The sequence below is a fragment of the Bacillus sp. B1(2022) genome (assembly GCF_040259625.1).
GTDB classification, from domain to species: Bacteria; Bacillota; Bacilli; order Bacillales; family Bacillaceae; genus Bacillus; species Bacillus velezensis.
The window spans coordinates 1-115,343 of sequence record NZ_JANIFO010000005.1 but is presented as its reverse complement, the minus strand read 5'-3'; the positions used below and the strand labels follow the sequence as shown (position 1 = coordinate 115,343).

86 protein-coding genes and 4 pseudogenes are annotated in these 115,343 nt (G+C 45.6%); 45 read left to right on the top strand and 45 right to left on the bottom strand.

What is annotated here, in order from left to right:
• Positions 1-262: 262 nt before the first annotated feature.
• The 3 genes and pseudogenes from NQS30_RS10990 to NQS30_RS10980 all read left to right on the top strand — a co-directional run bounded on the left by NQS30_RS10990 (position 263) and on the right by NQS30_RS10980 (position 3,010).
• Positions 263-883 (top strand): annotated as a pseudogene (locus tag NQS30_RS10990) (DUF3885 domain-containing protein).
• A 225-nt stretch (positions 884-1,108) separates the two neighbouring features.
• A complete protein-coding gene (locus NQS30_RS10985; protein ID WP_012117638.1) occupies positions 1,109-2,182 on the top strand; it encodes an LLM class flavin-dependent oxidoreductase in 1,074 nt (357 codons plus the stop codon).
• Between the two features lie 207 nt (positions 2,183-2,389).
• Positions 2,390-3,010, top strand: coding sequence for a lytic polysaccharide monooxygenase auxiliary activity family 9 protein (locus tag NQS30_RS10980; RefSeq protein ID WP_015239922.1), 621 nt, complete (start codon positions 2,390-2,392; stop codon positions 3,008-3,010).
• 164 nt (positions 3,011-3,174) lie between these two features.
• Here NQS30_RS10980 and NQS30_RS10975 read toward each other — a convergent pair whose 3' ends face one another.
• The 5 genes and pseudogenes from NQS30_RS10975 to NQS30_RS10955 all read right to left on the bottom strand — a co-directional run bounded on the left by NQS30_RS10975 (position 3,175) and on the right by NQS30_RS10955 (position 7,624).
• Positions 3,175-3,273 (bottom strand): YjcZ family sporulation protein, encoded by a 99-nt coding sequence (locus NQS30_RS10975; protein ID WP_003154022.1) that lies wholly within the window; start codon positions 3,271-3,273, stop codon positions 3,175-3,177.
• A 779-nt stretch (positions 3,274-4,052) separates the two neighbouring features.
• Positions 4,053-4,403 (bottom strand): annotated as a pseudogene (locus NQS30_RS10970) (stress protein); the annotation flags it as partial.
• Between the two features lie 33 nt (positions 4,404-4,436).
• On the bottom strand, positions 4,437-4,589 hold the full coding sequence (locus NQS30_RS10965) for a hypothetical protein (RefSeq protein ID WP_227749522.1): 153 nt from the start codon (positions 4,587-4,589) through the stop codon (positions 4,437-4,439).
• A 281-nt stretch (positions 4,590-4,870) separates the two neighbouring features.
• Entirely contained in the window at positions 4,871-5,038 is a 168-nt protein-coding gene (locus tag NQS30_RS10960) for a hypothetical protein (protein ID WP_154018669.1), read from the bottom strand.
• Positions 5,039-5,206: 168 nt separating this feature from the next.
• Positions 5,207-7,624 (bottom strand): peptidase G2 autoproteolytic cleavage domain-containing protein, encoded by a 2,418-nt coding sequence (locus tag NQS30_RS10955; RefSeq protein WP_218791744.1) that lies wholly within the window; start codon positions 7,622-7,624, stop codon positions 5,207-5,209.
• Positions 7,625-8,002: 378 nt separating this feature from the next.
• On the opposite strand from NQS30_RS10955, the gene NQS30_RS10950 reads away from it, so the two are divergent.
• On the top strand, positions 8,003-8,437 hold the full coding sequence (locus NQS30_RS10950; protein ID WP_003154017.1) for a dUTP diphosphatase: 435 nt from the start codon (positions 8,003-8,005) through the stop codon (positions 8,435-8,437).
• Positions 8,438-8,524: 87 nt separating this feature from the next.
• Here NQS30_RS10950 and NQS30_RS10945 read toward each other — a convergent pair.
• Positions 8,525-8,625, bottom strand: a pseudogene (locus NQS30_RS10945) (DUF4177 domain-containing protein); the annotation flags it as partial.
• Positions 8,626-8,842: 217 nt separating this feature from the next.
• Between NQS30_RS10945 and NQS30_RS10940 the strand changes: the two are divergent.
• The 3 genes from NQS30_RS10940 (at position 8,843) to NQS30_RS10930 (ending at position 10,739) form a co-directional block, all read left to right on the top strand.
• On the top strand, positions 8,843-9,667 hold the full coding sequence (locus tag NQS30_RS10940) for a poly-gamma-glutamate hydrolase family protein (protein WP_072589127.1): 825 nt from the start codon (positions 8,843-8,845) through the stop codon (positions 9,665-9,667).
• 105 nt (positions 9,668-9,772) lie between these two features.
• Positions 9,773-9,922: a hypothetical protein gene (locus tag NQS30_RS10935; protein WP_007410334.1), complete on the top strand. Its 150-nt coding sequence runs from the start codon at positions 9,773-9,775 to the stop codon at positions 9,920-9,922.
• Complete coding sequence (locus tag NQS30_RS10930; protein WP_007410333.1) at positions 9,909-10,739, top strand: prohibitin family protein; 831 nt, start codon at positions 9,909-9,911, stop codon at positions 10,737-10,739. Before NQS30_RS10935 ends, NQS30_RS10930 begins: the two co-directional genes overlap by 14 nt.
• Positions 10,740-10,768: 29 nt before the next feature.
• On the opposite strand, the gene NQS30_RS10925 is transcribed toward NQS30_RS10930, so the two are convergent.
• Entirely contained in the window at positions 10,769-11,218 is a 450-nt protein-coding gene (locus tag NQS30_RS10925) for a YndM family protein (RefSeq protein WP_052827479.1), read from the bottom strand.
• A 153-nt stretch (positions 11,219-11,371) separates the two neighbouring features.
• Here NQS30_RS10925 and NQS30_RS10920 point away from each other — a divergent pair, with 153 nt between their 5' ends.
• Complete coding sequence (locus NQS30_RS10920; protein ID WP_003154006.1) at positions 11,372-11,800, top strand: hypothetical protein; 429 nt, start codon at positions 11,372-11,374, stop codon at positions 11,798-11,800.
• Positions 11,801-12,138: 338 nt separating this feature from the next.
• Here the strand turns inward: NQS30_RS10920 and lexA are convergent, their stop codons facing one another.
• Positions 12,139-12,759 (bottom strand): transcriptional repressor LexA, encoded by a 621-nt coding sequence (lexA, locus tag NQS30_RS10915; RefSeq protein ID WP_007611720.1) that lies wholly within the window; start codon positions 12,757-12,759, stop codon positions 12,139-12,141.
• Positions 12,760-12,915: 156 nt separating this feature from the next.
• Here lexA and yneA point away from each other — a divergent pair, with 156 nt between their 5' ends.
• From yneA to NQS30_RS10885, 6 genes are all read left to right on the top strand, one after another.
• Positions 12,916-13,227, top strand: a complete 312-nt coding sequence (yneA, locus tag NQS30_RS10910; protein ID WP_003154001.1) for a cell division suppressor protein YneA — start codon at positions 12,916-12,918, stop codon at positions 13,225-13,227.
• Between the two features lie 15 nt (positions 13,228-13,242).
• Positions 13,243-13,893: a YneB family resolvase-like protein gene (locus NQS30_RS10905; RefSeq protein WP_003153998.1), complete on the top strand. Its 651-nt coding sequence runs from the start codon at positions 13,243-13,245 to the stop codon at positions 13,891-13,893.
• A 68-nt stretch (positions 13,894-13,961) separates the two neighbouring features.
• Positions 13,962-14,195, top strand: a complete 234-nt coding sequence (locus NQS30_RS10900) for a DUF896 domain-containing protein (RefSeq protein WP_003153997.1) — start codon at positions 13,962-13,964, stop codon at positions 14,193-14,195.
• Positions 14,196-14,361: 166 nt separating this feature from the next.
• On the top strand, positions 14,362-16,365 hold the full coding sequence (gene tkt / locus NQS30_RS10895) for a transketolase (RefSeq protein WP_015239927.1): 2,004 nt from the start codon (positions 14,362-14,364) through the stop codon (positions 16,363-16,365).
• 151 nt (positions 16,366-16,516) lie between these two features.
• Positions 16,517-16,963, top strand: a complete 447-nt coding sequence (gene sirA / locus NQS30_RS10890) for a sporulation inhibitor of replication protein SirA (RefSeq protein WP_003153995.1) — start codon at positions 16,517-16,519, stop codon at positions 16,961-16,963.
• A gap of 85 nt (positions 16,964-17,048) precedes the next feature.
• Positions 17,049-17,267 (top strand): YneF family protein, encoded by a 219-nt coding sequence (locus NQS30_RS10885; RefSeq protein ID WP_003153994.1) that lies wholly within the window; start codon positions 17,049-17,051, stop codon positions 17,265-17,267.
• Between the two features lie 73 nt (positions 17,268-17,340).
• On the opposite strand, the gene NQS30_RS10880 is transcribed toward NQS30_RS10885, so the two are convergent.
• On the bottom strand, positions 17,341-17,514 hold the full coding sequence (locus NQS30_RS10880; RefSeq protein ID WP_012117647.1) for an aspartyl-phosphate phosphatase Spo0E family protein: 174 nt from the start codon (positions 17,512-17,514) through the stop codon (positions 17,341-17,343).
• Positions 17,515-17,715: 201 nt separating this feature from the next.
• Here NQS30_RS10880 and NQS30_RS10875 point away from each other — a divergent pair, with 201 nt between their 5' ends.
• The 3 genes from NQS30_RS10875 (at position 17,716) to NQS30_RS10865 (ending at position 19,441) form a co-directional block, all read left to right on the top strand.
• On the top strand, positions 17,716-18,423 hold the full coding sequence (locus NQS30_RS10875; protein WP_088056486.1) for a cytochrome c biogenesis protein CcdA: 708 nt from the start codon (positions 17,716-17,718) through the stop codon (positions 18,421-18,423).
• A gap of 84 nt (positions 18,424-18,507) precedes the next feature.
• On the top strand, positions 18,508-18,870 hold the full coding sequence (locus tag NQS30_RS10870; RefSeq protein ID WP_015239928.1) for a response regulator: 363 nt from the start codon (positions 18,508-18,510) through the stop codon (positions 18,868-18,870).
• Between the two features lie 79 nt (positions 18,871-18,949).
• A complete protein-coding gene (locus NQS30_RS10865; RefSeq protein ID WP_218791745.1) occupies positions 18,950-19,441 on the top strand; it encodes a CcdC family protein in 492 nt (163 codons plus the stop codon).
• A gap of 27 nt (positions 19,442-19,468) precedes the next feature.
• On the opposite strand, the gene NQS30_RS10860 is transcribed toward NQS30_RS10865, so the two are convergent.
• From NQS30_RS10860 to sspO, 4 genes are all read right to left on the bottom strand, one after another.
• Entirely contained in the window at positions 19,469-19,897 is a 429-nt protein-coding gene (locus NQS30_RS10860) for a DUF2621 domain-containing protein (RefSeq protein ID WP_007410325.1), read from the bottom strand.
• Between the two features lie 233 nt (positions 19,898-20,130).
• Positions 20,131-20,502, bottom strand: coding sequence for an Hsp20/alpha crystallin family protein (locus NQS30_RS10855; protein ID WP_015239929.1), 372 nt, complete (start codon positions 20,500-20,502; stop codon positions 20,131-20,133).
• A gap of 93 nt (positions 20,503-20,595) precedes the next feature.
• Complete coding sequence (locus NQS30_RS10850; protein WP_003153984.1) at positions 20,596-20,742, bottom strand: small acid-soluble spore protein P; 147 nt, start codon at positions 20,740-20,742, stop codon at positions 20,596-20,598.
• Between the two features lie 29 nt (positions 20,743-20,771).
• Entirely contained in the window at positions 20,772-20,918 is a 147-nt protein-coding gene (gene sspO / locus NQS30_RS10845) for an acid-soluble spore protein SspO (protein ID WP_003153982.1), read from the bottom strand.
• A 231-nt stretch (positions 20,919-21,149) separates the two neighbouring features.
• On the opposite strand from sspO, the gene acnA reads away from it, so the two are divergent.
• The 7 genes from acnA to NQS30_RS10810 all read left to right on the top strand — a co-directional run bounded on the left by acnA (position 21,150) and on the right by NQS30_RS10810 (position 25,946).
• Positions 21,150-23,876 carry an aconitate hydratase AcnA gene (gene acnA / locus NQS30_RS10840; protein WP_025284789.1) on the top strand — a complete coding sequence of 909 codons (2,727 nt, stop codon included), beginning with the start codon at positions 21,150-21,152 and terminating at the stop codon, positions 23,874-23,876.
• Positions 23,877-23,937: 61 nt separating this feature from the next.
• Positions 23,938-24,447, top strand: coding sequence for a TlpA family protein disulfide reductase (locus NQS30_RS10835; RefSeq protein ID WP_003153980.1), 510 nt, complete (start codon positions 23,938-23,940; stop codon positions 24,445-24,447).
• 78 nt (positions 24,448-24,525) lie between these two features.
• Positions 24,526-24,651: an FbpB family small basic protein gene (locus NQS30_RS10830; RefSeq protein ID WP_012117651.1), complete on the top strand. Its 126-nt coding sequence runs from the start codon at positions 24,526-24,528 to the stop codon at positions 24,649-24,651.
• A gap of 63 nt (positions 24,652-24,714) precedes the next feature.
• Complete coding sequence (locus NQS30_RS10825; protein WP_003153977.1) at positions 24,715-24,861, top strand: acid-soluble spore protein N; 147 nt, start codon at positions 24,715-24,717, stop codon at positions 24,859-24,861.
• Positions 24,862-24,885: 24 nt separating this feature from the next.
• The gene (gene tlp / locus NQS30_RS10820; protein ID WP_007410320.1) at positions 24,886-25,128 is read left to right on the top strand and encodes a small acid-soluble spore protein Tlp; all 243 of its coding nucleotides are present in this window, start codon (positions 24,886-24,888) and stop codon (positions 25,126-25,128) included.
• A gap of 86 nt (positions 25,129-25,214) precedes the next feature.
• A complete protein-coding gene (locus NQS30_RS10815) occupies positions 25,215-25,631 on the top strand; it encodes a YbgC/FadM family acyl-CoA thioesterase (protein WP_003153973.1) in 417 nt (138 codons plus the stop codon).
• 15 nt (positions 25,632-25,646) lie between these two features.
• The gene (locus tag NQS30_RS10810) at positions 25,647-25,946 is read left to right on the top strand and encodes a hypothetical protein (protein WP_069007443.1); all 300 of its coding nucleotides are present in this window, start codon (positions 25,647-25,649) and stop codon (positions 25,944-25,946) included.
• A gap of 33 nt (positions 25,947-25,979) precedes the next feature.
• Here the strand turns inward: NQS30_RS10810 and NQS30_RS10805 are convergent, their stop codons facing one another.
• The gene (locus tag NQS30_RS10805; RefSeq protein WP_007410318.1) at positions 25,980-26,267 is read right to left on the bottom strand and encodes a HesB/YadR/YfhF family protein; all 288 of its coding nucleotides are present in this window, start codon (positions 26,265-26,267) and stop codon (positions 25,980-25,982) included.
• Positions 26,268-26,355: 88 nt separating this feature from the next.
• Complete coding sequence (gene plsY / locus NQS30_RS10800; RefSeq protein ID WP_007410317.1) at positions 26,356-26,937, bottom strand: glycerol-3-phosphate 1-O-acyltransferase PlsY; 582 nt, start codon at positions 26,935-26,937, stop codon at positions 26,356-26,358.
• Between the two features lie 151 nt (positions 26,938-27,088).
• On the opposite strand from plsY, the gene NQS30_RS10795 reads away from it, so the two are divergent.
• From NQS30_RS10795 to parC, 3 genes are all read left to right on the top strand, one after another.
• Positions 27,089-27,496 carry a CoA-binding protein gene (locus NQS30_RS10795; protein ID WP_007410316.1) on the top strand — a complete coding sequence of 136 codons (408 nt, stop codon included), beginning with the start codon at positions 27,089-27,091 and terminating at the stop codon, positions 27,494-27,496.
• A gap of 423 nt (positions 27,497-27,919) precedes the next feature.
• Entirely contained in the window at positions 27,920-29,887 is a 1,968-nt protein-coding gene (parE, locus tag NQS30_RS10790; protein ID WP_007611767.1) for a DNA topoisomerase IV subunit B, read from the top strand.
• A 2-nt stretch (positions 29,888-29,889) separates the two neighbouring features.
• A complete protein-coding gene (gene parC, locus NQS30_RS10785; RefSeq protein ID WP_007410314.1) occupies positions 29,890-32,313 on the top strand; it encodes a DNA topoisomerase IV subunit A in 2,424 nt (807 codons plus the stop codon).
• Between the two features lie 51 nt (positions 32,314-32,364).
• Here parC and NQS30_RS10780 read toward each other — a convergent pair whose 3' ends face one another.
• Both NQS30_RS10780 and NQS30_RS10775 read right to left on the bottom strand, forming a co-directional pair.
• On the bottom strand, positions 32,365-32,490 hold the full coding sequence (locus NQS30_RS10780; protein ID WP_013352436.1) for a hypothetical protein: 126 nt from the start codon (positions 32,488-32,490) through the stop codon (positions 32,365-32,367).
• 24 nt (positions 32,491-32,514) lie between these two features.
• Positions 32,515-32,868: a hypothetical protein gene (locus NQS30_RS10775; RefSeq protein WP_003153956.1), complete on the bottom strand. Its 354-nt coding sequence runs from the start codon at positions 32,866-32,868 to the stop codon at positions 32,515-32,517.
• 376 nt (positions 32,869-33,244) lie between these two features.
• Between NQS30_RS10775 and NQS30_RS10770 the strand changes: the two genes are divergently transcribed.
• The 14 genes from NQS30_RS10770 (at position 33,245) to NQS30_RS10705 (ending at position 46,243) form a co-directional block, all read left to right on the top strand.
• Entirely contained in the window at positions 33,245-34,663 is a 1,419-nt protein-coding gene (locus NQS30_RS10770; RefSeq protein WP_007410311.1) for an alanine/glycine:cation symporter family protein, read from the top strand.
• Between the two features lie 203 nt (positions 34,664-34,866).
• The gene (locus NQS30_RS10765) at positions 34,867-35,823 is read left to right on the top strand and encodes a sugar kinase (protein WP_218791746.1); all 957 of its coding nucleotides are present in this window, start codon (positions 34,867-34,869) and stop codon (positions 35,821-35,823) included.
• Positions 35,824-35,852: 29 nt separating this feature from the next.
• A complete protein-coding gene (locus tag NQS30_RS10760; RefSeq protein WP_218791747.1) occupies positions 35,853-36,872 on the top strand; it encodes a zinc-binding alcohol dehydrogenase family protein in 1,020 nt (339 codons plus the stop codon).
• Between the two features lie 13 nt (positions 36,873-36,885).
• Positions 36,886-37,521, top strand: a complete 636-nt coding sequence (locus NQS30_RS10755; RefSeq protein ID WP_012117658.1) for a bifunctional 2-keto-4-hydroxyglutarate aldolase/2-keto-3-deoxy-6-phosphogluconate aldolase — start codon at positions 36,886-36,888, stop codon at positions 37,519-37,521.
• Position 37,522: 1 nt separating this feature from the next.
• A complete protein-coding gene (uxuA, locus tag NQS30_RS10750) occupies positions 37,523-38,599 on the top strand; it encodes a mannonate dehydratase (protein WP_015239936.1) in 1,077 nt (358 codons plus the stop codon).
• Positions 38,596-39,432, top strand: a complete 837-nt coding sequence (locus NQS30_RS10745; protein WP_015239937.1) for an SDR family oxidoreductase — start codon at positions 38,596-38,598, stop codon at positions 39,430-39,432. Before uxuA ends, NQS30_RS10745 begins: the two co-directional genes overlap by 4 nt.
• Positions 39,433-39,515: 83 nt before the next feature.
• Positions 39,516-40,517, top strand: a complete 1,002-nt coding sequence (locus tag NQS30_RS10740) for a substrate-binding domain-containing protein (protein WP_025284794.1) — start codon at positions 39,516-39,518, stop codon at positions 40,515-40,517.
• A 74-nt stretch (positions 40,518-40,591) separates the two neighbouring features.
• Positions 40,592-41,863, top strand: coding sequence for an MFS transporter (locus NQS30_RS10735; protein WP_015239939.1), 1,272 nt, complete (start codon positions 40,592-40,594; stop codon positions 41,861-41,863).
• A gap of 118 nt (positions 41,864-41,981) precedes the next feature.
• Positions 41,982-42,797, top strand: a complete 816-nt coding sequence (locus NQS30_RS10730; RefSeq protein WP_218791748.1) for a hypothetical protein — start codon at positions 41,982-41,984, stop codon at positions 42,795-42,797.
• Complete coding sequence (locus NQS30_RS10725) at positions 42,794-43,402, top strand: DUF4166 domain-containing protein (protein WP_076424230.1); 609 nt, start codon at positions 42,794-42,796, stop codon at positions 43,400-43,402. Before NQS30_RS10730 ends, NQS30_RS10725 begins: the two co-directional genes overlap by 4 nt.
• Positions 43,396-45,024: a YndJ family protein gene (locus NQS30_RS10720; RefSeq protein WP_218791749.1), complete on the top strand. Its 1,629-nt coding sequence runs from the start codon at positions 43,396-43,398 to the stop codon at positions 45,022-45,024. Before NQS30_RS10725 ends, NQS30_RS10720 begins: the two co-directional genes overlap by 7 nt.
• 89 nt (positions 45,025-45,113) lie before the next feature.
• On the top strand, positions 45,114-45,332 hold the full coding sequence (locus NQS30_RS10715; RefSeq protein ID WP_012117666.1) for a hypothetical protein: 219 nt from the start codon (positions 45,114-45,116) through the stop codon (positions 45,330-45,332).
• A 193-nt stretch (positions 45,333-45,525) separates the two neighbouring features.
• On the top strand, positions 45,526-45,960 hold the full coding sequence (locus NQS30_RS10710) for an MFS transporter (RefSeq protein ID WP_076982853.1): 435 nt from the start codon (positions 45,526-45,528) through the stop codon (positions 45,958-45,960).
• 13 nt (positions 45,961-45,973) lie between these two features.
• Positions 45,974-46,243 carry a hypothetical protein gene (locus tag NQS30_RS10705; protein ID WP_014418037.1) on the top strand — a complete coding sequence of 90 codons (270 nt, stop codon included), beginning with the start codon at positions 45,974-45,976 and terminating at the stop codon, positions 46,241-46,243.
• A gap of 269 nt (positions 46,244-46,512) precedes the next feature.
• Here NQS30_RS10705 and NQS30_RS10700 read toward each other — a convergent pair whose 3' ends face one another.
• Both NQS30_RS10700 and NQS30_RS10695 read right to left on the bottom strand, forming a co-directional pair.
• Positions 46,513-47,649 (bottom strand): alpha/beta hydrolase, encoded by a 1,137-nt coding sequence (locus tag NQS30_RS10700; protein ID WP_124693015.1) that lies wholly within the window; start codon positions 47,647-47,649, stop codon positions 46,513-46,515.
• A 245-nt stretch (positions 47,650-47,894) separates the two neighbouring features.
• Entirely contained in the window at positions 47,895-49,394 is a 1,500-nt protein-coding gene (locus tag NQS30_RS10695; protein WP_218791750.1) for a cellulase family glycosylhydrolase, read from the bottom strand.
• Positions 49,395-49,843: 449 nt separating this feature from the next.
• Here NQS30_RS10695 and NQS30_RS10690 point away from each other — a divergent pair, with 449 nt between their 5' ends.
• Complete coding sequence (locus NQS30_RS10690; protein WP_017417895.1) at positions 49,844-50,155, top strand: magnetosome magnetite crystal formation protein family; 312 nt, start codon at positions 49,844-49,846, stop codon at positions 50,153-50,155.
• Between the two features lie 54 nt (positions 50,156-50,209).
• Here the strand turns inward: NQS30_RS10690 and NQS30_RS10685 are convergent, their stop codons facing one another.
• The 18 genes from NQS30_RS10685 to NQS30_RS10600 form a co-directional block, all read right to left on the bottom strand.
• Positions 50,210-51,607, bottom strand: coding sequence for a sensor histidine kinase (locus NQS30_RS10685; protein ID WP_218791751.1), 1,398 nt, complete (start codon positions 51,605-51,607; stop codon positions 50,210-50,212).
• A gap of 2 nt (positions 51,608-51,609) precedes the next feature.
• A complete protein-coding gene (locus tag NQS30_RS10680) occupies positions 51,610-52,317 on the bottom strand; it encodes a response regulator transcription factor (RefSeq protein WP_025284801.1) in 708 nt (235 codons plus the stop codon).
• Positions 52,318-52,460: 143 nt separating this feature from the next.
• Positions 52,461-53,732: a glucuronoarabinoxylan endo-1,4-beta-xylanase XynC gene (xynC, locus tag NQS30_RS10675; RefSeq protein WP_012117675.1), complete on the bottom strand. Its 1,272-nt coding sequence runs from the start codon at positions 53,730-53,732 to the stop codon at positions 52,461-52,463.
• 61 nt (positions 53,733-53,793) lie between these two features.
• The gene (locus tag NQS30_RS10670) at positions 53,794-55,332 is read right to left on the bottom strand and encodes a glycoside hydrolase family 43 protein (protein WP_015239950.1); all 1,539 of its coding nucleotides are present in this window, start codon (positions 55,330-55,332) and stop codon (positions 53,794-53,796) included.
• 324 nt (positions 55,333-55,656) lie between these two features.
• Complete coding sequence (locus tag NQS30_RS10665) at positions 55,657-63,513, bottom strand: non-ribosomal peptide synthetase (RefSeq protein ID WP_218791752.1); 7,857 nt, start codon at positions 63,511-63,513, stop codon at positions 55,657-55,659.
• Between the two features lie 88 nt (positions 63,514-63,601).
• Positions 63,602-79,690: a non-ribosomal peptide synthase/polyketide synthase gene (locus tag NQS30_RS10660; protein WP_218791753.1), complete on the bottom strand. Its 16,089-nt coding sequence runs from the start codon at positions 79,688-79,690 to the stop codon at positions 63,602-63,604.
• A 43-nt stretch (positions 79,691-79,733) separates the two neighbouring features.
• On the bottom strand, positions 79,734-91,682 hold the full coding sequence (gene bamA / locus NQS30_RS10655) for a bacillomycin D hybrid PKS/NRPS BamA (RefSeq protein ID WP_218791216.1): 11,949 nt from the start codon (positions 91,680-91,682) through the stop codon (positions 79,734-79,736).
• A gap of 19 nt (positions 91,683-91,701) precedes the next feature.
• Entirely contained in the window at positions 91,702-92,904 is a 1,203-nt protein-coding gene (gene bamD, locus NQS30_RS10650) for a bacillomycin D biosynthesis malonyl-CoA transacylase BamD (RefSeq protein WP_015239954.1), read from the bottom strand.
• Positions 92,905-93,463: 559 nt separating this feature from the next.
• Positions 93,464-94,249, bottom strand: a complete 786-nt coding sequence (locus NQS30_RS10645) for a 3-hydroxybutyrate dehydrogenase (protein ID WP_014418050.1) — start codon at positions 94,247-94,249, stop codon at positions 93,464-93,466.
• A 12-nt stretch (positions 94,250-94,261) separates the two neighbouring features.
• On the bottom strand, positions 94,262-94,924 hold the full coding sequence (locus tag NQS30_RS10640) for a CoA transferase subunit B (RefSeq protein WP_069007447.1): 663 nt from the start codon (positions 94,922-94,924) through the stop codon (positions 94,262-94,264).
• Positions 94,925-94,941: 17 nt separating this feature from the next.
• On the bottom strand, positions 94,942-95,643 hold the full coding sequence (locus tag NQS30_RS10635) for a CoA transferase subunit A (protein WP_069007448.1): 702 nt from the start codon (positions 95,641-95,643) through the stop codon (positions 94,942-94,944).
• A gap of 24 nt (positions 95,644-95,667) precedes the next feature.
• Positions 95,668-97,104 carry a GntP family permease gene (locus NQS30_RS10630; protein WP_015239957.1) on the bottom strand — a complete coding sequence of 479 codons (1,437 nt, stop codon included), beginning with the start codon at positions 97,102-97,104 and terminating at the stop codon, positions 95,668-95,670.
• A gap of 304 nt (positions 97,105-97,408) precedes the next feature.
• Positions 97,409-98,605, bottom strand: a complete 1,197-nt coding sequence (locus NQS30_RS10625; RefSeq protein ID WP_069007449.1) for a cytochrome P450 — start codon at positions 98,603-98,605, stop codon at positions 97,409-97,411.
• 1 nt (position 98,606) lies between these two features.
• The gene (gene bioB, locus NQS30_RS10620; RefSeq protein ID WP_007410132.1) at positions 98,607-99,626 is read right to left on the bottom strand and encodes a biotin synthase BioB; all 1,020 of its coding nucleotides are present in this window, start codon (positions 99,624-99,626) and stop codon (positions 98,607-98,609) included.
• A gap of 2 nt (positions 99,627-99,628) precedes the next feature.
• Positions 99,629-100,330, bottom strand: coding sequence for a dethiobiotin synthase (gene bioD / locus NQS30_RS10615; RefSeq protein ID WP_069007450.1), 702 nt, complete (start codon positions 100,328-100,330; stop codon positions 99,629-99,631).
• Positions 100,327-101,487, bottom strand: a complete 1,161-nt coding sequence (gene bioF, locus NQS30_RS10610; RefSeq protein ID WP_069007451.1) for an 8-amino-7-oxononanoate synthase — start codon at positions 101,485-101,487, stop codon at positions 100,327-100,329. Before bioF ends, bioD begins: the two co-directional genes overlap by 4 nt.
• Positions 101,477-102,823 (bottom strand): adenosylmethionine--8-amino-7-oxononanoate transaminase, encoded by a 1,347-nt coding sequence (gene bioA, locus NQS30_RS10605; RefSeq protein ID WP_059367357.1) that lies wholly within the window; start codon positions 102,821-102,823, stop codon positions 101,477-101,479. Before bioA ends, bioF begins: the two co-directional genes overlap by 11 nt.
• Positions 102,823-103,590 (bottom strand): 6-carboxyhexanoate--CoA ligase, encoded by a 768-nt coding sequence (locus NQS30_RS10600; RefSeq protein ID WP_043021169.1) that lies wholly within the window; start codon positions 103,588-103,590, stop codon positions 102,823-102,825. The genes bioA and NQS30_RS10600 overlap by 1 nt, the downstream gene beginning before the upstream one ends.
• A 222-nt stretch (positions 103,591-103,812) precedes the next feature.
• Between NQS30_RS10600 and NQS30_RS10595 the strand changes: the two are divergent.
• From NQS30_RS10595 to uptA, 3 genes and pseudogenes are all read left to right on the top strand, one after another.
• Positions 103,813-104,264 (top strand): annotated as a pseudogene (locus tag NQS30_RS10595) (GtrA family protein).
• A gap of 6 nt (positions 104,265-104,270) precedes the next feature.
• Positions 104,271-105,161: a UTP--glucose-1-phosphate uridylyltransferase GalU gene (gene galU / locus NQS30_RS10590; RefSeq protein ID WP_059367354.1), complete on the top strand. Its 891-nt coding sequence runs from the start codon at positions 104,271-104,273 to the stop codon at positions 105,159-105,161.
• 74 nt (positions 105,162-105,235) lie between these two features.
• Positions 105,236-105,826, top strand: coding sequence for an undecaprenyl phosphate transporter UptA (gene uptA / locus NQS30_RS10585; RefSeq protein ID WP_061046736.1), 591 nt, complete (start codon positions 105,236-105,238; stop codon positions 105,824-105,826).
• 54 nt (positions 105,827-105,880) lie between these two features.
• Here uptA and NQS30_RS10580 read toward each other — a convergent pair whose 3' ends face one another.
• The 8 genes from NQS30_RS10580 to NQS30_RS10545 all read right to left on the bottom strand — a co-directional run bounded on the left by NQS30_RS10580 (position 105,881) and on the right by NQS30_RS10545 (position 115,223).
• The gene (locus tag NQS30_RS10580; protein WP_059367353.1) at positions 105,881-107,410 is read right to left on the bottom strand and encodes an acyl-CoA carboxylase subunit beta; all 1,530 of its coding nucleotides are present in this window, start codon (positions 107,408-107,410) and stop codon (positions 105,881-105,883) included.
• A 17-nt stretch (positions 107,411-107,427) separates the two neighbouring features.
• Positions 107,428-108,207: an enoyl-CoA hydratase gene (locus tag NQS30_RS10575; protein ID WP_138092425.1), complete on the bottom strand. Its 780-nt coding sequence runs from the start codon at positions 108,205-108,207 to the stop codon at positions 107,428-107,430.
• Positions 108,208-108,220: 13 nt separating this feature from the next.
• Positions 108,221-109,120 (bottom strand): hydroxymethylglutaryl-CoA lyase, encoded by a 900-nt coding sequence (locus NQS30_RS10570; protein WP_167340681.1) that lies wholly within the window; start codon positions 109,118-109,120, stop codon positions 108,221-108,223.
• A gap of 15 nt (positions 109,121-109,135) precedes the next feature.
• Positions 109,136-109,348, bottom strand: coding sequence for an acetyl-CoA carboxylase biotin carboxyl carrier protein subunit (locus NQS30_RS10565; RefSeq protein ID WP_007410121.1), 213 nt, complete (start codon positions 109,346-109,348; stop codon positions 109,136-109,138).
• A complete protein-coding gene (locus NQS30_RS10560; RefSeq protein ID WP_167340682.1) occupies positions 109,345-110,694 on the bottom strand; it encodes an acetyl-CoA carboxylase biotin carboxylase subunit in 1,350 nt (449 codons plus the stop codon). Before NQS30_RS10560 ends, NQS30_RS10565 begins: the two co-directional genes overlap by 4 nt.
• A gap of 21 nt (positions 110,695-110,715) precedes the next feature.
• On the bottom strand, positions 110,716-112,356 hold the full coding sequence (locus tag NQS30_RS10555; protein WP_167340683.1) for an AMP-binding protein: 1,641 nt from the start codon (positions 112,354-112,356) through the stop codon (positions 110,716-110,718).
• A gap of 45 nt (positions 112,357-112,401) precedes the next feature.
• A complete protein-coding gene (locus tag NQS30_RS10550; protein WP_003153894.1) occupies positions 112,402-113,544 on the bottom strand; it encodes an acyl-CoA dehydrogenase family protein in 1,143 nt (380 codons plus the stop codon).
• 140 nt (positions 113,545-113,684) lie between these two features.
• On the bottom strand, positions 113,685-115,223 hold the full coding sequence (locus NQS30_RS10545; protein WP_167340684.1) for a glycoside hydrolase family 10-like protein: 1,539 nt from the start codon (positions 115,221-115,223) through the stop codon (positions 113,685-113,687).
• Positions 115,224-115,343: the final 120 nt, after the last annotated feature.

Here is a 115,343-nt window from a genome sequence, read left to right as displayed (position 1 = left end):
TGTATAAGAAAATAATACCATTGAAATATATGTAATATCAATGAATAGGGTTGGAAACGGAGGGGTTCAAAGTTGGGGCGATCTTGTGTAAAAGAAAGGATCAGGATGAATGTGACCAGCATCCACCCTGATCAATGGGGTTCACAGTGTTCTATTTCATTGTATTCCAATCGGAATAATTTACAAGGGTGAAAAAGAAATAAGCGGAATGTTTTCGGCTTCTTCTGCTTCTAGAGCGGGAAAAGGAAAGTGAGATGTTTGAATGAAAATAAATGATTATCTGAAGGAAAGGTTTCCGACTTTAAAATTAGTGCCCGGCATTTATCATCAATGAGACGTGGGAATTCATTTTTCTCTCGGCGGCAATATGTATCAATTTAATGAAAGCGGTGCTTTGAATCTTGAGTATTTTCAGCTTGTCCATCATCAAACCGCAGCACTTTTCAATGAGCTGTTTGAACATAGCGATGACTTGTTTCTTGTTGCCAATGTGTATAAGCACAAAACTCAAGGTAATCACGCGAGAAAATTAAAGGTTTATCAGCCGTTTCTGAAGTGTAAGGATGATTTATATCGGATTCAAGTGAAGACCTGTCCATGCCCGGTCGAAGAAGAATATGAAATGCAGCAGTTTTCTCTATTATGTAAACGGAAAGATCTGCGTATTCCCCAATTACTTAAGGCAGCCGTCCACGAAGATTTTCCGCTGAAGCCAAGGTTCGGGGGCTGTTCCGTTGGGTATCCTGATGTTTTCTTTGTGAATATGACAAAAGATATTATTTTCTTTCTGTATGATGACAGAGGGTGTGAAGTCATTGCTCTTGATGCCGGAAGAATACGAAAGCTTTATGATCAATATCACGATTGGATTGAATTGGACTGAAAAATGAACACATGAATTCGAATCCGCTTGTGCCGGCTTTGTTCTTGCCTAGTCCGGCTGCATGAGTATAATGGCAGAATTGAAGGGTGCCTGAAACTTTTTTTTCTCTCATACCGACCTTCTGCATGTTAAGCTTCTGTATTTATTTTGAACGAATTCCTATTTGTAAAACGGCTGAATAGAATAACATAAAAGCTTTTTTACACAGTGCAGGAGGAGAGAAATGTGAGGGCTGAACACCGTGATTGTATGGAAATTGGAATTTATTCATTTGCAGAATTATATCCCGATCCTCTGACAGGGAAAACAGTCAGCGCAAAGCAGCGGATAGATGAATTGATGAAGCTGGCGAAACTGGCTGACGATGCAGGGCTTGATGTATTCGGTGTAGGCGAGCATCATCGTCTTGATTATGCGGTATCTTCGCCGCCGGCCATCTTATCAGCGATTTCACAGATCACTGAAAATATTAAGCTGACCAGTGCCACGACTGTATTATCCACCGCAGATCCCGTCCGTTTATTTGAGGATTTTGCAACGCTTGATCTGATTTCAGACGGCCGGGCGGAAATCATTGCGGGACGGGGCGCATTTTTAGACTCGTTTCCTCTTTTCGGTTATGACGTAGGCCATTATAAAGAACTGTTTGAAGAACACATTGACCTTTTTTTAAAATTAAATTCCGGGGAAGAATCGGTTACCTGGAAAGGACGTTACCGGCCGCCGCTGCGCGAGGCAGAAATTTCTCCTCGGCCTTTTCGCGGAAGCATTCCGCTATGGTTAGGTGTTTCGGGGACTCCGGAAAGCGCAGAACGGGCCGGGCGTGCAGGTGCGGGGTTGGCATTAGCTGTACTGAGCGGTGATCCGATGTCATCTAAGCCGCTTGTTGACAAATACCGGGAAGCGGCTTCTAAAGCCGGTCATCCTCCGGAAAATGTGAAGGTTGCCGTAACCGGACATATGTTCATTTCAAAAACGAATGAACAGGCAATACAAGAATTTTATCCGTATCATTCAAATTACTGGTCTCACGTTCATTCATATCACGGGATCGATGAGCCTTTAACGAAGGAAGATTTTGAGCGGGCGTCCGGAAAAGAAACAGCTTTATTTGTGGGAAGCTCACAGCAGATCATTGAAAAAATCATGCATCAATACGAGTTATTCGGACATCAGCGATTTCTCGCGCAAATCGATATAGGAGGTATGCCGTTTAAAAAAGCCGCGGAAAACATCGAACGATTAGCAGCGGAAGTAGCACCGGTTATCCGAAAAGAAACCGGCAAATCCAGCGAATGAAGTTCTGAGCAAAAGGGGCGGGCCGGTCAATCGCGGATTCGACAACAGAATCGGCCCGGCTTTTTCTTTATGATTATAAAAAACAAAGGGAAAAGCGCCAACCTCATTGCTTTTTCCTATCAAGAAAAGGAAGGTCATTTCATCCTCTATCGTGAAGTGTATACACTGAAAGGTTTTTATTAACAAAAGAGGGAGGATGATGCAGTAATGAAGGGTTTAGTCAAAGCTGCAGTTTTAACTGTTACTCTTGGTATTGGAGGCGCTTTCTATTCAAGTGGTGCATCTGCGCACGGGTATATAAAAGAGCCCGTCAGCAGAGCGTACATGGGAGCATTAGAGAAACAAACATTGGGCTGGACGGCCGCTGCGCAAAAATATGGCTCTGTCATTGATAATCCTCAGTCTGTAGAAGGGCCGAAAGGATTTCCGGCTGCTGGTCCGCCGGATGGAAGAATTGCGTCTGCAAATGGGGGATCGGGACAAATTGACTTCGGTTTAGACAAGCAGACTGCAGATTATTGGGTAAAACAAAACATCCGCGGCGGTTTTAACACCTTTACTTGGTACTACACGGCCCCTCATGCGACATCAAAGTGGCACTATTATATCACCAAGAAAAACTGGAATCCGAATAAACCTTTGTCAAGAGATGAATTCGAATTAATCGGAACGGTAAACCACGACGGTTCCAAGGCAGATACGAATCTGACTCATAAGATTTTTGTGCCGACTGATCGAAGCGGGTATCATGTCATTTTAGGGGTATGGGACGTTGCGGATACTTCCAATGCCTTCTATAACGTCATCGATGTAAACCTTACACAATAATCTATGAATTACTGATCGGCTGCATGTTGATACATCGGCCGATCTTTTTAGTTTTAATGTGTGAATGAAAAGGGGAAAAACAGCAGAGCGCCATAAACATTTCATTTATGGCGCCGTACGATCATGGAGGTGCTGCTGACATGGATGCGGAGGTAAGAGGATTCTTAATAACCGCCGAGGAAAGAAGCCCCAACGATGATTAATAAAATGAATAGCACCACGATTAACGCAAAGGAGCTACCATAACCACCTGAGAATCCCATATAATCTCACCTCCTAAAGAGGATTAATACATATTATGCCGAAATGAAAAGTTTGATAGGGATGCTAGTTTACTTTTTGAAAAAAGTTTTTTTAGTCTATATTTCCTTTACATGACCATCCGTTAAAATGAGTAAAAGGAGGCATCGTACTGCTTCCTGTAATAGAAACGGGTAGGCTCATACATTGAGAAGTTGCGAAGAGGATGCGCAGCTGGCTTGTTTTTTAAAAAATGAAAATGTAACACGCTATTAGGATTGGAACCTTTTGATTCAACGGAACAGGCTGAAGAAATGATTGGTTGGTTTCAAGAGCAGTATCATGAAAAAAGGGAATGTGATGGGGAATCGAGAAAAAAGATGCGAAGGGCATAATCGGAACCATGTATCAAAACGGATTGCCTGATGATACACGCGTATACTCCATTCCGAATGGGAACGTTAACGATCTAAATAGAAGAACTTCAAGTGTTCTGCGGTAAATAAAAAAAGCCGATGAAGGCTTAACATGGATTAGACGCTGTAAAGCATTTTTTTGCTGTGCTTTCTGCAGACGGAGTTTGATTGTAAGAAACGATTCCGATAATCACTAACAAGATGATGAACATCAATATGCTCCACAACACTATTTTTAAAGACTTTGACATGGTATACCCTCACTTTGAAAGACTTTACCGGGGCTGCGATCGGAGCCCGCACTTCAAGTATAGTCGTTATAACGGTGAAAAATGTGCAGTCCAGTTAAAAAAAACTTGCGGGCGCTGCCGCAAGTTTTCTCCGTATTAAGGTCTGTGGAATTCAATATGCTGATTATCACGATCGAACCACCCTCTGAATGCCCAATTGATCCAGCCCCCGTCTCCTTTGTTATCGAAGGACCCGTCTTCGAAGACCCAGATTCCGTAAGTAATACCGTCATAAACGGCTGATCCGTAAAACTGAACGCCGTTAAAGCGGTCTTCATATTCTTGATTTAAATTGAACCCCTTGACGTTGTACTTCTGTCCTGATGCGTAAAATGTTGTTTCCATGACATTTTTTACCCAGCCGGTTCGGTTTTGATCTGACTTAACCGCTTCAGCAATGCGATCTGAAATTCCGAGAACATCTACGTTTACGTTCAGCCCGGCATCAACACCTGCTGCTTTTACGTTTTGGTCTGCTGTTTAGGATAATTTACTTTCTAATGGATTTGCAAGGGGTGAAACGTGAGGCGCGTTTGCGTGTTCAGACTGACTGGCTGCTGAGGCACTGGCTGTGAAAGGAATTGTTAGAGATAAAGCTAAGCATGATCCGACTATCGTTCTGGCGATTTTCATGGCTATGACCTCCTGAGGAAATTTTTAAAAATTGTTGCAAATGTTATCGCAGAAAAATTGCCCAAGCAAAGAGTAGATTTCCTCAAAAGTCATGTCATTCTATTTGTGTTGTTTTCTGTAAATGAAATACTTTTCATTAGGCGAAAAGGGAAGAAAATAATAGAGTCTTTTTATGTATTGTGATAGGATGACCGGATTTTGGGTGAAAATAGCCCGGAGAAACGCCATAATAAGAAAAACACCCGGAGTTTACCGGGTGTAAAAAGTGTTGATATGTCAAGTTAGCAGCATTTTTTACATTTTTTGCATTTTCTTTTATAAACAACGATGTAATCATAATCAAGATGCTTTTTATCTTGTTTCTTCTTTTTTTGTTTAGGCTGCTTTGGGTGGTGATCATAATGTCCGTTCATATCCATATCCATGTCCATATCCATACCCATATCCATACTCATATTCCTCCTTTTTTCATCTGACGGTAGTATTCTATGACAGAAAGCATGGATGGCTTGGACAAATGAAACGGTATGCTGAAAAAGAGGCATCTCATTCGGTATAAAAAACAGGATCATACCCGCCCGATAGAAAAGAGAGGAGATGATCCTGATATTGAGACCCTATTTGATAACCGCAATTGCAATGCCGTACCCTTTTTCAGAACTGTATAAGGCTGTCAGTTTCAATACCTTCCAGCCTTCCGCGGCTTTAGTCCCGATTCCGTTATGAGCCGTGATATAATCTCCCGGGCTGACCGTACTGTCGACCCGTACGTAATGCCGGCCGTTGAGTCCGACAATGTGCCATTCGTCTCTGGCCGCGCGTGCTTCATAGTCAGCTTCAAGAGCCGGACTGCAGTCTGGGTTTTGTTTCGGCACGCGTACCGTTTCTCCTGTTTCCTCGTCAGTCACATTTTCGTATATGAAACCGCCGAACTCGTTTGTCAAAAAGCGGCTTTGCCATCCGAAGCTTGCGGCTCCTGAGATAAAAGCGGCTGTTTCTGAAATGACGCCGAGCATGTAATCTCCGACGTGAGCCGATTCAATTTTTTCGCCTTTCACTGTGACGATCGTCCCGGCGGGAATTGTCTGGCCGGTTACACTTTCAAAATATTCTCCGTACCCTGACAGGGAAGAGGTGACAGCTCCGGCGAACGTACCGTGGCCGCCCGCTGAATCCAATTTCCATTTGATGGACTGATGCCCTCCGGCAACCGTGTATGGTTCTTCCAATGTAATGCTTTCTGATGACAGAATCGTTCTGGAGACTTTGCTGCCCGTAATATGGGCATTGTTTGAAGCGGCGATAAATGCCCTTGAACCTTCAGAACTTGAACCTCCGGAAGAGCTGATGATCGCATTTCTGTCACCTCTGGCTGTAATATCGCCTGTTCCGGCAATAACGGCGCTTGTCGGGTTGAATGCAAAACCGGAGCTGGTCGCGAGCTGTGCGCCTCCCTTTAAATTGACGGGGATCTGATCATAAGTCTGTCCTTTTATAGATGCGGCCGCGCTGTAACCTTCCGCTTGCACCCCGAGAATGACGGCCTGACTGTTAGGGGACGTAATTCCGACGGAACCGCCGTCTCCGATCATCGTACCGTTCATAATATTTACGTTATATTGGCCTCCGCCGATTGAGATGCCTTTAGGAGAAGACTTGTATATATCAAAATTTGAAATTTTAACATAATCGGTTTTATTTGATCCGCCGGATATATTGATGTCAACACCGGCTTGTGTAAAGCCGCGTATTTTAATGCCGTTGATCGTGATATTTTGACTGCGGTATTGAAGAGCCACGACTGGATTCCCTCCATAGTCGTATGAGGGATCACCAATAGCTGTGAATCCGTTTACATTAACGTTTTTATAGGCAGAGATGACCAGCGCCCTCGGGGTCACACCGTCATAGAGAGCATTAAACACCGGTTCAATCGCGGTGCAATCGGTTAAAGTAACATCATAAGCCGTCGTGCTTTCGGGGTCTGAGGCCTGATGATGGCCGATATGACGAATATCAAATGAACGTACATCACGATACGAAACATGACCGATAATATGAACATTTTGAGAAGCCGGCCACAGGCTGTGCGCCTTTACCTCAATCCCGCGGATATTTCCGCTCGTATAGTTATTTAAAAGCCATACATGTTTAGAGCCGTCGTCAATTTCAATGCCGTTCGAGTTTGCGCTGCCCTCAGCATGCTCTGTGCCGCGGGGGTTTCCGGAATGGCAGTTGGAAATGAAAATATACTCGCTGTAATGGGTGGTAATGCCGTCGTCTCCGGCGCCGTATGCCACACAGTTATCAATCCATATATATCGGCAGCCGTCTTTCGTCCATTCTGTTTCAGGCAAATGATCGTAAGTCGGAGATGTAATATCAATACCATGGAGACCCGCGTTAACCGTTTCAACATTCTTAATCCAGCCGTATTGCACATTAGCAAACGTTAAACAGCTGGAAAACTGTCCTCCGGGGTTCCTGACCCCGCATTGACGATCAGGATTCCAGTCTAAAGTCATGTTTTCCACAAAAATATTACGGTTTCCATTTTCGTAATCATCGTTAGTAATGACCCATTCGAATGCGGGAGTGTCCTCATGAAGCTTAAGCACGGTAATCCCTTGTCCCTCACCGGAAATGGTAGTCCATGAGGGGAGTTTTATCCCTTGAACCAAAAATTCTCCTGCGGGAACATTTACTTTGACCCGGCCGTTCCCGATCGCTCTCCGAAAAGATTCTGTATTGTCCCGGCCGTCAGGGACCGCTCCGTAGTCCTCCACATTCACTTCCCGGGTGATTTTATTCATAAGCATTTCGTATTCTGTATCAAGCCGTTCTTTTAAAAGTGAGGTGACCATTCCTTCCGCCGTCACCCGGGCATCTGCGATCTCAAGATTATCATCCGTTGCGGAATGCTTAATAAAATTCTGCATCCTTGCTTTGAGATGTTCCAATTCAGAGGGCTGTGCAGGGCGAGACTGCAATGGGGCGTTTAAAGACGGATCAGGAAAGTTTTTAAATTGAACCATTCTAAAGACACCTCTTTCTTTTGATATAAGCGCCTGAGGCAGGGGACAGAAAAGAGTCGCGCGCCCTTTAAGCGCTTATTCTTCAAATTCTTTATTCAGAACGAAATTCCTTTTGAAACCAAGGTGAAATTTTAAAAAAGCTCTGTTGAAAGAACGGATATAAAGCTTTGTATTATTGTAATTGAAGCTGTCATGTGAAAATGGAGGAAAAACTGATAGGAGGGGCCCTCATTTTAGGTTTATTCTCATTGGCTTCGCAGTGCTTCCTCTCCGGCTGTATATACACCAAAATCAACATTTTTATCAGTTAAATGGTATGATGGGGCACGGATTGGTCATCAATACGACTGAAATAGGGAAGCAAAAGGAGCAGCGAACATGACTTTACAAATCAAAATTAAATATTCAGATGATACGCAAACGAGAATCAGTAAAATTGAACAGGGCGATTGGATTGATTTGCGGGCAGCTGAAGATATAACAATCAAAAAAGGTGAATTCAAACTTATCCCGCTTGGAGTTGCGATGGAACTGCCGGAAGGATATGAGGCCCATGTCGTTCCGCGTTCAAGTACATATAAGCATTTCGGTATCATTCAGACAAATTCAATGGGAGTCATTGATGAATCTTATAAAGGCGACAATGACTTCTGGTTTTTTCCTGCATTCGCGCTTCGGGATACCGACATTTCCAAGGGGGAGCGGATCTGCCAATTCAGAATCATGAAGAAAATGCCTGAAGTGGAGCTGATCGAAGTAGACAAGCTCGGGAACAATGACCGCGGCGGACTGGGATCAACAGGCACGAAATAAAACGAAAAAAGACTGCTTAACAGCAGTCTTTTTTTTATGGAAACAGCAGTTACATCCATTTGTTTCGGGGATTCTTGAATTGGGAAATCATACGTCACGTTCGAATTTGACTTCGAAATAAGCGGCCGCTCCGTAACCGTCTATGCCGGAGCAAATATTTGAGCCGGACGCCAGCCCAGCTCAGCATATTGAAAAAATGATTTCCCTGCAGTCCTCACTCTCCTCCAAAACTGGAGAAGGGTTTCATTTTTATCATTTAAGCCTTCCGTCTCTTTGAACAGAAAGACTTTTTTAGGTTAAAGGATAGAAGTTGTTTTGATGTTTTTATTCTTCAAGATGAACGGAGGTTTTGTCCAACGTATATAATATTGTGACAAAAGTGTAAACAAAAGAAAGGATGATGTTATGGCAAAAAGGGTTAGAAGAGTAGACCGTAAAGCAGCTGGCAAAGAGGCAGAGCAGAAGAAACCGTCCAAAGTCACCCTGTTCTGCCGTTCGCTTCAAAGGCTGAAGCATTTGTATTGTAACATAAACATACAAATGCCATCAATAACCAAAAAAGGAATTTTAGTTTTAATTTTACCGTTTTTGCTTCTGCCGTTCTTTCGGGCTGATGCCGCTTCAGATATTTACGGCAGTTTCGAGGAATTAAAGCTGAATGAAGATCCTTCCGATTTTTCCATTTCAACGCGAGAGCATGACCCTTCTATCCTCATATTAGCTATACACGGAGGAGGCATAGAGCCGGGGACCAGTGAGTTAGCCAGAGAAATTGCCGAAAACCGGAGTTTATATTTATTTGAAGGGTTAAAACCAGCCGGTAATGCGGCTCTGCATTTGACAAGTTCGCATTTCGATGAACCTAATGCCGTGCAAATGGTGAAAGAGCACTCTCATGTCATTTCATTGCACGGTTACGGCAGTGATGGTAAAAAGATAAAAATCGGCGGTACAGACAGAGAACGGGCCGAACTTTTGACCGATGTGCTGAAACGGCACGGGTATCCTGCCGTTCTTCTTGGCATAAATGATAAATATGCAGGCGTCAGTCCGAACAACCTTGCCAATCAATCTTCATCCGGATTGAGTATTCAAATCGAAATGAGCACCGGCTTCAGAAAATCACTATTTGACACTTTTACGCTGAAAAGCAGAGCATCCACACAAAATGGGACCTTTTATCAATTCACAAAAACGATTTCTGATTTTATCACTGAAAATTACCAATAAGCACGCCTATTTTGCCGGCGGGGCTTTTTCTTTTGAAATTTATGAAACTTTAAGTTCTTAAGATCGTATACATAATTGACAGGATGAAAGAAAAGAGGTGGGCAAATGAAAGTGATGATCGGGTCTATCATTCTTCTTGTCATCATCGGATTCGGTTTATGGCTGATGCTTAGTCCAATCTTTAAACAAGTGGGAAGCGGAGCCAAAAAATTCAAAAAGTCATGGGAGGAAGAAGATCAGCATGAGCGAAAATAAGCGCGGAAACACAAAAAAAATTATCGGCGGTGTGATTATAGGTGCAGCCCTTTTAATTGCGGGCGTTACAGCGTCACTATTCATTGAAAAAATACCGAACGGTTATGTCGGGGTTGTATACTCACCGAATGGCGGGGTAAAATCCGACACATTGGACCAAGGCTGGCACTTAGTCGGATTATTTAATAAAGTAACGGAATATCCGGTGCGTATGCAGACAGTGAATAATGAAAATATAAAAGTGGCAACCTCAGACGGTAAAAATATAGAAATGGATATCGCTTACAACTATGTCGTGCAGCCTGATAAAGTAGTCGATCTGTTTAACAAATTCGGAGCGGTAGACGTTGAAACGATTGAAAATACATATTTAAAAACAAGGCTGTGGGATGCGGCGCGAAAATCAATCAGCAAATACTCGGTTATTGACACGTACGGGCAAAAATCTGCAGAAGCCGCTGCCGATGTTCAAAAGAGATTTGCTGATGATATGAAGAGTCTTGGATTTTTAATTGATGATCTGACGCTTGGCGTACCGAAGCCGGATAAAGCCACACAGGAAGCTATCGATGCAAGGGTGAAGTCTTCACAGGAACTTGAACGGACACAAACTGAAATTAAAATAGCCGAAGCCGAAGCGAAAAAGAAAAAAATTGAAGCGGAAGGGATCGCTGATTATAACGAAATCATAAAGAAATCAATGTCCGATGAAATGATCAAATATAAATGGATTGAAAAATGGGACGGAAAAACGCCGAAAGCGACAGGCACAGACTCACTGCTGCAGCTGCCGCTGGACGATCAGAAGCAAAAATAAAAAGAGAAGGAGGCGATTGCGCCTCCTTTTTATGTTTTTTCCTGAGGGTCTTTTTCCGGTACTAATTCTTCAGACGCCTCGATTTGATAGCTCCATAGCGTGCTATCCGTCTCTGTTGTGTCCTGATAATCTTCGGGAAGTACATATTGCTGCAAATACCGGTGAAAAAATGCCTCAAAAACAGAAATGCAAAGTGCAGAGATAACCGATGCCGCGGCAGGAGAGACATTAAATCCGCCAATGTTCATAAGGAATATCCATAATATAATGAATGAAATTCCGAAATCAGCTGCAACGGCTGTGAAATTGCTTGTTCTCGGCAGAATCATGCAATCACCCGCAAAATAAGTGATTAAACTTAAGATCACTGTAATAAACAGAACGTTTAAAAAGGTTACTTGGTACATAAGATCCAAAACAATGTACAGTAAAGCAAGTGTGAGCGCCGTTTTAGAAGCGAAAGCAATTACGTGTTTCATTTGAACCACCTTCGTTATTTCGTTTAGTATTCATTGTAAGCAATCCGCAAATTTTTAAACTGGTATATAGTGGTTATAAAGTATACGTTTTAATAAAATGTGAATAGACATCACAGGATTCGCAAGTTAAAATATGTAAAAAGGGGGATGCAAATGAAAAAATACTGGATATGTATTGCTGTTTTTTTATTATGTTTTAGCGGAATACACTCAGCTAAAGCGGCTACCACTGAATTCGGATCAAAAACAAGCTTCACTTTGGAGGGAAATGCAAAAGAGTTTCATATTGAAAATCCGGGGGCTGTAGCTGCCGACGATTACTTTTTAGGATATAAGTTCACCATAATGAACAACTCTTCGTGCGGTTTAAGCATGAAACTCCAGCGGATGGCGCTGAACGGGAATTTTTATACATTAAGTTCTAAAAACTACAGCGGCAGCTGGTTAAACCTCAGTGCCCAGGATAAAAAATCAATTGATCCGTATCACAAATACAGAATTCTGGTTGAAAGTTCTTCAAACGTCTGTGGCCCCGTCTATATTAAAGGGTTTTACGGTGTAGAATATTATCATTTTGATTGAAAATAGATACTCGCTAAAGGCAGCGGGTTTTTTTATATTTAAAAATAACTTATTGTACTATGTACTAAATATTCATATATAAATTTTAATGCACCCGTCCAAAGAAAACATAAACAAAAGTAAATTCATCACGCACAAATATACAAAGTTGAAAAAAGAATGAAAAGTTTCTCGAAGGAAACATTATTAGTTGACTTCAAAAGTGTGATGTCGGATAATAAGAATGTAAGTTTTTCCTCCTTAGCAGATTCGTTTCTTAAGCCAGGGCGAATCTGCTTTTTTTATGCAAAAAAACCCCTCTGTAAGGGGTTTTTTACGATAAATGAAGTTTAATAGAATTAATGTACGGCTCTGAATACGCCGATAACTTTCCCCAAAATGCTTACGTTTTGCAGGATAATCGGCTCCATCGTCGGATTTTCCGGCTGCAGCCGCACATAATTGTCTTCTTTATAGAAGCGCTTGACCGTCGCTTCATCATCTTCGGTCATAGCTACGACGATTTCTCCGTTATTGGCCGTGTTCTGCTGTTTGACAATGACGTAATCTTTGTCAAAAATGCCGGCGTCGATCATACTTTCTCCCATGATTTCTAACATAAAGACATGTTCGCCCGGAGGAACCATCCGGTCAGGAAGCGGAAAATACTCGTCGATATTTTCAACAGCCGTAATCGGAATACCCGCCGTCACTTTCCCGATGACCGGAACGTTTACGACCTGGCTTTTCGGAATTTGGACTTCTTCTTCATCCAATACCTCAATCGCCCTCGGTTTAGTTGGGTCCCGTCTGATCAGGCCTTTTGTCTCCAGCCGCGCCAAATGGCCGTGCACGGTTGAACTGGAAGCCAGTCCTACTGCTTCTCCTATCTCTCTTACAGAAGGCGGATATCCTTTCGTTTTTACCTCTTCTTTAATAAAACGCAGGATATCAAGCTGCCTTTTTGATAGCTTCGTCATATTTCGCACCTCAAAACGTCGATTTTAAGTAGATTATAGCATGATTTTCCTGACAGTACAAACATAGGTTCGAAAAAAACGATTGACAGAAACGTTTGTTCGTATATACTGAAAGGTATAAAAAGCGAACAAACATTCTTATCGGAGGTTGTTTACATGGCGAAAGAATCTATTATATTTGTCGGGCTGTTTACTGCGATTTTAAGTGCCGCTATTTTACTTGTCTCATGTGCGGGAAATGATCAGTCCCTCAGCCAATATGTTAAAATAAAGGTTCAGGACGGCGATACACTCTGGTCACTTGCGGATCATGTAGCAGAAAAGAAACACATTAATAAAGAAGATTTCATTGAGTGGGTGACGGAGAATAATCATCTCCAAACTGCTGATATAAAGCCCGGAGACGAACTTATTCTTCCGGTTAAGAAAAAGCATCCGGCCGTATATCAGCTGGCCATTGTCAATTAGAGAGGAAAGAGAGAAATGAAGGCGCTCATTTATGCCCGAGTAAGCACAAACAAAGAACAGCAGCAAACGTCATTAAAAAGACAGGAAGAGGAGCTCAGTGAGATCGCTGCTGCAAACGGCATGGAAGTCGTGAAAGTCATTTCTGAGAAAGCCAGCGGTTACGAAATGGACCGCGACGGAGTATTTGAAATGCTTGATGAAATTAAAAAATCACATATTGACGCGATATTGGTGCAGGACGAAACGAGATTGGGAAGAGGAAACGCCAAGATTGCGCTTTTGCATTGCATTTACAGGGAGAACGTAAAAATATATACGACGGCTCATAAAGGTGAACTGGAGCTTTCCGAAGCTGATTCGATGGTACTCGAAATCGTCAGTATTGTTGAGGAATATCAAAGGAAAATTCACAATATGAAAATCCGGCGGGGAATGAAAAGAGCCGTGAAAAACGGCTACAAACCTGAACGGAATCTGAAAAACAGACATGAAAACAGCGGAAAAGAAAAAAAAGAGGTTCCGGTTTCGGAAATTATCAGGCTGAGAGCCAACAAGCTTACCTTTGCAGAAATCGCAGCGACCTTAAGGGGATTCGGCTACGATGTGTCCAAAGCCACGGTTCACCGGCGGTTTCAGGAATATACCGCAGACACAGAAGGCAGCTGACGCGCATCAGTTGTAAAAAAGACTGCGTTTTAGTAGTATATAATCAACACGCACCAAAGGAGCTTATTATGATTTCTAAAGAAAAAATCGCAAGAATTAACGAATTGGCTCAAAAAGCTAAATCAAACACGATAACGGATGAGGAAAAAGCTGAACAGCAAAAGCTTCGCCAGGAGTATTTGAAAGGATTCCGCTCCTCAATGAAAAATACGTTAAAGAGCGTAAAAGTGATTGATCCGGAAGGCAACGATGTCACCCCTGAAAAACTAAAAAGAGAACAACAGAAAAATAATCTTCATTAAACAGAAAGAATACGGCAATACGTATTCTTTTTTCGTATATACTAATATCAGGATGTGCTTTACGACAATTTTCAACAAGTTTATCTCAAATTTAAGCTGAAAGAGTTGAGAAAAAGTCAGCATCGCTTTATGATGAAAAGGTACAACAATATGGAAGGGGATTATAATGGATACAATTGAAAAGAAATCAGTTGCCACCATTCGTACACTATCTATAGACGCAATTGAAAAAGCGAATTCCGGACATCCGGGCATGCCGATGGGAGCCGCTCCGATGGCATATACGTTGTGGACGAAATTTATGAATGTAAACCCGCAGAATCCGGGCTGGTTTAACCGCGACCGCTTTGTTTTATCAGCAGGCCACGGTTCAATGCTTTTATACAGCATGCTGCATTTAAGCGGATATGACCTCAGCATTGAAGACTTGAAACAGTTCCGTCAATGGGGAAGCAAAACACCGGGACATCCGGAGTTCGGGCATACAGCCGGAGTAGACGCAACTACCGGGCCGCTTGGACAGGGTATTGCAATGGCAGTGGGAATGGCAATTGCAGAACGCCATCTGGCTGAGACATATAACCGTGATTCATTCAACGTAGTTGATCATTATACATACAGTATTTGCGGAGACGGCGATTTAATGGAAGGCATTTCTTCCGAAGCCGCTTCTCTTGCAGGCCATCTTGAATTAGGCCGCCTGATCGTATTATACGATTCTAATGACATTTCCTTAGACGGCGATTTAGACCGTTCTTTCTCTGAAAATGTAAAGCAGCGTTTTGAAGCAATGAACTGGGAAGTTCTTTATGTTGAGGACGGAAACAACATTGCTGAATTGACGGCTGCAATTGAAAAAGCGCGCCAGAATGATAAAAAACCGACATTGATCGAAGTGAAAACGACAATCGGTTTCGGTTCTCCAAACCGCGCGGGCACATCCGGCGTTCACGGCGCTCCGTTAGGACAAGAAGAGAGCAAGCTGACAAAAGAAGCGTATGCTTGGACGTTTGAAGAAGATTTTTATGTTCCGGAAGAAGTATACGGGCATTTCAATAAAGCGGTAAAAGAAGCCGGCTCGAAAAAAGAACAGGAATGGAATGACCTGTTCGCGGCTTATAAAGAAAAATATCCTGAGCTTGCTGAACAGCTGTCACTCGGTATGAAAGGCGAGCTTCCTAAAGACTGGGATCAGGAAGTTCCCGTTTATGAAAAAGGCAGCAGCCTTGCTTCCCGCGCATCTTCAGGTGAGGTGCTGAACGGAATCGCTAAGAAAATTCCTTTCTTTGTCGGGGGATCTGCTGACCTTGCGGGTTCAAATAAAACGACAATCAAAAATGGAGGAGACTTCACGGCCAAAGACTACGCCGGGAAAAACTTCTGGTTCGGTGTCCGTGAATTTGCGATGGGCGCTGCATTAAACGGAATGGCGCTTCACGGCGGCCTCCGCGTATTCGGCGGCACATTCTTTGTGTTCTCTGATTATTTAAGACCTGCCATTCGCCTGGCGTCATTGATGGGTCTTCCCGTCACTTATGTATTCACGCATGACAGTATTGCCGTAGGAGAGGACGGGCCGACTCACGAACCGATTGAGCAGCTTGCTTCTTTACGCGCACTTCCTAACCTTTCTGTGATCAGACCTGCTGACGGAAATGAAACCGCAGCTGCATGGAAGGTTGCCGTTCAAAGCCAAGATCATCCGACAGCTCTTGTATTGACACGCCAAAACCTGCCGACGATTGATCAGCAGGCTGAAGAAGCGTATGCGGGCGTGGAAAAAGGGGCTTATATCGTTTCCAAAGCCCAAACGGAATCACCGGCCGCTCTTCTTTTAGCGACAGGTTCTGAAGTCGGACTTGCGATCGAAGCTCAAGCGAAACTGGCTGAAGAAAACATTCACGTATCTGTAGTCAGCATGCCGAGCTGGGACCGCTTTGAAAAACAATCGGCTGAGTACAAAAACAGCGTGCTTCCTCCGAATGTGACGAAACGTCTTGCGATCGAAATGGGTTCAAGCTTCGGATGGGGTAAATTTACCGGTCTTGAAGGAGACGTTCTCGCAATTGACCGTTTCGGTGCTTCAGCTCCGGGAGAAACAATTATGAAAGAATACGGATTTACTGCAGGAAACGTGGTTGACCGCGTGAAAAAACTTTTAAACAAATAACGAGACAAAAGAGGATGAGTCAAATCATCCTCTTTTTCCTGTTTATGCGACAAAAATAGAAGGAGCGGCGTAACAGTAATAGACAATTCTTTCTTTTCTCCTTTTGTATAATAGAAAGCAATAACGAAGCGCTGTAAAAGGGGATGAGGAAATGGAACGTCATTACTATACGCACCTGATAAAGGATGAGTTTGCCAACCACTACTTCGGGCGGGAAACGGCTATGTTTGAGTTGTTTCGAGACTATCATTGGACAGATCTGACGCCCCAGGAATATCAAATGACAGAAAAGCAAGTTCAATATATAACGGAACCGATTCCGGTGATACATATGCATCAGCGTCTCCAGCTGCATTTAAACCGAATGAGTTACAGCCGTTTGGATTCCATTTACCGGCTTACACTGCCTGGAGAAAAGGGCCGCGCCACCTTCATGATGAAAGACAGTTTAATTGAGATTGCGGCTTCGGGAGATTATGAGGCGGAAACGATTTTCTTTGAGATTCTGCGTAAAATCAGCCCCTGTTTTCTTGCAATGGATTTCAAGACACGGCGCTACGGGTGGTTAAATCCGGTCAGAGAAAGAAATTTTGTCTAAAAACGAGGAAAAAGAGATGTAAATGTTGTATAATAGCCTTTGGTTTAGTACACTTTAAACTAGACAACATGAAGGAGGAAATAAAATGACTTTATGGGTTGGCATCCTAGTGGGCGTTGTCGCATTGCTCATAGGTGTTGCACTCGGGTTTTTTATTGCTCGTAAATATATGATGAGCTATTTGAAAAAGAATCCGCCTATTAATGAACAAATGTTACGCATGATGATGATGCAAATGGGAATGAAACCTTCTCAAAAGAAAATTAATCAAATGATGAAAGCCATGAATAATCAAGCGAAATAATACGTACAGATTATGATATAGAGATACATGGTTATAAAAATAAAAAACCCGGAGAGGGTTTTTTATTTTGGCGTCATGTTTCACCCCAACTGCCGGTGTGCAGTTCTTTTTGGTATTGTATGAGAAGGTGGTCAAGCTCCTGGCTGAGTTCTATCGTAATGTTTGATGTCATTCCGTTTGTCATGACGATTTTAAGCAGCTCTGCCCGTTTTTTTTCAATTTCATTTAATAGATGCTCTCTAATCACAGGGATATATCCTTTCATACATAAATCTTTCACCTGAGTCGCTATTATTATATCCACATTTATACTGTTTTTCAAATAAGAAGGAGTATAATATCTCGATGTCAAATTAAATTATATAAGCTTTTTCTATAAAAAGTAATCCTTCTCGGAAAAGTGTTAAAAAAATGAAATGATTTTGTCATAACTCGAAGGGAGTGTGTCATCGTGAGTTTTAATTACTTTCTGACGTTTGGGGCCGGATTTCTGTCTTTCATTTCTCCATGCTGTCTGCCGTTGTACCCCGCCTTTTTATCTTACATAACTGGTGTCAGTATGGACGAGGTGAAAACAGAAAAGGTGATGCTGCAAAAGCGTGGCCTCGTGCATACACTTTGTTTTTTGCTTGGTTTCTCCGTGATTTTTATCGCATTGGGATATGGAACTTCGTTTATCGGCAGTTTTTTTACCCAATATCATGAAGCGATCCGCCAGTTTGGCGCTATCATGCTGATCCTTTTCGGGCTGATTACTGCCGGTGTGTTTCAGCCGAAATTCATGATGAAAGAGCGGCGCATTCACTTTAAGCGCCGTCCGGAGGGGTTTATCGGTTCGGTTCTGATCGGTCTTGCGTTTGCAGCCGGCTGGTCGCCGTGCAGCGGGCCTATTTTAGGAGCCGTGTTTTCGCTGGCCAATACAAATCCTTCTTCAGCAGTGCCGTATATGTTTTTATATGTTCTCGGATTTGCGATTCCTTTTCTTGTTCTTTCATTTTTTATTACCAGAATGAATTGGATTCGCAAGCATCAGCTGCTTATCATGAAAATCGGCGGCATTCTTATGATTCTGATCGGAGTTATGCTGTTTTTTAACTGGATGAGCTACATTCTGATCGTTCTGTCAAATCTTTTCGGAGGATTTACGGGTCTGTAACGGATTAATAACTTTTGAACTATTATATACCCTTTTGTTTTTGGTACAATAAGACTAGTTAATGTTAAATATGTGGAGGGGAATATGACACGAGTTTTAGTTGTAGATGACGCCAAGTTCATGAGGGTGAAAATCAGAGAGATTCTGGAATCGGCGAATTATACAGTTGCCGGGGAAGCGGCTGACGGTAAGGAAGCCCTGGCAGTATATCAAAAAATCCGTCCCGACCTGGTGACAATGGATATTACCATGCCGGTCAAAAACGGTATACAGGCCCTGCAGGATATTTTAGCTTTTGACCCGAAAGCCCGGATCATCATGTGCACCGCCATGCGGCAGCAGCGGATCGTTCTGGAAGCGATTGAATTAGGCGCTAAAGACTTTATCGTTAAACCGTTTGAAGCATCTAAAGTGCTGGAGGCCGTAGGCCGGGTAACGGGAACGTAAATGTGTTCTCTTTTCAAATTGGTTTTTTTTATGTTTTTGGAGTATAGTATATAGTATCAAACTCCGTGCAAGCAAAGGAATGATAAAGATGATGATTATAATTTCATCCGTTATTGTAGCGGCCATGGCAATTTCCGTGATGATCGTCAGGATTAAATCCTCCGACAAGCCCGCTTCACCTAAAAAAATAATTCTCCCGCCGATTTTCATGAGTACGGGAGCGCTTATGTTCCTTTTTCCGATTTTCAGAGTGACGGGCGAAGAATTTTTGGAGGCCATTACGCTGGGCGTGATCTTCTCTATTTTTCTGATTAAAACATCTAAATTTGAGATTAAAAATAATGAAATCTATTTAAAACGGTCAAAAGCGTTTGTGTTTATCCTGATTGGTCTCTTGGTTATCAGAATCGCTATGAAATCCATTTTGAGCACGACGATTGATTACGGAGCTTTAAGCGGAATGTTTTGGATTCTGGCTTTCGGAATGATTGTCCCGTGGCGCATCGCGATGTTTTTGTCTTACCGCAAACTTTCGAATGAACTGAAGACCGCTGATATTCAGATGAATTAAAACCTTTCCGTACGCCGGAAAGGTTTTTTATTTGAGCAGGGCTTGATAAGGAGTAAGATCAATCTGTTTTTCACGGAGATGCTTTTTTAAAAATTGATGATCACGCTTAGGAGTGGCCAGTATGTAACCCCTGATGATTAAATCACGATTTATTTGTTCAGCTTCCTCCGCTAAGGAAAGTTCACCGATTTTTCCGGCGATTTTCGCTTTGGCTACATCCCGAAAGAGCTCCGGCACGGGGGCGACCAATTCATCCAAAAACGCCTTGTCACCCTCATTCCATAAGTGCCTGCTTTTTTCAATATAATAGTCCTGCCAATCCAGTTCTGACCGGCCGTCTTCTTTCGGTAAGCGTTTTAAAAATTTTCGAAACATAAAAAACCCGCCGATAGACAGCAATCCGATCATCACGATGACCCAAAATAAAATAAACCACATAAACCAGCCTTCCAGCATTGTTCTATCTCCTCCTTACTTTAACCATATTGTAAACGAAGACAGAATAGAAGAACACATGAAAAAAAGAATAGAAAAAATGATAGATGTCCAGTCATTCCGGTTGCTAGAACATATTCTATCGTATAGTGATTCTGCTATTTGGCCATGGGAGATTCACTTTGAGGGTATATGACTGATATGACCGGACAAAAAAGCCGCTTCCATTGAGGGATGAAAGCGGCTTTTTTATGTTATAGAGGAAATTGAAAGGAAAATGAGGCAGGAGTCTCATTTGGCTCCTTGTTCATGGAGACGGTCAGAATATGGTTGGTGAAATCAGTGAAAATATGTTTGTCATTCAGATAAAAAGGAAGCACCATTTGTTTGTTTAACGTCCGTTCAAGCGTTTTAACAGAGAGCATAAATTCATTCCCCGAAAGAGTGACGGTTATCGCTTGCACCTGCTTCAGCATCGTCAGGTCGGCTTCAATGATATATTGACGGCTTGTTTCATATAGATCGATCGGCAGCGTCTCGTCATACCAAGCATACGGGTCCTCGTAAAACTGCCGCAGCCATTCTTCCGTATCATCAAATTCTTCAGCGTTTTTTGAGTGATTCATGGAAGCATCCCTCCATATTAAAAAGCCTTGCTATAACGTATGCAGAAGCTTTGAATGGGTGAATGACACAAAAAAACAGACACGGGGTCTGTTTTACATATCGTGGCTTGTATTATGTTTTTGTCTTGTATGGTTGCGGTTTTTCACTTTTTTGCTTCCGCTCAGCGGTTCCGGCTGGCCGGGGTTATGGCCCTTCGGAGCATTTTTATGCATATCTTTACTCGTATTTTTATTTGTCATGTTAAAGCCTCCTTTTTAAGGTGTTCCGGCTATTGGTTTGTTTTTCTTTTTTTATTGTTCTGCCGTTCTTCTTCCGTCAGGACGAGCTGGTCATTTTCTATATAACCCGCGCCTTTGCCTTGGCTTTTCGCATCATTCATGCCGTTAATGACATGATTGGCTTTCCGTTTTACCATGATCATCACCTCAACATTAATATGGCTCTTTACAGCCCGTTGTATGAGGCGGAAAATCGGACAAAATTTACCGAAAATCATGCTGATAAGACGATCTTATTGTATTTAATAAAAACATTGATATTTACTTATGTATGATTTTATACTAAGATGAAATTGTGAGAAAATTGTGATGGAATGTGAACATTCATCTAAAGAACGATCTTGATCATTGAAGGGGGATTTTGGGAAATGACAAATCAGCAAAAAGTCGCAACACAAGACGTTTTCCAAGCAAGAAAAACATTTTCTTCAAATGGGAAAACATACAACTACTATTCATTAAAAGCATTGGAAGACGCAGGGGTCGGCAATGTTTCAAAACTTCCTTATTCTATTAAGGTTCTTTTGGAATCCGTTTTGCGTCAGGTAGACGGACGCGTCATTACAAAAGAACATGTTGAAAATTTAGCAAGATGGGGTACTGCTGAATTAAAAGATATCGATGTGCCGTTTAAACCGTCACGGGTTATTCTACAGGACTTTACCGGCGTTCCGGCCGTAGTTGACCTGGCATCTTTAAGAAAAGCCATGGCTTCTGTCGGCGGAGACCCTGATAAAATCAATCCTGAAATTCCGGTTGACCTGGTCATTGACCATTCCGTACAAGTCGACAAAGCCGGTACGGAAGACGCGTTAGCCATTAATATGGACTTAGAATTCGAAAGAAATGCAGAACGTTATAAATTTTTAAGCTGGGCAAAGAAAGCGTTTAACAATTATCAGGCCGTTCCGCCTGCAACAGGTATCGTTCACCAGGTGAACCTTGAGTTTTTGGCAAGTGTCGTTCATACGAAAGAGGAAGACGGAGAACTTGTGACATATCCTGATACATTGGTGGGAACAGATTCCCATACAACAATGATTAACGGAATCGGCGTCCTCGGCTGGGGTGTCGGCGGTATTGAGGCGGAAGCGGGAATGCTCGGCCAGCCTTCATATTTCCCTGTTCCTGAGGTCATCGGCGCGAAACTTGTCGGAAAATTGCCTAACGGAACAACGGCGACTGACTTGGCGCTGAAAGTCACTCAAGTGCTGCGCGAAAAAGGCGTAGTCAATAAATTTGTTGAATTCTTCGGTCCTGGTGTTGCTGAGCTTCCGCTTGCGGATCGGGCGACTATTGCCAATATGGCGCCGGAATACGGAGCGACTTGCGGATTCTTCCCGGTTGACGAGGAAGCACTTTCTTACCTGCGTCTGACCGGCCGTGAAGAAGAGCAGATCGATATTGTGGAAGCATACTGCCGCAACAACGGTTTATTCTATACGCCTGACGCGGAAGAGCCGATTTTTACAGACGTTGTGGAAATTGATCTGTCAAAAATTGAAGCGAACCTATCAGGACCGAAACGTCCGCAGGATTTAATCCCGCTTTCCGTTATGCAGGAAACGTTTAAAAAACATCTAGTCAGCCCGGCCGGCAACCAAGGATTCGGAGCGGATGCTGATGAAGAGAACAAAGAAATTTCATTTAAACTTAACAGCGGCGAAGATGCGGTTATGAAAACAGGGGCGATTGCAATCGCCGCTATTACAAGCTGTACGAATACATCAAACCCTTATGTATTAATCGGTGCCGGATTGGTAGCCAAAAAAGCGGTAGAATTAGGCTTGAAAGTGCCGAATTATGTTAAAACATCACTTGCACCGGGGTCTAAGGTTGTTACTGGATACTTAGTCAACTCAGGCCTGCTTCCTTACATGAAGGAGCTCGGCTTTAACCTCGTAGGGTATGGCTGTACGACATGTATCGGGAACTCCGGCCCGCTTTCTCCAGAGATTGAAGAAGCGGTTGCTAAAAATGATCTCTTGATCACTTCTGTCTTGTCAGGTAACAGAAACTTTGAAGGCCGGATCCATCCGCTTGTCAAAGGAAACTACCTTGCGTCACCTCCGCTTGTTGTCGCATACGCATTAGCAGGCACTGTGAATATCAACCTGAAAACGGATCCGATCGGTGTCGGAAATGACGGACAAAATGTTTATTTCGATGACATCTGGCCGTCCATGGATGAAATCAATTCTCTCGTCAAACAGACTGTTACGCCGGAATTATTCCGCAAAGAGTATGAAACGGTATTTGACGACAACCAGCGCTGGAACGAAATCGAAACGACGGATGAAGCGCTGTACAAGTGGGATCAGGATTCCACTTACATTCAAAACCCGCCGTTCTTTGAGGAAATGTCTGTAGAGCCGGGAAAAGTTGAGCCTTTAAGAGGACTTCGTGTTGTCGGCAAATTCGGCGATTCTGTGACGACTGACCACATTTCTCCGGCCGGAGCGATCGGAAAAGACACACCGGCGGGCAAATACCTGCAAGAAAAAGGCGTTTCTCCTCGCGACTTTAACTCTTACGGCTCACGCCGCGGAAACCATGAAGTCATGATGAGAGGAACATTCGCCAATATCCGCATTAAAAACCAAATCGCACCGGGCACAGAAGGCGGATACACAACACATTGGCCTACCGGGAAAGTGACATCTATTTATGATGCCTGCATGCGGTATAAAGAAGATAAAACGGGTCTTGTCGTCCTGGCCGGAAAAGATTACGGAATGGGCTCTTCACGTGACTGGGCTGCAAAAGGAACAAACCTGCTCGGCATCAGAACAGTCATTGCCGAAAGCTTTGAAAGAATTCACAGAAGCAACCTCGTCTTCATGGGTGTGCTGCCGCTTCAGTTTAAACAGGGTGAAAACGCGGATACACTCGGCTTAACCGGTAAGGAAGTCATCGAGGTGGATGTTGATGAATCTGTACGTCCGCGCGACTTGCTGACTGTCAGAGCAATCAGTGAAGACGGTAAGGTAAAAACATTTGAAGTTGTTGTCCGTTTTGACAGTGAAGTGGAAATTGATTACTATCGCCACGGCGGCATTTTACAAATGGTGCTTCGCGATAAAATGAAACAGTAGCAGAATGAACAAAGGAGAGAAAGCAGTCTGCTTTCTCTCTTTTTATGCGGGAGGCCTTAAGATGCTTGCGAAATGGCTGGGCGGAATGTTACTTATCGGGTTGTTAGTGTATGCGGGCTGGAACATTTATTCTGTACAAAAAAGTCCGAAAGAAGGGACAGAAGAAGGGATGAAAGCCCCTGACTTTACACTTGATACATTGTCAGGAAAAAGTATCTCCCTTTCTGATTATAAAGGAAAAAAAGTGCTCCTCAATTTCTGGGCGACGTGGTGCAAGCCGTGCCGAATGGAAATGCCCGATATGCAGGAGCTGCAGAAAGAATATCCTGATATTGCGGTAGCAGCCGTTAATTTTACATCCTCTGAAAAAAATATACAGGCTGTGAAATCATTTGCTGATCATTATCAGCTGACCTTTCCTATTCTGATTGACAAAAGCGGAATTAACGGAGATTTCAACGTGCTTTCTTATCCGACAACATACATATTAGACGAAAAAGGAACCATTCAGCATATTCGCGTAGGCACGATGACAAAAAAAGAAATGAAAGAAAAACTGGATCTCAAATAGAGGTTCAGTTTTTTTATTGTGAAGGGCTTAGGTTTTGAAAAATTGGAAAAAATGAATGAAAACACGGAGGTGAGAAGATTGAAAAAAATGCGAAAACGTTCTTTTCATGAATTGGTTATGGAAAATAAACGTGAGCTGATGACCAATACGGAATATTTGAATCAGCTTGAAGAAAAGCTGGAGCAGCGGTTCAAACAAAAATAACCTTTAATTTGCAGTCATGTTTGCACCTCCTTTTGCAAAATATACTCTTAAGGAGGGATGAACATGGGCATAAACAAGAAAGACGGCCAGCCGCAATACGCTCCGAGCCACTTAGGGACAAAACCCGTTAAATATAAACGCAACAAAGGGGAAAAGTTTCATGACAAGTCAAACGGACATCCGATTGTCATGCAGACGAAAGGCGAATAACATCATCAAAGGAGAGCAGACATTATGACAAACAATTATCAAAAACCGAATCCGGATGACCGTTCCGATAACGTTGAAAAGCTGCAGGATATGGTGCAGAATACCATTGAAAATATAGAAGAAGCCAAAGAATCAATGGAATTTGCGACAGATGAGGAAAAACAGCGCATTCAAGAGAAGAATGCCAGACGCAATGAAAGCATTGAATCGTTCCGCAGTGAAATCCAGGATGAATCGGCTGCAAGAGAAAACGGCTATCAATCATAATAAAAACCAGGGAAACCTGGTTTTTTTCTCTTTCCGGCTCGTTGTGATAAAATGGGGCTAATCTGATAATAAGGGAGCAGAGAACGTTGCATGTGTCAAAAAAAGAAATAGAAGTGCGTTATGCGGAAACAGATCAAATGGGTATCGTCTATCATGCCAATTACTTAGTCTGGATGGAGGTCGGCAGAACGGCGCTGATTAAGGAACTCGGATTCCTTTACAAGGATATGGAAGATAGAGGAGTGCTGTCCCCTGTATTGGATATCAGCATTTCTTATAAAAAGCCGCTCCGCTACGGAGAAACGGCTGTCGTACATACTTGGATTGAAGAATATAACGGATTTAAAACCGTTTACGGCTACCACATCTATAATCCGGATCAAGAACTTGCCATCAAAGCGACATCCTCTCATATATGCGTTGATAAAGAGAGCTTCAAACCGATTCAGTTTCGCAAGGCTTTTCCTGATTGGCATGCCGCTTACGAAAAGGCAAAAAAATAAGGAGCGGCTGCAGTTATGGCATTTGGAATTACGCGCAGGGAACTGGAAAGATGGAAGCGGGATGTATCGGAAGGCAAAATCGCTTTTTTAACGCATTACTGGCTGGATGACCGTTTTCCGGAGGCTAAGACCGTGACGAAGGTCGGTTCAAGCGATCTCAATAAACTGATCAGATGGGGAGCGGAGTACGGGCTGAAGCCGGAGTGGATTCACCATAAAAATGAATTTCCCCACTTTGACCTGCTCGGTGAAACGCAAAGAAGCATATTAGAAAAAGAACGTCTGACTGATCATCTCAAAAGGTTCAGGCTGTAAAAAAAAGAACGCATCCGCTGCGTTCTTTTTTTCTTACACGTAATCAAATACCGGCTCTTCTGCCTGATCTGAATATGTGACTGACAAATCGTGATTATCAAAGTACCATAAGTCGCTTTCTTCAATAAAAAAGGTAATGCCTTCAACTTCCGTGCTGGTGCCGATGTTCATCGGCCGGTCTTTTAAAATGCCGAGAGAAAAGCCTTTCTGAACGTTGCTGCATCCCCCGTAACGGACAAAGAAACGGACATGGTCGCCTGTTTCCAGATCGAGCTCTTCTTTGTACCAATCCAGCGCGCCTTTCGTTACTTTCATGTTCATCCGGAACACTCCCTTTTTGTTTCTCATATAAAGAAATTATCTCTATTATAAACGCATATGGCATTTTGATGTCAAAATTGAAGTTTCATCAAAACCATTTGATCTTCGGTTCTGTTTTGTTTATAATCCGTTTGATGTTTGCCCTGTGTCTGTAGATAACAAACGCGGTCAAGAGCGTCACTACGACTAATAAATAAGGGTCTTTTACAAACAGACAGTAAATAATCGTATAAATCCCTGTTAACATTGAAGACAGAGAAACAAATTTCGTAAGGAATAAAAATACGAAAAATACTGCAACCATCGTAACGAATAACAGCGGAGCATAAAACAGCAGGACGCCCCCTGATGTGGCTACGGCTTTGCCTCCCTTAAACTTTGCGAACACGGGGAATACATGGCCGATTACTGCTGCCACCCCTGCGAGAAGAGGATGAATGGGGACGTGCAGTAAATATGGGAGCGCCGCGGCCAAGGTGCCTTTTAAAATATCGGCTGCGATGACAACAGATCCCGCTTTAACGCCAAGCGTGCGAAAAGCATTTGTAGCGCCCAAATTGCCGCTTCCGTGTTCTCTAATATCGATCCCTTTCGCAAGTTTGCCTACGATTAAACCTGACGGGATGCTGCCTATTACATAGGCCAAAATAATCAATAAAGCAATCAACATCTACATTTCTCCTTTTCAATGTCCCTTCACTCTATTTTAACACGAGTTGTTACCGTCTGATGACAAGTTTTTTGAGAATTAAGCTGACAAAGCGCTTTTTTTGATTCCGGCGAAGCGGTCATGTACAATATATCAAAAGGAGATGGTAAAGATGCAAAATCCTTCAAAATCAGAGATTAAAGAAATTCTGGATCGGAGCAAACGGATCGCAGTCGTCGGGCTGTCAGACCGTCCCGACCGGACTTCTTACATGGTTTCCAAAGCGATGCAGGATGAAGGGTATGAAATTATTCCCGTCAATCCAACGATTGATGAGGCGCTTGGCGTTAAAGCCGTCGCTTCATTAAAAGACGTGGAGGGACCGATTGATATCGTGAATGTGTTCAGACGCTCTGAGCAGCTTCCCGGCGTCGCTGAAGAATTTTTACAGACGGACGCTCCCGTTTTTTGGGCGCAGCAGGGCCTTGCAAATGAAGAAGCGTATCGCATGATTACAGACAAAGGACGGACGGCTGTTATGGATTTATGTATAAAAGTCGCCCGCGCTGTTATAAAATAGGAACAAAAAAGGCAAAAATCCTTGGCAAATCAGGGGTTTTTGCTTTTTTATTGAAAGAATACTCTTTGCGTATGATGATGAAACAGATACAATAAAGCATGAACAGCTTTTTTAGAAACCCCTTTATACAGGGGTTTACAGTCTGTTTGCGATGGCCGGCATAAAGCTATATAATAGAAAGCGAACTCATGTTCTTATTCGCTGAAAAGGGCACCAGAAAGATGAAAAGCCGTTCGAATGTATGTCTTGCGGCCTAAAAAACGAGCCATTCGCTTAAATATGTTGCGAAATCAAGCATATTGGTTATAATTGTGAGTCCGAGGAGAATTGGACCGAAGCTTGCGCATACTGAAAAACAAAGACATGAAAACATTTAAAAAAGAAAATGATTAAGAGCAGGTTTTTTGAAAGGGGTTTGTACGTTTGGCTAGAAAACAGCAATTTGATTACAACGAAGATGCCATACAGGTGCTTGAAGGCCTGGAAGCCGTCAGAAAACGACCGGGAATGTACATCGGTTCGACGGACGCACGCGGCCTGCACCATCTGGTATATGAGATCGTCGACAATTCCGTCGATGAAGTTCTTGCCGGCTACGGAGATCATATTATCGTAACGATACATAAGGACAACAGCATCTCCGTACAGGACAGAGGACGCGGAATGCCGACCGGGATGCATAAGCTCGGAAAGCCGACGCCGGAAGTTATTTTCACCGTGCTGCATGCCGGGGGGAAATTCGGACAGGGCGGCTATAAAACAAGCGGCGGTCTGCATGGTGTCGGTGCATCTGTCGTAAACGCATTATCGGAGTGGCTGACGGTTACTATTGAGCGTGACGGATATGTGTATAAACAGCGGTTTGAAAACGGCGGCAAGCCCGTGACTTCACTTGAAAAAATCGGAACGACCAAAAAAACAGGAACGCTTACCCATTTTAAACCTGATCCGTCAATGTTCAGCGCAACGGTTTATAATTTTGACACGCTGTCAGAACGTCTGCGCGAATCGGCTTTCTTGTTAAAAGGTTTGAAAATAGAATTAATTGATGAACGGAACGGCGTAAAAGAAGTATTTTATTATGAGAACGGAATTGAAGCGTTTGTCGCTTATCTAAACGAGGAAAAAGACGCTTTATGCGAAGTGGTTTCCTTTGAAGGCGAGCATCATGACATTGAAGTCGATTTCGCGTTTCAGTTTAATGACGGGTATTCAGAAAATATGCTGTCATTCGTTAATAACGTCAGAACAAAGGACGGCGGCACCCACGAATCAGGAGCCAAAACGGCAATGACAAGAGCGTTTAACGAGTATGCGCGAAAGGTCGCCCTTTTAAAAGAGAAAGACAAGAACCTTGAAGGCGCCGATATCAGGGAAGGTTTGTCCGCAATCATTTCCGTGCGTATCCCGGAGGAACTGCTGCAATTTGAAGGCCAGACGAAAGGGAAGCTTGGCACAAGTGAGGCGAGATCCGCCGCGGATGCCGTCATTTCCGAGAATCTTGCTTATTTCCTGGAAGAAAACCGCGATACAGCAACCCTGCTTGTCAAAAAAGCGATTAAAGCAAGCCAGGCCCGTGAAGCGGCCCGTAAAGCGAGAGAAGAAGCGAGAAGCGGCAAAAAGCGCAAAAAATCAGAAGCGACGCTGAGCGGAAAACTCACACCGGCCGGTTCCAGAAATCCGGCGAAGAATGAATTGTATCTGGTGGAGGGAGACTCTGCGGGAGGTTCTGCAAAACAGGGAAGAGACCGGAAATTCCAAGCCGTGCTGCCCCTTCGCGGAAAGGTCATCAACACAGAGAAAGCAAAGCTTGCAGACATCTTCAAAAATGAAGAAATCAATACGATTATTCATGCGATCGGAGGCGGTGTCGGCGCAGATTTTGAGATAGACGACATCAATTATGACAAGATCATCATCATGACGGACGCGGATACCGACGGCGCGCACATTCAAGTCTTGCTGTTAACGTTTTTCTACCGCTATATGAAACCTTTAATCGAGCACGGAAAAGTCTTCATCGCCCTTCCGCCTCTTTACAAAGTGAGTAAAGGAAGCGGTAAGAAAGAGATTATTGAATATGCTTGGTCCGACGAAGAAATGGACGGCGTTTTAAAGAAAGTCGGCAAAGGGTATACCATCCAGCGCTATAAAGGGTTGGGAGAAATGAACGCAGACCAGCTCTGGGAAACGACGATGAATCCCGAATCGCGAACGCTCGTCAGAGTCAAGATCGACGATGCGGCACGGGTAGAACGCCGTGTAACGACATTAATGGGAGACAAAGTAGAACCGAGAAGAAAATGGATTGAAAAAAATGTTGCCTTCGGATTAGATGAGGAAAGCAATATTTTAGAAAATGAAAACTTGTCGGTCGCTGAGGAGGTTTAATAGTGGCACAGCCAGAATTATTTCATGATTTACCGTTAGAAGAAGTAATCGGCGACCGTTTCGGACGCTACAGTAAATACATTATTCAAGACAGGGCGCTGCCCGACGCTCGTGACGGTTTAAAGCCGGTGCAGCGGAGAATTTTATACGCCATGCACGCGGACGGAAATACATTCGATAAAAATTTCCGTAAAGCGGCGAAAACGGTCGGGAACGTTATCGGTAATTATCATCCGCACGGTGACAGCTCTGTTTATGAAGCGATGGTGCGGATGAGCCAGGATTGGAAAGTGCGGAATGTGCTGATTGAGATGCACGGCAACAATGGAAGCATTGACGGTGATCCGCCGGCTGCCATGCGTTATACGGAAGCGAGATTATCTTCTATCGCGTCAGAGCTTTTGCGTGATATTGATAAAAATACGGTTGAATTCGTTCCGAACTTTGATGACACTAGTAAAGAACCGGTTGTTTTGCCCGCCATGTTCCCTAACTTGCTTGTCAACGGATCAACCGGGATTTCAGCGGGCTATGCGACTGATATTCCCCCTCATCATCTGGGTGAGGTCATTGATGCCGTCATTAAACGGATTGAATCTCCGGATTGCACCGTCGATGACTTGATGCAGGTGATTAAAGGGCCTGACTTTCCGACAGGAGGCATTATTCAAGGAGTCGACGGCATTCGGAAGGCTTATGAAACCGGAAAAGGCAAAATTATTATCCGCGGCAAGGCTGAAGTGGAATCCGTAAGAGGCGGACGGGAGCAGATCGTCATTACAGAAATTCCGTTTGAAGTAAACAAAGCCAATCTCGTAAAGAAAATGGACGAATACCGCATCGACAAAAAAGTCGAAGGCATTTCTGAAGTCCGGGATGAAACTGACCGCACGGGGCTTCGGGTGGTCGTTGAGTTAAAGAAAGAAGCCGATGCAAAAGGCATCCTGAATTTCTTATATAAAAACACTGATCTGCAGACAACTTATAACTTTAATATGGTCGCCATACATAACCGCCGGCCGATGCTGATGAGTCTTACGGCCATCCTGGATGCGTATATTTCCCATCAGAAGGAAGTGGTGACAAACCGCTCCGTCTTTGAATTGCAAAAAGCAAAAGAGCGGCACCACATCGTTGAAGGACTGATGAAGGCACTGTCTGTGTTAGATGAGGTCATAGCCGTCATCCGGGCAAGCAGCGACAAGAAAGATGCGAAACAAAACGTAATGTCTAAATTCGCATTTACGGAGCCGCAGGCCGAAGCGATCGTATCCTTGCAGCTGTATCGTCTGACAAACACGGATATTACGGCGCTAAAAGAGGAAGCGGAAGAGCTCAGCAAGAAAATTCAGGAGCTCGAAGCCATTTTAAGTCATGATAAAAAGCTGTTAAAAGTCATTACAAGCAGCCTGAAAAAATTGAAAAAGACCTATGCTGACAGCAGACGGTCTGTCATTGAAGAAAAGATTGAGGAAATTAAAATCAATCTTGAAGTCATGGTTGCCTCTGAGGACGTATATGTGACAGTCACAAAAGACGGCTATGTAAAACGAACAAGCCAGCGGTCATTTGCCGCTTCTAACGGCCAGGATTTCGGTATGAAGGATACTGACAGGCTGATTCACCAATTTGAAATGAATACAACGGATGTTCTCCTGCTCTTTACCAATAAGGGAAGCTATGTTTATTGTCCGGTTCACCAGCTTCCCGATATCAGGTGGAAAGACATGGGGCAGCACGTAACGAACATCATCACGATTGACCGAGATGAAACCATCGTGAAAGCTATACCGGTAAAAGAATTTGATCCATCTTCATATTTATTGTTTATGACGAAAAACGGCATGGTGAAAAGAACTGAAATGACGCATTACAAAGCGCAGCGTTACTCGAAAGCGCTTGTTGCCCTTAACCTTAAAGGGGACGACGAGCTGATTGATGTTCATGTCACAGACGGCGGCAGCCAGCTGTTTATCGCCACCCGCCTCGGCTACGGTTTATGGTTCGGTGAAGATGAAGTAAATGTAGTCGGTGCCCGTGCGGCCGGCGTAAAGGGCATAAATGTAAAAGACGGTGATACCGTCGTATCAGGACAAATTCTGCATGAGACAGATTCGCTTGTCCTTGTCACACAGCGGGGAGCAATCAAGCGGATGAACCTATCTGAATTCGAAAAAACATCCAGGGCGAAGCGCGGTGTCATCATGCTGCGTGAGCTTAAAAAGAACCCGCATCGCGCAGTCGGCGTATTCGCGTGCGCTTTAGCCGACATGATCGCTGCGGAAACAGAAAAAGGCGAGAGAATCGAAATCGCCGTGAAGTCCTTGCGGGCGAATGACCGATACAGCAACGGCTCCTTCTTTACCGATGAAGATGAGACAGGGCCGGTAACAGACGTATGGCGTATCCCCGCGTCTGATGTTTAAGAGTAAAATTAAAATAAAAAACCTCCGCTCATTGAGCGGAGGTTTTACTATTTAGCTTTCATGGCTGCCGAATAAGTCAGTGATAGCGTGAACGACTTCGATTCCCTGCCATACAAATAAATTCAATGCAGTGAATGAAAATAACCCTAAAATCACCATTCGTAAGATAAACAACATGTTTAACAACCTCCTCATTTTATGTTACATAGATAGGCGATGTTGAACATGAAGCTCATCGAAATAAGAGGACTGATAAAATTTAGCGATTAAAAAGCTTTTCTTTCGCTGTCTTCTCCGGGAAGCGGGGCGTCTCCTGTCTGATATCACGATCAGTGAGACAGAAGCGGCAAAAAGCGCCGTCAAGATATATGAGCCCGTCAGCGATTTTTTCTCATCATCAGCATTTTGGCCGGCCTTCATTTCGTGCATTTCCTGCTGGTCGGCTACCGCTTTAAAATGATGAGCAGTATCAAACGCATGGGGAATGGAGAGCAAATGAAAGCTTGCAATCGCTAAAAATAAAATAGAAGCTTTTAAAAACAAGATTTTTTTCAAATGTTCTCCCCCCTTCATAAGTCTGAATATTTTTATTATAATACCCTAATTTAAATGTAAAGTAAACATATTTATTAAATTTAAAAAATTATTATCCTGGTTAAGTATATACCATTCCATCCATCTTTTCATCTCTTTTTTCTTAAAGACCTATTTGTTATGATATGCACGCATTCCTTATGACGTGACAACATTTTTCGGGCTGTAAGATAAAAAACGGGGCATGACAGCAAAAGACGTGATGTAGAAACCGAAACATTTTCTTAAAAAAACTTCTCAACCACTGTTGTTGTGATATAATAATACTCGTTGTGTTAAAAGATCTAACATATGCAGCAAAAATGACAGTAAAAGATATGTAAAAGGGAGGTTAAACATGGAGGCTTTCATCAGTGAAATCATAAATGTTCCAAATGATTTTATTTGGAAGTATCTTGTTTATATTTTAGTCGGGATCGGATTGTACTTTACGTTCCGTTTTCGCTTTATTCAATTCCAATACTTTATTGAAATGTTTAGAATCGTCGGGGAGAAGCCGCAAGGAAATAAAGGAGTGTCTTCAATGCAGGCATTCTTTATCTCAGCCGCTTCTCGTGTCGGAACCGGAAACTTGACCGGCGTCGCGCTGGCGATTGCAACAGGCGGTCCCGGCGCAGTATTTTGGATGTGGATCGTAGCGATTGTCGGTATGGCTTCCAGCTTTGTGGAAAGCACCTTGGCGCAGCTGTATAAAGTGCGTTCCGGTGACGAATTCCGCGGCGGTCCGGCATATTACATGGCAAAGGGACTGGGCGCCCGCTGGCTCGGTATTTTATTCGCCGTATTGATTACCGTTTCTTTCGGACTTATCTTTAACGCTGTGCAGTCAAATACGATTTCTGTCGCGTTTGACGAAGCATTCCATGTGAATAAAACAGTTATCGCAATCATTTTAGCTGTATTAACGGCTTTCATTATATTCGGCGGTCTGAAACGTGTTGTTTCCGTTTCGCAATTAATCGTTCCGGTCATGGCGGGTATGTATATTCTGATCGCGCTGTATGTCGTGATTGTAAATATTACAGCGGTACCTGAGCTGTTTGTTACGATTGTGAAAAATGCGTTCGGTCTTGAACAGATCGTCGGCGGAAGCTTAGGAAGCATCATTATTATCGGTGCGCAGCGCGGCCTGTTTTCAAACGAAGCGGGTATGGGAAGCGCGCCGAATGCCGCAGCGGCTGCACATGTGTCGCATCCGGCTAAGCAGGGATTAATTCAGACGCTCGGCGTGTTTTTTGATACATTTATCGTTTGTACATCGACTGCCTTTATCATTTTATTGTACAGCTTTACGCCTAAAGGCGACGGCATCCAAGTGACACAAGCCGCATTGCAGCACCACCTCGGCGGATGGGCGCCGACATTTATTGCGATTGCGATGTTTTTATTTGCATTCAGCTCTGTCGTCGGCAACTATTACTATGGTGAAACGAATATTGAATTTATTAAAACAAGCAAAACATGGCTTAATATTTACCGCGTATTCGTTGTAGTGATGGTGGTGTACGGATGTTTGGCTGACTTCCAGATCGTCTGGGACATGGCAAACTTGTTTATGGGACTCTTGGCTCTCATTAACTTAGTGGCAATCTTACTGCTGAGTAATGTAGCCTACAAGATCTATAAGGATTATGCCGCTCAGCGCAAAAAAGGTCTTGATCCTGTATTCAAAGCCGAGAATACCCCGGAGCTCAAGCATATTGAAACATGGGCGGAAGAAGAAGGTACAAGCCCCGAACGTAAGACTGCTAACTGAGGAAACATGCATACAATTTTCAAAAAACCTCTTACATTTTGTTGTGAGGGGTTTTTTCATGTGAAAAATCGGGTTATTTTTACTGAAAACAGATTTTTTTGAATTTATTGTATTTTTCTCTTGCGTGTGTAAGGGTTTTCATATAAAGTTTTACTAAACCGGTTTACCAAACCGATTTAGTCTTCAAAGAAAGGAGTATTGATGTGGCTTCTGATTATGGCATTTTTACGATCGGTGATGCGATGATCACCTTAAATCCCGCAAGCACAGGACCTTTGCGTTTTGTTACCCAGTTTGAACGAAAAGCAGGAGGAGCTGAACTGAATTTTGCGATTGCATGCGCCAGATTGAATCTGCACTCAAAGTGGGTCAGCAGACTGGGGAAGGATGAGTTCGGCAGAGTGATTTATCAGTTTGCCAAAGGAGAAGGAATTGATGTGACTGACGTCTCCTATGTTGAAGGCTTTCCTACATCTTTAAATGTCAAAGAGATCAGAAATGACGGTTCAGGCAAGACGTTTTATTATCGTTTCAATTCACCAATTCTGACTCTTGCACCGGAAGATATAACAGAGAATATGTTTGACGGCATTCACATCGTTCATCTTACCGGTGTGTTCCTCGCGCTTGATAAGAAAAATCTTGAAATTGCTGAAAGGGTGCTTTCCATCGCCAAAGCAAGAGGGATTCCCGTATCTTTTGATCCGAATATCAGGCTGAAGCTGTGGACGATTGAGGAGGCGCGTGCGGCATTTCATCAAATCTTTCCGCATACTGATATTCTTCTGGCGGGCCGGGACGAAATGAAACAGCTGACAGGTATAGGGGAAAATGAAGCATTAGCCCGGTTTGCAGAGACCTATTCAATCAGCCAGCTCGTCATAAAAGACGGTGAAGCAGGTTCTGCGCTGTATCATGATCATAAGTGGGTTCACAAAGAGGCTTTCCCGGTTGCGCCTGTTGACACGGTAGGAGCGGGTGACGGCTTTAATGCCGGCTACCTGTACAGTTATCTGCATGGTTTTGAACCGGAAAAACGTCTGGAGTTTGCCAATGCGGTCGGTGCGCTTGTCACCACAGTTTCCGGTGACAATGAAGGGCTTCCCTATCTAGAAGAGGTTCTGTCATTTGTAAACAAAGAGACTGTGATTGAACGGTAGCAAGCACAACTTAAAAAGCGGGTGAGAAAATGAAAGCGGTTCAAGTACGGAAAGCATTTGATCTGACGGTGACGGAATGTGAGAAACCGTCTGTTGTCCACGCGGATGATGTTCTTGTCAAGGTGAAGCGGGTCGGAATTTGCGGATCAGATTTGCATATTTATCATGGGACAAATCCGTTAGCGTCCCTGCCGAGAGTAATCGGACATGAAGTTACAGGGGAAGTCGCAAATACCGGTTCTCATGTCCGGCGTTTCAAGCCGGGTGACCGCGTAGTGGTTGAACCGATATCTTATTGCGGAACATGCTATGCCTGCCGGAAAGGACGTCCGAACGTTTGCAAAGCGCTTTCGGTGTTCGGCGTTCATGAAGATGGCGGGATGCGGGAATATATCGTGGTTCCGGAAAAGCAGCTGCATGCCGTTTCCCCCGATCTGCCCTGGGAGGAAGCGGTCATGGCAGAACCATATACGATCGGCGCCCAGGCCGTTTGGAGAGGCCGTGTCGAGAAGGAAGATACCGTTTTGATTCAGGGAGCGGGACCGATCGGAATCTGCATATTAAAAATGGCAAAGTTCAAAGGCGCTTCCGTCATGATAACCGACTTGAATAATGAACGCTTGGCATTCGCTGAAAAAAACGGTGCGGACGTTACCGTCAACGCGCAAAAAGAAGATCCCGTTTTGCGGGTGAACGAATGGACAAAAAAAGAAGGCGCCAATGTCGTCATTGATGCCGTCTGTCTCCCCTCAACGTTTGAAACGTCCATTGACGCGGTGTCTCCGGCCGGTCATGTGGTTGTGCTTGGTTTTGATGAGAGGACTGCCGGCATTTCTCAGCTTCCGATCACAAAAAAGGAAGTCACGATAACCGGTTCAAGATTGCAGACGAACCAGTTTCCGTACATTACAGACTTACTGAATAAAGGCCTGTTAACGCACGGCGGTCTTATTACACATACATTTTCAGCAGATGACGTCCATCAAGCATTTCAGTTGATCGAACAGCACCCGGGCAAGGTGGGAAAAGCAATCATTACGTTTGATTAAAGGAGGAGCGAGAATGCTGCCTAAGTACGCCATTTACGAAAAACTTCTGCATGCACAAGTGGTGGCTGTCATAAGGGGACAAAACAGCCAAGAGGCGCTTGAAGTTTCAAAAGCGGCCATTTCAGGAGGTATCAGCGCCATTGAGCTTACATACACAACTCCTGAAGTGGAAGATGTCTTTAAGGAACTCCGGCATCAAGATATTCTTCTTGGAGCCGGTTCTGTAATGGATACAGAAACGGCGAGACACGCCATTTTATCAGGCGCCTCATTTATCGTCAGCTCTCATTTTGTAAAAGAGATAGCATCTCTATGCAACCAGTACAGCGTACCGTATCTTCCGGGATGCATGAGTGTGTCTGATATGGCTTTGGCGCTTGAAGCCGGATGTGATGTGGTAAAGCTGTTCCCCGCTAATTCGTTTGACCCTTCATTTATCAAGTCGGTCAACGGTCCTCTGCCGAATGTCCGCATTATGCCGACCGGGGGTATCTCATTAAACAGCATGAATGACTGGCTCTCTGCCGGAGCGGTCGCGGTCGGTGTGGGAAGCGACTTGACAAAAGCATATCAAAAGGGCGGCTATGAAGCTGCCGTATCCCTCAGCAAAGAATACGTCTGCCGAAAAAACGAATATACGGGGGTATAACATGAATATCACGTTTCGCTGGTACGGCCAAGGTAATGATACGGTGACTCTTGAACATGTCAGACAAATTCCCGGGGTCAAAGGCATCGTCTGGGCTCTTCACCAGAAGCCCGCGGGCGAAGTATGGGAAAAGGAGGACATTGAAGCGGAAGTCAGATACATTCAATCCTATGGGTTTCATGCAGAGGTCGTGGAAAGCGTGAATGTTCATGAAGCCATTAAACTCGGTCATGAAGAACGCGGACAATATATTGAGCACTATAAACAGACCATTCGCAATCTGTCCGAATTCGGCGTGAAAGTCATCTGTTACAATTTCATGCCGATATTTGACTGGACGCGTACCGATATGTTCCGCGCGCTGGAGGATGGGTCAACCGCTTTGTTTTTTGAAAAAGCGAAAGTGGAAAGTCTCCCTCCGGAGGAACTCATCCGCACGGTTGAAGAATCTTCTGATTTGACGCTTCCCGGGTGGGAGCCGGAGAAAATGGCCCGGATCAAGGAACTGTTTGAGGCCTATCAAACGGTTGATGAAAAACAGCTTTGGGCCAATCTAGAATTCTTTTTACATGAAATCCTTCCTGTAGCGGAGGAACACGGCATTCAAATGGCCATTCATCCGGATGATCCGCCCTGGTCAATTTTTGGCCTGCCCCGTATTATCACCGGTGAGAAAAGTTATGAAAAGCTGCAAGAGATTTCAGATTCACCCGCCAACTGTATTACGTTGTGCACGGGTTCGATGGGAGCGGATCCCGCCAATGATATGGTGAAGATCACCAAACACTATGCGGGAGCTGCGCCGTTTGCCCATATACGAAATGTGAAAATCTGCGATAACGGTGATTTTACGGAAACTTCGCATCTTACCAGTGATGGGTCCATTGATATTACCGGTGTGGTAAAAGAATTGCACGGCCAAGACTATAAAGGATATGTACGGCCTGATCACGGCCGTCATATCTGGGGCGAACAATGCCGGCCGGGTTATGGTTTATATGATCGTGCTTTAGGAATTATGTACTTGAACGGGCTGTGGGATGCGTTCTCGTCTCATGAGAAAGGGGTGAAGAGATGAGACCGATTCATGAACGTTTATCAGGAAGAACCGCTGTCATAACAGGCGGGAGCGGTGTTCTCTGTTCAGCAATGGCAAAGGAGCTTTCACGGCAGGGGATGAAAATTGCGATCGTCAGCCGGAATGCTGATAAAGCAGAGCGTGCGGCGGGCGAGATTGCTGACGCTGGAGGAACCGCGGTTTCTGTACCGGCTGATGTTTCAGCCCGTGATTCGCTCGAAAAGGCAAAAGACGAGATTATCAGCCGGTTTGGTTCTGTCAATCTTTTAATTAACGGAGCCGGGGGAAACCACCCTGATGCGATCACTGCCAGTGAGACGTATGAAGAGGATGAGCAGGGCACATCATTTTTTGATATGGACGAAACGGGGTTTTCCAGCGTATTTTCAACCAACTTTACCGGTGCATTTCTGGCATCGCAAGTGTTTGGAAAAGACCTACTGAAGGCGGAATGTCCCGCGATTATTAATATTTCTTCTATGAGTGCGTATACACCGATGACAAAGGTGCCCGCCTACAGCGCGGCCAAGGCGGCGATTCAGAATTTTACGATGTGGATGGCTGTTCATTTCGCAAAAAAAGGGCTGCGGGTGAATGCCATCGCTCCGGGTTTCTTTTTGACAGCGCAAAACCGTGGGTTGTTATTACAGGAAGATGGAAGTCTGACAGACCGATCCAATAAGATTATGGCACATACACCGATGAAACGTTTCGGGAAACCGGAAGACCTTCTGGGAACGCTCCTGTGGCTTTCGGATGATTCATGCTCAGGCTTCGTCACCGGGGTCACCGTTCCCGTCGACGGAGGTTTTATGGCTTATTCCGGAGTGTGACAGAATCCATGTCCCTGTCAGATTGTAAACCATTTACTTCTGACTTATACTAGTGAAAAATGAAGACAGACGGGGATGAGTCTATGAAAACCATTACAATTTCTGATGTGGCGAAATATGCAAACGTATCTAAAAGCACCGTATCTCAATTTTTAAATCAGCGCTATGACTATATGAGCGAGAAAACGAAACAAAAAATAGAAGCGGCCATTCAAGAGCTGAACTATCAGCCGAATTTCGTCGCCCGCAGCTTAAAACAGAAATCAACATTTACGGTAGGTGTGGTGGTGGCTAATATTCTTCACACTTTTTCCACTCAGGTCATCAGGGCGGTGGAAGACTATTTTCATGAACAAGGATTTCATATTATTGTCTGCAATGCGGATGATGAACCGGAAAAAGAAAAGAAATATATTGAAATGCTGCGGGCTAAGCAGGTGGACGGAATTATTATTTTTCCGACGGGCGAAAATCTCTCTTTATATGAAAAGATGAAACGCGATACGTTTCCGGTCGTGTTTATGGACAGAACCATTAAAGAACTCGGGATTCCGACAGTGATGCTTGATAACCATCATGCAGCCGGTCTTGCAGTTGACCGGTTTATCGAAAGCGGCATTAAGAGAATTGCGATTATTACGACGTCCATTATTCGGGAAATCAGTCCGAGGGTAGAAAGGATTGAAGGGTATAAAAAGGCGCTTGACCGCCACGGAATGATGGTGCGGGACGAATATATCAAAACAGCCGATGCGGCTGATATTTCTATTGTTTTGTCAGAGCTGTTCTCACTTGAGGAGCCTCCGAAAGCGATATTGGCGGCAAACGATATCGTTCTTGTTGAGGTGCTGAAGTATATGAAGGAGCATGATATGACAATTCCGGATAAGGCAGCCGTCATCGGAATTGATGAAGTTCCTTTTGCGGGTTTTTTTACTCCTCCGATTACGACGATCGTCCAGCCTGCGGCAGAAATGGCGCGAAAAGCGGGAAGCCTTCTTCTTCGCCAGATACAAGAAAAAGATGGCGGTGAAAAACGGATTCACCGCTATAAACCGGCGCTGCTCGCAAGGCAATCCGGATAACCGGTTTCATTGCATAAACCGGTTTACTCCGGCAATTTAAATGTCTGAATATTATGAAATTAGAGGGGGATTTTATGTTCTCAAAAGATAGATTCCCTATTATTCTTCTTTTATTTTCAGCCGGGGTGATTAACTATTTAGACCGCTCAGCGCTGTCTATTGCAGCGCCGTTCATACAGCAGGATCTCACATTGTCTGCAACCCAAATGGGGCTGATTTTCAGCAGTTTTTCTGTCGGATACGCTGTGTTTAACTTTCTCGGCGGTGTTGCATCTGACCGGTACGGGGCTAAATTGACATTGTGTACGGCGATGATCGTTTGGTCTCTTTTCAGCGGAGCGGTTGCGCTTGCTTTCGGATTTGTAAGTCTTTTGATTATCCGTGTTTTATTCGGTATGGGGGAGGGGCCGCTGTCGGCTGCCATAAGCAAAATGGTCAACAATTGGTTTCCTCCGTCTCAGCGCGCCACGGTCATCGGCCTGACAAACAGCGGAACGCCGCTCGGCGGAGCGATCTCCGGCCCGATTGTCGGGATGATTGCTGTGGCGTTCAGCTGGAAAGTTTCCTTTGTCCTGATCATGATCATCGGTTTAGTCTGGGCGGTCATCTGGTTTAAATTTGTCAAAGAACGGCCGGCGCCGACGGAAGACGCCCCGGCAATGAAAGCGGCGATTCAGTCGCATGAGCAGCATATCCCGATGACCTTTTATTTGAAACAAAAAACGGTTCTCTTCACGGCTTTTGCCTTTTTCGCCTACAATTACATCTTATTTTTCTTCTTAACATGGTTTCCGAGCTATCTGGTGAAAGAACGCGGTTTAAGTGTTGAATTTATGAGCGTGGTGACTGTTATTCCCTGGATTCTTGGATTTATCGGTTTGGCGGCAGGCGGAATGATTTCTGATTATGTATTCAAAAAAACCGCCGGAAAAGGGGTTTTGTTCTCACGGAAAGTCATTCTTGTCACTTGTCTGTTCGCTTCCGCTGTACTGATCGGATTTGCCGGACTTGTTACCACTACCGTAAGTGCCGTTATTCTCGTTGCTTTATCAGTCTTCTTTTTATATATAACGGGCTCTATCTATTGGGCGGTGATTCATGATGTGGTTGATCAAAGGAATGTCGGGTCAGTCGGCGGCTTTATGCATTTTCTTGCAAACACGGCCGGTATTATCGGGCCTGCTTTAACCGGCTTTATCGCGGATAAAAGCGGATCATTCTCGGGGGCGTTTTTGCTTGCAGGCGGATTAGCTGTTTTGGCCTCGGCTGCGGTAATCCGTTTCGTGCGTCCGATTATCATTCAAACCGCTTCTGAAGATAAAAAAGACACGATACCTTATTCATAAGTTATCAAAGCCACTGAGGCTGTCCTGCAGATAACGGGATGGCCTTTTCGTTCTGCCGCTTGATCTGTTCCTATGATAATATAGGAATTGTTTACAAAAGAAGGGAAGAGGAGGGGGCATGAAACAGAAGCCGATATATGTCGAAATCAATATTGCATCTGATATAGAAACGCTTTGGGAATATACGCAAAACCCGCATCTTCATAAGGAATGGGATCTGCGGTTTTCTGACATTACATATCTTCATAGGCTGCCAGATGAACCGCAGAGATTTCTATATGAAACACGAATCGGTTTTGGGCTGAAGGTATCCGGCACGGGCGAATCAATAGGTGACATAAGGCCTCGCTCGTCAGAAAGAGTGTCTTCGCTCGCTTTTGCCTCTGATCATCCGCTGTCACTTATAAAAGAAGGCAGGGGCTACTGGAAGTATATAGAGCGGGATAACGGACAAACCGCATTTTTGACTCAATATCAATATGAAACGGCCCGCGGTCTGCCGGGAAGTTGGATAGACCGGTTTTTATTTCGTCCTCTGCTAAGCTGGGCTACCGCATGGAGCTTTGATGCGTTGCGGCTTTGGATAGAACAAAACAGACATCCGAAGATATCAGTCCGTTTCGGGTTTGTCTATGTCTTTATGTGTCTCGTATTCAGTCTGTATTGGTTTTTTCAAGGCTTTCATGATGGCTGTGCCGATGCAGAGATCGTGAGGGGAGCGCTGGAGACAGGGTTAGGGGTATTATGGCTGCTTCCCATGCGGAGAAAGTGGCTGATTCACACCGGGCAGTCAGTCTTCTTTTGTGTAACGGCACTGCTATATTCGGGCGGCGGATTCGTGATCTCATTAGGAGTGCTTACAATAGCCGGCATGATTCTTAAGCTCAAGCTGCCGAGCGCCTGGCATACAAAACGAAAGAGAGAAGTGAAATGACGGATTCAATGTATGAAAAAGCGATTACTCATTATCAATCACTGCACCCGATGCTGCAGAAACGGTACAGATTTGACGAATCACGCACGTTTTGCGGAGAAGGCGTTATGTCAGAAATAAAGGGAGGTTCTTTTCTTGTCAGAATGCTTTTAAAGACAGGTGTTTTTTTCAGATGTTTTTTCTCAGAGAGGGGAAACGATATCCCTTTCACTATCGAAAACAAAAACAGGCAAAATGGCGTGGAATGGAATCGTACCTTTTTCTTTAAAAGCAAAACGCGTTTTTTTGATGCCGTCATGGAATATGATGAGCGGGAAAACAGAATTCTTGATTACTTCGGCAAACCCCGCATCCTACTGTCTGAACTGCATTTAGAAGCGTCTTCAGACGGAGGGCTTGTTATTACATCCGGAAGGCAGTGGCTCCTGATAGTCGGAAAGAAAATCCCGCTTCCGGCATGGCTGTGCGGCAGTTCAACCGTTTATGAGGCTTATGATGAGGAAATGAATTGCTTCAGCATAAAGGTTCATGTGAAAAACCGGATACTCGGCACGCTTTTCTCTTACCGGGGGACTTTCCGTGAAACAGAGGGGGAAACATGCTGAAGCGTCATCTCATGGTATGTGTGATTTGCTTTTTGGGATTTGCGGCGGCTGAAGCTCCGCATATATCAGCTGCTGAGACGTTTGTTTTATTTTCCGTACTTTTTTTCGTTCCCGCTGTATTCGATTTTGCTTTTCGGCCGTCAAAGACCTTAGAGAATGTGTTATTACGGAGTTATCCTGTTGCCGCTTTATGTGCGGTGCTTGCGCTTGTCACAGACTTCAGTTTTTTTGCCTTTGTGTGGCTCATTTATACGCTTGGGCTGGCACTGTATGCTGTCCGGCGGCTGATGAAAACAAATATTCACAGAACAGAAGAGATGTCTGTTATGGCGGGTTTCATTTATTTGGCCGGGGGCGGATTCTGGTTCTTCGCATATGTCCTTGAGATTCCCGTCATGAATTTCGGCCCGCTTATCGTTCTGCTGACGGCGGTGCACTTTCACTATTCCGCTTTCCTCATTCCGATCTTTAACGGATTGCTCGGCAGGATCATACGGGAGAAACGGGTTCTTTACAGATGGAGCACGGTCATTATTTTGATTTCGCCGATCCTTATTGCCTTGGGGATTACATTTTCAAAGACACTTGATGTGATTGCTGTCGCTCTGTATCTGGCGGGTCTGTATGTAAATGCATATCTCGTCTTTACGGCGCCGTTTGTTACGAAAACAGGCAGGATCTTGATCAGGAGTTCTTCGGCTGTGTTAATGATTACAATTGCTTTTTCTTTGATATATTCGTACGGTGTCTACCGCGAGGAGGCAACGCTCACGATCAGCCAGATGATTTGGATTCACGGGGCCGTCAATGCATTCGGCGTTATCCTGCCGGCTTTGGCGGGGTGGAGGTTGGAAAATCCGAGATCGTTTGATGAGGGCAGCGAAAGAACGTTCAGCCGTATTTACGGGAAGAGAACGATAGGCAAAGACTTTTTGACTGATATTCATGCAACAAATGACATCCATTATACCGGCCTTCTGGATCAGATGAGAGAACTGCATTCTGAAGACTTTTCAACTCAAAAACTGGCGCCGGCCGTTAATTCCTTTTATGAAGAGACAATTGATTATGACATCATGGCAAAAGTGACGTGGAGCGGATGGTTTCGTCCGTTCGCGCGCGTGTACGAGCCGTTCAGCAGAAGAGCGGGGCAGATTCACCTGTCCATGAATCCGGATTGGTATATCATGCACAGTGATATTATAGGAGTTGACTCTGACAAAGACGGCAGAAAAAATGTCCGTGCGTGGATCAGAACAAATGAAAAGCAGGAAACCGTTTTTACTGCGCTGTATTCAGCGTACAGGGCAAAAGGGGAAGGATACATGAATATCTCTCTTCCGCTGCCGTACGGCCAAATGACGGGCATTTTAAAGCCTTATGCGCGTAAGCAGAATCTTGTTTTGACAAGCAGACGGCGAAAAAGCGGAGCGGGTGATGAAGGGATTTATCTGCAGACGAAATGGGGGACGTGTCATCTTCCGCTGGCAGAGACATTTCTTATTTCAGCCCAGAGCGAAACAAGCCTGAAGGCCGTTCATCATATGTGGCTGTTCGGACTGAAATTTTTAACTGTGCATTATCGGATCACTCATGCTTCCGCAGGTAACCGAAGCAAATAACAAGCTGCAGCGCCGTCTGTTCATCAGGCGGCTTTTTCTCATCTACTTTATTTGCGAGCTATTTTGCGGCGGATGACACGAAAGGAGTCATGCGCTGGATCTCATTTATTCTCGTGTTAGCTCAGCTGTCAGGGATGAGCATGAGCGGTTATGTTGTCAGTGAATGGGGATGGCACGCGGCATTTTGGATCGGGAGCGGCCTCGGTCTTTGCCTGTCTTTCATGATTCGCGAAATGAAAATGACAGCAATGTTTGGCTTCACAATGGCGAGAAAGAAATCAGCTTGTTGTCTTTTCGTTTATGACTAAGCACGCACTGGCTCTGCTAGTGATAGGAACATTAGTTCGCAGGTGCGGAAACGGGTAACATTAAAGCTGTTTTACTTACTCGCATCCGTTTTTATTTTTATCATTCCTTTTACCGTCAGCCCGATGGCGCTTTATCTGGTCCAGGTTTTAATAGGTTTTTCACTCGGGCATTATTTTTCCTTTGCTGCTTGGAATGTCGATTGAGTCTGTTCCGGAAGACATGAGAGCAACATCGATGGGGGTGTACCAGGCGCTTTGTGCACTCGGTATTTTCGGAGAACCTTTAGCCGAGGGATTTTTTAATGATTGGCTGGGGCTCAGAGCCGGATTTTATTTCGCGGGGGTGCTCGGGCTGGCAGCTGTCATACTTGCTCATATGTGGGGAGCCGATGCAAAAACTCATCGGAAAAAAGCAGGGAAGATGCGGCAAAGTATTATCAGACATGATTTTATTTTTTGTGTACGCTTTCAAAAAAGAAGAGATCTTATTCGGATAAAATCCATTCCAATATATGTATTTTTAGTGAAAGTAAGTATTCGATCTACAAAATATGACAAATTCCCTTTGTTCAAGATGGTAAAATCAGATTACCTGCTAAGTGAGAAAGCAGCAGGCAATAAATCATAAGGGGGCAATATTAATGTTAAAAAGTAAAATTAAAAAAATAGCCGGTGCGGCTGTAATTGCTGGAGCATTATTGGTTTCCGTGTCGCCAGCAAAAGCAGAAACTCTTCCGGGATTGATCTGGGTCATGGACAAATATACTGACGCTTTTAAATTCGACATGTTTATTAAAAACGGAAATGAAAAATGGGTTTATGTTTACACAAGATTATCCGATGGCAAAGTTGATGTGGAAGAAGTAAAGTGTGAAACAATTTATAAAGATCGATGCTATGTAAAGCAGTAAGAAATAAATACAAATCGTAAAACATCCTATTTTTTAATTCTGTCTCATCAACTAAGTATACTTAAGATAACGAGACAGGATTTTCATTGAAGATTTTACTTCCTAGAATATATATTATGTAAACTAGGAATGATGTAGAGAATATAAAAGTGGATCCATATTCTAAGAACATCCCCTTTTTGTAAGGTAATATTAAAAAAACCTCTACGGCCTTAATAAATTAAATTGGTCATAAAGGTTTTTCAGTTTGAGTATTTTAGTCGGTTATGTCACTTGTTGCTGGTCTTCTTGATCAAGTCCACGCCATCGTATGCCAGACTTTCCACACTTGCAGCCTTCTGCAGTATATAATGATCAAAAAAGTTCTTCGTATAGTCTGTAACAAGATTTCGCATCTCCATGGCATCCCGTTCGCCTCTAAGTTCCTCATTCACACCGGTAAACACGATGTCGCAGTAATCTAAATGCGCAGCACGATCAACAGAGAAATAATAGGTATCCATGCTATTGTTAGCGCCAATGATCGCATTCATGTTATAGTTCGGTTCAGAAAACAGCAGCAAAAAGGGTTTCTTAATGTCGCTGCCCTGAAGGCCGAACGCACCGCTATCCAAGCCAATCCCGCAGGCGAACCGTTCGTCGTCCCGGCAAACAATCGCCGTCGTAGGCCCTCCATAAGAATGTCCGACTATGCCCATGCCGATGTCAAGCAACAATCTGCCCTTAAAGATGGAATTCAGCTCTCCAGAGTCCAGTTTGACAAGATAATCGGCTACATACCTTACATCTTCTGCCTGTAATTCACTATACTCTGTTAACTTGTCAAGTATCGGCAGTGTAAGCACGTTTTGGCACATCTCAATGGCAGTTTCATCGTCAGGACGCATCTCCATCTTACCAGCCAACGCCATCATCTCCGGATCTTCAGAAAACGCTATAATGACATCCGAAAAATCCTTTGATACATTAAACAGGCGCCCATCTTTACGCTTATACATCGTGCTATTCTGATGGCCGATGCTTACCACAATATATCCCATACTTGCCAAGTCTGTACAGATCACTGTACCCCATTCTGGAGAACCGCCCCCGCCGCAAACATAAAATAACACTGGATAGCGTTTTTCCTTCCCGGAGAGAGCAAGGTCGTCGTAACATTGGGTCTTGATATCTATAGTGTAAGCATCCTTCAACGCAGTGAGAAGCGGCTGCTCATCAAGCATTTCGCAGACTTCAGGAAACATGTACGTTGATGTAGTCTTCCCTTCGCTGCTGTCGGACGGATAGTACACAAACGCCGTCAGTTCTCTTTTTGTATGATCTGATGCCGTGTACTCAAAATCCATCTGGGTTCGGCCGACAGTATAGCCGCCAATTGGCTCCGGAAACGCGTCATACTTTTTCATTCTCTTGTTCCCCCTTACGTAATAAAAGTGGCGGATGTGAAATACACACATTGCTCTACAAACGCTTTTCATTACATCATATGTTCAGTGAATCATAGCTACTCCTTGGCTTTCTTGAGATTGCTAACAACATTTGTACAGGCCCATATACTGTTTCAGAGTTTCATCCGCCACGTAAACCTCCTTGTATTGCTGTTTAAGATGACAAAAGCGGACATCGTTGCTGATGTCCGCTTAAAGCTTAACTAATTGGGTTCTGTTCCCCAAATCAGTTTTCCTTGATGATATAATGTGATTTTTTTCGTTGTTTTAAACGTATTTGATTGGAAAAAGGAATAATCGCCGCTTTGTGCATAATTGCTCCAGTCATCATTGTGAAGACGAAGCTGAATATTCCCTGTGCTTGCTCCCGGTGACAGCGTTCCTGTTTTAAACCCCCGTTCCAGATAGGTATCTGCACCTTGCTTAGGTTTATGCAGCGTCACAAATTTGTGGGTCAGATTGCCGCATCCCATCTGCGCGTAGTCACAGTCAAAGTTTTGGCCTTTGTTTTTCGCGTTATACCAGTAACGGGCAGTGACATCTTTTAAATCAACCGTCGCATTGCCGTTATTTTTTATGTGAAGCTGCGGGCGGATTTGATTGCTGTTCACACGCCCATCCCCTGCTTTGTATTGTACAGAAACGCCTTTTTCCTGTGTGGGGTTATCTTGTGCTGGCGTTTCAGGGCTGTCCTTCGTTGAATCTTTAGTGCCGCGAATGTTTTCTCTTACGAATGTTCCTGAAGCAGTTAAATCTGTAAGCGGCCAGCCGCCTGTTTTAGATGCTCCTGGCTTTAACGCTGAGGATGATTCCTGCTTATCAGAAAGATTCCAGTTCACCCAGCTGATTTTCTTGCTGTCGAGATAATTCAGCCATTCCCGCGACTGGTCAAGGAATATACCGCCATTTCCAGACGCGTCGCTTGTTCCCCATTCCGTCACGAAAATAGGCGCTCCTTTGCTGAGTGCATAGTTTGCTTTATCCCGTAAAAATTGGCCATGTGTGCCGGCATAAAAATGAAGCGCGTACATGACGTTTGCATCTTTTAACTGGTCATCGGCAGCATCATTCACATCCTGGCTCCATGTACCGGTTCCGACAATGATGATGTTGTCTGGATCATTTTTGCGGATAACGGAAATCACTTCTTCCGCATACGGTTTAATATCACGCTTCCAGTTCACGTCACCGTTTGGTTCATTTGCAATTTCATAAATGACGTTTGGCGTGTTTCCGTAAAGACTTGACATCTCCTTGAAAAATTCTTTTGCCTTCTCTTTATTTTGGTTTGGGTTGCCGTCATTTAAGATATGCCAGTCAATGATGACATATATCCCAAGTTCTTTTGCCGTTTCAACTGCTTCTTTCACTTTGTTTTTCACAGACGGGTTGTCAATATAACCGCCGTCTGCCGTATACATTGCCGCGCGGAAAACGGTGATGCCCCAATCGTCTCTCAGCCATTTTAAGCTGTCTTTATTGACAAAATCGCCATACCATTGCAATCCATGTGAACTGATCCCTTTCAATTGTACCGCTTTGCCGTCTCGGTTTACGAGCTGTGTACCTTTTATGCTAAGCTGACCATTCTTGGCTACTGGCGTTTTTGTCCCTGCTGCTGATGCCGGCAAAGGCAGCAAGCCGCCCATTGTCAATACCGCAATCAATAAACACGTAATAAAAATAGAAATTGACCGTTTCATATCTGATCTTTTCCTCCTTCGCATCATTTTGGCTCTTTCTTATGAGCTCGAACTCATTGTAAAAATCTTTCTCATGATTGTCTATCAACCTAATTTCTTGTTTTTGGGAGGTGTAAAAGCCTGTCAATTTGCTCTATCTCTATTGAATAAGACACACCTGACACATATAGAACAAAGAAAACCGGGCTGAATCGGGACTTTACACGTCATTTTTCAATCGAATCGAAAAATTAAATGTATTTCCAACGTAGACACGCTGAATGTGATGAGTCTCAATATGGCATTGAATCTTATGATTGCTGTAAGAAGACGAGTCCTTGTTAATTTAAGGTTGATGTAAGGTTCGGATTAATACGGGTTAAGGTTGGAGTTGTACAATAAGATTGTACTTCAGTGAGGGATTCAGCCAGAAGAATTCCCCCTTCAATAAATCATAGAGGTGAAAAGGTTTGAGAGAAAATAAAATTTTGTCTTCATTATGTTACTTCAGTATATTTTTTGCGCCGTTTCTGTTTCCGATTATCGTCTATTTCTTAGGCCAGGACGATGTGAAATATCATGCGAAAAAATCTTTGTGGACGCATCTGATTCCTTATTTGATTTTTGGGATTGGCATCATCGCTTCAGGTTTACTTGGTATGAATGACATCAGGCACGCCGGGCCTTTCCTGCTTGCGACGTATGCTGTTACATTCCTTGTGGCGATCTATTTTTTCATTTGGAACATTGTCAAAGGAATCAAAGTGTTTTCGGAACAATAGGAAAAAACGGTTCTGTTATTAATCAACAGAACCGTTTTTTTTGTATAGCCATTATCATAATTGTATATCTATCGTTGTCCCTTCTCCCGCGGTGCTGTGAATGGTGATGTCCCCTCCGTGCTTTTGGATAATATCCTTTGCTATGGCCATTCCAAGACCAGAGCCTGCATGCGTCGTTTCTGTATTTGTGCCCCTGTAATAGCGATCAAACACTTTTTCCAGCTCCTCTTCTTCTATCCCTTTGCCGTTGTCCTTAATTGTCACATGAGTCCGTTCTTTTTGTTCAAGCCGTACAACGATCTTCACATCAGGATCATTGTGAACGAGAGCATTTAAAATGAGATTCGTGACCGCTCTCCTAATCAATATCGCATCAAGGTTCAGCATCAGCTTTTCCACGTTCGTTTGAAGCTCAATGGACTTATCCGCATATCTAGAATCGTTTAACATATCAATTAACGTTTCCCGCAGCAGCGATACAAGGTTTACCCGCTCTGTATGTAACATCACATCGTTGTTTTTCAGCCTTGTCGTTAAATTTAAATCTTCCATCACATCTTTCATATAGAGGGATTTACTCTCAATGATCTGGGCGTACTCTCTGATCTGTTCGGCTGTTAGATGGTAATTTGGATCTTGGATGATTTCTGCATAGCCTTGAATAGATGCTAATGGTGTTTTAATGTCATGAGAAATATGACTGATCCACTCTTCACGCATTTGCTCTAATTTATCTTTTTCTTTTTTGCTTGAAGATAGTTGTTCCGATAAATGATTGACATTATAGAAGACATCTTTATAAATGCCTTTGGATTTCATTTTGATCGTATAATCTCCATTAGCTAACCGCTGGATTCCTTGAATGACACGGCCGAGCGGTTTTGTGAGCTGCCGGCTGAATAGATAGCCAATGAGTAACGCGATCAATGCATCTATTGATAATAATATGATGGTTCCTGCATTGAACTTCGTCACAAATTCCTTGGTATCATATGAGAGGACATATTTTCCGAGAGAGGGATTTTTAAACCCTATAAAGTAACTGTACTCCTTGCCGTTTACTTTTTTTCCGCCGGCGTAAATGGTTGATAATAATCGTTCATCCTTATATTTATGTAAATTTACAATTTCAATAGGCGTATATTTTTTCTTCAGTCCTTTAGGTTCTCTATCATGATAAACATCCTGTCCGTTTTCATCTAATATTTGAATCCATGCATTCTGCTCTTTTAAAGCTTTTTGGCCCTCTTTGTTTACTGTGATACCATTGTTCGATAACGTGACATATTGTCGGAATGATCTTGTGAAAGTTTCCGGTGTACTTTCTTCGTCATGTTGGCTGTTCGCCTGGAAAACGAGCCAAAACATAAAAATAAATAAATTAATGAAAACTGTAATGATGGTCACGATAATGACAGAGACCATATATCTGCCTGTTAATCGCCAATTCATCCTTACGCATCCTTTACAACAAATTTGTAGCCTAACCCTTTCACAGTGACGAGAAAGTCTGGTTTTGATGGGGTGTTTTCTATTTTCTCACGGAGCCTGCGTATATGAACCATCACCGTGTTGTCAGAACCGAAGAAATCTTCTCCCCATACAGCTTGATAGAGTGTTTCTTTACTGATCACCCGATTGGGATGCTGCAGAAAATAGGTCATAAGCATAAGTTCTTTAGGTGTTAACTCAATAGCCGCTCCATTTTTGGTGAGCTCGGCTTGTTGTTGGTTTAATTCAAATGGCCCTTTTTTTATTACGGTTCCGGTTTGAGAAGGCTGTAAGTAAGAGACCCGTCTCAGCTGCGCTTTGACCCGGTATGCAACTTCCTTAGGACTGAAGGGTTTTGTAATGTAGTCGTCCCCGCCGATGGCAAGTCCTACAATTTTATCCGTTTCCTCCCCCTTTGCAGACAAAAAGATAATAGGAACGTGTGAAATGTCTCTTATTTGCTTGCAGATATCATAGCCTTCACCGTCTGGCAGCATGATATCCAATATCACCAGATCGGGATTTTCTTGATGAAATTGAGCCAATCCGTCACGGGCAGTCGAAGCGGTGATCACACGATCAATGCCTTCTCTTATTAATACGGTTTTGATCAGTTCCAAAATTTCTTTTTCGTCGTCTATGATTAATACTTTGCTGTGAAGCCGTGACATATAATGATCACTCCTTGAAGTCATTGTCATTATTATACCCAATGTCTGTGTATCGTTAAAAAAATCAACACTTCTATCCCACAGAAAATAAGCCAATTTTCTTTTTCAAGTAAGAAAATTGGCTTATTGCGATGCTGATGCCTTTAACGCTTTACAACAAATGTTGTCACGCTTTGAGCCGGCAGATGGGCCCAAAAATGATTGTCCGTTACTTTGAGATCCGTTCCAGGTTGAAGATTGCTGCTGCTGCTCGTGATCCATCTGGATACTTGCGAAGCAGTTCCATTCTGCAATACGAAGTTTTGGTTGACCCCTGTGTTATTTTTATTAATGGCAACAATCACGACCTTATTGTCTCCTTTATAGGCTGACACGTAAACATTCGGTTCAGGATTTTTCGTTGCATCAATCCTTACATAGCCAGGGCGCACAAATTTTGAGAAATGAGCCATATTGTATCCGCGTTTGCTGATCATCCCATCTTCTTTCATAGGGCCGTATGATCTGCGGATGTACCACCACACATAAGCTTGAAAATCTCCCTCTACCATTGAATGATGAATATGCTCTGAAACACCTAAAGCCTCAGGCCAGCGATCCGCTGAATTGTTGTCACTATTCGGATAGTATACCTCCGTCATCCATAGCTCTTTCCCTCCTCCTTTTTGTTTGAAAAGAGGATAAGGAAACTGACTGACCTGAGTGCCGTACAGGTGGGTTCCGAGGATATCCATATTCCTAAGCGCCTGCGGATCGTTCAAAATGGGGTCCGATATATTTTTCAGGTATTGAAATGATTCCGGCGCAATCACGCGGGCATTAATGGAACCGGCATTCTCTCTCATGAAACGCAGGATTTCTTGGGGCGTCCACCATGTCCATTCGTGAGCGTAATCAGGCTCGTTTTGCATAGAAATCGCATACAGATTCACACCATTACTTTTCATGAAATTAACGAAATCGTTAAGATGCTGCGCGTATGCGGCGTACTTATCGTATCTCAGCCGCTTAGCTGTTGTGTCACCATTATGATTGAAAGTCTCAACCATATCGTTTGGCGGATTCCAAGGGGAAGCAAAAACGATTGCTCCATGTTTGATCGCACTCTTTGCAGTCTCCACTTCCTTGTACCAATTGTTTCTATTTTCATCTACATGAATTCTTAAGACCGAAAAACCTAACTGATTCTGTCCATTGCCAAAAGCGGTCTCCCGTTGAGCCGCAGTCAAGTCTCCAATCCAAGCCGGGTGGTTCATTCCTCCAAAACCGCGAATCACTTGTCTTTCTGCAGATATATTAACTGTTGCATCACTTGCTGCTGAAACTTCAGTAACTCCCGGTCCTAAGAGCATGACGGACAGCATTGTGAAACATACCAATAATACACAAATTGTTTTTTTTACGCTCGACATCATTTTTTCCTCTCCTTCATATGTCGTTTATGGACTTAGAAAACGTACCTTTGTCTCCCTTTGCTTATCTTTGTGTAAACTGCCAGTAATCAACATTAAACAAGTTTCCTGTACCAGTTCCGGTAAATACAAAGAATACGTTGTGAACACCGGATGCGCCGCTTACCGCAGTTTCTATTTCTCTCCAAGATTGCGTTCCGCCTGTGGAAGGGACATTCAAGGTTCCGACAAGCTTACCGTTTGCACTGTCTAGCCGCACTTCTATTTTCCCGCCAAGAGCGGACGCTACATTTGCTTTAAACGTCCTGGCACCGCCTGAGCCGAAGTCTGCATTTCCAACAGCAATCCAGTCTCCGTTATGAATGTTTGTGACATGTTGATTATTGACCGGGCCGCCGGGTGCTGAGGATGCCTCTGTCAAAATCCGTCCGTTCCAGGCAAACGTTTCCGCTTCTACGCGGTGATATGGATTCAAATTGGATAGCTGTTTGACACCTGCAAAATTTGCCGCTACCTCTTGCAGGGAGCCATCTGGATTATGCACAAGCTTATTAATATGGGGAGAACGGTAACCTTTGCCGGCCCCGTAAAGAGCGGAGCTGACAGTTTGAGTATGATACACCACATACCACTCGTTTTTAAAATTGAAAACAGCATGATGATTGTTCCCGCCGCCTCCGAAAAATGCTCCCGGATTTTTCAGAAAGTGCCCTCTATACGAAAAAGAATCCATAGGACTTGAGCTGGTCATATAACCGATCTCACCTGGAGGTTTATCAGCCGGGTGCGAGCCCCCGAAATTGATACAATAGGAATAGTAATATTTTCCGTTATACTTATGCATTCCCGAATCTTCAAACATAAAAGGCGCATCAATCGTAGACGCACTTCCGGCAACACTGGTCATATCAGGACCTAATTTCATGACTCTTGCTGTTTTAGGATTGGCCCATTGCCCCTGTGCGGGATTTGAACCGCCCGGAACGCCTCCGCCGGCATATAGGTAACCGGTACCGTCATCATCTACGAATACTGCCGGATCAAAAAGCCATACAACACCGGACATTCCTGGCGTATTTGGCGTTACCAGCGCTTTTCCGATCGGATCTGTCCATGGGCCGGTCGGGCTGTCTGCGGTGAGAACCCCGATACCTCCGCCGCCGTTTGCGAAATAAAGGAAAAATTTATCCTTACCATTGATCTTTTTCACCGCGGCTGACGGGGCCCATGATGCTCCTGCCCATTTGGCAATCCCCCGGCCGCCATTCAGCCCATTGGCACCCGCTGCGGGAATCGTTCCGTGATCAGTCCAGTTCACCATATCCGCTGAAGATATGACGGATATTTTATTCAAATTGGCAAATGAATTATCCTTAATCGTGCCGTCGCTATTATATTCATAGTCATCGCTTGACATATAGATGTAGACTCTTCCGTTATAGGTCAGCGCAAACGGATCTGCGCCCAGATGATGGTCAATAAGCGGATTTGAATTCCCAACATGTTTTGCAATTGGAGTGCTTACCGCATTCGCATATTCCCCAGGTAAACAGCTCAATAATAAAGCAAGGACCCATAGGCATACGCAACATTTTTTACACATAACTTAACGCTCCTCCTTTTTCTTTAAATTTAGGTAACTTTTACCATTCGAGAACAAATTGCAGTACCGGCAGTAAAAAGCAGACTCCGCAGTTAAGCAACTCAATAATAGAGCTAGTACCTATAAACATACGCTACACTTTTTTCTAATAACTTGACATCCTCCTTTTTCCTTAAAATGTATGATGATTTTTTTACCATTTGATGACAACTGGTCATGGAGAACGCATAACGAGGAAAGCGTTTCAAGCCTATGAGTTTACTCTCTTCTTTTTCGTACAAAATGCCGCTGACTGTCATCCAGCGGCATTTTACACTGGATCATTTACATGTTGTCAAACTTCGTATTTCCCGCAAATGATCCCATTGACAGTTGTTCTTCAAGAACAAGTCCGTGATGATGCCGTTCTTCAATCCGTTTAATAATAGATCGAATGGCTTCCGCATTTTCTTCGATATTGTGAGGTTCAAAGATCGTCACGTGATCTCCTTTTAATTTGTACTCAAGATAATGCTGTGCTGTTGATTGTGTCCAGCCCCTATCATCGGTTACATCGCCGCATAGCAAATGATGGATGTTGGCGTTAACGGCGCCGGAATTGATCACTTCATTGTGGTACGCAAGATAGCCTCTGATTTTATCCTTAATCGAAGGAATGGTTAATATTTCTCTGTAATAGTCCGGAATAATGTCCATATTCAGATGGACGATCTCTTCGATTTCCTCTTCCGATAAATGAGTTACAGAAGTGGTTATTTTAGAATCCAGCATAATCACATCAGATACGGTGCGGCCTCGCTTCTCCAAAGCTTTGGCAGCCTCAAAAGCCAAATTCGATCCCGAAGAGTAACCAAGCAAAACAAAAGGCCCTTGTTCCTGAATGCGTATCATGCTTTCTGCATATCGGTCAACGATTTCTTTCTCATGAGACGGCTCTTCTAAGAAATCAGCAGCATAGACGGTGCTGACGCCGTCAAGTCTTTTCGCCATTTCATTATAAACGAGTCCATATCCGATTAAAGGCGGGAAACAGAACACAGGGATTGAATCTTCCTGGTTCAGCTTGACGAATACGTTATGATCCGTCTCGGATTCGAAAACTGCCGCTTGAATGGCGCGTGCCATTGTTTCGATGGTAGGAAAATCGTATACGGCTTGATAATGCATGTTGAGTCCCATACCGGCGTTAATTTGATGAATGAGCTGCAATACTTTAAGTGAATGGCCGCCAACGTCAAAGAAGTGATCTTTAATCCCGGGGTCAGGCAGAGCTAAAATATCCTTCCATATATCGGCCAGCTGCTTTTCAATTAACGTTCCTGGCGCTGTGTATTCGGTTCCGGTAAGCCTATTTCCCTCAGGAGCCGGCAAAGCTTTTCGATCGATTTTTCCATTAGCAGTTATCGGCATCTTCTCTACTTGTACAAAATAAGCCGGAATCATATACGCAGGCAGTTTGTTCAGCAAATGACGCTTCAGCTGCGCCGTATTTAATGACTCGTCTCCTGACAAGTAAGCGCACAGCTGCTTTGAGCCCTCTTTTTCAATCGCGATGACGACCGCTTCTTTGACAGCATCGAGTTGTAATAAAGATGCTTCAATCTCGCCGAGTTCTATCCGGTAGCCTCGGATTTTCACTTGATGATCAATTCGTCCCAAATACTCGATATTTCCGTCCGGCAGCCATCTTGCCAAGTCGCCTGTCCGGTACATCCGCTTCCCTGCTTCAAATGGGTGAGCTGCAAACTTCTCAGCTGTCAGCTCCGGACGGTTCAAATAGCCCCGAGCGAGCCCGTCTCCGGCGATACACAGCTCTCCTGCCACACCGAGGGGCTGGAAATATTCCGATCCGGGCTGTACGATGTACAATTGAATGTTGGAAATCGGTTTACCTATCGGAACGGAGTTAAGCGTTTCTCCCGCTTCACATTCAAAATACGATACATCGATCGTCGCTTCGGTCGGTCCGTATAAATTAATGATTTGAGCCTCGCCCGCCGGTGTGATCATGCGATGAAACCCGGCAACGTGCGCAGGCGTCAAAGCCTCGCCGCTTGCAAATACATATTTTAATGACGCCAGCTTTCTCTTTAATTCCTCGTCGGATTTCTGCTCCATGGACTCAAGAAAAGCATGCAGCATCGCAGGCACAAAATGCATAATGGTGACATTTTTCTGCGCAATCGTATCTAAAATGACGTCAGGGTTCTTTTCTCCTCCGTTTGACAGCAATACCGCTTTAGAACCAGTCATCGACCACCAGAACAATTCCCACACCGATACATCAAAGGTGATTGGGGTTTTTTGCAGAATGACATCCTGCTTATCCAGCGGGTAATGTTCCTGCATCCAAACGAGACGGTTGATTACGGATCGGTGTTCCACCATAACCCCTTTCGGTCGGCCTGTTGATCCCGAAGTATAGATAACATAAGCTAAGTGATTCGGTCCGGCTGTCTGTTTCAAGTTTGAACCATCTTCCCAAGAGAATCGCGGATCTTCCAGGTCAAGCACTTTTCCCGTAAAAGGCACGCTTTTCCTCAAGTGACTCTGTGCTAACAACAGCTTCGTATCCGAATCCTCCAATATATAGTGAATCCGTTCTACCGGATAGCTCGGGTCGATCGGCACATACGCGCCGCCGGCTTTTAAGATTCCGAAGAGTCCTACGATCATTTCCAAGGAACGTTCGGCCATAATCCCGACCGGCTGATCCGGCTGCACGCCTTCTGATTGCAATGTCCGGGCAAGTTGATTCGCTCTTTCATTCAGTTCCCGGTATGTCAGCTGGCTTTCCCCGTATACGACAGCCGTTTGATCAGGCGTACGCTGTGCTTGTTCCTCAAACAATTGATGAAGCGTCTTTTCCTTTGGATAATCTGCTTCCGTATCATTAAATGCCTCTATAAGGAGCGAACGTTCATCTCCCGTAAGTATATCCAAGTCTTGGACGCGAATCGCCTGACTGTTCACCATCTGCTTAATGATTTGCATAAAATGCTCTTCCATCCGCTTGACACTTGCATGATCATAGACGTTGCTATTGTATACAAAATGAATGTCGATTTCTCCAGCCGGCATGACAATGAAATTGAAATCGTAATGGGTATGCTCTTCCATATGGAAATTGATAATGTCCAGCGCGTCACGATTCGGTTTCATATGCTCCATTTGTTTCTCGACCGGATAATTTTCAAATACCATGATATGACTGATCAGCTGCTGCTTTTGTTCGGTTTGAGCCTGAATTTCATACAACGGAAATGTATCATACGCCTGAGAAGCCAATGCCTGCTCCTGGCTCATTTTCAACACTTGTTCCACAGTCATTCCAGGCTGAGCGGTAATACGTACGGGAATGGTGTTGATAAATAAGCCGACCATGGATTCAATACCCGGAATTTCTGCCGGGCGTCCGGATACAACCGACCCGAAAACGACATCCTGACTGTTGTTGTATCTTTGCAGCAATAGCCCCCACGCACTTTGAATGAATGTATTCACGGTGACGTGATGCTTGCTTGCAGTCTGTCTGATTTCTTCTGACAGCTGCTTTCCGAGCCGGCATGCAAGCCTTTGTTTTTGATATTTCTTGGCTTGGTTTGAGACAGGTTCTTTCAGTAAAACGGTTTGTCCTTCATAACCGTCCAAATATTTTTGCCAATAGGCCAAAGCGTTCTGATGATCCTGGTCTTCCAGCCATTCGATATATCGGCTGTACGGGGTGACGGCTTCCCGCTCCGGTTGTCTTCTCTCAAGAAGCTCATAATAGGTTTCAAACACTTCTTTCGTAATAAGAGGCAGACACCAGCCATCCATTAAAATATGATGGAAGCTCCATATCAATCGGACTTGGTCGTCCTCTGTACGAAGGATTGATACGCGCATTAACGCATCTTGGGTAAGGTCGAATCCTCTTGCCTTATCTTTTTGTACAAAGCCGGCAATGAACTCGTTTCGTTGTTTATTCTTCATGCTTCGAATATCTTCAACAGTTATTTCGATCGGTTTTTTTCGGAATACGATCTGTAAAGGCTGATCTTTCCATTCCGTATAAAAATGAGTCCGGAGAATCTCGTGTCTTTCCGCCAGCTGCGACAAACACATTGTAAATGCCTCAATATCCAAGTCGCCTTTGAGGTCAAAAGCGGCTTGTTCAAAGTAAGCTCTGGAAGCCGAATCGATTAAACTATGGAACAGCATACCTTTCTGCATGGGAGTTAAAGGATATATATTTTCAATGTCGCCGATATGCTGTGTTTGCTTAACAAATTGATCTAATTCCTCGATTGTTATGTCCTTCAGCGAAATATCGCTTGGCGTCAGGTGAATGTGTTCTTGAGCTGCGCAATGTTCGATGACTTCTTTTAGGCTATTCTTTAAGAGAGCTGCACATGTTTCCATTGTTTCTCTTCGATATTGTTTACCGCTGTAACTGATGGCCAATGACAGCCGACCGTCTGAGATCATGCCGTTAATGTCAAGCGTATAGGCAATGGGGTGCCTGTCGCTCGCAATTTTCCCTCCGGAGTAAGGAGATACCTCGATTCCTCCATTTTCGAAATCTTGATCAAATTGTCCGAGGTAATTGAAGCTGATTTCCGGATGTCCGGTCCATTCTGATGCCTTCGGTTGATCGGACAAATATTTCATCAGGCCATATCCTATTCCTTTTTGGGGAATCTGACGCAGCTGTTCTTTCACCGTCCTAATCCGCTGGGAGATGTCCCGGTCCGCCTGGATTTGAAGAGAAACCGGGTATTGGGTTGTGAACCAGCCCACCGTACGTGAAATATCAACGTCTTGAAAAACAGATTCCCTGCCGTGTCCTTCCAGATGAACATGAATTTCTTCATGCCCCGTCCAGCGATGAACAGCCATTCCGAGTCCGGTCAGCAATAAATCATTAATGTCAGTCGTATAGGCACGGTTCGATTTTTTTAATAAACGCTCGGTTTCTTCCTCTGTCCATTGGACGATGATCGTTTCCTGGTCTTCGGCCAGACCGGTCTCCTGCTCATTATCCTTTGGCAATTTGTGTTGCGAGATATGTTTCTGCTCAAGCCAATATTGATTTTTCGCTTCAAATTCCGGGCTTTCTGCATAACGTTTCAATCGTTCGGCCCATAACAGATAGGAATCCGTCTTCTTAGGGAGCGTGATCGCTTCTCCGTTTTGGAGCTGCTCATAAGCTGACGTTATATCCTCAAGTAAAATCCTCCACGATACGCCATCTACAACCAGATGATGAATCGCAATCAGCAAATGATCGCCATCCTGACATTGAAACAATCCCAGTTTCATGAGCGGACCATCGGCTAAATGGATGGATTGCTGAATGTCATTGGCTATCATTTCTATCGTTTCGGCAAGGTTGTTTTCTTCGAGTAAAGAGAATACGTCGAGGCTGAATAATTCTCCTTCACTGATCCCGCAGGTTCTGGCTTCGTATTCATGATCTCCCTGAACATAGACCATGCGCAAAGCATCGTGATGCTCGGCAATCTTCTTCATGACTTTCTGAAGCTTCGATTCGTCCAACCCCTCTTTAAAATAAAGCATGACAGATTGATTATAATGGTGCGGATCAGGGTATTGCCGGGCGAAAAACCAATGCTGAATCGGCGTCAATAAAGTACGGCCTTTGATTTCCCCTTGTTCTGCGATTCGGGTAACGGGCTTAATAAAAGGAGCAAGCCCGGAGATCGTCGGGTGTTTGAACAAGTGTTTGATGTCAAGCTTATACCCGGCTTGATATAAGCTTGAGGTTACCTGAATCGACTTAATCGAATCTCCCCCCAGCTCAAAGAAATGGTCATCGATTCCGACCTGTTCTGCGCCTAATACCGATTCCCACACCCCGGCCAGTATTTTTTCCAGTTCTGTCCGCGGAGCTGTATAAGGATTGCCGGTGAGATTTCCCGTTGGAGCAGGCAGCGCCTGACGATCTATTTTTCCGTTGGAAGTAAGCGGCATCGCTGCCAGCTGTACAAAATAAGCAGGGATCATATAGGACGGAAGCTGCCGGGACAGGTGCTCCCGAATTTCGCCTGCGGTTAAAGAATGCTGTGCGGTATAATAGGCGCACAAGGATGTTTCCCCGTTGGTTTCTTGTGCCGTAACGAGAGCTTCTTGAATCGGCGGTATTTGGAAAAATGCGGATTCGACTTCCCCGATTTCAATGCGGTAACCGCGGATTTTCACCTGGTGGTCGATCCGGCCTAAATATTCGATATTTCCGTCCGGCAGCCGCCTTGCTAAGTCTCCCGTCCGGTACATTTTCACCTCTGGTACAAAGGGGTGCTGCAAAAATCTTTCCGCCGTTAATTCCGCTCTGTTCAAGTATCCTCTGGCGATGCCGTCCCCGCTGATATATATTTCTCCCGGGACGCCGGCCGGCACCGGCTTCATGCTCTTATCCAGCACGAAAATGTTCATGTTGTCCGCGGCGGTTCCGATCGGCACTGATTCCCGTCTGTCGTTTTGCGGATCAAAGGAATAAATCATACAGCCGACGACTGTCTCTGTAGGCCCGTATTCGTTAAAAATTTCGATTTTTCCGCCGAATTTCCCGCTGATGCTACGGGCGAGCCGCGTGCTTAAATTGTCACCGCCGACAATGAATTTCCGAATGGTGCACTCAGCAGGGATATTTATCTCTTTCAATAACTGCAAGTGCGCCGGGGTCAGCTTGATAATATCCGCCCTTGAATCCTGAATAATGGAATCAAGCAAGGCAGTACTGTTTTCTCCTCCGTAGACAATAATGGCATTTCCTGTAATGAGCGGAGTAAAAACAGACGTTATCGTCAGATCAAAAGCGATGGACGAATATAGGGGAAAGTTGGTTTTTTCCCCTTTGACATAGACCCGGCGGGCCCACCAAATATAATTGGTTAAGCCCTGATGCTCAATTGCCACTCCTTTAGGCTTGCCTGTGGAGCCTGACGTATAAATGACATAGGCCAAATCCTTCGTACTGCTGATCGGTTCCAGGTAAGAGCCGTCTTCGTGGTAAGAGCTTTCCTGATCGAGGAAAACCATTGTGCCCGCAAGTTCCAACTGTTTTTGAAGATGGCTCTGCGTCAGGACGATATCAGCTTGGGAGTCTTCTACTATATACTGTATGCGATGCTTCGGATAATCCGGATCAATTGGCACATAGGCCCCTCCCGCTTTTAAAACGGCCAGTATTCCCACGACCAGTTCGATCTCATGTTCGCAGATAATCGCAGTGAGCCGATCCGTCTTTACCCCCTTTTTCCTTAACGTTCGGGCTAATTGATTGGCACGTTCATTGAGCTGACGATATGTGTATTGCTTTTCTCCGTAAATAACGGCTGCTTGATCCGGTGTTCGTTTCATCTGTTCTTCGAATAACTGATAAACCGTCTTATCCCGCGGATATTCAGTTTTCGCAGTTTGATTGTCAACGAGAAGTGAATGTGTCTCCGATTCTGGCAAAATATTCACTTGACCGAGGGGGAGCTCAGGCTGAAATAATATGACAGAAAATAGCCGGTTTAAATGTCCGAGCACCTGCATCATATACTGACGATCATAGACTTGTTCATTAAAACATAACTTTATGTCAATCAAGTCTTCACCCATAGCAAACTGGAATAAAGCATCTGCAGCAGCCGTTTCTATGAAACCATCAGGATGAATTTGCTCTAGCGAAACGACTGTATCGATGATCGGCAAATGATTTGCATTGTAGTTCAGCCTCAGCTGTCCGGCCATTTTATCAAAGGGAACGTCCTGATATAGGATCGCTTCGTCCAGCGTATGTTTCAATTCATGGAAAATTGATTTAAACGTACTGCCGGAATTGATATGCTGTTTGATTAACATGAGCTGGTCTGAACGAAGATCTTCATCAGTTTCGTCTTCAAAGCTTGGAACCCCTGTAATCACGCCTTCTTCCCCCGTGTATTTGTATAAAAGGGATTCAATTCCGATCAGGAGAACCAGATAGACGGCCATTGGCGTTTGGTTCGTCATGGTCAGGATGCGCCGTGATACATCCGCACTCAATGAACTGTGAATACAGTCAGATCCACTTGTTATATCACGCTTTACTGTTGAGTCGGACATTTGAAACGAAGGGAATGCACTAGGACGGTCTTCCGTGTGAAACATTCGGCCCCAGAACAACTCCTGTTGTTTGAATTCTGACACTCATATCCCTCCAGTTGGTTTCATTCCTGTTTTCAGGCGACTGGCGGCAGCCGCGGCATTCATGCCGGGACAGCCACTGCCCCTGTGATTAGAAATCCAATTCGATTGTGCTTGCGAGATGTTTACTTTTGTTTACTTTTTCGCTTAATTGAATGTCTTTTAAAGGAATGGATGGGTTTCTCATAATCGCCGAAAGGATCATGACGTAATCCTTGGCCAATACAGCAATGGTTTTCTTTTTAAACAGTTTCGTACAGTAATCAAAACTGCCCTGAATCTCATCTTGGTCTATTAAGAAGTTCAGCTGTAAATCCAACTTGGCTGCCGTCTCTGTTTGTTCATAAGGCCTGACTGCGAGAGAGTCCACTTCAATATCAGTTTGTTCGGTATTTTGCAGGACAAACATCGTATCAAACAATGGATTGCGGCTTAAGTCCCGTTTCACACCCAGTTTTTCAACTAATTCTTCAAAAGGATACTCTTGATGTTCAAAAGCCTTCAGCATGGTTTCTTTCGTTTCCGTTATATAATCCAAAAATGTCTTTTCCGCCATCGGAGCGGTGCGGATGGCTAATGTATTGACAAACATTCCGATAATGGGTTCCAAATCCGCATGCGGTCTCCCTGCAATAGGTGTACCGACAACGATATCATCCTGACCGCTGTATTTTGCCAGCAGTATGGAATAGGCCGAGAATAGAATCATGTAAGCGGTCGTTCCGGTCAATTCTTCCAGCTGCTTTATCCCTTGGGTGACAGTCTTATCGAGCGTAAAATTGTGCCTTTTCCCATCAAAGCTTCTAACCGGCGGTCTCGCAAAATCTTTCGGCAGCTCGAATGACGGGAGCTCTTCATGAAATACACCAAGCCAATACTCTTCCTGGCTCTTGATTCGTTCTCTTTGTTCTTTTTGATGTTTCCATTCCGTAAAGTCTTTGTACTGAATACGGAGCGGAGCTAACTCTTTGCCGTCATACAATTGAATCAGTTCTTCGACAAAAATATTCATGGAGGCGCCGTCCGTGATAATGTGGTGCATGTCAAACATGAAAATATGCAGGTCTTGTTCTAACTCGATGAGTCCGGCCCTGAGTAATGGAGCTTGGCTGAGATCGAACGGCCGCACGAAGGTCCGGAAACATTCCTCAACCTCGTCGGCTGTTGCTTTGTATCTTTCCATCGAAAACTCCACTTGCGATTTGATCACCTGCACCGGTTCTCCGCGGACCATTTCAAAACCGGTACGCAGCGATTCATGGCGCTGGATCAGTCTTTGGAAAGCGGTTTGCAAGCGATTCGTGTCGAGTTTTCCTTCTAATGTAAGAATTCCCGGCATATTGTAGCTCAGTTCTCCGCCTTCTATTTGTGTTGACAGGTAAACCATCTTCTGCACGGACGATACGGGATAGACATCTTTTGCTTTGGCTTTCGGAATATAGTCCGGTCCGTTGGTTTCAGCTTCTGCAATAGCTTGTGCCATTTCTTCAACTGTCGGACATTGAAAGACTTCTCTTAATGAAATGTTTTTGCTGAATTGCTTATGAATTTTGGCGATGAGCGTCATCCCCCGCAACGAGTGGCCGCCCAAATCGAAAAAGTTATCTTTTACACCTATTTCTTTTACCTTCAAAACGTCTTGCCAGATGCATATCAGCTGCTCTTCCATATTCGTCCGCGGAGCAACGTAGTCAGTCCCCGTTTGTAAACCTGCTTTAGGCATCGGTAATGCTCTTCGATTTACTTTTCCATTGCCGGTTAGCGGCAGTTTCTCCAGCTGGATGAAGTATGAAGGGATCATATATCCCGGTATTTGGCCAGCAAGTTTTTCTTTAAGCTGACTGATCGAGAGTGATTGCTCTGCTGTAAAATAGGCATACAAATCGCTTTGGCCATCGGTATTTTCTTTTGCTAGGACAACTGCTTCCTGTACGTGCTTGAGAAGAGCGGCTTCCACCTCACCGAGTTCAACCCGATAACCGCGGATTTTGACTTGATGGTCCCTCCTTCCCGCATATTCAATGTTTCCCTCGGGAAGGTAACGAGCCAGATCGCCTGTTTTATACATCCGTTGATTCGAGTCATATGGGTGCGGAACAAAAGTTTCGAGCGTCAAAGACTCCCTGTTATGATAGCCTCTGGCCAGGCTCACTCCTGAAATACAAAGTTCACCGACGATTCCGACAGGCTGAAGCGTTCCGGCTTCATTCAAAATGAAAATCTCCGTATTTGAAATCGGTTTTCCGATCGGCTGAAGCTCCTGATCTGTATCAGGATCGACGGTATACATGGTCACAACATGCGTCTCCGACGGACCGTAATGATTATGCAATGTGACTTGGTGTCGTGCCAGCATGTCACGCAGCATCCTTGTTGCGATGAGCTGTTCTCCCGCAGCGATGATGTGATCCACGCACTCGGCAAACGGTTCGAAATAGTGTTTCTCTGAGGCAAGGAGCTTAAGGAACGCTGTCGGGAGAAATGCTGTTTGTATCCCGTGCGTTCTGACAAAATCATTGAGCTGCCGTATGTCACGTTTTGCCTCATTGCCGATGATAAAGAGTGTTCCTCCGCTTGAAAGCGCGGAGAACATTTCTTGATAGCAGACATCAAAGCTCATTGCGGCAAATTGCAGCACTCTGTCAAAGCGAAGCTGCGTATGATCCTGCTCATAAGCGAGCAGATTCGTCATCGTCTTGTGCTCCAGCTGAACGCCTTTCGGCTGCCCTGTTGTGCCTGACGTGTAAATAACATACATTAAATCATTTTCCGAGCAGGAAAGATTAAGATTGTCTGTTCTGCCTTGATATAGTAACGGATCATCAAGCAGAAGCACTTCTCCTTCAAAGAGCGGCGGAATAGCGTGACCTGCACAAGTCAAAAGCACATCGGCACCGCTGTCTTTTAGCATAAAAGCCCGCCGTTTTTCGGGAAGCTCCGGATCGATAGGGAGAAATGCTGCGCCGGCCTTTAATATGGCTAAAATGCCGATGATCATATGTGCTGAGCGATCCGTGAGAACGGCAACAACCTGATCAGTGCAGGCACCCTTATCTTGAAGAACGCGCGCCAGCTGATTGGAACGTTCATTCAGCTGACGATAAGTCAGCGTCTGATTTCCAAACATGACGGCTTCATGATCCGGGTTACGCTCAGCCTGCTGCTCAAAAAGCTGATGAATCGTTGTCGGAATTCGTTTTTCCGCAACTGCAGTATCGTTAAAGAGTTGCTGAATGTCTCTTTCCTCTTCCTTGGTCATCATATTTAAACGAGCCAGCTCGGCCTCAGGCTGTTTAATAATCGAATCAACCAGCTGTTCAAAATGCCCCATCATCCGTTCGATCGTTTCCGGTTTAAACAGAGCCGTCAAGTATTCCAGCGTGAACTGAATACCCGCCCCTTCTTCCACAGCAGTTAAAGTTAGATCAAATTTCGCCATCGTATGTCCGTTTGGATATGGTTTGAAAGTGACGTCATTTATCTCTAACTGTTCCTGCTCCGTGTTTTGAAGCACAAACATGGTGTCAAACAATGGATTGCGGCTCAAGTCTCTGGCGATATTCAGTTGATCGATCAGCGCTTCGAACGGATAATCCTGATGTTCATAAGCTTTTAATGCATTCTCCTTCACTTCGGACAGATACTGAGAGAACGTCTTCCCTTTTTCAGGGTAATTTCTCATCGCCAATGTATTGACAAACATTCCGATAATCGGTTCCAAATCGGCGTGCGGTCTTCCCGCTATAGGACTGCCGACAATAATGTCTTCCTGGCCGCTGTATTTTGAAAGCAATAATGTATAAGACGCAAGGAGCACCATATATAAAGTCGATTCAGTTTGGGATGCCAGCTGCTTTAATCCGTCGCTTTTTTGCTTATCAAGCGTAAAATGCATTGTGGCTCCCGCAAAATCCCGTGCCGACGGCCGGATATAATCGGCCGGCAGATGAAGGACAGGAACGTCGCCGCTGTACAGCTCTAACCAATAGGCTTCTTGTTTTTGAATCTGCTGTAATCTCGCTTCGCCGGTCTGCCATACCGCGTAGTCCTTGTACTGGATGCGCAGGGGCGGTAATGTCTCTCCTTCATAAATCCGGATAAATTCTTTGATCAATACGCTCATGGATGTTCCGTCAGAAATAATGTGGTGCATATCAAACATCAGAATTCCGCGGTCAGGTTGAAGTTCAAACAGCCCTACGCGAAGCAGCGGCGGCTCATCCAGGTGAAAAGGACGAATAAATTGGCGGATATAAAGGTCCGCATCATCTTCTTCCCCTTGGTACCACTCTGCTTCAAACGCCGCGTGATCCAAGACATACTGAACAGGTTCTCCGTCAGCCATTTTAAAACCGGTGCGCAAAGATTCATGGCGCAAAATCAGCGTGCGGAAGGCTTGCTGCAGCTTGTCACGATCAAGCTTTCCTTCCACAGTCATCAGTCCCAGCATGTTGTAACTGAGTTCTCCGCCTTCCAAGTGATTCAGGATGTACAACCGTTTTTGTGCTGAGGATACCGGATAATAAGGTCTTTTTTCAATTGCAGGAATCGCGGCATACCCGGTCAGCTCCGTCTTCGTGATCGTCCGTGCGAGCTGTTCAATGGTTGGGAAACGGAAGACGTCCCGCAAAGGAATTTGGACATGCATTTGCTTTTGTATTTTTGCAATCAGCGCCGTTGCCCGCAGGGAGTGTCCGCCGATCTCAAAAAAGTGATCTCTGATCCCCACCTGCTCTAGTCCAAGGACATCCTCCCAAATTGCTGTCAGCTGGATTTCTGCCGAAGTTTGCGGCGGGACGTACTCTATGCCGCTGTCACGCTTTTTGACCGGAGCCGGCAATAACTGGCGATTCAACTTCCCGTTTGGCGTCAGCGGCATCTTATCCAGCTGCACAAAATGAGCGGGGATCATATATCCGGGTAAATGCCGGGCCATTCTTTCGCGCAGTTCACTGATCTGTATTGTCTTATCTGCTGCAAAGTATCCGCACAAGTAATATTCATCATCTGCATCTTTAAGGGCAGCTACGGCGGCTTCTTGAATATCAGGAACGTTCAGCATCACCGATTCGATTTCACCGAGTTCAATCCGAAAACCTTGAATTTTCACCTGATGATCAATCCGGCCGATATATTCAATATTTCCATCCGGCAGAAGGCGGGCCAGATCACCGGTTCTGTACATTCGGTCCTCCGGTACAAACGGATCGGCAACAAATTTTTCGTCCGTCAGTTCCGGCAGGTTCAAGTAACCCCGCCCGACACCGTCCCCTGCAATATACAGCTCGCCGTGGACGCCCTTCGGCTGCAGCCGTTTTTTTGAATCAAGAATGTACATTCGGTTTCTGCCTAACGGCTTGCCTATAGGGACATAGTTTTGGCTGCGTGCCCAAGCATCGGAAGAACATTCAATGTTGAACAGAGACGCGTCTACGCAAGTCTCCGTAGGCCCATATACATTAGTAATCCCAGGCGCAGCGCCATGCTCGCCGAATAATTGCTTGAGCTTATTTACCGTCGTTTTGGAAAGAGCCTCTCCTCCGATTAAAAGATGCTGAAGCGTGACTCCCTGCAAATCACCTGCAGCTATCAAAAGCTTTAAGTGGGCAGGTGTTCCGTCAGTGATGTCAATCGAATGCTGCCGATAGTAACGGCATAAGGCAGCACCGTCTGACACTATCTCTTTCGGAACAATAAACAAGGTATGGCCTGACAGCAAGGAAGCATACATTTGCTGAACAGAAGCATCGAAATAATATGGAGCGAGCATGGCTATATTCAGCTCCGCATCATAGGCAGAGTATACTTGGCGGCTCAGCCCTTCTATCAGGTGGATGACCTGGCGATGTTCAATTAACGTGCCTTTAGGCTTGCCTGTCGTGCCGGAAGTATAAATGGCATAGGCCAGTTGACTGGACTGATAAGAGAGTGCAAGACTGCTGTCTTTTTCGTGATAGAAATGTTCCTCCATGAGATCGATACATGTTCCTGAGAAGCCGATGTCATCCTGCAGCTTCCCGCAGTAAAGCAATACGCTGATGCTTGAATCATTTAAAATATAACGGATGCGTTCAGACGGAGAATCAGGATCTATCGGCAAATATGCACCGCCCGCTTTTAAAACTCCCAAGATGCCTACAACCATCTCAAGCGAGCGTTCAGTCATAATGCCGACAAGCTGATCCGCCTGCACTCCTTTTGCCTGCAAGGTTCGAGCAAGCTGATTGGCACGCCGGTTCAGTTCTTCGTAGGTGAATTGTTTACCCTCAAATACAACCGCTGTATTGTCCGGAGTACGATGCGCCTGTTCCTCGAACAACTCATGAATCGTTTTTTCACGCGGGTAATGCATGTCATTAGACTGAAAGCGGCTGAGCAGATATTCTTTTTCTTGCTGAGAGAGAAGCTCCAAATCTTCTATTTTGACAGACGGCTGCCGCAATACTTGCTGCATGAGTTTTTCAAAATGACCTCGGAGCCGCTCCACTTCTGATTTTTCATATTCGTTTTCATTAAAACCGAAATGAACGGCCAGCTGTTTGCCAGGTATGACAACCACATTCAAATCATAGTGGGAGTGTTCCTGCATATGAAAATTCGTAATGTTCAGCTCCGTACCATGATGTCCCGTCTCTTCGGCTTGCTGCCCTATCGGATAATTTTCAAAGATCATGATATGATCAATTAAGTTTTGCTTTTGTTCCGTTTGGGCCTGAATTTCGTATAAAGGATAGGTATCGTACGATTGGGAAGCCAGCGCGTTTTGTTGAACCATTTGCATCGTATCAGCAAAAGTGCTGTCCTCATCGCAGCGGATGCGAACCGGAATCGTATTGATGAACAGGCCGATCATCTGTTCCACATCAGGAATTTCCGCCGGCCTTCCCGACACGACACTGCCGAAGACAACGTCTGCGGACCCGCTGTATTTCTGTAATAATACTCCCCATAACGTTTGGATCAACGTATTTAACGTAACCTGATGCTGATTTGCGATCTGCTGTAATTGTTTTGTCTGTTCGTGATCAAATCGGCAGATCAAATTGGCATAAGCGTATTCTTTTTGTTCATGCTGCGCTATTTTATGAAGAAGCGTGGTTTCACCTTTATATCCTTCAAGATACCCGCTCCAGTACCGCTTTGCCGCTCCCTGATCTTGGCGGTCAAGCCACTCGATATAGTCGCTGTAAGGAACTGCCGATAGCGGTTCTGGTTCCCTGCCTTCCTGTAAGGCGCTATAATGATCAAACACTTCCTTCGTGATAAGAGACAGGCACCAGCCATCCATCACAATATGATGGAAGCTCCAAATCAAATGATATTTGCGGTCTTCCATCCGGAAAATCGCTATGCGCATCAGCGGATCCCGAGCCAAGTCAAATCCTTTTGCCTTATCTTCTCTTTGATAGGCTGCGATTGCATCCTCTCTCAGGTGCTCCTCTATATCACGCAAATCTGCAAAATGAATTTGCGGTGTTTGCGTTTTATAGACAATTTGTAAAGGAGTATCGTTCCAGCCGCTGTAAAAACGGGTTCTGAGCACGGCGTATGTTTCAAATAATCGTTCAAGGCTTGCTTTAAACCAATCAATCTTTAACTCTCCCTGCAAATCGAACGATGCTTGTTCAAAATAAGAACTTGAGGCCTCGTCCAACAGGCTGTGGAAGAGCATTCCTTTCTGCATCGGAGTGAGCGGATACACGTTTTCAACCTCACCTGCATGCGGCAGTTGAATGAGGAGCTGATCCAATTCGCCAATGGACATGCCCTTTAACAAAATATCGCTTGGTGTCAGTTCCGATTGTTCTTTATGAACGCAATGCGTAATGATGGTCCGCAGGCGGCTTTGAATCGTTTCCGATAACCGCATGATCGTTTCTTTTGCGTACTGTTTGCTGCTGTAGCTGATCGTAAGCTTCAGCCGGCCCTCGGTGATCATTCCGTTTATATTCAATACATACGGTCTTTCTTGATTTCCGCTTGAGTCTGAACCGCAAGAATAAGAAGATAATTGAACCCCATGCTGCTGTAAATCTTGGTCAAACTGTCCCAGGTAGTTAAAGCTGATCTCGGGATTTAGTTTCGATGGCATTCCGCCGCTTAAGTACCTTGCTATTCCATATCCGATCCCTTTATGCGGAATTTGACGCAATCCTTCTTTGGTCGTCTTGATATAATCAGAGATTTCTTTGCCCGGCTGCGCGTGCAGCACAACCGGATACAGACTTGTAAACCACCCGACCGTGCGGGAGATATCTATATCCTGTATAATCTGTTCGCGGCCGTGTCCCTCTAAATGAATCGGAATTTGTTCCAGTCCTGACCAATGCGATATGGAAAGACCCAGAGAAGTTAAAAGCAAATCGTTTATTTCCGTGTGATAAGCGCGATTCGCTTGTTTTAATAAGAGCTCCGTTTCCTCTTTCGTCCATTCCACAGCTGCTGTTTCACTGTCTTTTGCAGTTGTATGGGTTTCATGAAAATCTTTAGGCAGCGGTTTGACTTCGGTTTGTTCGATCTTTGTCCAATATTCCTGTTCTTGTTTTATGGTTTCACTTTGCGCGTATTCTGACAGTCTCTTAGCCCATAATTGGAAGGAGTCTGTTTTTTGCGGCAGTTGAATCACTCGCCCGTTCTCGGCTTGCTTGTAGCCGCTAACGATATCTTCCAGTAAAATGCGCCATGAAATCCCGTCTATAATCAAATGATGGATGGCAATGAGCAGATGATCTCCATTTGCGCATTGAAACAACCCGGCTTTCATTAACGGCCCATCACTTAAACGCATACTGCTTTGTATCTCATCAGCCTTGGCTTCAATTGTACGCCCCGGATCGGAATCTTCTTTCAGATTCAGGACTTCTAAGCGGTACAGTCCGCTTTGGGCGATTTCTTCATTCTGTGCCTCACAGCCATTTTCCGTAGTCCGGAACGTCATGCGGAGCGCATCGTGATGTTCAGCAAGCTTTTGCAGGGTTTGACGAAGCTGCGTTTCCTGAAAACCTTCCGGCGCATGCAGCATGACGGCTTGATTGTAATAATGCTGATCTGTCGTTATATGATCAAAGAACCAATGCTGAATAGGAGTCAGGCTGACTTTTCCTTTGACCTCACCTTGATCGGCTATACGCAGATTCTGCTTGATATGCGGACTCAATTCTGCAATTGTTGCATATTGAAACAAGTCTTTGATTTCCATTTTGTATCCTTGCTGATTTAATCTGGAGGATACTTGAATGGATTTAATGGAATCTCCGCCAAGGTCAAAGAAATTATCAAGAATACTGACGTTTTCAGCGCCTAATACCGATTCCCAGGCAGAAACTAATATTTCTTCCGCTTTTGATCGGGGAGCTTTATACTCTGCTCTGTCCTGCAGCTCGAAATCCGGAGCCGGCAGCCCTTTTTTGTTTATTTTTCCGTTAGAAGTTAAAGGCATTTCATCAAGTTCGATAAAATAAGCCGGAACCATATAACCCGCCAGACTGTGTGACAATTGTTTCCGGAGCCGGGCTGCCGTTGTTTGCCCGCCGCTCACGTAATATGCACACAATTGTTTAAACCCGTGGACATCCTCTCTGGCTGTAACGACAGCTTCCTTGATCGCTTCTTCTTGAAGCAGTGCCGCCTCGATCTCGCCTAATTCGATACGATAGCCTCTGATTTTCACTTGTTCATCTATTCTGCCCGCATATTCAATGTTTCCGTCCGCCAGCCACTTCGCCAAATCTCCGGTCTTATACATCTTCGCTCCGGGTTCAAACGGGTCATCGACAAATTTCTCTGCCGTTAATTCGGGACGGTTCAAATATCCTCTTGCCACACCGGCGCCGCTGATATAGATCTCTCCCGGGACACCGATCGGCGCGGGTTTCATATTCTCATCAAGAACGTAAATGCTCGTGTTTGCCGCAGCGGTTCCGATCGGTACCGATTCCCGTCTGTCCTTTGCGGCATCGTAACGGTAAATCATGCAGCCGACAACAGTTTCCGTCGGTCCGTACTCATTGCATATTTCAATCCGGCCTTCGAACTGTTCATGAATGCTGCGGGCTAACCGGGTGCTTAAGTTTTCCCCGCCCACAATCATTCTTCGGACAGCCGTTTGATCGGCAATGTTCATTTCTTTCAAAACCTGCAAATGGGCCGGGGTCAATTTAATGATATCCACCCTCGGGTCCCGCACAATCGATTCAAGCAGAGCTGTTTTATCCTCTCCGTCATAGACGATGATTGCATTGCCTGTGACAAGCGGCGTGAAAATAGAAGTCACCGTCAGATCAAAAGAAATTGACGAATACAATGGGAAGTTGGCTTTCTCGCCTTTTACATAAACCTCTTTCGCCCACCAAATATAATTGGTCAAGCCTCGGTGCTCGATTAGTACGCCTTTTGGCCGGCCTGTGGAACCTGACGTATAAATGACATATGCCAAATGGCTCGCATCATTTATCGGAGCAAGGTCAGAGCCATCTTGGTGATAAGAACTTTCATCATCAAGTAAAACCGTGACGCCTTCATAGGCAAGCTGTTTCCTGACGTCCCGCTGCATTAAAACGATTCCGGCTTGGGAGTCATCCAGCATATACCGGATGCGGTCTTGCGGATATTCCGGATCTATAGGGACATAGGCTCCGCCTGATTTTAAAACGGCAAGGATTCCGACCACCGATTCGATGCTGTTTCTTGTGATGATGGCTACAGGCTGATCCGTCTGCACTCCTTTCGCTCTTAACGTTCGCGCCAGTCGGTTGGCCCGCTTATTGAGCTCTCCGTACGTGAGCTGCCTGTCCTTATCAATGACGGCTGCTTGATCGGGCGTACGCTGCGATTGCTCTTCAAATAATTGATGAACCGGCGTCTGCGGAAACGGCGCGGCCGTGTCGTTAAGCGTCTGCAGAAGGGTTCTTCTTTCGCCTTCCGTTAACAATTCCGCTTGATCCACCCGGATATCCGCATCTGTCACGACTTGATGCAGGATTTGCATGAAATGTTCCCGAACTCGCTCTATGCTTGCCCGCTCATACACATTTGCATTGTATTCAAAAGAGATGTTCATCTCGTCGCCCGGTATAACGGTCAAATTAAAATCGTAGTTGGTCTGTTCTTCCATTTGTACGTTGGAAATCGTGATGGATGTTCCGTTTTGGCGGCCTATACTTTCCATATACTGATCAACCGGATAATTTTCGAATATCATTAAATGTGTAATTAAATCTTGCTTTTGCGTTGTACGCGCTTGAATATCGTACAGTGGGTGCGTCTCAAATTGTTGAGACGCTACAGCCCTTTCCTGCGCCTCTTTCATAAGCCCGGCAAACGTTGTCCCGGCTTCACACCGAAACCGGACGGGAATGGTGTTAATGAATAAGCCGATCATGGTTTCCACGTTTGGAATTCCAGCGGGTCTTCCGGATACAACACTTCCAAACACAACGTCCCGGCTACGGTTATATTTCTGCAGCAAAACCGCCCATGCCGTCTGCAGCAGCGTGTTCAGCGTGACATGATGCTTGCCTGCCGTCCGCTTCATTTTCGAAGTGAGATCGGAGCTTATGTCACACGTCACTTTTTCAGGAACGTATCGTCCGTCTTCCGCTGCATGGTGATCCTTAGGAAGGCCGGTTTGCTCCTCATATCCCTCCAAGTACTGATCCCAATAAGCCGTGGCCTCTTTCGCATCTTGCCGGCCGAGCCATTCAATATATTGACTGTACGGAGTAATTGACGATTGTTCAGGCTGTTTTTGCTGAAGCAAAGCAAAGTAATTCTCGAAAATTTCTTTTGTAATCAGCGGCAGACACCAGCCGTCCATCAAAATATGGTGGAAACTCCAGATAAAACGGTATGTCTTTTCATCCGTACGAAGGATGAATAACCGCATTAACGCGCCTTTTTCTAAGTCGAACCCCCGCATCTTATCTTCTCTGGCATACTGCTGAATCATCGCTTCTTTTTGAGATTCCTTCATCTCTCGTAAGTCATTGAATTGAAAACCGATTTTTTTCGTTTTGAATATGATTTGGAGCGGCTGATCCTTCCAGCCTCTGTAAAAATTCGTGCGGAAAATATCATATTTTTGCGATAAGCCGTCCAAGCTTTTTGAAAATGAATCAATTTCCAGATCTCCATGCAGATCAAACATCGTTTGCTGAAAATAAGCACCAGAATTCGGATCAAATAAGCTGTGAAACAGCATGCCCTTCTGCATCGGCGTTAATGGATAAATATTTTCCGCTTCGCCTAATTCACGCGTCTGCTCCAAAAGCTGTTCCAGTTCGTCGATTGAGATGTCTTTTAACAGGATGTCACTTGGTGTGAGAGAAGTCTGCTGCCGGCTTACGCAATGCGCAATGACTTCTTGCAGACTTTCTTTCAACCCCCGGGCAAATTGCGCCATAGTAGATCTTTCGTATTGTTTGCTGCTGTAGCTCAGTGTCAGTGATAATGTCCCTTCGGCAATCATGCCATTCAAATCAAGCACGGCCGTTCTCTCTTGGTTTTCGTTCATTGACAACCCTGTGGAAAAAGGCGAGATGCGCAAAGCCTGATGCTTCAGGTCTTGGTCAAATTGTCCCAAATAATTAAACGATATCTCCGGATTCAGCTGCAGGCTGTCGGCTTCCGAGTGCCCGGATATATATTTGATGATGCTGTAATTCATTCCTTTGTCAGGGATACGGCGCAGCCCTTCTTTTACGATCTTGATCCGCTGCGACAGGTTTTTTCCGGCTTCCATCCTCAGGACGACAGGGTACTGGCTTGTGAACCATCCTATCGTGCGGGAAATGTCAGCATCCGGAATAATCGGTTCTCTCCCGTGGCCTTCCAAATTCACGACAATGTCTTCCGTGCCTGTCCACTTGTGAACAGCCAGCCCTAACGAAGTCAGCAGCAGATCGTTGATATCCGTGTTGTAGGCGCGGTTCGCTTGTTTTAATAATTGCTCCGTTTCCTCTTTTGTCCATTGAATCGTCACTTCTTCGCTGTCTCTTAATAACGATCCTTCGCTGATAGTGTCCTTAGGCAATGGCTGAGGCTTTATACTTGAAAGCTCGGTCCAATACGCAATCTCCTCTTCCATATCGGTTTCCGCCGCATATTTGGACAATTGATCGGCCCAGGATGGAAACGAGTCTGTTTTTTGCGGGAGCTGGATCGTTTGTCCGCGTTCTGCCTGCTCATAACCGCTTGCAAAATCTTCGAGCAAAATACGCCAGGATACACCGTCAATCAGCAAATGATGAATTGCAATCAGCAAATGATCTCCGTCCGGACATTGGAACAAACCGAGCTTCATCAATGGCCCTTTGTCTAATACCATGCTGCTTTGAATCTCATTCGCTTTATCGGCAATCGCTTGAGCCGGATCGGTTTCCCCTTTATAATTCATCACTTCCAGATGGAATAGTTCACTTTCATCTGTTCCTGTAATTCGCGGAGCGTATCCATCCGGCGTTTTTTCAAAAATCATCCTCAAGGCATCGTGATGCGACGCGATCCGTTCCATCGTCCGGCGAAGCGGGCCCTCTTTAAAGCCTTCCGCCGAATATAACATGACGGCCTGATTGTAATGGTGTGCATGCGGCATTTTTTGCTCAAAAAACCAATGCTGTATCGGGGTCAGCTTGGTTCCGCCATTCACTTCTCCTTGATCAGCCACCCTGCTGACCGGTGCTACAAACTGACTAAGTTCAGCAATCGAGGGGTGTTTAAACAAATGCTTCATATCAATCTTGTATCCGGCTTGATACAATCTGGATGACACCTGAATTGATTTAATCGAATCTCCGCCAAAATCAAAGAAATTATCCAAAATTCCTATACGTTCTGCCCCTAATACTTCTTGCCAGATAGACGCCAGCAGTTCTTCTATTGTGTTCCGCGGGGCTATGTATTCGTTTTCCGCCCGCGTATTTTCGTCAGCAGCAGGCAAAGCTTTCAGATCAATCTTCCCATTGGAAGTGAGCGGAATGCGTTCCAAAGGAATAAAGCGGGAGGGAATCATATAATTCGGCAGTTCCCGGGATAATTCTTCTCTGAACTGCGCAGCGGTCAAAGAAGGCTCGCCGACATAATAGGCATACAATTGTTTGGCCCCGTCTGCGTCTTCCCGCGCGACGACTGCGGCTTCACGAACGTTTTCCAGATTGAACATGGCTGCCTCTACCTCGCCGATCTCAATCCGGTAGCCGCGAATTTTCACTTGATGATCAATCCGCCCTAAATATTCGATTCTTCCATCCGGCAGCCATCTGGCGAGATCCCCCGTTTTATACATCTTTTGACCAGGGACATGCAGATGCTCCACAAATTTTTCCTCCGTCAATTCAGGCCGATTGAGGTAGCCGCGGGCCACTCCCGCTCCTCCGACATACAGCTCTCCCGGTACGCCGATCGGCTGGATTTGATGGTGCGCTCCTAAAATATAAGCTTGATGGTTGGCCACCGGGCTGCCGATTGTGATCTGTTCATCAGCGGACTGAACAGGGTGAAATGTAGATACCACGCTGTTTTCTGTCGGTCCGTATTCATTATTGATCCGAATGCGAGGCTGCAGAGAATGCAGCTTCTCAACTGTATCTGTTTCCAGCTGCTCACCGCCTACAACAACATGCTGAACATGGATGAAATCCTCTCTGTTCATCTGTTCGATCATCGTTTTCAGAAGACGGGGAGAAGTTGAGAAATGAGTAATTCTTTCTTGTTTTATGGCATTTTGAATGGCGAAAGTTTCTTTATTCTCTTCATTAGGCAATAGGTGCAAAGTTGCTCCTGAGATGAGCGGGCCGAAGAAATTTAAAATGAACGCATCAAAAACATACGGGTACAAGACAAGTACGCGATCCGCCGGAGAATGCTTGAAAAACGCCTTCTTCCACTGAAGCGAGTTCACAATGCCGCCGTGTTCAACCATGACCCCTTTCGGCTTTCCTGTTGTACCCGACGTATAAATGACATAGGCTAAATGGCTGTGTCCCGCTACTGGTGATAACAATGAGCAATCGGCATGGTATGATGTTTCATCATTCAAATCAATCACCGGGCCGTCAAAGGCGAGGCTGTTTTTTAAATGATGCTGAACAAGGAGAACGTCTGCATCCGCATCATGAAGCAAATATTGAAGCCGCTCTTTTGGATATTCAGGATCCAGGGGCACATAAGCGCCCCCTGCCTTCCAAACAGCTATAATGGATACGATCATCTCTAATGAACGATCAGCGAGAATGGCGACTAACGTATCGGGTTGAACCCCGCAATTACGCAATGTTCTTGCCAAACGGCTCGCCTTCTCATTTAGTTCCCTGTATGTCAAATGGTCGTTTTTAAACTTGACGGCCGCATGCTCAGGCGTTCTTTCTGCCTGCTCTTCAAATAATTGATAGACTGTTCTGCTCCCGGAGAAATCTCTGACGGTGTCGTTAAAATCAAACAATAGCTTCTGTTTTTCCGCTTCCGGTAAGATCTCTGCCGTATGGATCGCGGCTTGAGGCTGAAACAGGATCACAGACAGCAGCTGATCCAAATGGGATACAATTTGATTGATATAGCGCTCATCGTACAGATTGCCGTTATAAAAAAGCTTCAAATGAATCCCGTTGTTCTCCAAATCAAAGTGAAACAGCGTATCGGTTGCAGTATCTTCTTTACATTGCAAGGAATGAATTTCGTTAAGCGAAACGACGGTATGAATCAAAGGCATATGCTCGTCATTGTATTGCACGCTCAGATGCCGGGCCATTTTTCTAAACGGCAGGTTTTGATTTTTCAGAGAATCATTAACGGCTTCTTTCAGCTGCCCGAATACGGTTTTAAATGTGCTCTCGTTTGAAAGCGTATTTTTTAAGAGGACAATGTTGTTAACGGCTGACTGGCCGGCTTTTTGCTTCGATACCGTTGGAATGCCAAGAATCAGGCTCGTGCGATCCGTATATTTATACAACAAGCATTCAATACCCGCCAATAAAATCAGATAGGCCGCCATATCGGAATGATTCGCCATTGTCATAATTCTTTGAGATACTTCCGGAGATAAGGAACGGCAGATGCATTTTTCCTGGTAGCCGGTACGGGCCAACGACGCTTTATCCGCTGCTTTAAAGTAAGGGAATGCGCTTAGGCCGTCTTCTTCATCAAACAGGTTTTCCCAGTACGTTTCTTGAGTTTTAAATACCGACATTGGAGCACCTCATTTTATATATTTTAAAGAAATATGCTTTTCCCTAAAAGTTCAATTGAATAGAATCAAGCGCGTTCTCTTCTTCCTCATTGCTGCCGCTTAATCCGATATGTTCGATTAGAATGCTTGGCTGTTCCAAAATCGCCGATAGGATGTGTAAGTAGTCGTTGGATAAAACCTCGATTCTGCTTTTCTTAAACAGTTTTTTCGAATATTCAAACAGTCCGTGATAGTTGTCGCGGTCCGCCTGAATCGACAAGGTCAAATCGAATTTGGCAACCGGATGATGAAATGGATACGGCTTGAGTTGAAGGGAATCGAAAGTCAATTCAGCATGATCAAGATTTTGCAGCACAAACATCGTATCGAATAAAGGATTGCGGCTTGAATCTTTTGGAAGATGCAGATGCTGAATTAATTCTTCCAACGGATAGTCTTGATTTTTATAGGCGTTCAGCATGTTTTCTTTTACTTCATTTAAGTAGGCATCAAATGTTTTACGGCCCGCCGGGTGATTGCGAATGACTAACGTATTGACGAACATTCCCACGACCGGCTCTACATCCAGATGAGTCCGCCCGGCAGATGGCGTTCCTACGATAATATCTTCTTGTCCGCTGTATTTGGATAAAAGAATCGTATAGGCTGCCAATAAAATCATATACAGTGTTGCTCCTGTGTCTTCTTCCATTTGGCTTAAACGCTGTTTCAAGTGTTCGGGTATAAGAAATTCAAATGATTCGCCTTCGTAATCGCGTATGGCAGGTCGCTCATAATCCGCAGGCATATCCAGTACAGGAATATCACCGTGAAACTGATCCAGCCAATACGCTTCCTGGCTCTTGATGTTCCGTTTCTGAATGTCCGATTGCTGCCAAACTGCAAAGTCTTTATATTGAATAGTGAGCGGGCCCGGTTCGTTCCCCTCGTAGATTCGGCTTAAATCTTTCATCAGAATATTGACGGACACGCCGTCAGAAATGATATGATGCATATCAACCACAAGCACGTGCCTCGCAGGTTCAATTTCAATCAGTCCGGCCCGCATCAGCGGCGGCTTGGCTAAGTCAAACGCTTTGATGAAATCAAGCACACGGTCTTCCGCTTCTTCTTCGCTAGCTTGAATTCGTTCTATCGCAAAGTCGACGTTCTGATGAATACGCTGTGCCGGCTCGCCTTCATATAAATCAAAGCTGGTCCGCAATGCTTCATGACGCGCGATTAATTTTCGGAAAGCGGCGTTTAACCGTTCGGGATCGATCGTCCCTTCCACATTCATGGCACCCGTCATATTGTAAGTCAGCTCGCCGCCTTCTGTGTGACTTAACAAATACATCCGCCTCTGAGCTGAAGAAACCGGATAATATGGCATTTCCTTTGCAGCCGGAATCGGTACATATCGATTTTTGTCCATGTGTAACGCCTTGTCAGCCAATTGTTCAATGGTAGGAAACTTGAATATGTCTTTGAGAGACAGATTCACATCCAGCTCTTTGTGAATTCTGGCCGCTAAGGCAGCCGCTCGGATGGAGTTGCCTCCGAGATCAAAGAAATTATGTTTGATCCCCGCATGGCTTATTCCGAGCACTTCCTTCCATAAATCTGTAAGTTTGGACTCCGTCTCATTACCCGGCGGAACATATTCAGCTGTCTGCTGCAGACTCGATTCCGGTGCAGGCAGTGCCTTACGGTTTATTTTCCCGTTGGACGTTAACGGCATATGCTCCAGACGGACAAAATAGGACGGAACCATGTAGTCCGGAAGCCCCGATGACAATTGTTCCCTAAGCTGCGCAGCCGCTATAGGCTTGTCGCTTACGTAATACGCGCATAATTGTTTTAAGCCGTCTTCTTCTTCTTTCACTGTAACCGCGGCTTTTTGCACCGCTTCCGCGTTATGCATTGCTGCTTCAATTTCACCAAGCTCGATTCGGTGTCCCCTGATTTTGACTTGTTCATCAACGCGCCCAATATATACAAGATTTCCGTCCTTCAATCGCTTAGCCAAATCCCCTGATTTGTACATCTTCGCTCCCGGGACATACGGGTTCTCAACAAATTTCTCTGCCGTTAAATCCGGGCGGTTCCAATACCCTCTGGCAACACCCGGTCCGCTGATATATATTTCGCCGATTACCCCGATCGGAACCAGGTTTCTGCTTGCATCGGCCACATAAATATCCGTGTTGGCAGCCGGAGTGCCGATCGGTACAAATTCCCGCTTGTCCCGTACTGCGTCAAAGTGATAAATCATACATCCGACGACAGCTTCCGTCGGTCCGTATTCATTGAAAATGTCCAGCCGGCCTTTAAACTGCTCGCTGACACTTTTGGCCAGACGGGTGCTTAAATTTTCTCCGCCGACAATCATTTTCCGTATTGCGGTGTCGCCAGCGATGTTCATCTCCTTGATGACGTGCAGATGTGCCGGGGTCAATTTGATCATGTCTATTCTTGAGTCCCGCATAATCTCAGAAAGCACAGCGCTTTTGTCTTCGCCGTCAAAGACAATGATGGTATTTCCCGTAACCAGCGGCGTAAATATCGAGGTCACAGTCAGATCGAAAGAGATGGAAGAGTATAATGGAAAGTTGGTTTTCTCACCTCTTACATAAACCTCTTTCGCCCACCAAATATAATCAGCCAGTCCCTGATGCTCAATGAGTACACCTTTTGGATTTCCCGTCGAACCTGACGTATAGATCATGTAGACCAAATCATGCGCATCGCTGTCCGATTCAAAATTCGAGTGCTCCTCATGGTATGAGTTTTCCTCATCCAAAAGCACAACGTCACCATCATACGGGAATTGATCCAGCAGGCTGCGCTGTGTCAACACAACCTCCGCTCTTGAATCTCTCAGCATATATTGGATCCGATTTTCCGGATATTCAGGATCAATGGGCACGTATGCGCCGCCGGCTTTCAGAACAGCCAAAATTCCGACAATCAGCTCGATCCGATGCGGGCAGATGATGGCAACGAATTGATCCGCTTGTACGCCTTTTGTCCGTAACGTCCGCGCCAATCGGTTTGCCCGTTCATTGAGCTGTCTGTACGTATACCGCTCATTGCCAAAAATAACGGCTTCATGATCGGGACTCTGTTCCGCCTGCATTTCAAACCACCGATATACCGTTTCCTTATGCGGATACGGCGTCTTTGTGCCATTACACTCCGTCAGCAGTTGATGCCGTTCGGTTTCAGACAGCATAGGAACGGAAGACAATGTCATCTCCGGCTGCTCAACAAGGCTGTTTAAAATGGCGGTATAGTGTCTGGTAATCTGTTCAATGGTGTCTTTTGTGAATCGTCCCGGTTTATAATCAAAATGCATCTCTATCTGTTGACCGGCATCTTCGATCGTGAGCATCAAATCATATAAAGAGACTCCTGGATTTCGTTCTTTCACTTTAAATGTACATTCATTGTGCCGGATTTCATGAAATTCAATGTTTTGAAACACAAACATCGTGTTAAACAGAGACTTTCCGGTTGTTTCCCGCTGTACATTTAATTTCTCCACAAGCCGGTCGAATGGATAGTCTTGGTTTTCGAAAGCGTCAAGCGTCTGCCGCTTTACTTCTTCCAGATAATCCGTAAACGTTCTATTGGCGTGCGGCTTCGTCCGGATTCCGATGGTTTGTATGAAAATACCGATGATTTTTTCGATATCCGGATGATTTCTTCCTGATGCAGGCGTGCCAACGACAATGTCTTCTTGTCCCGTATATTTATGAAGCAGCACATTATAGGCGGCCAGAAGCACTGTATAGAGAGTGGTTTCCGCCTTTTGCGCCAAATCTTGAAGCGAACGGATGACATCCGGCTGTAAGGAGCATGTCACACGCTGTCCCTCAGAAGACCGTTCTGCCGCTTTGGAACCGTCTGTCGGAAGGTCAAGGATGGGAATTTCGTCTTGAAATTGTTCCAGCCAATATGTCTCCTGCCGCTTCATGGCATCCTCATTCAGCCGTTGGTTTTGCCATTCTGCGAAATCTTTATATTCAAATTCAATGTCCGGTAATGGTTTCTGATGATATAAAGCCAGCAATTCATTTGTAAGGATGTTGACGGAATAACCGTCCGAAATGATATGATGCATATCGATGAGCAGTTCGGCCTGCTCGTTTTCAATCTTGATCAGCTCCGCACGAACTAACGGAGCTTGGTCCAGGCGGAACGGTTTTACAAACCGGTCTGAATAGGCATCAAATTCGTCCCGGCTCATTGTCCGGACATGAACGTTAAAATCAACTCCGTTTTCAAGTTTCTGAACGATATCGCCATCTATAATGTCGAAATACGTGCGAAACGCTTCGTGCCGCTGCATCACTTGTTGAAGAGATGAGATCAGGGCTTGCTCATCGTACTTCCCTGTTATTGATATGTGGCCGAACATATTTTGCGCCAGCTGATCCGGTTCCAGTTGGTGCAGGAAATATACTCTTTGCTGTGCCGGCGATGTCGGGTAATACGCTTTTTTCTCGGCAGCCTTCATCGGGAGGTGCACGACTTTCGTTTCGTTCTGAATGAAACGTGCTAATTCCTTAACAGTCTGGTGATTGAAAAATTGTCCGATGGAAACCTTTTGATGAAATGTCTTCTGAACTTTGGAAAGCATAAGCGTTGCCTGGAGTGAGTTTCCCCCCAGAGCCAGGAAGCGATCTGATCTGCCAACCCGTTCAAGGCCGAAAAGTTCCTCCCAAATCCGCGCCAGCTGCCGTTCCGTTTCATTTACCGGCGCCTCATAGGCTTCAGTAAAATTTGCCGTATTGCTTCCTATTGAAGAGATCCGCTTCTGGTGTTCGGCGTAAAGTGCTTGTAAATCATGCTGTTCTTCATTGGAAAACATCATCATGGCGTTAAGAGGGATTGAATCTCCCTCAACCATTTTTTGCAGCAATTTTGTAAAACCCGCTCCCCACTTTTTCATGATTTCCGGACTGATGACGTTCGTATTAAAGTCGAAATCAAGAACATATTCTTGATGCGCGTCTGTTATGTTCAGAAATAAATCGTACAGGGTGCATTTTACCGGGTATGCAACGGGCTCCGCTTCCGCCTTTCCGAAATGCAGTTTTCGAAAAGGCCTGTCTAAATTAAAGATAATACGCATATCCGGCACTTGATCGTGCGGAAGCTCTCTGGCCACCAGTGTCATCGGGACGGCTTGGTGACGCATTGCAAGATTCACGCTTTCTTTCATACTGCCAAGATAACCGGATAAAGTGCTTTCTGAAGAAGACGTGTTCTTCACCGGAATCATATTGACGCAATTTCCAATCAGATCATGCTGTTTCATATGCGATTGACCTGCTGCGGGGACCCCGATCACAAGGCCTGACTGTTTGGTAAGCCGGTGCAGAAAAAGATGAAATGCACCCAGCATCGTCACAAATACGCTATTTTTCATCTGAATGCTTAATGACCTTAAAGCCTCGCTCAATGGCCGTCCAAGCCTGACGGTACACCGGTCTCCCTCATACCCGTTCGGATAACGGACAGAATCTGTGCTTGGCAGAATTGGCTGCTGTATCGGTTCAGAAAAATGACGCCGCCAATAACGGACCCCTTCTTCATAATGGCCGCTGTCAATCTGTGCCTGCTGCCAGTCTAAGTATTGGCGAAACGAAACATCTGCCTCTTTCGGTGAAATCGGTTTTCCTTGTACTATTGCCGCGTAGTTGCTCTCCAGTTCTTGAACAAAAACGGCGATTGACCATCCATCGGCAATGATATGATGGAACGTGAGCACAATCAGATGTTCATTGTGAGCCGATGTAAGCACATGGATTCTAAACAAAGGCTTTTGTTCATGGAAATGAAACGGCCGCTTGGCATCTTCTGTCAGCCATTTTTGGATTTCCGGCTCCCGATGTTCATGCGGGTGACTGGTAAAATCAATGACAGGTATTTCTATATTCATCCGTTCCTGCACTTGCTGTACCTCGTCATCGGGATGAATCACCGTACGTAAAGCTTCATGACGGTCAACGATATGCCGGACGGCTTGTTTTAATGATGTATACTGCATTTCGCCCTTCACTTTCAGCATAATGGACTGGTTTAAAGCGGCGGAAGCTTCATTCCCGTAATGGGATGCCATAACCAACTGCTTTTGTTCAGGTGAAAGCTCGCGCGTCCCGGACTTTTTACGGCCTCCGCCATCAGGGGAATCCGGGCCTTCCGGAATAAATCCGCCTCGGCGAAGATCCTCCACAGTGTCTTTCACCGCTTGAATAATATTTTCGATATCATCCGCGGTATGCGCCGCAGATAAGAAGCAGTTGCGTCCCTCCCACACATAGACCCCTTTATAGTTGAGATGGTAAAAGAACAAGTCATTATCAAGCGATGAGACAAACCGGAATAAAGAACCGAATCGAACCATACGGATAGGCACTTGCGCTTGTTCGAAGCAGCGATTCAGCTCATCGACCAGGTAGGCTGTTTTTTGATTAAGCTGCTCATACAGATGTTCTCCCTCGGTTTGTAAATGGCGAAGGACGGCTAATGACATCCTCATGGTAAGCGGGTGAGTATTGAAGGTGCCGGCCACAAACGTGCGTTTCGCCTCGTCTTGCGGGTAGGAATCGTCCCCATACTGCCAGGTACCCCCGTCGATCGCATTCATGAACTCAGCTTTTCCGGCAACTACCCCTAATGGCTGTCCGCCGCCGATGATTTTTCCGTAGGTCACTAAATCAGCCTGAATGCCGAACCATTCCTGTGCGCCGCCGAGACCGATCCGAAATCCGGTAATAATTTCATCCATAATCAGAGCTGTTCCGGATTGCTGCGTGATCGCCCGCAATTCTTTCAAAAATGCCTGCGGCTGCAAATCCGGTCTGCGGCTTTGTACCGGTTCCACCAGTACGGCTGCCAATTCATCACCAAGACTGCGGATCACGTCCAGCGAATCGGGATTGTTGTAATGTAAAATAATCAAATCATCCATAAAGCTCTGCAGTATACCCGGAGCCAGCGGATTCGCAGACGCAGCCCCGCCTTTTGTGCCGGCTACCCCTAATACGCCGTCAAACGTGCCGTGATAAGATCCCGAGAACGCCACGACTTTCTTTCTTCCTGTTGCCGCCCGCGCCAAACGCAGGGCAACCATGACGGCCTCTGTTCCGGAATTATAGAAAGCGACCCTTTCCACTCCGGTACATGTGCGGATCCGGTCGGCAACTTCACCGGCGACATCTGACATCGGGCCGAGCGGAGGCAATGATGAACGGGTTGAATCATCGATAACCTGTGTAATAAAGGAAGGATGATGCCCGAAAAGGTTAACCCCGAATCCCATTGTGATATCGATATATTCATTTCCGTCAATATCCCACATTTTAGAACCATCAGAACGTTCGGCGATAATCGGGTATACGATTTCCTTCCAATACGAACGGAAGCTGGACAAATTGCGGTTGTTTGCATGAGCAAATCGGGTGTTGTCCGTATATTGTTTGGAACCTTTCGTTTTATCGGCGTATTTCTTGATGAAATCTTCTAAGTATTGTTTTTGCCGTGCGGTATAGTGCCCCTGATCATTCAGGTTCTGAGGCTGAAAAGGAACATAGGGTTTCGCTTCTTGAGCCGCTTTCTTTTCTGCAGTGACGGTCGGATGCCCCTGCTTGACAGAAGGAATTGATTTCTCTTGCGCTTTAGCGTATTCTTTCTCATCGGAATGATGTCCGCTGTTTCTCAACAAATTAAAGCTATTTAATTGAGCTTGCAAGGTATCCTGAATTAATTGATTCTGAGAAGCGATTATTTTTTCGAGCATATGCTCTTGATGACCTTCTCTGCGATCCGATTCAGACTGCGCTTCTGAAATGACCTGTATTTCCTGCGCCGGAACATTCTCTTGAGGCGGAGCGGATGCAAAGGACGATGGAACGGTCTCAGCCAAGTAATCTATGACACTTTGAAGGTTGTTCATCGTATCAAAAAAACGATCCATCGGGATGTCTACCCCAAATTCGTCCGCAATGGCTTTTTTGACCTGTGACAGCATGATAGAATCCATTCCGAGCCCGATAAAATGAGCATTCAGATCGAGTTCCTCCGCTCTGATCCCCGAAGCATTGCTGATTACAGTTTTCAGGAAGGATTCAATGTGCGCTTTCGATTGATTGATATTCAATGCTGCTCCTCCTTTCTTTTCGCCCTCGTTTAAGCGCAATTGGTCAGCTTCAGCCCAGCATCGGCTCCGTTCAAACGGATACAGGGGCAATGGCGTCTTTTGTACAGTTTCACCGGAATAAAGCGCGCGCCAATCGATAACGGCTCCTTGCACAAATAATTCGGCTGCGCGATGCAGCCATGTGATCCGTTCATCTTGCGTACGTAAACGCTGCTTAATCAGTGCGGCTGCTTGTTGATTCAGCTCTTCTTTATGAGCAGGCAGCATTTCCTTCATATTCTTGTAACCGATGTATACACCGGGAAGGTTTCTGTCTCCCTGAATCAGGCGGGTCAGCTTATCCGATAGTTCTTGTTTACCGGATACAATCATGGCAATGCCATGATCCAAATGAGCCCTGCCCGTACTGGCTGTATAGCAAATGGACTTTAATGAAGCTTGGCTGTCATCCGATACATATTGCCGGTACTGCTGTGCGAGTTCATAGAGTGATTTTTCAGTATGAGCGGATAAAACAAATAGGTGCGGCCCATGTTCATCCTCGGGTGCATACTCACTTTGAGAAATATATTCTTCCAGTACCACATGAGCGTTCGTTCCGCTAAAGCCAAATGAGCTGACTCCGCCTCGCAGCGGCTCATCACCGGATGTGAACGCTGCAGCTTCCTGGTTTACGTAAAATGGTGAAGAGTGAAAATGAATGAGCGGATTAGGTTCATTAAAGTGCGCTAACGGCGGATTTTTCTTGTGATTCAGCATGAGGACAGATTTGATCAGCCCGACGATGCCTGCCGCTTCAAACAAATGACCGATGTTCGATTTAACAGAACCAATCGCACAAAATTGTTTTTTTGCCGTATACTTTTCAAACGCTTTACAAAGTCCGTTAAATTCAACCGGATCGCCGAGCTTCGTTCCGGTGCCATGTGCTTCGATGAAAGACAGTGTTTCAGGGGCAATGCCCGCGTCTTTCCAAGCCGTCTCAATGACCTCAGTCTGAGCTGCCGGATTCGGTGCTGTAATCCCGGCGGTTGTTCCGTCTTGATTCATCGCGCTTCCCTTGATTACGCCGTAAATATGGTCTCCGTCGCGAACAGCATCCTGCAAAGGTTTTAGCAGGACTGCGGCCGCGCCTTCACCTGTGCCCGTGCCGTCTGAATCTTTGCTGAACGTTTTCGTGTACCCGTCCGAAGATTCCATATCAAGCCCGATACAGATCGGCAAGAGCGATGTCCGGATACCGCCGGCAAGAGCCATTTCACAATCGCCGGACATTAAAGATTTACATGCCATATGAACGGCGGCAAGCGATGAGGAGCATGCCGTATCCACTGTGACCGCCGGCCCTTTTAAATTTAAGAAATAAGCGATTCGGCTGGCTAGCACGGAAGGGAGATTGCCCACGATATATTGATGAAGTTCCTCCGGATAATTCGCAGAAAGGAGACGTTCATAATCGTAGCCCACCTTCGAGTACCCCGCATATACCCCGACACGGCTCCCGTTCATGCTGCCGCCGGCATAGCCCGCATCTTCAATCGCATGCCATGCAGACTGCAAAAACAGTCTTTGGTTAGGGTCCATAAACTGAGCCGCTTTAGGAGCTAAACCGAAGAACGAATAATCAAAGCGGTCGATTTCATCTAAATAGCCGCCCTTCACAAACTGACTCTCATTGAACTCGCTTTGGATGGACTTTAAATAATCCGCCGCATCTTTCAGCCGGGATTCGGGGTATTCTCGAATGCTGTGCTCACCTTTTTCAAGCAGATTCCAAAAATCACTTTTCGTTGACGCTCCCGGGACATTGAGCGACATCCCGATAATGGCGATATCTTTCGGTGTCACATGGCTTGGTTTCGCTGCCGCGTCCTGTTTGATTTCAGCCCGGCTTTCAGACAGATATGCCGCTAAATCAGTGATAGAAGGATACGTAAAGAGATCTGAAACGGCAAGCTCGCGTCCGAATTTCTGTTCTATGCGCTCGGCAATCTGCGATAACTGTAATGAATTTGCTCCCATATCAAAATAACTGTCAGCGAGGTGAACCTTTTTCCCGTTGAGCACTTCGGAAAAGATAGACAGCAATTCCGTTTCTATCTCATGAATGGGTGTCTGTCCGGATGTTTCCGGGCTGCTCTCCAAACATTCATTGATGGCGGCAGACTCTGTTGAAAAATTCCCTGCCTCATACTGTCTGGCAAGTTCGTAGCGTTTAACCTTTCCGCTGGTTGTTTTAGGGAGTTTTCGGATCGGAAGGACTTCTTTTATGCTCCAGCCGCCCCGCTTGTACAAATGCTTTTTTATCTCTTTGACAAGCGGTGCGAATTTTTCAGGTGATTTTTTGTAAACAACAAAGAGCACGATTTCTCCGCTTTGTGTCTTTTGATCATATACACCGCAGGCGGCAACCCTTCCTAAGTCAACCTCTTCCATTTCAATCGCGACCCGTTCAATATCGTGCGGGTAGATATTTTTTCCGTTCACGAAAATAATGTCCTTTTCTCTTCCGGTTACGACTAAGTTACCACTTTCACTAATGAATCCGAGGTCTCCCGTTTTTACCCAGCCCTCAGAAGTCAGCGCTTTTTCCGTACTCTCTGGGTTGTTATAATACCCTTGCGTCACATTGTCTCCTTTGATCTGGATATGGCCGATGATTCCGTCTTCTACTCTTTCATTTGTTTCATCGGAGATCCGAAGCTGACAATAGTCAATAGGTTGTCCCACCTCAACGAATGAAGCGCAATTTTGGTCCTCTTTGCTGACTTTTACAGCTCTTTCACCAAGATTTAAATAGTCACGATGCAAATAAACGGGAACGAATTCTTTACCTATTTTAGAGAACGCTGCGCCAACCGAAGCTTCCGCTAAACCGTAAACATTCAAAATGGCGGATCTTTTCAGATTGAATGCTGCGCATCTTTTCAAAAATTCGTCACACAGCTCCGGCAATATCGGTTCTGCACCGTTTGCGATGACCTTGATGTGGGATAAATCCCAGTCTGGTTCGTTTTTGAGAAATTTAAGGAAGTAGTTGTACCCGAAATTAGGAGATGATAGAATACTGGCTTTATGTTCATGAGCTTTTTTCATCCAAAGAATAGGTCTGCGAATAAATAACTCTGTAGGCATTAGATTTTGATTGATTCCGGTTATGAAGGGAACAAGGTGGCAGGCGATGAGCCCCATATCATGCGTTAAAGGCATCCATGATAAGAAAGAGTCTTTCGAATGAATGGCTAGGGCAGTCCCAATGGCGCACGTGTTATGTATTAAGTTGTGATGCGTTAACATGACTCCTTTTGGGTCTCCTGTCGATCCGGAAGAAAATTGGATAAAGGCGAGTTCATCCGCATCAGGTTCATAAAATGAAGCGGGGTAATCGTAGGTTTGATCTTGAATGATGTCAGATTTTTCGTTTAATTGATGATGGAAATCCTGTAAATCGTGTTCTGCAGCGTATTTCTTTATTTTGTCCAATACTTTTTCAGAGGCAATCAGAAAGGGATGATTTAATATATTCCAAATGCGCCAGACCTTCAGTTTATGGTCATCATCTTCTCCGATACTGACCGGAACCGGGATCATTCCTCCTAATATACAAGCCCAAAAAGCAACGACAAATGATTTGTTCTCTTGGATTTGAAATACAATTTCCTGCTTCGGCTTAATGCCGAGATGCTGTAAATAGCCAAGATACCCTTGCGCCTCTTCAAACAATTGGCGGTAAGAGACAACCGTCTCGTTTTTATCGGATTCGATAAAACGGATCCCGCGATCAGAGATACTGCTTCTTTCCCGAATGACATCTACTAAGGTTTGGAATTGACTGGTATACATAGGTCCCCTCCTGGGCGCTTTATTTTAAAATCCGCAATTCTTCCCAAGCCGGAAGCTGTTTAGCTTCACAAATTAATTTGCATAAATGGATCGAATGTTCGAGTTCTTGTTCTGAAAGCACGTCTTCATGCCTTTTCATTCTCTCTTTCAGCTCTTGGATTTGCGTAAATAATGGCGTCGTCATAGTGGAATAAGCCGCTGAATCCTTGTTGTAATTTCGCGCAATGACGGATTGAATCATCAATTTATTCAGTTGTTTTTTGCGTAAATGGACAATATGTTTCTTTCTTTCCGTTGAATTGGAAAGCGGGGGAACATCAGATGTCTGTCCTAAGGGATAAGGTACAATGTGATTCGTTGTTTTTCTCAGCAGACCGGCTAAGACATTGTTCGGACCCATTTCGATGACTTCTGTGACTCCATGTAAAAGCAAGTAATGCATCGATTCTGTCCATCTAACCGGCATCGTCATGTGCTGCTTGAGATGTTCGCTGATCGAATTTCCGCTGCTGTAAGGGCGCGCGGTGACATTTGAAATGATCGACCATGCGGCATCCCGGAAGGAATACCGGTGTAAAACAGTCTGGAATTGTTCGGAGGCTGATCGTATCATCGAACTGTGAAAAGGCGCACTGACATTCAAATAAGTGTATGCCGCACCCTTTTCCTCCGCCATCTTGATGACACGTTCCACAGCTTGCCGGTGTCCGGAAATCACATGCTGCTGTTCTGAATTCATGCAGGCTACACCTGCCGGAAAGTCTTCCGTCGATACTTTCGAACATATTTCCTGCAACGTTTGGAGAGAGAGCTGTGTCACGGCGGCCATCGTCCCCTGCTGCTGGGGATCCGCATTTTGCATAAGAATTCCCCGCTCCCTTACAAGTGTAACGGCATCCTGAAAAGAAAGGGCGCCGGCACAGACAAGCGCTGAATATTCGCCTAAGCTATGGCCTGCCAGGAAGCGGGGCTCCACCCCTATTTCCTGCATATACACTTGAAAAGCAATCACACTGACCGTTAAAATAGCGGGCTGCGCGTTCATTGTCTTTGTCAATTCATTCATATCTCCGTTAAAACACAGTTTTTTTACATCCAAGGAGATCGCATCGCTCGCTTCTTCAAACAATCTCTTTGCGAGCACAAAATCATTCCAAAATTGTTTGCCCATTCCTACAAATTGAGACCCTTGTCCAGGAAATAAAAAGGCAAGATTGTTCATGAGATTCCTCCGATCATATTGAACAGGGGATACAATATCCTACAAAATATCCCTTTATCTAACATCCTAGCATGATTATAACAAATGTGTATAGAATACTTTCGGAGGAGTTATTGTTCGTTTTCACAAACGAATTAGATATATTTATTCATAAAATAAAACATGGGGGTTTCGCCGAAAATCAGTCTTAAAGAGAGATGATGAAAGCCGGGGTGGAGCCTGTTACCGGCTCTTCTTCACTTCGGACGCGCTCTTCATGTTTCATATGTTTTAGGGCTATTGGCATTATTGTGTCAGAAATTACATATTTTCTGTTTATTGTAAAAATTCATTTGTATATCTGTGAAGGATTGTAAACTGATTGCGCTTAATTATAAATGTGGTGCAAGAGATGGATCTGGATGGGGAAAATCCGCAAGGACGAAATACGCCGCAGAACATGCGAATGACCCTGCCCGGATACCGATTGACGCAGTAAATCGGCCTATTGAGTGAACAAGGTTTTCAGGCATAAAAAAACAGCCGTTCAGAGCGGCTGTTTTTTTAAAAAGTATAAGAACTATTGAGCGGTATACCCGCCATCCATGACTACGGCCTGACCTGTGACCCCTTTTGCTTTGTCGCTGGCCAAAAATACGGCGTAATCAGCGATTTCCTTCACTGACAGCAGCCGTTTTTGGGGAACGAGCGGAAAGATGACGTCCTCAAGCACCCGCTCGTACGGTACATTCCTTGTTGCGGAAATGTCCTTTAACTGATTGCGGACAAGCTGAGTGTCCACATATCCCGGACAAAGCGCATTGACGGTAATGCCGTCAGCCGCGCCTTCAAGTGCGCCGACTTTCGTTAAACCGATGACGCCGTGCTTGGCGCTGTTATATGCCGCTTTCCCGTGAAAACCGATCAGTCCGTTGACAGACGCCATATTAATGATTCGACCGAATTGCTGTTTTTTCATAATGGGAAATGCATGCTTCATTGCGATAAATGGCGCAGTCAGCATGAGACGAATGAGCCGTTCAAACTGTTCGGTGGGAAATTCCTCGATGGGCGCGACATGCTGAATGCCCGCATTATTCACAAGGATATCGAGACGTCCGAATTGTTTCTCGACCGTCTGCAGCATATCGGCCACTTGCTTTTCATTTGTTACATCGCATGTGATGCTGACTGCTTCACAGCCTTCATCTTTCAGTCTTGCCGCCGCTTCTTTCCCCGCTTGTTCGTTTACATCAGAGATGATGACGGCTGCTCCTTCACGGGCGAATTCTTTTGCGATTTCAAGCCCGATTCCTCCGGCTGCTCCTGTTACAACGGCTGTTTTTTCAATAAGCAATGAATGCATGACGGCACCTCCTCATTTTGGTCTGACCCCGTTTTTTAACGACTGGCTGACAGTAAAATGACCTTCTGTTTTCTCAAAGACCTCCTCCATTGTTACACCTTCCTGCAGTTCGGTGAGCGTCATACGGCCATCATGAAAATCGAATACAGCCAAATCTGTGATCAGCCGATCGACCACCTGCCTGCCGGTTAAAGGCAGCGTACATTCCGTTCTCACTTTAGATTCCCCATATTTATTCACGTGCTCCATAATGACAATAATCCGTTTTGCTCCGTGGACCAAGTCCATGGCGCCGCCCATTCCTTTGATCATTTTTCCTGGGATCACCCAGTTCGCCAAATCTCCCCGTTCGGACACTTCCATCCCGCCGAGGATCGCTACATCAATGTGGCCGCCGCGAATCATGGCAAAGGATTCGGCACTGTCAAAATACGAGGCTCCCTTTACTTCGGTGATGGTTTCTTTTCCCGCGTTGATCAGATCAGGGTCCTCCGTTCCTTCCGCCGGATAAGGCCCGATCCCGAGCAAGCCGTTTTCAGACTGAAGCAGGACGTTATAATCATTCGGTATCTCATTGGCTACAAGCGTCGGCATCCCTATCCCCAAGTTCACATTCATTCCGTCCTTAATTTCCTTTACAGCCCGTTTGATCATTCGTTTTCTGCTATCTCTCATTCTGTCAGCCTCCTTTATCATGCTTGCCGGACGGTGCGGCGTTCAATCCGTTTTTCATGAATCCCGCCGTGCAGCACGTGCTGCACAAAAATACCCGGCGTATGAATTTGATCCGGATCAAGCTCTCCGGTATCGACGATTTCTTCAGCCTCTGCAATCGTCACTTTGCCTGCCATTGCAGCGAGCGGATTGAAATTTCTTGCCGTCTTTCTGAACATCAGGTTGCCCAGAGGATCGGCTTTCCAGGCCTTTACGATGGCGGCGTTCCCTGTAATCCCTTTCTCCAGAAGGTAGGTGCGCCCGTCAAATGTCTTATGTTCTTTTCCCTCGGCTACTGATGTTCCGACGCCCGCAGGTGTGTAAAACGCCGGAATGCCCGCCCCTCCCGCGCGAATTCTTTCTGCGAGCGTTCCTTGGGGCACCAATTCGACTTCCAGCTCTCCGCTTAAAAACTGCCGTTCAAAGGTTTTGTTTTCTCCCACATAGGATGCGACCATTTTTTTGATCTGCCGGTTTGCAAGCAAGAGGCCTAACCCCCAATCATCAACACCGCAGTTATTACTGACAACGGTCAAGTTTTTTACGCCGCTGTCCCTGATCGCGAGAATTAATTGTTCCGGAATGCCGCACAGGCCGAAGCCTCCTGCGATGAGGGTGTCTCCGTCCTTGATCAGTGCAGCAGCATCTTGATAAGAGTCCATCACTTTTCCTTTTCCCATATTCGTTTCCCCTTTCTGTTTTGGCTACACAAGGCCCGTCAGACTGTAAATGGCGATGATGACAAACACAGCGGCTGTTTTAATGACGGTAATGGCAAAGATATCCCTGTAGGATTGGCGGTGAGTCAACCCGGTGACCGCGAGCAGCGTAATGACGGCGCCATTATGCGGAAGAGTGTCCATCCCGCCGGAGGCCATCGAGATCACCCGGTGCATGACCTCCGGCGGGATGTGGAATGTATTGATTGCTTCTGTATACGCTGCTGACATCGTGCTTAAAGCGATGCCCATTCCTCCTGATGCCGATCCTGTAATTCCGGCAAGCGCAGTGGTCGTCACCGCTCCGTTGACGAGCGGATCAGTAAACGTCTGCGATATGCCGCTGCTGACCATTTTAAAGCCGGGAAGCGCCGCAATGATGCCGCCAAATCCGTATTCGGCTCCTGTATTCATCGACGCCAGCAAGGCGCCCCCGATGCCCTCATTCAGTCCTTCTTTCAAATTGAAGAGGACTTTTTTCCAATCGAACAAAATCGTTGTCATGATTCCGATGAACAGTGCGAGTTCTACTGACCAGATCGCAGTGACGGAGGAAAGGTCAATCTTCCCGAACGCTTCTAAGCCGAGCGGCGCAAAATCAAATCCGTCAGGGTACCAATGCGGGAGCCACATCGTGAAGCATTTGTTCATGACTCCCACAAGGATAAGCGGAACAAAGGCGAGCACTTGCCGCGCGGGGCTGGGTTGCGGTAAAACAGGCGTATGTGTTTCATTAGCCAGACTTGAGGATTCCTCTGCAGCGGAAACTTCAGATTGAAATCCAGCATAGCCTTCTCCGGCATTGGCCGCTTTTTTGCGCCGGGATTCTAAATAAATCATTCCGGCCGTAAGCACAAATGCTGCACCAATCAGTCCGAGCCAGGGAGCGGCATAAATGTTTGTTTTAAAAAAAGCGGTCGGAATGACATTTTGGATTTGCGGTGTGCCGGGAAGCGCATCCATTGTAAATGTAAAGGCGCCCAATGCAATCGTACCGGGTATCAGACGCTTGGGAATATCAGCTTTAATAAATAGGTTTTTAGCAAACGGATAAATGGCAAACACCGCTACGAAGAGACTGACGCCGCTGTACGTTAAAATCGCACCCATTAAGACGATGGCGAGAATGGATCTTTTTGCCCCTACAAGCTTGACGATTGTTTTTGCAATCGACTCGGCGAGCCCGGATATTTCAACAACCTTGCCAAAAACGGCCCCTAAAAGAAATACGGGAAAATACAGCTTAATAAATCCTACCATCTTCTCCATAAATATATTCGAGAAGAAAGGAAGTACGAAGCTTGGATCTGTCAGGAGCACGGCAAACAGCGCGCAAATCGGGGCGAATAAAATGACTGAAAAGCCCCGGTAAGCCGCAAACATCAGCATGCCTAATGCCAATAAAATAATAACAATGTCCACAAATCCCCCTCTTTTCTGCTTAATATTAGTAAGCGCTTACAAAAAATCGAGAAAATAAAGCAAAAAACATGCCGGTTTTGCACAGTTTCTGAGGCTGAAAAAATGTGCATCATGGTGAATGTTCCGTTTTGGCGAAAGAAAGGGAGACCCTTGCTGCATTAGATTGATTGGCTGAGCAGTGAGTTTTTTTAGGGATAGTGAGATGGATCAGAGAGGATTTTTGCTTTATAAATATGTATTCTTTTTTCTTTCATTTATTTCCTGCAAGAGGAACCGATAAAATCCGGCCCTCCTGCATGGTCATTCAGCCAATGACAACCGGGAGCTCTTTGAGCGACCTAAAACCAATGAGCTTGCGGTATTCAAGGCGGTGTGCAGCCAGCCGAAGCTTAGGTATCCGCTCAAACAGTGTGAGAATTGCAATTTGTGCTTCGATGCGCGCTAATGAGGAGCCTATGCAAAAATGGGCGTTCTTTCCGAATGCAACATGCGGGTTCGGCTTTCTTTGGATATCCATTTTGTGAGGTTGATCGAATATGCTTGGATCGCGATTGGCTGCCCCTAAAAGGATATATACCTGCTCTCCTTTTTTTATGGTCTTCCCATTTATTTCACAGTCTTCTGAAGCGGTGCGTGCCGTCAGCTGCGCGGGGCTGTCGTAGCGCAGACATTCCTCAACTGCAGTTTCAATAAGCGAGGGGTTTTCTCTCAGTGCGCTAAGCTGTTCAGGGTGTTTCAATAAAGTAAACACACCGTTGCTTATGAGGTTTACCGTCGTCTCGTGTCCGGCTATGACAAGTAAGATACATGTCGCGAGCACTTCCTCTTTTGAAAGCTGTTCCTCCATAATAAACCTGCTGATCAAGTCTTGTTTAGGGTGCGCTTCCCGCTTGTGAATCAAATCTCTGAAATATGACGTCAGCCTGCCTGCGGTGTCGCTTGCTCTGACTAACGTCTTTCTTGATCGGGTAAGATCAATGGCCTGAATGACGTCTGCCGTCCATTGTCTGAATTGATATCTCTCCTCTTTCGGCACTCCGAGTATCTCCGCAATGATAAGGCTTGCCAATGGAAAGGCAAACTCTGAAACAAGGTCCGCGGTTTTTTTGATTTGGACTTGATCCAACAAGTCATGAACCGTTTCTTTTATACAAGGGCGAAGTGATTCCGCCGTCTTTGCGGTAAATTCTTTACCGATAAGCATCCGCATCCGCTTATGGTCTGATTGATTTTTAAATAACAGCATATCGTGCTGGATATGCGATAGATTTTGATATTTCGTTGAAGCTTCCGGAAGAGGAATGCGGTTTTTAAACCGAATGTCTTTCAGAATCGCTGCCGCTTCTTTGTACCCGGTGACATACCAGCCCGGATATTTTAATACGGTTCCTTTATAAACAGGATCAATGGATCGCAGTTTGTCATAAAACGGGTAAGGGTCATTCCAAAAATCCGAATCCGCATGGAGAGACGGATGTGCAATCGATAGCTCCGCCGTCATCTTATACCTCCGTATTGCAGGCGGATTGCAGGCCGGCTTTCATTTCTTCAACGGATTCGACTTCAAAACCTAAATCATGGAGCATTTGATGATCCTCTGTTTCTTGCTGCCCTGCTGTCGTTAAGTAATCTCCGACGAAAATCGAATTTGCGGCGTAAAGTCCCAGCGGCTGCAGCGAACGAAGGTTGACTTCCCGGCCTCCTGAGATACGGATTTCTTTTGACGGATTGATAAAACGGAACAAGGCGAGCACTTTCAGGCAATACACCGGATGTAATTCGCTTACCCCTTCTAACGGAGTTCCGTCAATCGCATGCAGAAAATTAACCGGGATGCTGTCGGCGTCAAGCGCTTTTAAGCTGTTCGCCATATCAATGACGTCCTGTTTCGTCTCTTTCATGCCGACGATGACACCAGAACAAGGTGACATCCCCGATTGTTTCGCCGTTTCCACTGTATTGACCCTGTCGTCATACGTGTGGGAGGTCGTAATGTTTGAGTGATTCCTTTGTGATGTATTGATGTTATGATTGTACCGGTCTACTCCTGCCTGTTTCAGCCGCTCTGCCTGTTCCGGCTTCAGCAGACCGAGGCATGCGCAGATTTTTAAACCGTACGTTTCTTTAATTTCTTTGACAGCATCAACAACTTGATCCACTTCTCTGTTTGACGGTCCCCGGCCGCTGGCGACGATACAGTATGTCCCTATATTCAGGTCGTGGGCGCGTTTTGCCCCTTTAAGCAATATATGCTTATCCACCATCCGGTAAGACTCAATCGGCGCTTTTGATATTGAAGATTGTGAACAGTACCCGCAATTTTCCGGACACAGGCCTGATTTTGCATTCATAATCATATTCAGCTTTACTTTTTTTCCGTAAAATCGTTTTCTGATATGAAAAGCGGCATGCATCAGCAATAAAAGATCCTCATCAGGACAATTTAAAATGGCCAGCGCTTCTTGATTCGTTACTTCCGCCCCGTCCAGCACTCTCTCTGCAAGATCCATCCATTGATTCATGTTTATCTCCCCATTTGTGTCAGATTCATGAAAGAGGAAACATCTATATGTTTCTCAATCATGTGTTGAATGTTTTCCGGTGAAACGTGATCCAGCTTCGGTGTGATTCCCAAAATCGGAACTTTGCATAATGTTTCAATCATGCTCGGGTTTGTCTTTTCGTCCAGCCCCGGCCGGCTCTTTACGCCGTTGATAATAATGCCGAGAACCTCTATCCCCATGTTTTTCGCATATTCAACGGTTAAATATGTGTGGTTGATGGTTCCGAGATCAGGCCTGGCCACAATCACCGCCGGCAATTCCATGGCTTTTATCAGATCACTGACTAAGTAATTTTCACCAAGCGGGACGGAAATGCCGCCTGCCCCCTCAACGATGAAACACTCATGACGATTTTTGATCTTACTCCAGTGGGCCATGACATCCGCCATGCTCACGGATTTCCCCTCAAGCATGGCGGCCGTGTACGGGGCAAGCGGCTCTTTCCATTCAAATGGCGTGATTTCTTCATGAGACAGTGCGGTTTGTGACATGTCTTTCAAGAGCGAGGTGTCACTTTCCGGATGAGTCCGAGGCACGCCGCTTAAAAACGGCTTAAACACTCCGATATCCGCCTGTTTCTGCCGGAATGCCGCGGCAAGACCGCAAGAAACGATGGTTTTTCCGACGCCGGTATCTGTTCCTGTGACAAAAAAACTTCTCATTTGTTTATATTCAGCTCTTTTCTAATGGAATCAAATGCTTCTGTCAGCTCGTCTATGTCCTGTAAGCTGCGATCCGCCGTAACGGTCAGCCTGATTCTGCTTTCGCCTTCCGGAACGGCGGGCGGGCGGATGGCCGGGGCGCAGATTCCCTTTTTCTTCAGCAGCGCAGCGGCTGAAACCGCTGTTTTTGCATCACCGATGATCACGGGGATAATCGGTGTATCTCCGCCTCTTACGGTAAAGCCCATATCGGCCAGACGCGTTTTTATCATTTTGACAGACGACTGCAGCTCACGGCGCGTATCGTGCATATCTGATATGATGTCAAATGCCGTATGCGAAGCCGCACAAATTGACGGCGGGAGGGCCGTCTGAAAAATAAACGTCCGCGCCTGATTCAGCAAAAAATCAATGAAAATGTTTGATCCCGCGGCAAAACCGCCTTCCGTTCCTACAGCTTTGCTTAATGTGCCGATGACAACATCAGGACAAACACCGAAATAGTCACTGGTTCCCCCGCCGTTTTCCCCGAGTACACCGGTTGCATGCGCGTCATCTGCTATCACAAATGCCTGGTACTGCTTTGCAAGCGCCATTATGCGGTCAAGAGGCGCGATGGTGCCGTCCATGCTGAAGACGCCGTCTGTGACGATGAAGCGGCGGTTCCGAGCCTGGACGGAGGCAAGTTTTTTCTCAAGATCAGCCATATCAATATGGCGGTACACGATGGTTTCCGCTTTTGATAAACGGCAGCCGTCAACAATGCTCGCATGGTTCAGTTGATCGCTTAAAATGACATCGCCTTTTTGAGGCAGTGAGGCAAGCACGCCGATATTCGCCAAGTAACCGCTTGAAAACAATAAAGCCGCTTCCGTCTGTTTAAAGTCCGCGATTGTGTGTTCAAGTTTTTCGTGCCACACAGTATTTCCTGTCGTTAACCGTGAGCCGCCGCTTCCCGCTCCGAACCGGCTCATCGCCGTTTGCGCGGCTGTGATCAGCCGCTCATCTTTTGACAGGCCTAAATAGTCATTGGACGCCCAGGTCTGCCGCTTTTGCCCTTTGGTTTTGAGAGCGGTTTCCTGTGTTCGCAGCGTCCGATACAGCCCGTCTCTTTTCACCGCATCGAGCCTTCCGAGGAGCCATCCGTCAAAATCCACGGCCGGTCACCTCGGCTATCGCTTCTTTCATAATGGAGATCATGGCTTGTAACTGATCGGTTGTGCTGGCAAGCGGCGGCAGAAAGGCGATGACGTCTCCGAGCGGCCGTGTCAGCATACCAAGCTCTCTCATTTTCAAGGACACCTTGTATCCCATCCGCTTTTCAGGCGGATAAGGCTGTTTTGTCCCCTTATCCTGCACAAGCTCTATGCCGCACATGAAACCGAGCTGGCGGACATCGCCGACATGAGGGAGCTGCTTCAGATCATGAAGAAATTCCGCTGCCGTTTTTGATTTTTCGGCGACTTGTTCAACGATGCGCTCTGATTCGAATAAACGCAGATTTTCAATTGCCGCGGCACAGCCAAGCTGATTTCCTGTATAGGAATGGCCGTGGAAAAATGTTTTCATTTTGTCGTAGTCATCGTAGAAGGCTTCATAAATGGCTTCTGTGGCAAACGTCACAGCAATCGGCAAATAGCCTCCCGTAATGCCTTTCCCTGCCGCCATCAAGTCCGGCTGGACATTTTCATGCTCACAGGCAAACATTTTTCCGGTGCGGCCGAACCCCGTCGCCACTTCGTCAACGATCATTAACACATCATATGCCGTACACAGCTTTCGTACGCCTGCCAGAAAGCCTTCAGGCATGACGATCATCCCGGATGCGCCTTGCACCATCGATTCGATCGTAAGTGCGGCAATCTCTTCGTGATGCTTTGCAAGCAGCTGTTCGAGCGCGTGAAGGCATTCATCCCGGCACTGTACGGGGTCACCGCTTTCAGATCTGTATACATACGGAATCGGGGCTTTGTAGCTTTCAAACATCAGCGGGCCGTACACATGGTGGAAGAGTTCAATGGAGCCGACGCTGACGGCTCCGATCGTATCGCCGTGATAACCGTTCTGCATAGAAATAAACGTCTGTTTCTCGGGTCTCCCTATGTTTTTCCAGTATTGAAAGGCCATTTTCAGAGCGATTTCCATTGCTTCCGCTCCGCTGTCGGAGTAAAAAACGCGTGTCAGCTTTTCCGGTGTGATGCCTGTCAGCATCTCGGCAAGTTCTGTTGCGGGAACGTTCGTCATACCCAGTAAGGTCGAATGAGCGATTTTTTCAAGCTGTTTTTGAATCGCTTCATCCATTTCTTTTTTGCGGTGGCCGTGTACATTGAGCCATACTGAAGAAAAGCCGTCATAATATTCTTTGCCGCTGATGTCTTTCAGCATGATCCCGTTTCCGCTTTCAATGATTAACGGATCTTCATCGTAATCTTTCATTTGTGTGAAAGGCAGCCAAAGATGCTTTTTGCTTTTTTCAATCATTGATTGTTTCATCATTTCTCCTCCTGCTGAATGAATACAGGCTGCTTCTCTAAAAAATGGATACAGCTCTCCGTATCTATGGAGCCATCTGTAAAGAAAATCCGGCAGCCGCTTTCATCTCCGGCATTCTTCATCTTGGCAATCCGCTGATATCCCAGCTTCTTTGCGGCAACGTAGCCTGTTATGTAATCAGGGTCATCCGACCAGCACAATTCAGCAATAATCCCCGGATGTGCGCAAACTTTTGCCGCGATGGCATGTGCTTCTTTTATTCGTGAATGTTCCGGCATGTTGTGAGTAAAAGCCCATTTTTGAAAATCATGTGACGGCCAATCCATTCGGGATACCCGCACACCTCTATTTCCTCTGCCGTCAATGCGTTCTCCTGCCCGGATATCAAACAGGACCGCTCCTCTTGCTTCTGCATATTCCGCAATGTTTTCGTACGCTTTCTCTATCATGTGCGGGGGAATCCCCGCCTTTTGCAGAAGCTTGCGGGCGATTGCTTGTCCTTTTTTCGGCGTGTCTGATTGATGGAAAGCAACCGGCAAAGGGGGGATCGTTTCGATCGGTTCATTAATGCTTTCAAGCTGAATCTGCATAAAATCAGGTATCCCTCTTGAGTGCGAGAAGCCTTTATGTAATAAGCCATCTACCGCTTCCTGTAAACCGCTGTAAGTGATGAGCCGTTCTCCGCCGGAAATGTGTTTTCCGCCCTGCTCATGGGGGGCGTTTCGGGAAGCTCTCATTCTTACGCTGTAATAGGTTTCTTCCCGCATATATTCCCCTCCTTTCTCTTACTTTGAAAATTAATGTTAACTAAAATGATTAAAGGTTAACACTTATACAGAATATTAGTGTCCCTCGCGGAATATGTCAACCTAAAATACAAAAATGTTAACTTAATGAGTTTTGCAAAGCCCCATTACGTTTTCATGTTTTGTTCATATTTTAGTAATTGTTTATTCAACACTGTCCGCTAAAGTAATCCATATCAACAAATAGGACAGCGAACCGCATCTTATTATGAGGGGAGGTCACCGTTATGCTGAAAGAAAAAGTAAAGACAGCAGGCCGTTTTTGCACTGTAGGCGTCGGTAATACGCTGATCGATTTTGGTGTCTTCTTTCTTCTCGCCGCTTGTCATGTCCCCTATCTTCCGGCGCAGATCTGCTCCTATTCGGCAGGGATCATCAACAGCTATGTATGGAACCGGAAGTGGACGTTTCGTGTAAAACGCAAGGCTGACGGGAAAGAGATCATGCGATTTCTCATGATTAATCTTGCCGCGTCGGGAATCACCTTTTTGCTGCTTTACGCGTTTCAAAAAGGCGGCTGTTCGCTATTGGTGAGTAAGTTCGCCGCCACTATCGGCGGAATGATGATGAATTTTATCGGAAACCGAATATGGGTATTTGGAGATTCGCTGAAAAACATACAGGATCAGGAGTGAAGATGAATGAGAAAAGTGAGAAAAGCGGTCATTCCCGCAGCAGGTTTAGGAACGAGATTTCTGCCGGCGACAAAGGCGCAGCCGAAAGAAATGATGCCGATTGTCGACAAACCGGCCATCCAATATATTGTCGAAGAGGCCGCAGCGTCAGGAATTGAAGATATATTGATTATTACAGGGAGAAACAAACGCTCGATTGAAGATCATTTTGACCGGTCGGCGGAATTGGAATTCAATCTGCAGGAAAAAGGCAAGACGGAGACGCTGAAGGAAATGCAGCGGATTGCCGATTTGGCCAATATTCATTACATCCGTCAGAAAGAACCGCTCGGATTAGGACATGCGGTGCTGTGTGCGAAGCATTTTATCGGAGATGAGCCTTTTGCCGTTCTATTAGGTGATGATATTATGGTATCTGACACTCCCGCTCTTTCACAGCTCATCGACGTCTATAACCAACACGGCACAGAAACGATCGGCGTACAGCCCGTCGATCCTGCTGATGTCAGCAAATATGGTATTATACAGACGGGGCGGCAGAGCGGTCATGTGTACGAGGTTGAGGATCTGATTGAGAAGCCGGCTGTTGAAAAGGCGCCCTCTCATATTGCCGTGATGGGCCGCTACATATTAACCCCTGCTATTTTTAAAACGCTGAAGACGGTCGGAAGAGGCGCGGGCAACGAAATCCAATTGACAGACGCGCTGCGCGAAGTGTGCCGCACCCGAAGCATTTACGCGCGGGAGCTTGAAGGAAGCCGGTTTGATATAGGAGATAAGTTCGGCTGTTTTAAGGCCGGCACGGAGATCGGGCTTCTGCGGGAAGAAATGAGACCGAAACTTTTAGCTTATTTAGAAGAGGTGTTAAAAAGAGAATCTGAAGAAATCGTGCGTTAAAAAATAATTTGTAACCATTTTGCTTGTCAATCAGTCATATAATTGGGTAAAAAGATAAAGAGGTTGTGAACAGTGTGGGCAATTTTATTAGTGAAATATTATCCTGGCTGACAAGTATGGGCTATTTAGGGATTGCGCTCGGATTAATGATCGAAATCATTCCGAGTGAAATCGTTCTGGCTTACGGAGGCTATATGGTGTCAGAAGGCACGATCAGCTTTATCGGCGCCATTGTCGCCGGTGTGATCGGGGGAACGATCGCGCAGTGCTTTATTTACTGGATCGCCCGTTATGGGGGACGGCCGTTTTTGGACAAGTACGGCAAGTACTTACTTCTGAAAAAGCATCATATTGATGTTGCGGAAAACTGGTTTCGCCGTTACGGCGCCGGCGTTGTGTTCTCGGCGCGGTTTATCCCGGTCGTCAGACATGCGATTTCCATCCCGGCCGGCCTTGCGAAAATGCCTCTTTCCAAGTTTGTCATATTGACGACGCTTGCCATTATTCCGTGGTCTGTCATTTTCGTTTATCTCGGGTATCAGCTCGGGGGACAGTGGAAAGACGTAGACAGCTATGCCGGAATGTATACAACTCCGATCATTATATTGGCTCTCGTATTTATTGTTGTTTATTTCGTTGTGAAGAAAATGAGATCAAGACTGTGAAAAAAGACTGCATAAGAACGGCTGCGAGCCGGATCTATGCAGTCTTTTTTTTATTTAAACCGGGTATACGGGGTGTTTCCGGTGTGTGAATGTCAGTTGTTTGGACATGTAAGCAGTGAGGCGTTTATTGAGTTCTTCCCGCAAGGAATCAGCAGGAACAATGCCGTCAATCACCATTTCAGAGGCAAGCCGGTAAAGGTTAATGTCTTCCTTATATTCATCACGCTTTTCTTGAATAAAAGCCGGTCTTTCTTCAGGGGCTAGCCCGCTGATTTTGTTTGCGTAGACCGCATTCACCGCTGCTTCAGGACCCATTACGGCAATTTGCGCAGTCGGAAGCGCTAAACAGCAGTCCGGTTCAAAAGCAGGCCCCGCCATCGCGTATAATCCGGCACCGTAGGCTTTTCTGACGATAACGGAAAGCTTCGGAACAGTCGCTTCCGCCATTGCGGAGATCATTTTTGCGCCATGCCTGATGATGCCCGCCTGCTCAACCTTCGTTCCGATCATGAATCCGGGAATGTCTGCTAAAAACAGAAGCGGAATATGGAATGCGTCGCACAAAGCGATAAATTTTGCGGCTTTATCCGCCGAATCGAGAAATAAAACCCCGCCTTTAACACGCGGCTGATTGGCGATAATGCCGACCGGCTGTCCGTGAATCCGCGCAAGCCCCGTTATTAATTCCTGCGCAAATAACGGTTTAATCTCAAAAAATGAGTCTTCATCAATGACACGTTCAATTAAATCCATCATGTTGAACGGTGCGTTTTGATGTGCCGGGATGACATCTGAGAGCGGTTTTTCAAAAGCTTTCGGGTTCTTAGATTTGTTGACGGGCGCTTTTTCAGTATAATTTGACGGGAAATAGCTGAGGTATGTCTGCGCCATCATGATTGCTTCCTGTTCCGTCCGGGCGAGGAGATCACCGCAGCCTGATACGGAACAATGCATACGGGCGCCGCCCATTTCTTCAAGCGATACTTTCTCGCCAATTACCATTTCTGCCATACGCGGGGAACCTAAGTACATGGATGCATTGCCCTCGACCATAATGACAATGTCGCAAAAGGCCGGAATGTAAGCGCCGCCCGCAGCGGAAGGGCCGAACAATAAACAGATTTGCGGAATGCGGCCCGACAGCTTTACTTGATTATAAAAGATGCGGCCGGCTCCCCTTCTGCCCGGGAACATGTCGACCTGATCCGTAATTCTCGCACCTGCGGAATCGACTAAGTACAAGAGCGGACACTGAAGCTTTTCCGCCGTCTCCTGAATGCGGATGATTTTTTCCACCGTTTTCGCGCCCCACGAGCCCGCCTTTACGGTTGAGTCGTTTGCCATCACACAAACGGTTCTGCCGCCGATGGTTCCGATCCCGGTAACGACCCCGTCAGCCGGCAGTCCGTCTGACATGCACTCGGCGAAAAAAGCGTCTTCAACGGATATGCCGTCATCGAATAAAAGCTTCAGCCTGTCTCTTACAAAAAGTTTTCCCTTCTTTTCGTTGCTTGCGTGATATTTCGCGGCTCCTCCCTTTTCAATCGTTTTGCTGCGTGTCTGCCGTTCTTTTTCGTAATCCATCCGAGTCCCTCCATGTTTTATTTTCCTTTGTATTCAGGGGGTCTTTTTTCTTTAAAAGCGCGCAGGCCCTCTTCTCTGTCAAGTGTGGGGATGACTTGTTCATATGCTTTTCGTTCGATTTCGAGCCCTGTATTGAGATCTGTCTCCAGACCCTTGTTTATCGCGAATTTTGCTTGTCTGACGGCGATCGGCCCATTAGCGGCGATGCGGCCGGCCAGTGCTTTCGCTTTTTCCATAAGTTCATCGGCTTCACAAACATGCTCGATCAGCTTCATGTCTTTTCCCTCTCCTGCAGAAAGCCTTCGGCCGGTATAGATCAATTCTTTTGCCGCGCCGGGGCCGATAAGCCGGGGCAGTCTCTGCGTTCCGCCCGCTCCGGGAATGATCGCAAGCCCTGTTTCAGGAAGGCCGAGGCCCGCCCGGCTGACGGCGATTCTGATATCACAGGCGAGGGCGAGTTCAAGGCCTCCTCCGACAGCGGTTCCGTTCAGCGCTGCAATGACCGGCTGCGGGAGAGCTTCAATGGATGCGGCCGTTTCACCGATACGCCTGACGCTTTGCTTAACTTGTTCATGATTCATCCCCGCTCTTTCTTTTAAATCAGCACCGGCGCAAAATGTGTTCCCGGTGCCGGTGAGAATGACACAACGAATGGATGGCGAGTTTTTGATGTCTTCAATCACACGCTGTAAATGATCAATCATTTCTGAAGACAGCGAGTTGGCCGCATGCGGGCGGTTCAGCGTGATCAGACCGATTGTTTCTTGACAGACGGAATACAAAACGCAATCTCCCATGGCTTCTCCTTTCTCATTTCGTTCTGAATGCCTGCAGGTTTCTGCTTGGCAGGTCTTTGCCTATTTTATCCGCGATCCAGCCGGCGGCATAAAGAAGTTTATTCATGTCCGTCCCGGTATCAATCCCCATTTGTTCGAGCATATAAATGACGTCTTCTGTGGCAGCGTTGCCTGCTGATCCAGGGGCGTACGGGCAGCCGCCAAGCCCGCCTGAGGAAGTATCAAAGGATGTGATGCCCATATCAAGAGCGGGAATGATATTCGCTAGAGCCGTTCCTCTTGTATCATGGAAATGGAGTGCGATTTTTGAGGCGGGAATTCTCGGCAAAAGGGCTTCAAGCACGGCTATGACCTGCAAGGGGTTTGCCGCGCCGATCGTGTCGCCGAGCGATATTTCATCAACACCCATTTCGAGCAGGGTGTCTGACAGGCGGATGACTTGTTCGACCGGCACGTTCTGTTCGTACGGACAGCCGAACACAGTGGACAGATAAGCTCTCGTCGCCATTTTTTCAGCTTTTGCTTCAGTAATAACCCGCCTGAGCTCTTGAACGGTCCGGTCAATCGGTTTGTTTACGTTTTTTTGGTTATGGGTTTCACTTGCAGATAAAAATACACATGCCTGATCGATTCCGCCTTCTGCCGCATGCTCCAGTCCGATGAGGTTCGGAACGAGAGCCGCGTAGACCGTATGTTCAGATCTGGCAATGCCTTTTGCGACGTCCAGGCTGTCACGAAGAGCCGGAATCCATCTCGGATGCACGAAAGATGTCACTTCGATATAGGGAAGGCCTGTTCTTGACAGCATATTGATCCACTCAATCTTATCTTCTGTATCCACCCACGCCGATTCATTCTGCAAGCCGTCACGCGGTCCTACTTCATTGATGCGGACATGTTTCGGACAGTTCATGCTGCACCTCCCGTTTTATTGAAGTTCAATCAGGACCTCTCCTTCATCAGTGAAATCACCTTCTGATTTTTTCACTTCTTTCACCGTACCCGCTGCATCAGCGATAATCGGAATTTCCATTTTCATAGATTCCAAGATGGCCACTTCCTGTCCTTCTTCAATGACATCACCCGGCTTCACATGAATTTTCCACAGGTTTCCCGCCATTTGAATTTTTATGACGCTCATTTGGATGCCCCCTCGTTCATTGTTTGTAAAAAACCGGTTGTTGCCTCGCCCTTTTCAAACACTTCTGAATGAGCAATTTTTGTCAGCAGCGGAATGTTGGTTTTAATCCCTTCTACATGATATTCGCCAAGGGCGGTTTTCAGTTGTTCAATGGCTTGTTTTCTCGTATTCGCCGTGACGATCATTTTGGCAATCATCGGATCGTAAAACGGAGAAATGACGCTTCCCTTTTCGACGGCGCATTCGTGTCGCACTGACGGGTGTCTTAAAACGGAAAAAGACGAGATGGTACCGGGTGACGGGTAAAAGGTGACCGGATCTTCCGCATAGATCCGCACTTCTATCGCATGACCGCGGTGGTTGATATCTTTCTGCGAGAAAGGCAGCGCCTGCCCAGCGGCAATTTTCAGCTGTTCTTCCACAAGATCCAGTCCTGTAATTTCTTCTGTCACCGGATGCTCCACCTGCAGTCTGGTGTTCATCTCTAAAAAATAGATTTGTTTCTTTTGGTCGACGAGAAATTCTATTGTGCCTGCATTTTGGTAGCCGATCGATTTTGCGGCTTTAACGGCGGTTTCACCGAGTCTTTGTCTTAATTCATCGTCAACAAACGGCGACGGCGCTTCTTCTATCACTTTTTGGTGGCGCCTTTGGACTGAACAGTCACGTTCAAACAGATGAACGGTGTTGCCGAAAGAATCTGCGAGTATCTGAATTTCAATATGACGGGCATTTTCAATGACCTTTTCCATATACATTGCGCCGTCTCCAAAAAAGGAGGCGGCCCGCTTTTGATTGCCTTCAAACGCTTTGGCCAGCTCTTCTTCTGAATGTACGATCTGCATGCCGATTCCGCCTCCTCCTGCGGACGCTTTCAGCATGACCGGAAAACCGATGGCACGGGCTTCGGCTAAGGCGGAGTGAACATCGGGCAATGGCTCTGAAACACCGGGAACGATCGGGACCTTTGCTTTTTGCATCGTTTTTCGGGCTTCTATCTTGCTGCCCATCTTGGCGATGATATCACCGGGCGGACCGATAAATGTGATTTGTTCTTTTCGGCAGCGTTCGGCGAACAGGCTGTTTTCTGACAGAAGCCCGTAGCCCGGATGAATGGCGTCCGCTCCGGCCAATTTGGCGGCTTCTATGATTCTGTCGATATGTAAATAGCTTTCATTTACTCTCGATTTACCGATCGGATAGGCCTCATCAGCCGCTTTTACATGCAGCGCGTCCCGATCGGCTTCTGAATACACAGCTGCCGAGGGGATGCCGAGACGTTTGCAGGTGCGGATAATTCTTAAGGCGATTTCTCCTCTGTTGGCAATCAGGACTTTTTTAAACAAATGTGAAGCACTCCTTTTTCATTAAGTTAACTTGAGCTCTTCAATCGTTTTTTCCCGCAGCTTGAATTTCTGAATTTTTCCTGAGGCTGTCATTGGATATTCATCTGTAAACAAAACATACCTGGGGACTTTATAGCGGGCGATATGTTCTTTGCAAAAGGTTCTGATGTCTTCTGCGGAAGCGGTTTGTCCGTCTTTGAGCCTGATCCACGCCGCGGCCTCTTCTCCGTATTTCGGATCAGGAACGCCGACGACCTGAACGTCCGCCACTGCGGGATGCCGATATAACATTTCCTCAATCTCGCGCGGATAGATATTTTCGCCGCCCCTGATCAGCATGTCTTTCAGACGGCCCGTGATTTTGCAGTATCCGTCCTCGTCCATGACCGCCAAATCACCGGTATGCAGCCAGCCGTCTTTGTCTATCGCTTCTTCGGTCGCTTCTTGATTTTTATAATAGCCTTTCATGACATGATATCCGCGGGTGCAGAGCTCTCCTTGTTCGCCCCTGGCGGCTTCTCCGGATGTTCCGGGCCGAACGATTCTGACTTCGATATGGGGAAGCGCGCGCCCCGCTGTTTCCACTCTTCTTTCAAATGAATCATCCGTTCTTGTCTGCGTAATAACAGGTGATGCTTCGGTCTGTCCGTAGGCAATGGTAATGTCGGTCATCCCCATTTTGCCGATCACTTCTCTCATGACTTCCGCCGGGCATGGCGAGCCTGCCATAATCCCGGTTCGGACGTGGGAAAGATCATATTCAGAAAAACGGCTGTCATTTAGGAGGGCGATAAACATCGTCGGTACACCGTGCAGAGCCGTACAGGCTTCTTGCTCCACCGTTTTCAGAACGGCCGGCGGAGAAAACTGTTCGATCGGAATCATCGCCGCACCCGCGGAAACACATGCCAGCACGCCGAGCACGCACCCGAAGCAGTGGAAAAACGGCACGGGAATACATAAACGGTCACATGAAGTAAGCTTCATGCATTCTGCGATATTGGCCGCGTTATTTACGATATTAAAATGTGAGAGCATGACGCCTTTCGGAAATCCGGTCGTACCTGATGTATATTGCATATGAATGCAATCATCCTTTTTCAGGCTGTCCATCCTTCCGTCAAGCGCTGCATCCGTTACAGCTTCGGCATTATCCAGCAATGAATCCCAACGGTGCATCCCGGGCGGGCTTTTATCACCGATATATAACACCGTCCGTAAAAATGGATAACGTTTCGAACGCAGCCTGCCGCGCTCACAAGTTTTCAGCTCCGGAATCAGCTTATTCACGATTTCAACATAAGATGTCTGCCGGTAGGAATCCATGATTATCAAGGCCGAGACGTCTGAATGTGCCAGCAGGTAATCGAGCTCTGCGATTTGAAAATTGGTATTAATGGTGACCAGAACGGCGCCGATTTTCGCTGTTGCAAATTGCGCCGCGAGCCATTCCGGAATGTTGGATGCCCATATGGCCACATGATCTCCTTTTTCAACTCCCAGCTTCATCAGCCCTTTTGCGGTTTGCCGGCATAACTGGTCAAACTCGGCATACGTATAACGAAGGCCGCGCTCAGGGTAAACAACCGCTTCACGATCCGGAAAAAGCTCCGCGGTCCGCTCAAGCAGCTTTCCGGCTGTTAAATGGATAAGTTCAGCCATATGACCTGCCCCCCTTCCATCCCTGTCTTAGTAAACGTTTTCATTTCACTTCAAAAGCTGTCTTGCGATGACCATTCTTTGAATTTCTGACGTTCCTTCGCCAATCTCCATCAGCTTTGCGTCACGAAGCATACGTTCGACACCGCATTCCTTCATATAACCGGAACCGCCATGAATTTGGATGGCCTGAAGGCACGTTCTGACGGCCATTTCAGAAGCATAGAGCTTGGCGAATGCAGCTTCTTTCGTAAATGGCAGGTTTTGATCCTTCAGCCATGCCGCTTTAAGCACCATCTGTCTGGCAAGGTCAATTTCCATCGCCATATCGGCCAGCTTAAATTGAATGGCTTGAAATGACGATATCGGACTGCCGAACTGCTTGCGTTCCTTCGCATATGACAGCGACGCCTCCAGTGCGCCTTGAGCGATACCGACAGCCAGTGCCGCAATCGAGATCCGCCCGCCGTCTAATGTATATAAAAATTGTTTAAAACCTTTTTCAGGATCACCGAGCAGGTTATCGGCAGGCACCCTGACATCCTCCAGCACAAGCTCGGCCGTATCCGACCCTCTCACACCCATCTTGTCGTACGGATTTGTGATCGTAAATCCCGGTGTGTCTGTCGGGACGATGAGAGCTGAAATGATCGGTTTTCCGGCGGAGTTCTTTCCCGTAACGGCGGTGACAATGACCGTGCGGGCGTAATTTGCGTTTGTGATCCAGCATTTCTCTCCGTTTATCACATAGTCATCGCCCTTTTTCTCGGCTTTTGTCTGGGTTCCGCCGGCATCGGAACCTGCATTCGGCTCTGTCAGCCCGAATGATCCGAGCGCTTTTCCCGAAGCAAGCGGAATAAGATGTTCTTGCTTTTGCTGTTCAGTACCGAAATAGTATAATGGGCTTGCGCCGAGTGACACGGCCGCCGCGTAGCTCAGCCCCGTGCTGCCGCAGGCTTTTCCGATTTCTTCGACCGCTGCTGCATATGAAATGGTGTCACCGCCCGCCCCGCCGTATTCTTCCGGAAACGGAATTCCGAGCAGCCCGAGTTCGCCTATTTTTTTAAATGTGTCTATCGGGAAGACGGCCGATTGATCAACCTCATGGGCTTTCGGGGCAATTTCATTTTTGGCGAAATCTCTGACCATTTCGCGCACCATCTGCTGTTCTTTTGTCAGTTGAAAATTCATTAACCTTCCTCCTTCTGCTGCTTTCTACATTTTATTAATGGGGGTCTTTATTCATTCCATCCAAATAAAGTCTGAACATTCGGACTCATCCGCTACAAAAAAACTGACAGCGCCGCAACTGTCAGTTATATTAATAATGGCTATTTAATTGTCCGTTTTGCGGAGGGACGGCTCTCATGGTGAAGCCTGTCAACGGAAGTAACGAAATAGGTGCAGGTTTCTTTCGCCCGAATATCAGTATCTGAAAATGTCTGCGTCCGTGACGATGTTTTTCTGACTGTATCCACTAAATAAGGCTGCTTTCCCTTTTCTGCGCGGTAAATGGCGTAATAAGCCGTTTTTTTACCGTTGGATTTCGCATCTTCGATATAGAGTGTATGGCCTGAAGCGTTCTTCTCCGCCCGTTTGACAGCCGGTTTTTTTAAAGCGGAATGTCCGAGCCAAGGCATCTCGGGAATTAATGCGGGCCGGCTATACATGTCTTTGATCAAACGGTTTTTCACATCGAGCGGATTACGGTTTAAATCCTTTAAACTGAAATGCATGCTGCCTTTTATCCATGCTGATCCCCTGTTAAGAGCAATCTGTCTTCCGTATTCCCCCGGGTCGGCCCAGGCCGGATCAGCGTTGTTGTTGATTTTATAAGCTGCCTGCCCGATATATAAATGCACCGGCCGATTGTTCACTTCTATTCCCCACCAATCCGCTAAGACGTCATATGCCGCCGCTTTAAATCCGATGCTCCAGTAAATTTGCGGAGCGATGTAATCAATGTATCCTTTTTGGATCCATTCTCTCGTATCAGCATATAAATCATCGTAGTTCCGCACCCCTGCGGCCGTTTCGGAGCCTGTCGGGTCATCTGCGGCATTTCTCCATACGCCGAACGGGCTGATTCCGAATTTGACATAAGGTTTTTCTCGTTTGATGGTTTGGTTGATTTCTTTTACAAGCCGGTTGACGTTATCCCGGCGCCAGTCATCAACTGATGCAAAGTGAGCTTTTCCGTACCGTTCGTATTCCGCCTGATCGGGGAATTCCTGTTCGGCAATTTTATAAGGATAAAAATAATCATCCATATGAACCGCATCAATGTCATAACGGCTGACCACCTCTTTGATTCCATCCGTTATAAATTGTCTTACTTCCGGAATGCCCGGATTATAGTACAGCTGTTTTCCGTATGCAGCGACCCAGTCCGGATGCGAACGCGCGGGATGATCATCTGAAAGCGCATTCAAATTTGTGTGATTCATCGTGATCCGGTAAGGATTGAACCAAGCGTGAAATTCAAGATTCCGTTTATGTGTCTCTTCAACTAAAAAAGCAAGCGGATCGTAGCCGGGATTTTTGCCTTGTGTTCCTGTCAGATACTCTGACCAAGGCCCGTAATCTGATGGATAAAAAGCATCAGCCGCAGGCTTAATTTGGACGATAACGGCGTTCATTCCCATCTCCTGAACGTCATCCAGCAGCTTGCTGTATTCTCTTTTTTGCTCTTCCGGTGACAGCCCTTTTATAGAGGGCCAGTCGATATTGGTGACAGACGCGATCCATACGGCTCTCATTTCTCTCTCCGGCTGAGTGCCGCTTGCTTGTGCGGATGCTGAGAATGTAAAGATGCCGGCTGTCAGTACAACGGCCAAAAACCATATCATGCTAAAACGGCAGCTTTTCATGTTTTTCCCCCTCTCTGCTTTACGGTATTCCGAAGCATTCCGGGCGGTGAATCAGAAAGCCTGCTTTGCTCCTCTCAGCCTAAAAGGGAAAGAAAAAAGTCCTAAAGCGAATCAAAACGC

Excerpts from the sequence above, each read along its gene's own strand:
- NQS30_RS10680 (WP_025284801.1), bottom strand. The coding sequence starts at position 52,317 with ATGTCACGGCTTCACAGCAAAGTATTAATCATAGACGACGAAAAAGAA.
- NQS30_RS10930 (WP_007410333.1), top strand. The coding sequence starts at position 9,909 with ATGAGCGAAAATAAGCGCGGAAACACAAAAAAAATTATCGGCGGTGTG.
- NQS30_RS10745 (WP_015239937.1), top strand. The coding sequence starts at position 38,596 with ATGAGACCGATTCATGAACGTTTATCAGGAAGAACCGCTGTCATAACA.
- NQS30_RS10855 (WP_015239929.1), bottom strand. The coding sequence starts at position 20,502 with ATGAATCACTCAAAAAACGCTGAAGAATTTGATGATACGGAAGAATGG.
- NQS30_RS10975 (WP_003154022.1), bottom strand. The coding sequence starts at position 3,273 with ATGGGATTCTCAGGTGGTTATGGTAGCTCCTTTGCGTTAATCGTGGTG.
- NQS30_RS10565 (WP_007410121.1), bottom strand. The coding sequence starts at position 109,348 with ATGAGCGTCATAAAAATTCAAATGGCGGGAAACCTGTGGAAAATTCAT.
- NQS30_RS10755 (WP_012117658.1), top strand. The coding sequence starts at position 36,886 with ATGCTGCCTAAGTACGCCATTTACGAAAAACTTCTGCATGCACAAGTG.
- NQS30_RS10545 (WP_167340684.1), bottom strand. The coding sequence starts at position 115,223 with ATGAAAAGCTGCCGTTTTAGCATGATATGGTTTTTGGCCGTTGTACTG.
- NQS30_RS10720 (WP_218791749.1), top strand. The coding sequence starts at position 43,396 with ATGCTGAAGCGTCATCTCATGGTATGTGTGATTTGCTTTTTGGGATTT.
- lexA (WP_007611720.1), bottom strand. The coding sequence starts at position 12,759 with ATGACGAAGCTATCAAAAAGGCAGCTTGATATCCTGCGTTTTATTAAA.
- NQS30_RS10835 (WP_003153980.1), top strand. The coding sequence starts at position 23,938 with ATGCTTGCGAAATGGCTGGGCGGAATGTTACTTATCGGGTTGTTAGTG.
- NQS30_RS10705 (WP_014418037.1), top strand. The coding sequence starts at position 45,974 with ATGTTAAAAAGTAAAATTAAAAAAATAGCCGGTGCGGCTGTAATTGCT.
- sspO (WP_003153982.1), bottom strand. The coding sequence starts at position 20,918 with ATGGTAAAACGGAAAGCCAATCATGTCATTAACGGCATGAATGATGCG.
- NQS30_RS10960 (WP_154018669.1), bottom strand. The coding sequence starts at position 5,038 with ATGGATATGGGTATGGATATGGACATGGATATGGATATGAACGGACAT.
- NQS30_RS10905 (WP_003153998.1), top strand. The coding sequence starts at position 13,243 with ATGAAGGCGCTCATTTATGCCCGAGTAAGCACAAACAAAGAACAGCAG.
- NQS30_RS10640 (WP_069007447.1), bottom strand. The coding sequence starts at position 94,924 with ATGAGAGATAGCAGAAAACGAATGATCAAACGGGCTGTAAAGGAAATT.
- NQS30_RS10660 (WP_218791753.1), bottom strand. The coding sequence starts at position 79,690 with ATGTCGGTATTTAAAACTCAAGAAACGTACTGGGAAAACCTGTTTGAT.
- sirA (WP_003153995.1), top strand. The coding sequence starts at position 16,517 with ATGGAACGTCATTACTATACGCACCTGATAAAGGATGAGTTTGCCAAC.
- uxuA (WP_015239936.1), top strand. The coding sequence starts at position 37,523 with ATGAATATCACGTTTCGCTGGTACGGCCAAGGTAATGATACGGTGACT.
- NQS30_RS10730 (WP_218791748.1), top strand. The coding sequence starts at position 41,982 with ATGAAACAGAAGCCGATATATGTCGAAATCAATATTGCATCTGATATA.
- NQS30_RS10600 (WP_043021169.1), bottom strand. The coding sequence starts at position 103,590 with ATGCGGGAAGAAACCTATTACAGCGTAAGAATGAGAGCTTCCCGAAAC.
- NQS30_RS10865 (WP_218791745.1), top strand. The coding sequence starts at position 18,950 with ATGATAAAGATGATGATTATAATTTCATCCGTTATTGTAGCGGCCATG.
- tkt (WP_015239927.1), top strand. The coding sequence starts at position 14,362 with ATGGATACAATTGAAAAGAAATCAGTTGCCACCATTCGTACACTATCT.
- NQS30_RS10770 (WP_007410311.1), top strand. The coding sequence starts at position 33,245 with ATGGAGGCTTTCATCAGTGAAATCATAAATGTTCCAAATGATTTTATT.
- NQS30_RS10670 (WP_015239950.1), bottom strand. The coding sequence starts at position 55,332 with ATGTGTAAAAAATGTTGCGTATGCCTATGGGTCCTTGCTTTATTATTG.
- NQS30_RS10935 (WP_007410334.1), top strand. The coding sequence starts at position 9,773 with ATGAAAGTGATGATCGGGTCTATCATTCTTCTTGTCATCATCGGATTC.
- NQS30_RS10715 (WP_012117666.1), top strand. The coding sequence starts at position 45,114 with ATGCGCTGGATCTCATTTATTCTCGTGTTAGCTCAGCTGTCAGGGATG.
- galU (WP_059367354.1), top strand. The coding sequence starts at position 104,271 with ATGAGAAAAGTGAGAAAAGCGGTCATTCCCGCAGCAGGTTTAGGAACG.
- NQS30_RS10645 (WP_014418050.1), bottom strand. The coding sequence starts at position 94,249 with ATGCATTCATTGCTTATTGAAAAAACAGCCGTTGTAACAGGAGCAGCC.
- NQS30_RS10695 (WP_218791750.1), bottom strand. The coding sequence starts at position 49,394 with ATGAAACGGTCAATTTCTATTTTTATTACGTGTTTATTGATTGCGGTA.
- NQS30_RS10735 (WP_015239939.1), top strand. The coding sequence starts at position 40,592 with ATGTTCTCAAAAGATAGATTCCCTATTATTCTTCTTTTATTTTCAGCC.
- bamA (WP_218791216.1), bottom strand. The coding sequence starts at position 91,682 with ATGTATACCAGTCAATTCCAAACCTTAGTAGATGTCATTCGGGAAAGA.
- tlp (WP_007410320.1), top strand. The coding sequence starts at position 24,886 with ATGACAAACAATTATCAAAAACCGAATCCGGATGACCGTTCCGATAAC.
- NQS30_RS10710 (WP_076982853.1), top strand. The coding sequence starts at position 45,526 with ATGTCGATTGAGTCTGTTCCGGAAGACATGAGAGCAACATCGATGGGG.
- NQS30_RS10920 (WP_003154006.1), top strand. The coding sequence starts at position 11,372 with ATGAAAAAATACTGGATATGTATTGCTGTTTTTTTATTATGTTTTAGC.
- NQS30_RS10950 (WP_003154017.1), top strand. The coding sequence starts at position 8,003 with ATGACTTTACAAATCAAAATTAAATATTCAGATGATACGCAAACGAGA.
- NQS30_RS10955 (WP_218791744.1), bottom strand. The coding sequence starts at position 7,624 with ATGGTTCAATTTAAAAACTTTCCTGATCCGTCTTTAAACGCCCCATTG.
- NQS30_RS10575 (WP_138092425.1), bottom strand. The coding sequence starts at position 108,207 with ATGGGAGATTGCGTTTTGTATTCCGTCTGTCAAGAAACAATCGGTCTG.
- bioD (WP_069007450.1), bottom strand. The coding sequence starts at position 100,330 with ATGAGAAGTTTTTTTGTCACAGGAACAGATACCGGCGTCGGAAAAACC.
- NQS30_RS10805 (WP_007410318.1), bottom strand. The coding sequence starts at position 26,267 with ATGAACATGAAAGTAACGAAAGGCGCGCTGGATTGGTACAAAGAAGAG.
- plsY (WP_007410317.1), bottom strand. The coding sequence starts at position 26,937 with ATGTTGATTGCTTTATTGATTATTTTGGCCTATGTAATAGGCAGCATC.
- NQS30_RS10965 (WP_227749522.1), bottom strand. The coding sequence starts at position 4,589 with ATGAAAATCGCCAGAACGATAGTCGGATCATGCTTAGCTTTATCTCTA.
- bamD (WP_015239954.1), bottom strand. The coding sequence starts at position 92,904 with ATGAACAATCTTGCCTTTTTATTTCCTGGACAAGGGTCTCAATTTGTA.
- NQS30_RS10740 (WP_025284794.1), top strand. The coding sequence starts at position 39,516 with ATGAAAACCATTACAATTTCTGATGTGGCGAAATATGCAAACGTATCT.
- NQS30_RS10825 (WP_003153977.1), top strand. The coding sequence starts at position 24,715 with ATGGGCATAAACAAGAAAGACGGCCAGCCGCAATACGCTCCGAGCCAC.
- NQS30_RS10555 (WP_167340683.1), bottom strand. The coding sequence starts at position 112,356 with ATGGCTGAACTTATCCATTTAACAGCCGGAAAGCTGCTTGAGCGGACC.
- NQS30_RS10725 (WP_076424230.1), top strand. The coding sequence starts at position 42,794 with ATGACGGATTCAATGTATGAAAAAGCGATTACTCATTATCAATCACTG.
- NQS30_RS10860 (WP_007410325.1), bottom strand. The coding sequence starts at position 19,897 with ATGCTGGAAGGCTGGTTTATGTGGTTTATTTTATTTTGGGTCATCGTG.
- NQS30_RS10685 (WP_218791751.1), bottom strand. The coding sequence starts at position 51,607 with ATGAATTGGCGATTAACAGGCAGATATATGGTCTCTGTCATTATCGTG.
- acnA (WP_025284789.1), top strand. The coding sequence starts at position 21,150 with ATGACAAATCAGCAAAAAGTCGCAACACAAGACGTTTTCCAAGCAAGA.
- bioA (WP_059367357.1), bottom strand. The coding sequence starts at position 102,823 with ATGAAACAATCAATGATTGAAAAAAGCAAAAAGCATCTTTGGCTGCCT.
- NQS30_RS10850 (WP_003153984.1), bottom strand. The coding sequence starts at position 20,742 with ATGACAAATAAAAATACGAGTAAAGATATGCATAAAAATGCTCCGAAG.
- NQS30_RS10760 (WP_218791747.1), top strand. The coding sequence starts at position 35,853 with ATGAAAGCGGTTCAAGTACGGAAAGCATTTGATCTGACGGTGACGGAA.
- NQS30_RS10980 (WP_015239922.1), top strand. The coding sequence starts at position 2,390 with ATGAAGGGTTTAGTCAAAGCTGCAGTTTTAACTGTTACTCTTGGTATT.
- NQS30_RS10900 (WP_003153997.1), top strand. The coding sequence starts at position 13,962 with ATGATTTCTAAAGAAAAAATCGCAAGAATTAACGAATTGGCTCAAAAA.
- NQS30_RS10810 (WP_069007443.1), top strand. The coding sequence starts at position 25,647 with ATGGCATTTGGAATTACGCGCAGGGAACTGGAAAGATGGAAGCGGGAT.
- yneA (WP_003154001.1), top strand. The coding sequence starts at position 12,916 with ATGGCGAAAGAATCTATTATATTTGTCGGGCTGTTTACTGCGATTTTA.
- NQS30_RS10635 (WP_069007448.1), bottom strand. The coding sequence starts at position 95,643 with ATGGGAAAAGGAAAAGTGATGGACTCTTATCAAGATGCTGCTGCACTG.
- NQS30_RS10580 (WP_059367353.1), bottom strand. The coding sequence starts at position 107,410 with ATGGATTACGAAAAAGAACGGCAGACACGCAGCAAAACGATTGAAAAG.
- NQS30_RS10925 (WP_052827479.1), bottom strand. The coding sequence starts at position 11,218 with ATGAAACACGTAATTGCTTTCGCTTCTAAAACGGCGCTCACACTTGCT.
- NQS30_RS10625 (WP_069007449.1), bottom strand. The coding sequence starts at position 98,605 with ATGACGGCGGAGCTATCGATTGCACATCCGTCTCTCCATGCGGATTCG.
- NQS30_RS10700 (WP_124693015.1), bottom strand. The coding sequence starts at position 47,649 with ATGAAAAAGTATGACGCGTTTCCGGAGCCAATTGGCGGCTATACTGTC.
- xynC (WP_012117675.1), bottom strand. The coding sequence starts at position 53,732 with ATGATGTCGAGCGTAAAAAAAACAATTTGTGTATTATTGGTATGTTTC.
- NQS30_RS10550 (WP_003153894.1), bottom strand. The coding sequence starts at position 113,544 with ATGAATTTTCAACTGACAAAAGAACAGCAGATGGTGCGCGAAATGGTC.
- NQS30_RS10570 (WP_167340681.1), bottom strand. The coding sequence starts at position 109,120 with ATGAACTGTCCGAAACATGTCCGCATCAATGAAGTAGGACCGCGTGAC.
- NQS30_RS10780 (WP_013352436.1), bottom strand. The coding sequence starts at position 32,490 with ATGTTGTTTATCTTACGAATGGTGATTTTAGGGTTATTTTCATTCACT.
- NQS30_RS10795 (WP_007410316.1), top strand. The coding sequence starts at position 27,089 with ATGCAAAATCCTTCAAAATCAGAGATTAAAGAAATTCTGGATCGGAGC.
- NQS30_RS10940 (WP_072589127.1), top strand. The coding sequence starts at position 8,843 with ATGGCAAAAAGGGTTAGAAGAGTAGACCGTAAAGCAGCTGGCAAAGAG.
- NQS30_RS10870 (WP_015239928.1), top strand. The coding sequence starts at position 18,508 with ATGACACGAGTTTTAGTTGTAGATGACGCCAAGTTCATGAGGGTGAAA.
- NQS30_RS10885 (WP_003153994.1), top strand. The coding sequence starts at position 17,049 with ATGACTTTATGGGTTGGCATCCTAGTGGGCGTTGTCGCATTGCTCATA.
- bioB (WP_007410132.1), bottom strand. The coding sequence starts at position 99,626 with ATGAATCAATGGATGGATCTTGCAGAGAGAGTGCTGGACGGGGCGGAA.